The following is a 115,343-nucleotide window of genomic DNA, read 5'->3' as shown; positions in this document are numbered from 1 at the left end:
GTATGCCGGAAAACTTTCATCTGCTAAAGGTATAAAAAAATTCTATGCTAAATTAAAGGGTAGAAAAAATTTATACTGTGTGATAGTGGGACTTACTAATCCTGAAGATAAAGAAACTTATAATAATGCTGTTAATCAGAATTTTAAATCAGATGAGAAAGAAAATATGAAATTTTATTTTTTAAGAGGAAGTATAGATTTTGATAAGTTAAAACTTCATCATGCATTGATGATGTATATGCTTAAAAGAATAATATCTGCTAAAGCTATAAAAACTGAAGATGAAAAAGCATTATTAGAAAATTATGGTAAAAAAATCGACTTCCTTAATAAAACTTCTATTGAAGAAATAGTTTTGGATATAAAAAATAAGGTTAAAGAACTTCAAAGCAAGTAATATATTAATAAAAATATATTATTTATTTTTATATTCTATGATGTTAATGCTATAATCTATAATGACAATAATTAAATAATAATTCAGCTTTATATTATACTTTTATAAGAATTAATTAAATGTATTGTATTTTTATTAAATATAGTATAAAATGGATAAAAACAATAATAAAATTACTTGACTTATGTACATTATATATTATAATTCTTAATATGATTTAAAGGAGATAACATGAGCAGTGCCATATCAAATCAAATACTTGTATTTAAGATAAATAACGAATTATACGGAATAGATATATTAAAAGTTCAGGAAATATTAAATTTTATGCAGCCTTCTCCAATTCCAAACTGTCCTGATTATTTGAAAGGTATTATTAATTTGAGAGGTACTATAATTCTTGTTATAGATTTAAGAGCAAGATTCCATTTTGATGAACCTATGAATCCTGAAAACTGCGTAATTGTAGTTGTAGCGATAGGCGATAAAAAATATGGTTTGGTTGTTGACTCTGTATCAGATGTTCTTACTATAAATAGTGAAAATATTCAAGAAGATATAGATATGCATGTTGGAATAGACAGCAGATATATAATGGGATTGGTTAAAGCTAATGAGCAGATGATTATCTTAGTTGATATAGATAAAGTTTTTGTTAAAGATGAGCTTGATGATTTAACTAATACTGTTAATAATTCTATAGTAAAGTAAGCAAATATTAATATGTCTTCGCATAGAATACTTAGAGTAAATGAAAATATCAAACAGACTCTCTCTATGATTATAATGAGAGAAATAGAAGATCCTAGAATAAAAAATAATCTTGTAACTATCACTAAAGTAGATACCGCAAAAGATTTAAAGAATGCTAAAGTATATTTTGTATGCTTGCATGAGGATAAGCAAAATGAGGTTCTTAACGGACTTAATAGTGCGAAGGGAGTCATATTTTCTTATCTCAAAAAGCAGCTTACTATTAGGTATGTTCCCAATTTGACATTTCATTATGACAAAAATTTAATAGAAACAAATAAAGTATTAACTGATATAAAAAATTTGGATATACCGGAAGAAAATTAATCATATATGGAAAATAATAATTTAACTGTATCAAAAAAACAAATAATAGATAGGCTTTCAAATGCTGATAATGTTACTATTACAGGGCATAGGAATCCCGATTGTGATTGTATATGTTCAGGACTTGCTTTATCTTTAATTCTCAAAAATATCTTTAATAAGAATGCTTATGTTGTAAATACTGATAAAATGCAAAGAGATTTGCATAATGTAATGTTTGTTGATAAAGTAATTTTTGATGTAAATGAAAATACTTTACCTAAAAAAGATGTTTTGGTTGTTCTTGATTCAGGAGATATAGATAGAATCGGCTGGATTTCTGAAATATTAAATGAGTATAATGAAGTAATATTTATAGATCATCATAAAGTTAGAAATATTAATGGTGTTACTATGTTTTATGATGATACTACTGCAGGTGCTACTTGTGAGATAATAGTTGATATATTTCAAGACTATTTAGAAAAATTTGATTCTTATATAGCAACTCTTCTTTACTGCGGTATTTGTACTGATACAGGAAGTTTTATATTCAGCAATACAACAGATAGAACTTTACTTTATGGCTCTAAATTAATGAAAGTAGGGATTATACAGGAAAATCTTGGTAATGTTGTGAGAAAGAGATATACTAAAAATGATGTTGCGGCTTTAATGGAAATATACAGAAGAATGGTTATAGATGATAATAAAAAAATAGGTTATATATGTTTGGAAGATAATATTTGCGGTACTAGTATAAAAGAGCTTGCGGTTAGTGCTTCAGATACACTTATTCAGATGGACGATGTTCTTATAGGTTTTATTATTCATGAAAATGAAGATAATTTTAGAGTGAGTATAAGAAGCAGATGTTCTAAAAATATTAGAGAAGTTGCTGAAAGTTTCGGAGGCGGAGGACATCCTAAGGCATCTGGTTTTTCTGTATCAAAGAAAGATTATACTAAAGAAAATTTAATAAAAGAAATAAATACTAAATTAATTGATTTATTGGCTTCATAATTTTTTTAAATCTCAAATAAGTATAAGAAAAAATTCATGACAAAAGATGATATTATTATATACACAGACGGCGGATGCAGAGGAAATCCCGGACTTGGTGCTTGGGCTGCGATACTTATAAGTGAAAAGCATAATCTTCGCCTTGAGATTGGTGAAAGCGAGGATAATACTACAAATAATAGAATGGAGATGAAAGCGGCTATTAAGGCACTTGAAAGGCTTAAGCATTCTCATAACATTAAACTTCATAGCGACAGTGCATATTTGGTTAATGGTATGACCAAATGGATATATTCTTGGCAGAAAAATAATTGGATAAAAAGCGATAAGAAGCCTGTTGAGAATAAAGAGTATTGGCTTAAATTGATTGAATTGTCAAGTAAACATAATATAGAGTTTATAAAAGTAAAAGGTCATTCAAATAATAAAGAAAATAATCGTGCAGATGAAATAGTTAATATTCTTATGGACGAGCATATTGAAAGCGGTAAAATAGCTTCATTTAATGAAAAAACAGAGTATTGTTAATTTCTTATTGACATAATTAAAATAAAATATATAATCTGTTATAATTATATTATTATCATTTTTAGCTATGGACACAAGACACAAGACACAAGACACAAGACACAAGACACAAGACACAAGACACAAGACACAAGACACAAGACACAAGACACAAGACACAAGACACAAGACACAAGACACAAGACACAAGACACAAGACACAAGACAATAAAATATCCTAAATCATCTATAATATTCAAAAATAATAAAAAACCAGAAAACTATTTTTATATAATCATAAGAGGTAAAACAATATCTTATAATAATTTTATAAAAGACTCTAATTTTTTTAGTAAAAATGGCGATATTATAGGTTTAATATCATCTATAACAAATGAACCTTATTTTTCTTCAATAGAAGCGATAGAAGACTGTGAACTATTAGAGATAAAAATAGAAAATATAAAGAATATTAATAATAAAAATATTATTAAAAGAATATCCAATTATTTATTGTTTACTATTGAAGTATGGCTTAGTAAATATTATAGTATTTTAATCAATAAAAAAATAGATTTGTATAATAAAGAAGATACATTACTAATGGCTGAAATATATAAAAATAATGGCTTTGAAGATGCCTGCTATAAACTTTGCATTTCTCATATAAATATATTTAAACATTGTGAAAATTGTGATGATGTAATAGAGTTCTTAAAAAAATTAAAACCGGCTGATGAACCTATAAAAGTTGATAAAAATATATATAAATTTTCAAAAGGCTATTGTTTGTACACTGAACTTGATATTATTAATAATATTTACTTTATAAAATCCGGAAAAATTGGAATATATAATATAATTAATTCAAAGCAGACAGCAGGAGTTATATATAAAAGCAATCATATTTTAAACTTTGTAAATCCTAAATTGGAATATAAACCATTATTTATAACTGCAATAGTGCTTGAAGAGTCAGTAATAGAAATATTAACATATAATGATTTTATAAAAAAATTATATACTAATATTGATTTAAGATTAGATTATATAAAAATGAATTCTATAAAAATTATAACTGCAATATTAAAAATAAAAGCATTAAATAAAAAAAATATAAAAGAAAAAATTATTGTTTTGATTTATTCTATATTAAAAATAGAAACCTTATTTAATGATGATATAAAAATAAAATTATTATATTCTCTGGAAGACATAAAAAATATGCTGAATTTACAAATATCTAATGATGAAATATATTCACTTCTTAAAGATATAAATTATATTGAAATTAATTTATTTAATAATATCGTAATTACAAATGCCAAAAGTTATTTTGATGAATATAAGGATTATACAATATAAATATTATATCATTATTTAACTATTTTTCTAAAAATTAACATAATTAAATTAACATAATAATCTTTACAATTTTTATTATTTTTAGTATAATGCTTTGAAAGGATTATATTATGTTTACTTATTTTGTTATTAAAAGAATTTTAAAAGGCATAATCATGTTTATAATACTTATGTTTATGTCTTCTGCTATATTTAATACTGTAAGCGAGAAAACTCTCAAGGCACAGATTGAAGAAAATATAAATGCTGAAGTGCGTGGACTTAGCAATATGCGTACGGAAGATGTTGAAAATTTTATCAAAGAGAGAAGGGCATATTATTATGATATATATTGGCTTAATAGAAGTATAGGCGAGAGAATATTTATAAGAGGTATTAATACAATAACTTTTCAATTTGGTAAATCTTCTATTATGATGGATTCAAACGGAAACAGAGATGTTATAAAAATAATAGGAGAAGCACTTCCGCGTTCTATAATACTTTTTACAACAGCATCAGTTATACAGATGATAATAGGACTTATAATAGGGCTTGTAAAGGCAAGAAAAGCAGGCGGAGTATTTGACAGAACTACTAGTATTATTACTATGATAGTTTACGGCATGCCCACTTGGTGGCTTTCTATGATACTTATAATGGTATTTGTATATAAGTTTAATTTATTTCCTTCGGGAGGAGTACATTCAATACCTGTACCTACTGGTATAATGTATTATTTGGATATGTTATGGCATATGTCTTTGCCTTTGATTACATTAACATTAATAGGTTTTTGGGGACTTTCATTTGTTGTAAGAAACATAGTATTATCTACTTTGCAGGAAGATTATATAATGGCAGCAAGGGCGAGAGGAATATCTGAAAAGTCAGTTTTACTCGGACATACATTAAGGAGTTCTGCTCCTCCTATAGTTACTATAACATTATTAGGTCTTCTTGGTTCTATTGCAGGGTCTATTATATTTGAAGGTATATTTTCTTGGCCGGGTCTTGGTAATCTTTATTGGATATCAGTTCAGCAAAATGATATACCTGTATTAATGGGGAATTTAGCTATAACTACAGCACTTTATCAATTCGGACTTGTGGTTCTTGATATATCTTACGGATTTTTAGATCCTAGAATAAAAGTAGGAGGCAGGCTATAATGAAAAATAGTATAAGTAAAAAACTTGCTCCATTAATAGAATTTTTTGAAGAGTTCAAAAAAGATAAGACAGGAGTTGTGGGGTTATGCATACTTGTTTTGGCTATTATGGTGTCATTGATTGAGCCTTTGCTTTTAACCTATAAAGAAGCTCCTAAACGATGGAGAGATATCACATATTGGCAGGACAATCCGGCTTCAGCAGCTCCAGAGTGGCTTAATTTTTTTCAAAGAGAAAAGTCGGCTATTACAACTGATATAAAGCCTATAAGTGTTGAAACTAATTATATAGACGGAGAATTAAATTATAAAGCAGTATTTGAATACGATTATAAATTTGATAAATCTCCTGTTGATTTAATTTTTCATGCCAATGTCAATGGTTCTACAGGATTAATTTGGAATGTTACAAGACCGGATGGGGCAGTGATTACATTATCAGATAGTTTACATAATATAAGCGGCGATTTAAGAATATCATCATTCAATGATTCAAAAAATAGAATATTCAGGTTTTACAGAGATTCTGTACCTAGAATACTTGCAAGACAGATTGACACCATAACAACTAATCCTATGAAAATACTTTTTAATACTAAAAAAGATGATATGGCAAAGAATTTTCAGGCATTGAAAGGCATTTACAAATTTGAAGTGAGCGGTAAATTTGCAGGAGATAATTCTAGTTTTGAAGATCCTTACATTGTATTGGTAGGTTCTATGTCTGGTATAATGGGTACGGATAATATGAAAAGAGATATATTTTCCGGTTTAGTATCCGGACTTAAATGGGCATTATTTATAGGAATAGCTACAAGTTTTATATCGGTTATAATTGGTGTAATGTATGGAATAATATCGGCATATTTCGGAGGATTTGTTGATAATGCTATGCAGTTTATTTATCAGATATTTATAGGAATACCTGTTCTTCCTGTGATGATAGTTATAAGTGCAATATTCAAGCCTAGTATATGGACTATGATAACGATGATGATATTTTTTTCTTGGACGGGTTCAGTTATGACGGTTCGTTCTATGGCTATGCAGTTAAAAGAAGAAACCTATATTGAGGCGGCACGAACTATTGGAGCAGGACATTTTAGAATAATATTCAATCATTTAGCTCCATTACTTTTGCCTTTTTCATTTGCTTCTATGGCTTTGGCTGTACCTTCTGCTATAGTGTATGAATCTTCTTTATCATTGCTTGGACTTGGTGATGCTTCAATAGTTACTTGGGGACAGATTTTACATGATGCTATGAAAGGTTCTGCTGTGCTTTCTGGTCTTTGGTGGTGGATAATACCTCCGGGAATATTAATTGCTATTTTGGGTATGTCATTTGCATTTTTGGGATTTGCTCTTGATAAAATACTTCACCCTAAACTTAGAAGCAGATAATTGATTTTTTATTGAATATGATTTAATCTTTATTGTATTATTAATTTTTGATATAAGGATAATTATGTATATTATAAAGTATTCATTTTTAATTTTATTTATTACAATGTTGTTTATATCATGCTCTGATAATAAAAAGTATGATATTGTACCTGTAGACTCTACAAAATCTTTTTCTGTGCTAGGTTACTGTGTTCCTGCTCCTGAACATGCTATGAATGTTAAATATGCTATTGTTAATAAAACTATAGCTGAGTCTAATTTTGACTATAAAAATATAAACTATTATTACAGAGCTTCAAAACAATTAAATGATTTACTTTCATTTTTTAACAATCTTAAAGAAGAAAGAAAAAATATTGATGAAGAAACAAATATAGAAATAATAATACAAACAAATGATAAAAAAGAGTATATAGCATATTGGAATGTTGATGGAATATATTACTCTTTGTATAGTGAGGAAGAAAGCGGTATTGATGATTTAGCTTTAATATTAATGAAAAATAAGGCTTTAAATTAATTTATAATTTATATTAAATTTTTTACCGTTAGACAGATCTTCTGCTATTATGGTGTTATTATCAAAATATGCTTTATAAGTGAAGTATAATTCATAATTGTATAAATCTAGTATTGTTTTTCTTATATCTATGAAGTTAACATAATTTTGACTGTTTTGTATGCCATTAGAAAAGTCATATAATAAATAATTGAATACTCTTTTAAATGCTCCGTTTTCTGCTTTTGATAAATAAAATATATAAAAAAGAATTTTATTATTATGATACTGGGCATCCATAAAAACAATAATGCCGTTTTTGCTTATTGATTTATTATAATAAAAATTAAATTCTTTATTAGTTTTACTTAAATCTATTATCGAAAAACCTGATAAATCTCTATTAAAAACAAAATATTCATGATTATTATGATTAATTATTTTAAACATTCTAGCATCATCGCTTCTGTAATTATAAATAAGTTTATTATTATGATTATAGTATATGCTTCTTTCATATCCTATAATATCTTTTTGATAAATGTATCCTGAATATTTTTTATGTATAATATAATACTTATCATTTAGTATAGTTTTATTTTCATTTTCAAAATATTTGTCTGAGAATAAAATTCCGTATTTACTCCAATGATTTTTATAATAATCAGTATAGTACAAATTTTCCAACATCATATTATATAAGTATATTTATTGTATAACATTTGTCAATCATTTATTATAGTAAGGTATTCGCTTTCATTATGTATTCTATCCAAAGCTGTAACATAATATATATAAGTCTGCTTTGAATTTACTGTTTTATCTTTGTATGTTACTTTTGAGTTTGCATTAAAATCAGTTCTTCTTATTTTGTCTATCAATTCTATTCCGATTTCTCCTATAGTTTCTCTGTATACTGCATAGTATGAAGAATATGAAGGGAGAAGATGTCCGTATTTATCCAGCTTATATTCATTAGGATCTGTGAATGTTATTTCGATTCCTCCGAAAACTTTTTTAATGCTTGGGTTTTCTAATTTCAAAGGAGGTTTATTCATATCTTTCATTGTGTTCATTGTAGGTACTATTGCTTTAAATATATAATTATTTTCTTTTATATATTTAACAGCATCATTTCCAAAATTTCCTGTATCTCTGTCTTTTCTATACATGTTATGCATTGTAAAAAATGAAGAGCCTTTAATATATCCTTTTCCTACATTTCTTATATAATTTATTTGTTTTGACATTAAATCAATATCCTGCCAAGGCTCTATATTAGTAGCACTTCCCATTCTGTATAAAGCATGTCCTATATATATGTCGGCAAGTTTTTCATTATTTGATTTTTTTGCTTCATTAACCCACCATTTTGCTATTGTATCAAAAGGTGCTGTTTTATGCTGTGAACTCCAATATACTTGAGGTATTATGGCGTCAATATACATTCTGTTTAATCCGTCTTTTCTTGAAGCATTATTCAAACTAGAAGTTTTTTCTCCGTTAAGCATCCATAAAAGAACATCAGCATGCAAAGCATCAAAGTTAGGATTATATGATTTTGTATCGCTTCCGTATCTGCTTCCCGCATATTCGGCTAATTTTTCTTTATTTCTCCACACTCCTGCAGGTGAAATAGTCCATTTTACATAAGGCTTTCTTGATTTTATTTCTTTATATAAATCGCTTACAAGTCTGTTGATATTATCTCTTCTCCAAGCATAAAGTCCATTTACACCATAATCATCATAGGATTTATTTGTAATATCGTATCCTCTTTTAGCACCATATTTTTCAGCACTTGCTTTATCAGGCCAATCTTTATAAGTTTTTCCTCTTGCAGCATTCTGATAAAAATAATCATCGAAATGTATACCGTCTACATCATAATTTTCAACTACTTCTATAACTGAATCTGTAATATACTTTGCACTTATAGGTTCACCGGGATCTAAATAAAGTCTGTTGTCATACCAATAAATCGGCTCTAAATTATTGGAAACATAAGTATGAATAAAATTCTTTTTGGAGAATTGTTCTTTATAGCTTTTAGTTTTATCATAAGTTAAAGATATTCTGTATGGATTAAACCAAGCATGAACTTCTAAATTTCTTTTATGGGCTTCTTCAATTATAAATTCTAGCATATCTGTTTTAAATGGGTAATCATCTCTTTCATCGCTTGATTTTGAGCCGAAAAAATATCTTGTAGTAGGATTTATTTCTGATTTAAATATTACCCCAGCATCTGGTTTTACCTGTATGAATAAAGCATTAAAATTATTTTCGTATAATGTATCTAAATGTTTTACAATAAGTTTTTTCTGTTCAGATTCGCTTGCTCCTTTCAAAGGCCAGTCAATATTAGCTACAGATGATATCCAAGCTGCTCTGAACTCTCTGTAAATAGGATTTATGCTTCTATCTTCATCAATATTTTTAGCAAGCATTTTTCTTACATCATTTGGTATGACAATATTCAAAGTCTGACATGATGTTACTAATAGTATGGTTAAAGATATTACTGCAATGATTTTATTCATAATTTTAATTTTTATTATTGATAGATATTGAAGAGATTATATATTTAATGATGATAACAGTCAATATGTTAAAAATATGTAAATAATTGTTTGATAAAATGTTTTATCTAGCTTGACAATAAATAGCTTTTTGTATATATTGTCAAAATGCTTAGTGATATTTTTATTGATATACAAAAAAATAAAAAAGAATGGCTTAAAAGTAAAGAGGGTGATGAATTTGAGGACAGATTTGAATCATCTTTAAAACGGCATGGATTTAATAGGAGAGTTTCTTCTGATAAAGATATAAAAAATATCCTTTCATCTATAAAAAATGATATTTTGGATAAAAGCTCTGATAAAGTGATTGATAATGTTTATGCTTTAGAAGATAAGAGTATGGAGAATTGCTTTATATGTCAGCCTTACGGCAGTCAGAATTTTCCAGACTTCCTAATTTTTACAGCCAAAAAAATTATAGCTATAGAAATAAAGTACAGCAGCGGTAAATCTTCTAGCCCTATGTGGAATAGTAATTTACCTAAATCAAACGCTATTTATATATTCGGTTCTTACGGAAGAGGCGATGTTACTTTCTTTATAGGAGATGATGTTCTTCCTATGAATGAGAGAAATGAGTTAATAAAATTTTTTGAAGAGATAAAGAAACTTGAAGATAATTTTAAAAATAAAATGAAAAAAGAAAGTAAAAATAATTTGTTTGCATATAAATTTGACAGAGGTTTTAATGTGTATGTTAGACGAGCTTATGAACAGAACAAAACTATAAATGATAATGCCAAAATAGATTATTTTCTTCATGAAGATAGAATAAAATGCGAAAATAATGTAATAGAGTTTTGTAATAGTTTATAATTTTGTAAGAGAGAAATAATGCAGGAAGAGTATACTAAAGAAAGTTTTGATTATCTTAAAAATACTGATATAGAAAAAAGAAAAAGACTAGGGCAGTACTTTACACCCAAAAGTATAAGAGATTTACTTTTAAAAAGATTGGTATCTATTTCAGAAAAAAAAGATAATGTAAAAATATTAGATCCTGCATGCGGAAGCGGGGAGTTTCTTTTATCATGCAAAGAATATTTTAATGATGCTAATCTTTATGGTTTTGAGATTGATGAAAGTTTAGTTTCTATTTCAAAAAAATTAATAAATAATGCTGATATAAAATGCATAGATACTTTAAAATTAGATACAGAAAAATCTGTAAAATATGATTATGTTATAGGTAATCCTCCTTACTTTGAGTTTAAGCCTGAAAAAGAAACAAATAAAAAATATTCTGATATAATAAGCGGAAGAGTTAATATATTTTCTATATTTATAAAATTAGGTTTAGAGCTTTTAGAAGACGGAGGATATTTAGCTTATGTTGTGCCTCCTTCTATGAATAACGGGGCTTTTTTCAGCAAGTTAAGAGAATATATCATGAAGATAAGTAGTGTTGAGTATTTGCATATTGTAGAGGGTTCTGATAATTTTTATATGGCAAATCAAAAGGTTATGCTTTTAATACTTAAAAAAACTAAAAGTCATAAAAATAAAAAATATATATTCTCAAAAAATGGTATTACAATATTTACAGAGGATAAAGTATTTTTAAATAAATCATATAAAGATACTATAAGTTTAAAAGAAATAGGTTATGAGGTGAAAACAGGAAGTATTGCTTGGAATAAATATAAAGAAAATCTAACAGAAGATAAAAATAATGCCATACCTTTAATATATTCATCAAATATAGTTAATGGAAAAATAGTGATACCAAATAAGAGAAAACTTCAGTATATAAAAAATATTTCAAAAGATTTGATAATAAAAAATAATGTTATAGCAGTTAATAGAATAACAGGCTCTCATAAAAACATTAATATAAAATCGGCAGTAGTAAAAGAAAAAGAGTTTGTATGTGAAAATCATGTCAATGTTATATATCCTTTGGAAAATTATAATAAAGCCTATACATTGGAGTATATTTATAATGCTTTAAATGATAAAAACAATATAAAAGTATTAAGTCTTATAACAGGAAACACTCAGGTATCAAAAACAGAATTAGAAAGACTTCTTCCTATAAAGATTATTGATAAGGTATAAATTAATGAAATACATACCAAAGTATAAATTTGAATTATTGGATTATGTAAAAGATGAAAATATAAATCTTGTTGATATAGATACTAGCAATATAATTGATATGTCTTATTTATTTGAAGAGAGTAAAAGAAAAAATTTTGGAGGCATAGAAACTTGGAATGTATCTAATACAGCTGATATGAAATGCATGTTTAAAAATGCTGAATATTTCAATGCTGATTTATGTTCTTGGAATGTGTCTAAGGTTATTGATATGACTGAGATGTTTAGTAATACAAAATATTTTAACTGTGATTTAACTTCTTGGAATATTGATAATGTCAAATACTTTGAAGATATTTTTGAAAATGCTGATTCATTCAAACATATAAAAACTATTTTGAAATTTTATAATAAATGTAAAAGCAGAAATTATAAAAAGAAACTTCAGTCAATGTTAGAAACTTTTGATATAAAATAGCTTTATGTAGAATTGAAAAATGATAGAGTTAATTATAATAAAAATAAAGATTTCATAAAAAAGATAGAAAATGTTTATTATGATGATATTAAAGATTTGATTTTATTGTAAGAATATAATAATTATTATATGGTTAATAATAATATTTTTAAAATATTAAGATTCAGTAATTAAAAATAATTTTGTATTATATCACTATAAAAATAATTATATTTCTATTTGAAATAATTATAATTTTATTATATAATATATAAAAATTAGGGGAGCTTTTAAAGGCTGAGAGTAAGTTTTATTTATATCTAATAAACTTAGACCCTTATAACCTGTTGGATAATGCCAGTGTAGGGAAATATTTTTATAAGTTTTCTAAAATTATTTTCATTTTCTAATTTTTATACACTCATTATTTTCATTAAGGTTTCTCTAAATTATTAATTTATAATTAAGGAAATTTTTATGGATAATGTTTCAAATTCTGAAAGTATTTTAAAAGATAATTATTCGGTAATTAAATATAGCAAATCATCTTATTTAAAATTTATTATTCTAAGTGCCGTTGGTGTTTTTATGTTTTTTATAACCATAAATATTAATGGTGTAAAATCAATACCAATAGATCATTTAGTGAGTTTTATAAGAAAGATTCCATTTGTAGAGCCTTATTATGGTATAATTATCACTATGCTAGGTGGAATATATCCTTTTATTAATAAGTCTTGGAATAAGAATAAAACAGAGATAGTATTTTCATTTATAAAACTTTTGGCAATACCATTTGTTATAATGGCATATTTCAAATTAGGACCTGCTGATTTCCATAAACCGAATATGCTTCCTTTTTCTTATAGATTATTAACACAGGTTGCAGTTTTAATTCCTATAGGGGCGGTATGTTTATCATTTCTTATTGATTATGGTCTTATGGCTTTTGTTGGAATATTTATGCGTTATATAATGCGTCCTATTTGGAAAACTCCGGGTATGTCATCAATAGATGCTTTAGCTTCTTTTATAGGCAGTTATTCAGTAGGACTTCTAATCACTAATAAAGTTTATAAAGAGGGATACTATTCTACAAAAGAAGCATGCATAATAGCTACAGGATTTTCTACAGTATCAACTACATTTATGGTTGTTGTTGCTAAAACTCTTGGAGTTATAGATAAATGGAATATATACTTCTGGGGAACTTTGGCTATTACATTTATAGTTACAGCAATTACAGTTAGACTTTATCCTTTGAGAAATAAATCTAATAAAGGTTATTTGAATAGAGATGTAATTGAAGAGCCAAAATTTACAGGAGGCAATATTTTTAAAAAGGCATTAGACGAAGGTGTAAAAGTAGCTGATAAACAAAATAATTTTTTAGACAATATATTAAAGAATCTTAAAGAAGGTTTATTGATATCAATATCCATAATGCCTAATTTTATGGCTATAACTTTTATAGGATTATTGATAGTTAATTATACTCCTTTGTTTGATTTTGTAAGTTATATATTTCTCCCTTTTACTAAACTATTAGGATTAGGAAATGAGGCTTATACTGTTGCAAAAGCATGTTCTATAACAATAGTAGAAATGTTTTCTTCTTCAAGCATTATTATGGATTCAAGTCAATTAGCTAAAAGTGTAATAGCTATAGTATGCGTTTCAGAAATACTTTATTTTGCAGCACCTATTCCTTGTATGCTTGCTACCGACATACCAATAAGAATAAGAGATATAATTATAATATGGATAGAGAGAATAATATTTTCTTTAGTTTTGGCGGTGCCTTTTGCTTATTTATTTTTGGTGTAGAATAGTTTTATTTTGATTGATAATAATAGAGTAAAATATTTGATAAACTTTTATAGCTTAGCTAAAGTTTAAAATAAATTAGTATTAAATTATTTATTTTCTATAATAAAAGGAGTAATAAAATGAGTACATTACAAAATGAAATATCCAAAGCAATTACAGATATGAAAGCTAAAAGCCCATTGGTTCATAACATTACAAATTATGTTGTTATGCAAATTACAGCTAATGCTCTTCTTGCAGTGGGGGCTTCTCCTGTTATGACATTTGAAAAAGAAGAGTTTGAAGATATGCTTTCTATAGCTTCATCACTTGTTATTAACATAGGTACTTTGACAAAAACTTCTATAGAGGCTATGCATAGTGCATGCGAGATAGCAAATAAAAAAAATGTTCCTTTTGTACTTGATCCTGTTGGAGCAGGTGCAACAAAACTTAGAACTCAAACTGCTATAGATATAATCAAAAATTATAATCCCAAAGTAATAAGAGGAAATGCTTCTGAAATAATGGTTCTTGCAGGTGAGAGCATTAAAACTAAAGGAGTAGACAGCACTGCCAATGTTAATATGGCTTTGGAAGCTGGTAAACATTTAGCTAGAGAGTATAATACAGTTGTAAGCATAAGCGGAGAAACTGATATTATAACAGATGGAAATAGAGTTTTGTATGTAAATGGAGGCTCTCCTTTAATGCCTTTAAATACTGGTATGGGCTGTACTTCTACTGCAATTACTGCTGCTATGCTTGCGGTATCAAATCCTTTAATTGCTGCTTCTTCTGCTATGTGTATAATGGCTGAGGCTGGAGAGATGGCTTCAAAAAAGGCAGACGCTCCTGCTAGTTTTGCTGTTTCATTTATTGATGAACTTTATAAACTTAATATAAGTAATGCTTCTAATAGGGTGAGAGAATAATACTTTAATAATATAATTAATAAAGAATAAATATTTCAAAACAATATATGAATTAATTGACTTTTTATTATTGACAGTTGCTAATAAACAATGGGCTTTTTTATATTAAAGTCCATTGTTTAAGCATTTTTTTATTATTACTAATCTTTTATTTTTGAAGCCATTATATTAGCTACTATTGATCCTGATATATTATGCCATACGCTGAATATTGCTCCCGGTACTGTTGCTAATGCCATAGATGCAAAATGTGTTGCCGCCAAAGAAGTTGCAAGTCCTGAGTTCTGCATTCCAACTTCTATTGATACAGCCTTGCATTTGGAATTGCTTAATCTGAATAATTTGCCTAATAAATAACCTAGCAAGTATCCCAAACAATTATGAAGTACAACTACTATTATAACTAAATAACCAACCTGCATTAATCTTTGAGAGTTGGCAGATACTACAGCAGCTACTATTGCTACAATCGCAAGTACTGATATTAATGGAAGTATTTCTTTTATACTGCTTGTAAACTTGTAAAAGAATTTATTTATTAAAAAACCCAAGAATATAGGAAGTATAACAACCTGAACTATTGATATAAACATACTGACAGCATTAACATCTACTTTTTGCCCTGCATATAGAAGTGTAAGAAGAGGGGTAGCGAATGGTGCAAGTATTGTTGATACAGAAGTCATACCCACAGATAATGCAACATCCCCATTTGCTAAATATGTCATAACATTTGAAGAAGTGCCTCCCGGACAAGTTCCTACAAGTATAACTCCTACAGCAAGTTCCGGAGGAAGTTTAAATACAATAGAAAGTAAATATGCAAGTAAAGGCATTATTGTAAACTGAGCTATGGCTCCTATTATAATGTCTTTTGGTCTTGTAAATACTACTTTAAAATCTTCAAGTTTTAATGTAAGCCCCATACCAAACATTACTATCATTAAGAGATAGTTAACATAACTTGTCTTTATGAAACTTACTGTTTTTGGAAAGAATAATGATACAGCAGCTACTATTAATACGATTACAGCCATATACTTCCCAAAGAAGTTGCTTATTTGTTTTAATGTTTTCATTTTTTTATCCTTGTATATTTTTTATTTATTTATGTACTTACTATTATTGAATTCTTCTAAATCAAGAATAGCTTTTAATATCATTTCTTTGTCAACTCCATACGAACTTATATCTTTAGCACCTAATGCCGTATTAATATCTTCATCTTCTAAACTTGATTTATTTATTCCTATATCTTTTAAGCATGTTGGAAGAGACATTGATTTATTAAATTTAAAAATATCCTCTCTTGCCTCATATTGTTTGTCCATAGTAAGAAGAAGTAATATTCCATAAGATACTAATTCTCCATGCAGGAATTTTTCTCCCATTCTTTTTAATTTTGTTAATCCGTTATGCAAATATATATGATAATTATATCCTGCCATTACAGAAGTTAATCCAGCAGTGTATATTATATGAAGTACTACTCTGTTTAGAGCATCTGATGATTTTTTATTTCTAAAATCATTTACTGCTTCTGAATAATATTTTAATATATCATTAGAACAGTTTTTTATGATTTCAATACCTAAGAAATTTCTATAATTTAAATTTTCATTTCTTGTGTAGAATAATGCTTCATACTGTTTAGAAAGTGCATTTCCAATACCAGCTATGAAATAATTTTCCGGAGAGTTTAATATTATATCCGTATTTATAAATGTGTGTAAAGGCGGCCTTTTCAAACTAAACATCTCTCTAAAACTTCCGTCATTATCATAAACAACAGATAAAGAAGTAACAGCAGCAGAGTTGGAAGCTAATGTAGGAAATGTAAATATAGGCTTATTCATCATATCTGCTAAAACTTTTGAGGTATCTAATGATCTTCCTCCTCCTACTGCAAATATCATGTCGGCTTCTATTACAGCTTTTTTATTTTTAAGTAAATCAACATTTTCAAAAGTTGAATTTCCTCCATAATGAAGCATACCTGTTATACTTATGTCTTTTGTATTATTTAATATCAACTCTATTGATGCCTGAATAGATTTTTTACCTGCTATTATTACAGCCTTTTTTCCGTAATTTGAACATATATCGTATATATCTTTATAAGCATCGCTTCCTATACTAAAGTTTGTTAAAAATAAATTTTCTATACTCATTTTGAATCCTTATAATTAATTAAATTTTAAATATATTGTTTTTTATTATTTTTTAGTTCTTGCAGCCATTATATTAGCAACTATAGAACCAGATATGCAATGCCATACACTTCCTATAGCACCCGGTACAGCAGCTAATGCCATATAAGCAAAATGTGTTGAAGCTAATGATGAAGCTAATCCTGCATTTTGCATTCCTACTTCTATTGATATAGTTTTGCATTTAGCATCATTAAATTGACATACTCTTCCTAATAAATATCCAAGCATATATCCCAAAGTATTATGTATTATTATAACTATTACTACTAAATGTCCAACCTGCATAAGTCTTTTTGAGTTGCCAGACACTACAGCAGCTACTATTGCAACAACAGCTATAACTGATATTAAAGGGAGCACATCTTTAAAATGCTCAACAAATTTATGAAAAAATTTATTTATAACAAATCCTAATATTATAGGTGCTATAACAACCTGAAGTATTGATATAAACATACTCATAGCATTAACATCTATTTTTTCACCAGCATACAGCAATGTAAGAAGAGGGGTGGCAAGAGGAGCAAGTATTGTAGATACAGAAGTCATACCCACCGATAAAGGTACATCTCCCTTAGCTAAATATGTTATTACATTTGATGATATTCCTCCTGGACAGGTACCTACAAGTATTACTCCTATAGCAAGCTCAGGGGGAAGTCTGAATGCCAAAGACAGTAAGAATGAAAGTAAAGGCATTATTGTAAATTGTGCTATTGCTCCTATAGCTATGTCTCTAGGTCTTGTAAATAGTATTTTGAAATCTTCTACTTTTAATGTTATGCCCATACAGAACATTGCAGTCATAAGAAGATAGTTAACATAAGTTGTTTTTATAAAGCTTACAGATTTTGGAAAAAATAAAGCTAATGCTGCTACAACCAATACTATAACTGACATGTATTTACCAAAGAAATTACTTATTTGTTTTAATGTTTTCATTTTTATTATCCTTTTTATTATTTATTTTTATTTTGTTGTTTTTATTTTTAATATTGTTTAATTAAATTAATTTTTGATAATCATGTTTTTCTCCTTATAAAAAATTTTTATTTAAAATAAATTTAGTCTATGCTTATATCAGCTATAAACTAAACAATTTTTATCCTGGCTTAAAAGATAGGAACCAAGCAGTCTGTAATATTAATTTTTTGTTATGACTTTTAGATTATTAGTGCTTTTATTTGGTGCTATAAGTTATACAGCACCAATTATTTTCATTAAAAAATTATTTTAATATAGCACCTGTATTAGCAGACTGAACAAGTTTTCTATATCTTCCAAGCCAGCCTCTAATTTCTTCTAAAGGTTTAATAGAAGTCTCTTTTCTTCTTTTTTCCATTTCTTCATCAGAGATTTCTAAATTGATTTTATGATTAGGAATATCTATACTAATGATGTCATTTTCTTTTATAAAAGCTATTTCTCCGCCGCTTGCAGCCTCTGGAGAAACATGCCCTATAGAAGCACCTCTTGAAGCTCCGGAGAATCTTCCGTCAGTTATTAATGCAACATCTTTATCTAATTTCATACCAGCAAGAGCAGAAGTAGGGTTAAGCATTTCACGCATACCAGGTCCGCCTTTAGGTCCTTCATATCTTATAACTACAACATCGCCTTTATTTATTTTGCCTGCATATATAGCAGCTATTGAAGATTCTTCAGAGTCAAATACTCTTGCAGGTCCTTTATGTACAAGCATTTCATCAGCAACGGCAGAACGTTTAACAACACATCCGTCTTTAGCTATATTTCCCCAAAGTATAGCAATTCCTCCTGTTTTACTGTAAGGATTTTCTATATTTCTTAAAACATTATTATTTTTATTAACAGCATCTTTTATATTTTCAGCTATTGTTTTACCTGTAGCAGTGAGAAGAGAAGTATTTATAAATCCGCCTTTGTCAAGTTCTTTCATAACAGCAGGTATTCCGCCGGCTTTGTATAAATCTTCTATATAGTTATGACCTGCAGGTGCTAAATGACATAAATTAGGAGTGCGGTCGCTTACTTCATTTATAGTTTTTAAATCTATTGGGATTCCTGCTTCATTAGCTATTGCAAGCAAGTGAAGAACACTGTTTGTAGAGCAACCCAATGCCATATCAACAGCAAGAGCGTTTTTGAATGATTCTGGAGTTATTATATCTAATGGTTTTATATTGTTTTTTAATAATTCCATAACCTGTATGCCTGCTTTTTTAGCAAGTAAAGTTCTGGCAGAATATACTGCAGGTATTGTTCCGTTTCCGGGAAGTGCTATACCTAATGCTTCAGAAAGACAGTTCATACTATTTGCAGTGTACATACCAGCACAAGAACCGCAGCTTGGACAAGTATTTTGTGCATATTCTTCTAATTCGGCATCGTTTATAAGATTAGCCTTTTTTGCTCCTACTGCCTCAAATATATTTGATAAACTTATTTTTTCATCGCCATGATCACCAGGAAGCATAGCACCTCCGCTTATCACTATTCCAGGTATATTCATTCTTAAAAGTCCCATTATCATTCCGGGTACTATTTTATCGCAGTTAGGTACTAAAACAACTCCGTCTAAACCGTGAGCTATAACCATACTTTCAACAGAATCAGCTATTAACTCTCTTGAAGGAAGTGAATATTTCATTCCTAAATGTCCCATAGCTATTCCGTCGCATACCCCTATAGAAGGTATAAGTATAGGAGTGCCTCCTCCTATTAAAACTCCTGCTTTAACAGCCTGAGATAGTTTATCAAGATGTATATGTCCGGGTACAATTTCACTATATGCAGAAATAATTCCAATCAGAGGTCTTTTTAATTCTTCATCTGTATACCCCATAGAGTAGAATAATGATCTGTTAGGTGCTCTTTCATCACCTTTTAATACTCTGTCGCTTCTTAAAGAACTATTTTCTCTGAAACTCATAATTATTTCTCCGCTTAATAAAATTATTATTTTTTGTAAAATTGTAATGCATATATTTTATTAGCAGAATGATAAAAAATCAAGAGTTTTTTTGTATTTTTTTGTTGTAAAATAAATATGATTTTTTTCTTAAATAAATTTGATTTTATTCTAAATTTATATTGACTTTTTTATTGCTAGATGATAGCATTTTTTATACTAATTTACCTTGTTTATAAGGTTATTATTGTAGTGAAATTCTTTTTTAAATTAAATTTGTAATTAAGCGTAGAGGCAGGATAATCATGTTTAAAAAAGTTGGCTTACAATTTCAAATTACTATTTCAATATTAATTCCAATTATATTAATCACAATTCTAGCAAACGGATTTATAACAATATACAGTGGAGATATAAGTAAAAGGCTATCGTATAAAGTATTAGAAGAGACTTCTTTAAAAGAGGCGAATGTTATAAAAGATACCATCAATAATCATTTATATAATGTAATGGGGCTTAAAGTTAATATAGAAAATATATACAATAGAGGAATAAGAGACAGAGAAAACTATAAACAATTAACTTCTGTATTTTTTAATAGCCTTCCTGATGATATAAATGGTCTTTCAATAGCTTTTGAACCTAATGTACTTGATAATGATGCAGATTATACAAACTCCGAATATCGAACTTCTAACGGCAGATTTAATTATTACATATCAAGAAATGGAGAAGCATATTTATCAATAGATACTTTTAATGTGGATTATTACACAGAACCTAAAAGAACTGGAGATATATATGTATCTGGAGTTTATAATTCTACAGTTAATGTTGGAACAGTACTTTTTACATTATGTATACCTATAAAACCAAATAATAAATTTATAGGTGTTATTTATGTTGATATATTTGTGGATTCTGTTACTTCTTTGCTTAAAGATATTGCTCCTTTTGAAGGTACTTTATAATGCTTTATGACCAGAACGGGGCTGTAGTATATGATACGCTTAGTCAAAATGATATTTCAAAAAACATTTATGAAGTGTACCCTCATTACAAACAATATAATATATTTGAAAATATACAGTCTGGAAAGTTCTCCATAATAGAAGCATATGGTGAAAGTGCTAAAAAACATTTTACTTATGCTTTTACTCCTATAGAAATATCCAAAGGGGTATATTGGGGATTAGAATTAGCTGCTCCTAGAGACATAATATTGAAAGACAGCATCATTATGAGAAATTCTCTTATTGTTATATTAGCAGTAGTTATTATTATATTTGCTGTACTTATACCATTTATTATAAAGAAAAAAGTATCTGATATTATTAATTCTTTTGCTAGAAATATTTTAGATATGGCCAATGGTGATTTAACTGCGTCTATGCCTAAAGATTTTGATAAAAGAAAAGATGAATGGGGAGATATTGCAAGAGGCTGGGATAAAGCTATTAATAATTTTAACAAAGTTATCAATACTGTAAAAAACTCAGCTGAACAAGTATCTACTGCTGCTAATGAAGTTTTAGCAGGAAATAATGATTTATCAGAAAGAACAGAATCTCAGGCTTCAAGTTTGGAAGAGACTGCAGCATCAATGAATCAAATGGCTAGTGCTATTAAAGAGTCTGCAGAAAATGTTGCAACTAGTACTTCTATGGTATCAGAAGCTAAGGAGCATTTAAATAAAGCAGGTGAAATAGTAGAAGAAAGTGTTAGTAAAATGGATGATGTTTATGAGGCAAGCAATAAGATTATGGATATTACCAAACTTATAGAAGGTATAGCCTTTCAAACTAATATATTAGCTTTAAATGCTTCGGTTGAGGCAGCACGAGCAGGAGATCAAGGAAGAGGTTTTGCTGTAGTAGCAAGCGAGGTAAGAAATCTAGCACAAAATACTCAGGAATCAGTAAAAAATATTACTTCTCTAATAACAGACAGTAATGAAAAAATTCATTTGGCAGCAGAGAGTGTTAAAGAATCTAAAGATATATTTATGGAAATATCTGAAAAAATGGATAATGCCTCTTCTTTAATGGACAGAATAAATACAGCAGCTCAGGAACAAGAAAAAGGTATAGAACAAATAAATATAGCTATTAATAATATGGATGCAGCCTTACAGAAAAATGCTTCTTTGGTTACTGAAGCTACTTCCGCATCTGAGTCATTACTTAATGAAGCTAATGAACTTATTAAATCAATAGAATATTTTAGATTAAAAAATAATTAAGAAATATTAATAACATAAAATAAAAAAATGGAAAATTATTTGTCAAGTCTTTTTAAATAAGTCTACTAATTTAAATATTAATGTTATATATGTTTTATAATACATAAATATTGCATTAAAAAATATGATATTAGTATGTTATTATAGTGTATAATATATTGTTAAAAATGTTAGAGTATTATAAAATAATGTTAGTCAAATCTAAAAAAGGAGTTTATTATGTCTATAATAAAAGAAGAAACAGTAAAATTATTAAATGAGCATTTAAATTTAGAGCATTATTCAGCTAATTTATATTTTAATATGGCTGGCTGGTGCGAAAAACAGGGACTTAAAGGATGCAGTAAATTCTTATATAATCATTCAGCAGAAGAGCATACACATTTGGAAAAATTCAGAGAATATATTAATAAAGCAGGCGGACAAGCTATAATGGGAGAGATGAAAGCTCCTGAATGTAATTTTAATTCTGCTGCAGAGTTATTTGAAAAAGTAATTAAACATGAAGAGTATATCACTTCCTGCATTAATAAATTAGTAGGTATAGCAATGGATAGTAAAGATTATGTTACTTTAAAGTTTTTGGAATGGTTTGTTGAAGAGCAGCTTGAAGAAGAAGAATTATTTAATGATATTATTAAAAAAATTAAAATTTTAGGTGATTTGGAAGGAAGAAATCTTTATACTTTTGATAAGTTCGTAGGCAATTTAGATGCAGAAGAACATAACTCATAAGCTATAATGTCCGTACCCATTTAATTAGTATTATTATTAATTATAAAGTTGACAAAAAACAAGGAGAATTATTCCCCTTGTTTTTATTTTATAAATAATTAAATATTAATTATTTTTTGCTCTCCAAGTTTCTTTTTCAAACTCGCCTTGTATAGGTATCAAAGATTCATCTAAATCTATTTTTAATACAGCATTAAAATTGTTAGTAGCCATCATCTGAGCAGCAAAACCAACTATAGTAACTATTTCAGAATCATTGAAATGTTTTTTAAGATTATTCATAAGTTCATCAGTTACACCATTAGGATCTTTTACCATCTGCATACCTAATTGTGATAATAATTGTTCTTTTTCATCAAGTTTAAGATTTTTAGGATCATCTCCTATAGCTTTTAAATCTCTGATAAAGAATAAAGAACAAAGCATACATCCGTTAGTAGTAGAAACAGAATGTGCCAATATCATAGCTGCTCTTTTTCCAACTACCTCTACTAATCTGTCGAATGAAACATACCAACCCATAAATGCTTCATAAGTAGCGTAGTCATTTAATAATGCTTTTTTCATATTTGTAACATTGCCGCTTTTTTTTAATTGATAATCGAAAGCTTCTTTTACTTTACCTGTAGCTTCTTCATATTCCATGAATTTCACTCTAGCCATAAATAACTCCTTAATTTAAATTTATGATTAATAATTCTATATATTTTATAATAAAAATGAAATTATTCAAAGTCTTTTAAATGCCCTTTTGAAACTTTTTTAAATGCCCTCAAATAATATTTTATATCATCTAAATCCCTAATTGATAATACTTTATGCATTAAAAATTGAGGAGTAAAGCTAAGATTATAAAGTTTTTGTACCCATTCTTTTATTTTTTCTTCACCAACATCTGTCTTCATTATAGCTTTACGCATATCATAATCTTCCCAATTTTCTGTAGTAAGCCAATTTTCTTTTTTGCATTGATTAAATAATTCAGTACCCGGATACGGAATTATTATCGTAGCCTGCATAGTTTTAGCATAACCTTTAAGAAGAAGTTTTTTAGTAAGTTCATAAGTTTTTTCAATATCCTCTTCAGTTTCCCAAGGATAACCTAGCATTACTGTAATATGAGGAGAAAGCCCTGCATCTGATGCTGCTTTACAAGACGGAAGTATCTCTTCAACCTTATTTCCTTTTTTTAGCTTATCTAATGTGGTTTGACTTGCAGATTCTAGTCCGAACAAAAGAAATCTAAATCCAGCTTTTTTCATAAGTCTGTATTCATCTTCATTGCATGCCCCAAAACGCATATTGCAGTCTATATTAACTTTTTTATTTAGTTTTTTGTCTATCATAAAATTACAAAAATCATTAAGCCATTTTTTTACAGGAAAACATCCTGTATCGTCCATTATCTCTCTTATATTGTATTTATTGTAAAGAAACTCCACCTCATCAGCAACATTTTCAGCAGTTCTGGCACGGAAATTTGTATATATTCCAGTCCAAGAACAGAAAGTACATCTATGATGCCAGCAGTCTCTTCCAGCCATTATATAAGTTCCGGGTATTCTTTTGAAATTGCCGTTATCATAAGCGTATCTTTTCCACTGAGTTAAATCTCTGTCTATAAACGGAAGGCTTTTTAAATCATGTCTTAATTCAAAAAATCCTGTATTTTTTATGTTATTATTTTCTCTGTAGTATATGCCTTTTTCTAATTGTGCTTTTCCATTAAGATATTCTATTAAGTTTAAAAGAAGAAAATCATAATCTCCCCCCATTAATAAATAATCTACCTTACAGTTATTCATAGTCTCTTCCGGCATCGCAGTAACATGATCTCCTGCAATAACAACTATCATATTTGGGTATTTAGCTTTTAAATCATCAGCTATTTTCCATGCCTTGTATATAACAGGAGTTTTTACCTCAAAGAATAATAAATCTGGTGTCTTTTCATCTAAATATTTATACCATTGTTCTGTTGTCATATTTCTAGCAATAGCATCAACAAAGTCAACTTCATATCCGGAATTTTTTATCATAGTTGCTGCAGTTGCAGGCACTACCGGATAAATATATGTTGGGCTTTTGAACCATTGAAATTGTCTGTTCTGTGATAATAATGCTACTCCTCTGTCGCTTTCAAATGGAGGATAGCCTATATATATTTTATTTATTTTATTCATAAATTAATTTACCTTTCTAATCTAATTTTATATCTTATTAAAAAATTATTTATTATGTTTATTTATTAGATTATACTTTAATTAATAAAAATGTAAATGATTGATTGAATGATATAATTAAAAATTGATAGTGAAAATTTCTGTATAATTATAAAAGTCGCTTGAATATAAAGTAATTGAATTAGATAAAAAAGATAATGGAGTAAATTCTATTTCTTCAATATTTTCTTTTAGTTTTTTATTATCATAAATTCTTTTAACTCTAGCTAAAGTGAGATGAGATTTAAAATCTTTTTTATCGTATTTAAGATTTTTGATATTATCTAAATTGCCTCTTAAAGTTTTTACATAGTTTTCTAATTCTTTGCTTACAGCTTTTACAAATATGACATTAATATCTTTGAATTTATTTGTGAAGTATGAAATATTTTCAAAGTTTATATTAAATGGTTCAGGAGAGGAGTTTATTACTTCTTTTTTTATTAATTCTATTTGTTCTTCTTTTATATTATCAAAGAATGCTAATGTTATATGCATTTTATCTTTTGACACTTTTTTTAATTCTGCTATTTTTTCATCTATTTTTAAAATGCTGTAATATTGATTTTTAATTTCTTCATTTAAGTTTAATGCTAAAAATGCTCTCATATTATTACAGCTCTATGTTTAATTATTTATATATTTGTTTATTTATTTTTATATATCAAGGCTTAATAGTTTAGTTATCATATCCATTGTAACATCTTTATATAAAATCTTATTAGGCACTACATTTCCATTAACCTGCTTGGAGGTTGTTTTTGATTCATTAGTATTTGCTGCCGAACTATTATCAGCAAGTTCTACAATCATACTAGCTTTATCTAAATATATTTTTTTATCATCATTATATTTGAATGTTATATACATTTTTAGATTTAACATAATATTATGTTCTATAGTGAAAAAATTATCTTTATAAACTATATTTCCTATAAGACCTTCTGTATTTAGATTAAAGCTTTTAAAAGCAATAGTTCCAATATAATTGTATTTATTATTTTGTTCTATTTGAAATAAACTGTAATAATACCAATTATTATTTTTTAATATTATCATTTCATAAGATGAATTATCAGTAAATCTAATTTTTCTAATAGCATAAACTGATAAATCTTTATTGTTTTTTAAATTTCCATCATCAGTGAAGTAATTTTTATTTATTTTCATTGGTTTATCATCAATATTTTGAGAATAAAGATTAAAAGAAAATAAAATTACAAATATTACAGCCAATCTTAACATAGATATAAACCCCAAATTATAATAAATGAAGTTATACCCTATAAGCCTTTATTTGTCAATATTTTAAATTCTATAAAAAATTAAAATAGTTAAAAAATATTTAAATTTCTATATCTCTGAGATAATTTAGAATTTTTAATAAATATTAAATTAATCATATTTATTTATGCAGCATATAAAAATTATTTTAATTTATTGACACTAGTATTTTTTTTGATTATACTAAAATATGTTAGATTTCATTTTTATTTTATGCAATTCTATATTTCCTATATAAAAATGATTTTAGGAGTAAATTATGAAGAAAATACACAGTTTATCTTTTAAACTACCAGTTACTATCAGCTTATTGTCTATATTAATGTTAGGTTTTTTATTATCTGCTTCAGTATACTTTTCAAATAAAGGTATAACTGAAAGTACTAATACAGGTTTTGAGAATACTGTTGGTGGATATGCTAATTTGTTTGATTCTATACTAAATGCCCAGGTTATGCTTAATAAATCATATACAAGCGGTGCTAATATTAAGAATTTCTTTTCAAATGCCGCTGCTTATAGTAATAATGTTTATTTAGATATAACTTCATTTGTAGAAAATAATAATTTTGTAGAAAACATTTCTATAATGGATACAAGAGGTGTAATAGTTTTTGATAGAAACCCACAATTAATAGGCAGAAATTTCATGGATTTAAGACCCACTATGATGAATAAATTATTATCAGGAGAGCCAGTAGCTTTTGGAGATGATATAGTTAAATCAGCTGCTACTGGGGATCTTACAATATCCCTAGGTGTGAGAATACTTGACTATAATGATCAATTAATAGGCTATTTAGTATCTATTATAAAAATAATGTCTATATATGATGCTTATTTTAGTAATGTTCGACTTGGAAGAACAGGAAGAATAGTAACTGTTAATAATAAGGCTGTAGTAGTAATGGATACAGATCCTAAAGAAATAAATAAGCAGGCTCCAAGCGAATATAATAATATTATACAAAGTACATCTGAATCAGGAAAATTAGTATATGGTTTTAATAACAGTATCAGGGAAGGTTTTTATAAAAAGATGAAATCTCAGCCTTGGGTAGTAGCTTATGCCATGGATACTAAAGAGATATATGAAGTTAATAGATCTATTATTGTTATAAGTATAATTATAGGTATTATATCAATGGTTATTATGACATTAGTAGTATTTTTATTTACTAGAAGTATAATAAAACCTCTTAATATTGTAGTTGAGGAAGCCAAAGAAATAGAAAGCGGCAGACTTATTATGCATGGAAGAAAAATGAATAGAAAAGATGAGATTGGAGAATTATCACATTCTTTTCATAATATGAAATATAAATTAATAGAAGTAATAGAGACCACTTTGCATAATGCTGATAAGATGTCTAATGCTGCTAATGCACTTGCTTCTGGAAATAAGAACCTAGCTACTAAAGCAGAAAATACAGCAGCCAATCTTGAAGAGACAGCTTCATCTATGGAGGAAATATCTTCAGCAATATCGATGGCAACTAATAATTCTGTTAAAGGAAATGATATGATGACTAGCTGTAAAGATTCAATAGAAAATGCAGCTTCAGTGGTTGCTGAAACAGTAAGAAGTATGAATGAAGTTAATAATGACAGTGAAAAAATTAAAGATATAATAAAAGTTATAGAAGGCATTGCTTTTCAAACTAATATTTTAGCGCTTAATGCGGCAGTAGAGGCAGCACGTGCAGGGGAACAGGGTAAAGGTTTTGCTGTTGTAGCGAGTGAGGTTAGAAGCTTGGCACAAAGCAGTCAGGATTCTGCTAAGGATATTACTGAGCTTGTAAATCAGGTATATGAAAAAATTAATAAAGCTAATAAAATAGTTGAAAGTCAGGAAGAATTATTTATAAATATCAAAAAAGAAATAGAAGAAACAGCAAATATTATAAAAGATATAAGTTCTGCTGCTTTGGAACAGCAGTCTGGAGTAGCTCAGGTTAATAAAGCTGTTATGGAAATGGATACTATTACTCAGGAAAATGCTGCTTTAGTTGAAGAGTCTACTGCTTCTTCTATATCGCTTTATAATGATGCTAAAGAACTTCAAAATGTTGTTAGTTTTTTCCATATAGAAAAATAATTATAAAAAATTAATAAAAGCTATTTACAAAATAATTTATAGTTTTATAATAAAATAACCTAAGTGAATAACTGTTAATGTTTATCATAAAGGAACATATAAAAAAATTGTATTTTATCTTTTTTGTTAGTTTATGGAAAATAATAGAATTGCTGTTATAGGTATAATAATTGAAGACACCAATGCTGCGGCAAAGGTGAATGAAATTCTTCATAGCTACAGTGATTTTGTTATAGGAAGAATGGGTATACCTTACAGAGAAGAAAATATAAATATCATAAGCATAGTATTAAATGCTCCTATAGATAAAATTAATAGTTTAACAGGCAAACTTGGTATGATTGAAAATGTTTCTGCTAAAGCACTTTATGCAAGCAAGAAATAATGAAGAGTTTAACTATTAAATAGGAGTATTTTATGTCTTTAGAAACTTTATTTAAATATGATTCAAAATCTAGAAATGCAAATGAATTTATCAATGATGAGGAAATTCTAAAAACAATATCCGAAGTAGAAAGCGGTGATTATAATATTAGAGAAATATTAGACAAAGCTAATGAAATGAAAGGATTAGAGCCTAAAGAAGCATTGGCTTTACTTCTTTGCGATGACAAAGATGCTGAAAATGAAATGTTTGAAATAGCAAAGAAAATCAAATTAGAGATATACGGTAAAAGAATAGTTTTATTTGCTCCACTTTATTTATCTAATTATTGTATTAACGGCTGTGTTTACTGTCCTTATCATGCTAAAAATAGTCATATAGCAAGAAAACAGTTAAGTCAGGATGAAATTAGAGCAGAAGTTATAGCATTGCAGGATATGGGACATAAAAGACTTGCTTTAGAAACAGGTGAAGACCCAGACTATGCTAGTATGGAATACTTACTTGAATCTATAAAAACAATATATAGCATTAAGCATAAAAATGGTGCTATTAGAAGAGTTAATGTTAATATTGCGGCTACTACAGTTGAAAATTATAAAAAGTTAAAAGATGCAGGAATTGGTACTTATGTATTATTCCAAGAGACTTATCATAAACCTACTTATGAGAAAGTTCACCCAAGCGGTCCTAAAAGCAATTATGAATATCATACTGAGGCAATGGACAGAGCTATGGAAGGCGGTATTGACGATGTGGGTATAGGCGTATTATTTGGTCTTTATGATTATAAATATGATTTTACTGCTATGCTTTATCATGCTAAGCACTTAGAAGATACTTTTGGCTGCGGACCTCATACTATAAGCGTGCCTAGAATAAGACCTGCTGATGATGTTGATGTTAAAAGTTTCCCTAATGCTATAGTTGATAGTTTATTCAAAAAAATAGTTGCTGTTTTAAGAATCGCTGTTCCTTATACTGGAATAATAGTTTCTACAAGAGAGAGTCAAAAATCAAGAGAGGAGGCATTAGAGGTTGGAGTTTCTCAAATAAGCGGAGGCTCAAGAACTAGTGTTGGAGGATATGTTGAAGAAGAAGAGGAGAATTCAAAACAGTTTGAAATATCTGATAACCGTTCACTTGATGATATTATTAAATGGCTTTCTGATATTGGTTATTTACCTAGTTTCTGTACTGCCTGCTATATAGAAGGAAGAACAGGAGACAGATTTATGGCTTTTGCTAAGAGTGGACAAATAAAAAATTTCTGTCAGGCTAATGCTATAATAACTTTAAAAGAATATGAAAACGATTATGCCAAAGAAGAAACTAGAAAATCTATAGATAAAGTTATGGAAAATGAAATTGAGAGAGTACCTAATGAAAAGGTAAAATTAAGATTGGTTGATGCTTTAAAAGGCATAGATGAAGGAAGAAGAGATTTTAAATTTTAATTTGTATATAATTGATTTTATATGTTTAGGTATAAATTATTGATTTAATTTTATGAGATACTTATTTCACCGAGCAGAAAAATATAAAAAATATGATTTTATTTGCTCGGTGTATTTTTATTTGTTATATTTATAAAATAGACTTGTTTCAAAACTACTTGACAACATTAAATATGAAATTGTTTAATTTTAAAATTACAAATATTATGTTTTACATGTTGTATAAATTATTATTTTAGTATATAAACATGCAGTCCTTTGCGACTGCGGTCTGTGCCTGCTTCTTTGGGGCACCAAAAGAAGTGGGGTTTGGCACGACTGTGTGCTTCGCAGCAAAGCCCCAACTATAATTAAAAAAATATTAAATTAAAAATTATAAATATAAAGAAATTGAGTTTTGAAACAAGTCTAATATATAAAATAAATTTTTTAATGTTATTAATTATAATATAAATAAATGGAATAAAAAATGAATACTACACCAAATTCAAACAGAACACATATTGCAATATTTGGAAGAAGAAACGCAGGTAAATCAAGCATCATAAATGCAATTGCAAATCAAGATGTAGCAATAGTTTCGGATACTGCAGGAACTACTACAGACCCTGTTAAAAAGGCTATAGAGATAAATGGTATAGGAGCTTGTGCTATAGTTGATACGGCTGGTTTTGATGATGAGGGTGAGCTTGGAGCTTTAAGAATACATAAAACTAGAAAGATTATGGAATCTGCTGATATTGCTTTGCTTGTATTTGATGCTTCTTTTATTAATAATGATTATTTGCTTGAATTAAAATGGAAAAATGAGATTGCTGCTTTGGAGATACCTGTTATAGCTGTATTAAACAAAATAGATTTAAACGATAACTATAAAAATATAGAAAATAATATAAAAGAAATATTTGATTTAGAAGTTATTTCAATTAGTGCAAACAATAGAATTAATATTGAAAATCTGATAGAAGCTATAAAATCATCAATTCCAAAAATAGAAGAGATTAGTATAACAGGACATATAATTAAAGAAGATGATATTGTAATGCTGGTTATGCCTCAGGATATTCAGGCACCTAAAGGTCGTCTTATACTTCCTCAAGTGCAGACTATAAGAGATATTTTAGACAATAAAGCTGTGATTATGGCTTCTACTTTTGATAAGTTTGAAAAAGCTCTTAAAGCATTAAGCAAGCCTCCTAAAGTTATAATAACAGATTCGCAGGTTTTCAAAGAAGTAGAAAAATTAAAACCAGAGGAAAGCCTTTTAACTTCATTTTCAGTACTTTTTGCAAGATACAAAGGGAATGAAGAAGTATATAAAAGAGGTGCTGACTTCATAGACAATCTTACTAAAGAAAGCAAACTTTTAATTGCAGAAAGCTGTACTCATGTTCCTTTAGAAGGAGATATTGGAAGAATAAAAATACCTAATCTTTTAAAAAAGAAATTTGGTTTTGATTTTGATATTGATTATGCAGCAGGTAATGATTTTCCAGATGATTTATCAAAATATGATTTGGTAATACATTGCGGAGGGTGTATGGGTACTAGAAAGCATATATTAAATAGAATAAGAATATGCGAAGAGCAGAATGTACCTATAACAAATTATGGCATGACTATAGCTAAAATTAATGGTGTGAAATATATATAGAACAATAAAGGAATATGAATTTGATTGATATAAACAAGGCGAAAGAAATTATTAAAAAAATAGATAAAGAAGAGAGATTATCACATGATGATGCTTTAGTGTTATTATCATCTTTTGAATACGATAATAATATCAATAAAAAACAATTAACTCAAAAAGAAGAAGAAAGCATAAAAGATTTAAAAGAATATCTTAGGCTAAAAGCTAGGGAAAAGGCGGATAAAATATTCGGAAAGTATGTTTTTATGAGAGGTCTTATAGAGTTTACCAATTACTGCAAAAATGACTGTATATACTGCGGAATAAGAAAGAGCAATAAAAATTCTGAACGCTACAGATTAAATAAAGAAGATATTTTATCATGCTGCGAACTTGGTTATGATATAGGGTTTAGAACTTTTGTTTTACAAGGCGGAGAAGATCCTTATTATAATATAAATATAATGTCTGATATAGTAGAGGCAATTAAAACTAAATTTCCAGACTGTGCATTAACATTATCAATAGGTGAGAAAGAAGAAGAGTATTATAAAATATTAAAAGAAAAAGGAGCTAATAGATTTTTATTGAGGCATGAAACTTCGGATAATACTCATTATTCAAAACTTCACCCAACAGATATGAGTTTGGATAATAGAAAAGAATGCTTAAGAAATTTAAAAAAGTTAGGATATCAAACAGGAACAGGGATAATGGTTGGAAGTCCGTATCAGACTTTAGAAAATATTGCAGCTGATTTGGTCTTTATGCAGGAGATAAAACCAGAGATGATAGGTATAGGACCATTTTTGCCGCATAAGGATACTCCTTTTGCCAATGAAAAAAAAGGCGAATTAGAACTTACTTTAATACTTATAAGTATACTTCGTTTAATTTTTCCTTTAGCATTGATACCAGCTACTACAGCATTAGGAACTATAAAAGAAGGAGGAAGAGAAATGGGAATACTTCATGGTTCTAATGTTGTTATGCCTAATTTATCGCCTATGGATGTTAGAAAAAAATATTTATTGTATAATGATAAGATAGCTACAGGCACTGAGTCTGCAGAGGGTGTTGAAAGTCTTAGAAAAAATATGGAGGAAATCGGCTATATTCTTACAGGTATGAGAGGTGATTTTGATATTAATAGACATGCTTAAATATATATAAAAAATAAAATTGTATATTTACATGTAAGCTATTATATATTAAAATAGTATAACTATATAATAAGAGTAACTATTAGATATGAAAAATATTTTTAATAATAAGATTAATAATCAAAATAATCCGAATCAAACCGTAATTCAGTCTATAGATGAATTCTTAAGGAGAATATCAAATTTAGTAGCAATAGCAGGTTCAATATTTGCAATATTTGTACTTTTAATGCAGGTAAGACAAATTAGTATTTATAATTTTTATATTTATAATTATGATAAAATTATCAATATTATTACAATATGTTTTGTATTTATACTTGCAGATCAAATAAGAATAGCACCTAGAAAACTTTATATAGTAGTTCCTATTATTCAGCTTGTAGGACTTTTGCTTCTTAATTTTTTCAGCAGAAAATATTATGATGTATATTCCAGCAGAATAATATGGACTATAGCAGGTTCTATACTTTTCTTTTTAATTATAGTTATAAATTGGCTTAGGCTTTCATATTCTAAGTTTACATTATATCAGATGATTATAGCTTCATTTGTATTTGTTATAACATTAGGAAGTTTGCTTTTATATTTACCTTTAAGTACAGTAACAGGTAAATTATCATTTGTTGATGCTTTATTTACTGCAACTAGTGCCGTATGCGTTACGGGGCTTAGTGTTATAGATATTTCAAAAGAGTTTACTTTGTTCGGACAGATTGTATTAATAACTCTTATTCAAATAGGCGGACTTGGTATTATGTCTATATCGGCAATAGTGCTTTTATTTTCTGTGAGTAAAGGCAGTGTGCAGGATAGGGTGAGAACTTTAGAGATGTTTAATACTCAAAATAAAGATATTATAAGATCCACTATAAAGGTGATCTTTTTATCTACTTTTTTTATAGAATTATTGGGTGCTGTTTCTTTGTTTACTGTTATGGATACTAATGACAGATTAGGAATGCGAATATTTTCTTCTGTATTTCACTCTATAAGTGCCTTTTGTAATGCCGGATTTTCACTTTATACTGATAATCTTCATCAGTATTCAGCAAATGTTGTAGTTAATGTTAGCATTATGCTTCTTATTACGCTAGGAGGTATAGGATATCCTGTTATGCTTACTGTTACTAGGGCTATAGTAAATAAAGTAAAAGGAAAAAGATATGTATTTGATGTTCAGGCTAGAATAGTTATATACACAAGTGTTATTTTGATAATATTAGGAAGTGCTTTTATATTTTTCAATGAATATTCAAATTCGCTCAAAGATCTTCCTTTAAAAGAGAAAATATTAGTTTCATTATTTCAAAGTGTAAGTCCAAGAACAGCGGGTTTTGAAACTATTGCATACAACTCTATGAGCAGTGTTACTATAGGAGTTGTTATATTTTTAATGTTTGTAGGTGCTTCTCCAAACAGTACAGGCGGCGGAGTAAAAACTACTACATTATTTGTTTTTATATTTTCAGTAATTGCTGCAGTTTTTAACAGACCATATATTGTAGTTAATGGCAGAAAGATAAAAGATGATACAGTTAATAAATCTGTTGCTATAGTTACTCTTGCAATAGCTATTTCTGTACTTGCTTCGTTTATTATGTTTTATATAGAAAAATCAAATAGTATGATGCCTATACTTTTTGAGGCGATATCCGCTATAAGTACAGTAGGTCTTTCTTTAGGTATAACTCCAACAGTTACAATATGGAGCAAATTAATACTTATATTATTAATGTTTATAGGACGCGTTGGATATCTTACTTTATTTATGAGTATAGGTTCTATTAATAAAGGTAAATATGGTATAATAGATTTACCTACAGGCGAAGTAACTATAGGCTGATTATGTCAAAAATTATTATTGTATGCGGCGGCGGCGGTAAAACCTCATATATAAAAAAATTATCAGAAAGTTATAAAGATAAAAAGGTAGTAATCACAACTACAGCAAAAATTTTTAAACCTGAAAAATATACTGAAACTATTGATGCTCATTCTTTTGATAATGAGAATATTATTGTATTAGGAAAAGAGTATGATGAAAAAAAACTAATGTATGTAGGATATGAACAATTAGAGAATGCAATTAAATATGCGGATATTATTTTGATAGAGGCTGATGGGGCAAAGTATTATCCAATAAAAATACCAAATGATGAAGAGCCTATTATACCAAAGTTTCTTTATGGGAGAATATACCAAATAGTTATCATTATGGGGCTTCATAGTTTAGGCAGAAAATTTAAAGAGGTTTGTTTCAGATATAATTTATGCAGTGAAATAGACAGTGAAAGTATAGTGGATTTAGAAACTATCAAATATATTGCAGATAAATATTATATTAATAAACTTAAATGCAGTGATATAAAACTATATTTAAATGATTTTACGAATAACAATACTATTACATATAAAAAAACCGCTTTCATTATATTAGCATCTGGTAAAAGCGAGCGTTTCAATGGTAATAAGTTAATTCATAAATTCAAATCTCTTAATAATAAAACATTATTTGAAAACACTATTAACAAAATATCAGATGTAAGAAAATTATTTAAAGAAGATGAAAAGCTAAAAAATATAGAAACTTCTGTAATAGTTGTAAGCATATACGATGATATAATAAATAAAAAATTTGAAAATAAAGATTATTATGCTTTTTATAATTACAATTATAATGAAGGTATAAGTGCTTCTATCAAACTCGGCATTAATGAGGCTTTAAAACTAAAAGCTGATTCATTTGCTTTTTTTGTATGCGATATGCCTGTTTTAGAAAGTAATGATATTTTTAATATGCTTAAATATTTTTACTATAGTCATAAGAATATAGGAGCTATGTTTACAGGAGAGAATTTTTCAAACCCGGCAGTATTCTCATCAAAATATATTAATGATATTTTAAACTTAGAGTATGACAGCGGAGCATTGAAAATTATAAAAAAAAATATTGAGGATTGTTTCTTTTATACTATAGATAAAAATAAATTAAAAGATATAGATACTAGAGAAGATTTAGTTTAAAGTATATTTAATTAATATAAGAAAAAGCATAAGTTATAAATAACTTATGCTTTTATATATAGAAAATATTTTTAATTATTTTTTAGCTTCTTCTTTAGGAAGAACAACATTAAGTATAATAGCAACACAAGTAGCTATAACAACAGGACTGCTTCCAAATACAGTTTTAGCCCAAGCAGGGAAAGTATCTAAAGCACCTCCAACTTGAACAGTACCCATACCTAAAGCAACAGCAAGACCTACTATCAATGTATTTCTAGGACCCATATTTTCAGTGAATACTAATTTTATACCTGTCATAGCTATAGAAGCAAATACCATTATAGTAGCTCCGCCAAGTACACATGAAGGTATAGTAGTAAGTAAAGCAGAGAATTTAGGGAATAGTCCGGCAACTAATATTATAATAGCAGCAATTAAAAATACTATTCTGTTAATAACTTTAGTAGTAGCAACTATACCAACATTCTGACTGTAAGTAGCAGTAGGTAAGCATCCGAACATAGAAGATAATATATTAGTAAGACCGTAAGCAGTAATACCGCATTTTAACTCTTTATCAGTAGGCATTCTTCCCATACCTCCTGAAGTAGTAGCAGAGAAGTCTCCTATAGCCTGAACTGAGTTTACAGCAAATAAAAGAGCTATAGCTATTGCAGCAGAAGGATCGAACTCTATACCAAAAGGAAGTAATTTTGGAGCTTGGAAAATACCGGCATTAACAACGCTAGTAAAATTAATCATTCCAAAGAAAAATGCCGCTATATATCCAATAATTAAACCCATAAGTATAGAAGCTAGTTTTAAAAAGCCTTTAGTGAATTGATTGAATATAATAACAGCTATAAGAGTGATGAAAGCAACAGCCCAATACTGCCAAGAACCAAAAGGAACAACTTCTCCGTTTATGCTATATAATGTACTTCCTCCAGCCATATATCTAACAGCAGTAGGATATAAAGAAAGTCCAACAGTAAATACAACAGTACCGGCAATTAGAGGAGGGAATAATTTTCTTATTTTTTCAACAGCAAGTCCGAATATAACGGCAACTATGCCTCCTACTACCTGAGCACCAAATATAATAGCTAAACCTCTTACTCCAAGACCTGTACCTTCAGGACCTCTTGCTATAGACTGCATAGTAGATACATAAGCAAAACTAACACCAATAATCATAGGAAGTCTGGCACCTATATGATAATTTTTAGTGATAGGTATAGGGAAAACCATTATTATTGTAGAAATGGCGGCAAATACTAAAGAAGATTGGACTAATAGTATTTGTTCCGGACTTCCGCTTTTAAGTCCTGCAGCAGATGATACTATAAGAGCAGGAGTTACACAGCCTACAATCATAGCAACTACATGCTGAATAGCTAGCGGAAAAGCCTGCGACATCTTTGGAACAGCTTCGTATTCAAACAAAGCATTTTGAGTTTTTTCATTCGTACTCATAATTCTTCTCCATTTATTAAATTGTTTTTATTTAAATTAATAAACTATTTTATACAGATATCCTCTATAAAATACTTTATTAAATTTAAAGCACATTTTTTTCTATACAAAGCAGTTGACCTAGCACTATTTCTAGGATTCATAATTGAGGAATATGCTTCCTGTATAGATTTAATATTGTTCTTCCATTCTTTTATATCTGAAACAATATATTTTTCCTCTATACTTTCATCTCTTGTAATCGTAACACCTAATGTACAAAAACTTATTTTAAATCGGTACTTATCATTTTCTTTGCAAACTAATGTACATACAGCAAGTTTAGATAATGCATTGGCTTTTCTAGTTCCTATTTTTCTATAAAAGGAATACTTATAATCTTTCTTTGGTATTATGATATGAGTAAGTATTTCATCATTCTTTAATATTGTTTTGCTTACTCCGGTAATAAAATCTTTTATTTTTACTTCTCTTTTTGAGTTTTTGCTTTTTAATATTAAAACTGCATCCATAGCATATAAAGAAGGTAAACTGTCTGCAGAAGGGGAGGCATTGCATATATTTCCTCCTATAGTAGCAATATTTCTAATAGGAGGACCTGCTATTCCTGAGGCACTTTCTTTTAATACCTGAGGTGTTAAAGGAGATTTAATAATTTCATCGAATGTAGTTAATGCTCCTATGATAATATTATTTTCATCTTCTTTTATGCCTTTTAATTCATCTATATCATTTATAAATAATATAGGCTTATTAAATTTAGCTATTAAATTACTTCCTCTTAAATGCTCTACCATCAAATCAGTACCGCCTGCAAAAATCACAGAATCATTTGAGGTTCTGAAATCTAATGCTTCATTAATATTTTTGGCTTTTAAAGTTACTGCCATAAATTTTTACCCTCCTTAAAAGCTATATCAGAAGCTCTTAATACAGCACTTACTATATGATCATATCCAGTGCATCTGCATAGATTTCCTGATAATCCTTTTCTTACTTGGTATTCTGTAGGTTTTCCTTTAGTATCATTTAAAATAGTTTCAGATGACATTATCATTCCTGGAGTACAAAAACCGCATTGTACAGCACCTTCATCCATAAAGGCTTTTGTTACTATTTTTCCTTTTTCTGTTTCAGTGTATTTTTCTATCGTTATAATTTCTTTTCCTTCGCATAAAATTATAGGTATTAAACATGAATTGACAACTTTTCCATTCATAAGTACAGCACAAGCTCCGCATTCTCCTTCGCCGCATCCTTCTTTGGTACCTGTAAGTTTTAATTCATCTCTTATAAAATCTATTAATCTAGTTAAAGGATCTAATTCTGTATTAATTTCATTTCCATTTACTTTAAATTTTATAGGCATTATATCACCTCCGCTATGTTTTCAGGTAGAATAGGTATTTTTGTAAAATGATAATTCAAAGCATTTTCCATAGCAGATGCATAAGCACTTGCCGCTCCGTCAAAAGTAATTTCTCCTACTCCCTTAGCACCAGAAGGACCATATTGATAAGGCTCATTCATAATATATGTTTTAATTTCAGGCAAATCCAAAGAAGTCGGTATCATATAATCAGACATTTTTACCTGTAAGAATTTTCCGTCTTTATTTACTATGTTTTCTAAAGCCCCCCATCCAAGTGCCTGAGCAACACCGCCTTTTATTTGACCTTCCACTATTTTTTCATCTATAGCATATCCACAGTCAAATACCGCCCAAACACCTACTATTTTTACTTCTAATGTAACTTTATCAATTTCAACTTCAACAACATTTATTCCAAGCCCATAAGTAGGGTAGGCATCTCCTCTTAAAGCAGAGGTATCCCAATCTATTAAATGTGCAGGGTGTTTATAGTCTTCTATTATTTCTATTTCTTCAGATTCATTCCATCTGTCTCTTAATTTTTTACATGCTTCCTGTATTAAATATCCAACTATCATAACAGAACGAGAAGCCACTGTAGGACCTGTATTTGGTATTATATTAGTATCATACACAGATATATCTATATTTTCCAATGGTATTTGCAAATTATAAGCGGCTATTTTTCTAAATGTGGTATGAAGTCCCTGACCTATTTCTGTATTTGATGTTAGTATTGTTACTTTACTTCCTTTTTTCTTTAACTTTAATTTAGCTTTAATTATATCTCTTTCACCGCTTCCTGTAAAAGCACATCCATGCAAAAAGCATGATATTCCTATTCCTCTGTACATATCATCTTTATATTTTTTTCTTTTTTCTTCATAATTAGATTCTTTTAAGGCTAAATCAAGCATTTGAGGAAGTATTATATTATCATGGAATATACCGCCTGTTATTGTAGGATCATTTTGTTTTACAAAGTATTTTCTTTTAAGTTCTATAGGATCAATGCCTATTTTTTTTGCTATATTATCCATAGTTCTTTCTATAGCAAATATAGCCTGAGGTCCGCCGAATCCTCTAAATGCACAGCTAGGTACATTATTAGTGCAGTACAATCTTCCCAAAACTCTCACATTAGGAAAATGATATACATTAGCAGCGGTATAAGTACATCTTTGCATAATAACTCTGGAACTTGACTCATAAGCACCTGCATCCATATCCGAAATTATATCAAGTGCAGTAATATTGTTGTTTTCATCAAGAGCAATTTTAGTTGTGATTTGAGCAGGCTGTCTTTTTACACTATAAGCCATATCAAATTGTCTGTCTAATATAAGTTTAACTGTTTTTTTAAGTTTATGCACGGCAACTGCAACAGCGGCAGATAGTATGTCAGGATAATGTTCTTTTCCTCCGAATCCTCCGCCTATAGTAGGGGATATTACTCTTACCTTTGAGTCTTCAACACCAAGAACAGGAGCAACCGCTTTTTGCACATAGTAAGGACATTGTGTAGATGAATATAAAGTTACGCCGTCATTTTCCCAAACACCTACAGTCCCATTAACTTCCATATATAAATGTTCCTGATATGGGGTATAATAAGTTTCCTCTATTATAGTTTTAGCTTTTTTAAATGCTTCATCAACATCTCCATATCCAGCTTTAAATGAAACAAATATATTATCATCTCCGTATATGGGACCGCCTAATAATTTCTTAGAATCATCTATATTCAATACAGGCTCTAAATCCTGATATTCTATTGTAACTTTTTCTGCTATATCATATACTACATTTTTGTCAGGACCTACAATAAGGAGTATTGTCTCTCCAATGTATCTAACATTATCATCAGCAAAAGGACGCCAATCAGATATAATCATAGTGGCTGCATTTTTACCCGGAACATCTCTATAATCTATTACGGAATAACCTTCAGGAAGTTCAGGAATATTTATTTTTAATATCTTAGCCCTTGCCTTTGTAGAATAAACAATCTTTGCATGCAGGACTTCTTTTCCGAAATCAATATCGTTTAAATACTTAGTTCTTCCTGTTATCTTATCAAAAGCATCTACTCTTGATACAGAATTTTTTAATTCTTTAATAAAAGTTTCCATTTTTTATATATCCTTTATATACTTTAAACCTAAACATCAATTTAAGCATTATAATCCTCTGGCTTGCTTACTTTATCATCAGGGAATATAAGATTTGCCAAGATAGATATAATGCATGTTGCAGATACAGTATCATGAAATATAAATTTTATAAATTCAGGAAGCTGAGCTATTGCATTTTGATGATTTGCAAGACCAAGACCTAAAGCAAATGTTATTCCCATTACTATTATATTGCGTTCACTGAAACCAGCTTTTGCTATCATTTTTATACCGTTAATTAATATCATAGCAAATACTGTAATTATGGAACCTCCTAATACAGAACTAGGTATAGCTGAGAATATAGCACCCAATTTAGGGAAGAAACCGCATAACATTAATACAAAAGCACCTGTTGCTATACAGAATTTATTAACAACTTTAGTCATAGATACTATACCAGCATTTTGTCCGAAAGCAGTATTTGGAAGACAGTTAAAGAATGCTGCTGTAGTAGAACCTAATGCATCTGCTAGTATAGCACCTGAAGTTTCTTTTTCTGTAGCTTCTCTGTCAAATCCTGCAATTGTGATTCCAGAAGTATTTCCTATAGTTTCCAAACCTGAAGTGATATAAAGAACAGCAAAACTTAATATTGCTGAAAAAGAAAATTCTAATTTAAAATGCATAGGTATGGGAAGTCTAAACCATGATGCTTCTGCTATAGCCTGAGTATTAACCATTCCTAAGAAAGCAGAAACTATATACCCAATTATAAGACCTATTAATATAGCCGAATTTTTAATAATTCCTTTTCCAAATTTTTGAAGTATAATAATGATAAATAGAGATAAAAATCCAAGAACTAAATTTTTAGGAGATCCGTAATCAGGAGAACCCACACCTCCAGCAAAATAATCAACGCCTACACCAAGCAAGCTAACTCCAATAGTTACAAGAGTACATCCTACAACCAAAGGTGGGAAAAATTTGCGTATATATTTGTAGAAAAATCCCATAATAACTTCAGTTAAACTTCCAACCATAGCTCCGCCTAATACTAACCCTATCCCACCCATAGAAGCAACAGTCTGAGCAGTAGGAACAAAAGCAAAAGAAGTACCCATAACTATAGGTAAGTTAGCTCCAATTTGTCTATTCTTGCCAATTTTAATAGGGTAGAGCTGAATAAATGTTGTAAGTCCTGATACGAACATAGCACATTGTACCATTACAACAGTGTCAGCTCCTGATAAACCGCAGGCTCCTGCAATGATTAATATAGGAGCTAGGTTAGAAGTAAACATTGCCATTACATGCTGCATACCCAAAGGCAGAGCAACGGCTACACTAGGACGACCTTCAAGCTGATATACCAAATCTGTATTAGATTTGTTTGTTTTGTTAATACACATAAAGATCTTATCCTCCTTAAAATATTATTTTATTATATCTATAGTATAATCAATATATTCTAAGTTTTTATAAAAAATATTATTTTATTATTCTAGTACCTGTTTTTCCATTGATAGCATCTTTAGCTTTTTCAAGTAATGTTATCATGGCTTCTTTTCCAGTGGCTTCTACAAACTGCATACAAGCCTGAACTTTAGGAAGCATAGATCCCGGAGCAAACTGACCATCATCGCAATATTTTTTAGCCTCTTCTAAAGTCATAGAATCAAGCCATTTAACATCCGGCTTACCAAAATTAACAGCAACTTTTTCTACAGCAGTTAATATTATAAGCATATCAGCATGAAGTTCTTTAGCAAGTACAGACGCAGCAAAGTCTTTATCTATAACAGCAGCCATACCTTTTAAGTGATTTCCTATTCTTATTACAGGTATACCGCCTCCGCCGCAGCATATAACTAATGCTTTTTCATTAAGCATAGCTTTTATAGCAGTACTCTCTGCAATTGCAACAGGTTTTGGAGAAGCAACCACTCTTCTGTATCCTCTTCCTGCATCTTCTTTAACTATCCAGCCTAATTCTTTAGATTTGGCTTCTCCTTCTTCTTTAGTCATAAATTGACCTATAGGTTTAGTAGGATTTTTAAAAGCAGGATCATTTTCATCAACTACTACTTGTGTAATTAATGTAGCTATAGGCGGAACTGTTATTTTTCTGTTAGAGAACTCTTCCATAATAGCATTTTGTAAATCATATCCAATATAAGCCTGACTCATAGCAACACAAACAGAAAGAGGTATATCATTTCCTGTTTTATGATGTGCAGTATATTCATTCATAGCATTATTTATAAAACCAACTTGAGGACCATTACCATGAGCGACAATTACTTCACAGCCGTTTTCTACCAAATCTACTATATTTTTAGCAGTTATTTTTACAGCTTCCATCTGTTCAGCAAGTGTATCTCCTAAAGCATTACCTCCTAATGCAATAACTATTCTTTTTTTATTTTCCATTTTTATATCCTAAATCAAAAATTAAATTCTTTTTATATTGTAAAAAGTGCTTTTTTTCACAATATAATAGATATAAAATGGTAAGCACTATATATCTTATAGATGCTTACCATCTTTATTACTTATATTATCCAAATATTCTTGGTTTTTTATCAGAAGCTAATTTGCTTAATATAGCTTGAGGGTCTTTAAATTTAGATAAGAAGATCATAGCAGCTATAACATAAGGTTTGTAGCTAGCTTGTTTGTAAAGAGGAACTCTATATCTGTCAAATACAGAAGCAGCAACTTCTCCGTCTTTACAGCTAACATCATTAATATCAGCAGGCAAGCAGTGTAAGTATAATGCTTTTCCGTCTTTAGTTTTTTTCATTTTTTCTTCAGTACAGCACCAATCTTTATAATTAGCATTTTGTTCTAATAATCTTTTTTCAAGAGCTTTAATACCGTCAGTGTCTCCTTTACCATAAAGCTCAGTTCTTTCCTGCATAGCAGCAAAAGGAGCCCAAGATTTAGGATAAACAACATCAGCATCTTCAAATGCTTCGTCCATATTGTTAGTGATAGTCAATTTAACACCGGCAGCTTCAGCATTTTTCTTAGCAATAGCTTCAACTTCAGGCATAAGTTCATAACCTTTTGGATAAGCTAAAGCAACATCCATTCCTAATCTAGTGAATAAACCAGCAGCACCTTGAGGTACAGAAAGAGGTTTACCGTAAGAAGGAGAATAAGCCCAAGTCATAGCAACTTTTTTACCTTTAAGGTTTTCTAATCCACCTAATTCATGGATAAAGTGTAGTGAGTCAGCCATCATTTGTGTTGGATGGTCTCTATCGCATTGTAAGTTTACCAAAGTAGGAATTTGTTCTAATATTCCGTCATTGTATCCTTGTCTTACAGAAGCAGAAACTTCTTTCATGTATTCATGACCTTTACCAATGTACATATCGTCTCTGATACCTATAACATCAGCCATGAATGATACCATATTTGCAGTTTCTCTAACTGTTTCACCATGAGCTATTTGGCTTTTACCTTCATCTAAGTCCTGAACTTCTAAACCTAAAAGGTTACAAGCAGAAGCAAAAGAGAAGCGAGTTCTAGTAGAATTATCTCTGAATAAAGAAATACCTAAACCAGAATCAAATACTTTAGTAGAAGTGTTAGTTTCTCTTAAGAATCTTAAAGCATCAGCAACAGTCCAAACTGCTTGTAATTCATCAAAAGTTTTGTCCCAAGTTAAGAAGAAATCATTTTGATACATTTTGCCAAATTCAAGGCTGTCTAATTTTGAAATGTATTTTTGTATACCCATATTTTTCATCCTTTTTTATTTATTTAAATTTATTTTTTTATAATGTAATAAATTACTTATTTGCACAATAGATAGTAGGTACAGCAGCATATAAAGCAGCACAGTTTACTAAATCTTGTTTCCAAGTTTTTTCATTAGGAGCATGAGCCTGAGCTTCAGCACCAGGTCCGAAACCTATACAAGGTATTCCGTTTCTTCCCATAATAGATACGCCGTTAGTAGAGAAAGTCCATTTATCAGTAAGAGGACGAGCTTTTCTTTCTTTTTCTATTTCAGGAGTAGGTCCTAATCTTTCTTCTGTACCATATAAGCCTTTGTATGCTTCTTCTAAAGCTTTAGTTACAGCATGATCTTCTGGAATTACCCAAGTAGGGAAGTAGCATTCTATTGGATAAACTAAACCTGTCCAAGATGGTCTGTCATAATTGTACATAGATACTTCAGCACCATATTTTTTTACATTAGGAAGATTTCTAATTTCTTCTAAGCAGCTTTCCCAAGTTTCGCCTGCTGTCATTCTTCTGTCTAAAGAAATAGAACAAGAGTCAGCAACAGCACATCTGCTTGGAGAAGTATAGAATATTTGAGAAACTGTTACAGTACCTCTTCCTAAGAAATTAGCTTCTTTATATTGAGGATTATATTTTTCCTCTAACATTTTTACTAAGCCTTTGATCTCTGTAGAATCTTTAGCATCATTTTCGTTAAGGCTTCTGATGTCTTGAAGTATATCAGCCATTTTATAAATAGCATTATCTCCTCTTTCCGGAGCAGAACCATGGCATGAAATACCTTTAACATCAACTCTTATTTCCATTCTTCCTCTTTGACCTCTATAAATACCGCCGTCAGTAGGTTCAGTAGAAATTACGAATTCAGGTTTGATATTACTTTTTTTGCAAATGTATTCCCAGCATAATCCGTCGCAGTCTTCTTCCTGTACAGTACCAACAACAACAACTTGATATTTGTCATTTAAAAGACCTAAATCTTTCATTATTTTAGCACCGTAAACACCAGAAACTATACCGCCTTCTTGGTCAGAAGTTCCTCTTCCTCCAATTTCTACATCATTTTCATAACCTTCATAAGGATCGAAATTCCAGTTATCTTTATTTCCTACACCAACTGTATCTATATGAGCATCAATACCTATTAAAGTTTTGCCAGTACCCATATAACCTAAAACATTACCCATAGGATCTATATCTACTTTGTCGAATCCTACTTTTTTCATCTCTTCAGCTATTCTTTCTATTACGCCTTTTTCTTCGCAAGATTCACTAGGAATTCTAATTAAATCTCTTAAGAATTTAGTCATATCAGCTTTATAGCCTTCTGCTTTTGCTTTTATTTGTTCGAATTGTTCTTTTGAAATAGCACTCATTGTTTTTATTCTCCTAAAAAATTTATAATTTTAAATTTCTTTATTATTCTAATTAAACTTTATTATCTTTCTTTAGCTTCCCAAACTATATTTTTCCATCTTATAGGATCAGTATCGCCTTCTGTGCTGAATAATAATACTTTAGAATTGGAATCAAGTTTTAATTTTTTTCTCAATTCAGCATATTCATCTTTAAGCATAATAGTAGCCAAAGCACCGAAAGGAGCAGCACCAGATTCACCTGATACAACCTGAGGGTCTCCTTTTAATGGAGCAGCAAGCATTCTCATTCCTCTTGCAGCAACTATATCTTCAGCAGCTATAAAGCAGTTAGCATGATTTTTAAGTATATCCCAAGAAGTGATATTAGGCTCACCGCATGCAAGTCCAGCCATAATAGTATTTAAATCACCTTCTACTATTCTTATTTTACCGTCTCCAGCTTCAGCACCTTTATATAAACAAGCAGCAGCTTCAGCTTCTACTATAACCATTACAGGAGGATTATCTTTGTATTTGTTAGAGAAATATCCAACCATAGCACCAGCTAAAGATCCTACTCCAGCCTGTACGAATACATGTGTAGGTCTTTCTCCGAATTGCTCATCAGCTTCTAATGCCATAGTTCCGTAACCTTGCATAATCCAAGCAGGTATTTCTTCATAGCCTTCCCAAGCAGTATCCTGTACAACTACGCCGTTAGGCACTTTAGCAGCTTCTGCAGCAGCTTTTCTAACACATTCATCATAGTTGTATTCTTCTATTGTAGCAGTGGCACCTTCTGCCTGAATGTTTTTTAATCTAGTTTCAGTTGAGCCTTTAGGCATAAATATAACAGATTTTTGTCCTAATTTATTTGCAGCCCAGGCAACACCTCTTCCATGGTTACCGTCTGTAGCTGAGAAGAATGTAGCCTGACCGAATTCATCTTTTAATTTTTTTGAAGTTAATACATCATAAGGAAATTCGCTTACATCTTTTCCCATTTTCTGAGCTATATATCTAGCCATAGAATAAGAACCGCCTAATACTTTAAAAGCATTAAGACCGAATCTGTATGATTCATCTTTTACTTTTACTGTTTTTAATCCTAAATATTGAGCCATTTCTTTTAAATCAGCCAATGGTGTTTGTGTGTATTGAGGGAAACTTTGATGAAATGCTTTTGCTTTTTTTACTTCCTCAATAGACATTATTGGTAAATTTTTATCATCTGTTTTAGGCATCTTATTTTCAGCCCATTTGAGTTCACTCATTTATATCCTCCTTTTTTGAATCTATATAATTATATAGAGTGAATTTACTTATTCCAAAATGATTTGATACTTTATCTCCAGATTTTGTTATTAAAAATACTCCGGAATCATTTAAAAATTTTATAGCCTTTATTTTTTCATTTTTATTCATTATAGAAGCAGGTTTTCCTACCAATTCTTCGCTTTTGATTATTAATTTCTCCATAAGTTCCTGAGCACTGTTTGGTATTTCTTCCAATTTTGATTTATCTTCTGTGTTCAAGAAATTCTCTAAATCGCTTTTAAATGGCATAAAATTAGTTATATCAAAGTTTATAGATAGTATATATCTGTATTTGCCATTCATATCCTTTATAAAAACTGTTGAAGATTTCAATATTTTTCCATTTGATGATTTTGTAAGATAAGATAAATGATCTACTATAGGTTCTCCTTTTTTAAGTTTTTCTATAGTATTTATTACAACATTTGAGGCTCCTTCTCCTACTTGTCTTCCTGTAATGCCTCCATTAATGATAAAAATAATTGTATGATCTAAATCATCTTCTTTTAATTCATGTATACACACTTCGCAGTTATTTCCGAATTGTCTTGCTATACCATGTGCTACATTTATTAAAGTTTCAAGTATTATATTAGATTCCATAAAATACAAAAACATTCCTTAATGGCTAATTATCTAACCATTTAATATGCCTATAGTATACTAATTTTTTTTTAGATTTTCAAGAAAAAATCTAAATTTTTTTTGAAAATTCGTTGACAAATACACTTTTTTTAATATCCTATTAAAATGTATATAAAATTACTAGAATATAATTTTAGGAGGCATTTATGCTATTAATAGGCGGAGGAAAATTAATTACAAGAGATTCTAATAAACCATTTATAGAGGATGGAGCTGTTCTTTGCGATGGAAGATTAATAAAAGAAGTGGGAAAAACTTCGGATTTGAAGGTTAAATATAAAGATGCTGAATATATAGATGCTAAAGGCGGAATAATCATGCCTGCATTTATAAATGTACATGAACATATTTACTCTGCTATGGCTAGAGGTTTTAGTATAAATGGCTATAATCCTAAAGGCTTTTTAGAAATATTAGACGGAATGTGGTGGACTATAGATAGAAATCTTACTTTAGAGCAAACAAAACAAAGTGCTATGGCAACATATATAGAATCTATTAAAAATGGAGTTACTACTGTATTTGACCATCATGCTAGTTTCGGGCATATTGAAGGTTCTTTATTTGCTATAGAAGAGGCATCTAAAATTATGGGTGTTCGTTCTTGTCTTTGCTATGAGGTTTCTGATAGGGATGGAGAGGCAAAATCTAAGGCTTCTGTTAAAGAAAATCTTGACTTTATTAAGCATGCTATGGCTGATAAAAGCGATATGATTAAAGGTATGATGGGTATGCATGCTTCTTTTACTATTTCTGATAAAACTATGGAAGCATGTATGAAAGATTTACCTGAAGGCATAGGCTGTCATATACATGTTGCAGAAGGTATAGAAGATTTACATGCTTGTCTTAAAGATCATGGAAAAAGAATAGTTGACAGGCTTCATGATTTCAAGGTTTTAGGTCCAAAAACTATACTTGTTCACTGTATATATATTAATCCTCATGAAATGGATTTAATAAAAGATACTGATACTATGACTTCTCATAATCCGGAATCCAATATGGGTAATGCCTGCGGTTGTCCTCCTACTATGGAGTTAATGAAAAAGGGTATATTAACAGGTTTAGGTACTGACGGATATACTCATGATATGACAGAATCATACAAAGTAGCTAATGTACTTCATAAACATAGTCTTTGCAATCCTAATGCTGCTTGGGGTGAAATACCTCAAATGCTTTTTGAAAATAATGCTAAAATAGCTAACCGTTCTTTTGAAACTCCTCTAGGCGTATTAAAAGAAGGAGCTGCTGCTGATGTTATTATAATGGACTATAAAAACTATACAGAATTAAGCGATAAAAATATTAACGGACATATATTATTCGGTATGAACGGCGGACATGTTAATACTACTGTTTGTAACGGAGAAGTATTAATGAGAGACAGAAAACTTACAAAAATAGATGAAGAAGCTGCTTATGCTAAAATAAGAGAAGAATCTGATAAACTTTGGAAACAGATTAATAAATAAAATAATAAATTAACATTTGTGAGTTCTATATAATTAATTTTATATAGAATTCTTTAATGTTTTGATAAACAGTAATAATTAATTGGAGGAATAATATATGAGCGATGTAATGACACCCATTCCTTTTGGAAATCTTATGAATTGGGTTTTGGAAGAGAAAAAGACAGGTAAAGTATTTGGTATTTCAAGAGCTTTTAAAGCTGATAAATCTAAATATTATGAAATTTTTGGAAGAAAATTAGAAACACCGATAGGACCTGCAGCAGGACCTCATACTCAGTTAGCACAGAACATAATAGCTGCATACTATACCGGAAGCAGATTTTTTGAGCTTAAAACAGTGCAGAAAATGGACGGTGAAGAATTAAGCAAATGTGTTGCTAAGCCTTGTATAGCTGCTAATGATGAATGTTATAACTGCGAATGGTCAACAGAGCTTTATGTACCTCAGGCTTTTGATGAGTATGTTAAGGCTTGGGTGGCTTTAAAAGTTATATCTAAAGAATGGGATTTAGGAGATATGGATGGTTTTCAGTTTAATATGTCTGTTGGTTATGATTATGAAGGTATTAAACTAGAAAAGATTGATAAGTTTATTGAAGGATTAAAAGATGCTTCTAATACTCCTATATTCAAAGAATGTATAAAGTGGCTTAATGATAATATTGACAGATTCAAAAATTTCAAAAAAGAAGATATTGATAAAATTAATACTGATGTATGTAATTCCGTTACTTTGTCTACTCTTCATGGATGTCCTCCTACTGAAATAGAAAAAATCGCTTCTTATTTAATCACAGAAAAAAAATTGAATACCTTTGTTAAATGTAATCCTACACTTTTAGGCTATGATTATGCAAGAAAAACATTAGATGATATGGGTTATGACTATATATCATTTACCGATTTTCACTTTAAAGATGATTTACAGTACAGCGATGCAGTTCCAATGCTTCAAAGACTTCAGAAATTAGCTTCTGATAACTCTCTTTTATTCGGAGTAAAAATCACTAATACATTCCCTGTAGATGTTAAGCAGAAAGAGCTTCCTTCTGAAGAGATGTATATGTCTGGTAAATCATTATTCCCTCTTTCTATGACAGTAGCTTCAAGATTGAGTAAAGATTTTGACGGAAATTTAAGAATATCATATTCTGGCGGATGCGATTATTTCAATATTAATGATGTTATAGATGCAGGAATTTGGCCTGTAACTATTGCTACTACTTTATTAAAAACAGGCGGTTATCAAAGAACAGAACAAATAGCTAAAAATCTTAAAGAATATAAACCATTTACAAAAGTGGATGTTGCTAAAGCTGAAAAAATAGTTGAGGCAAGCAAAAAAGATAAACATCATACAAAACCGATTAAACCTCTTGCAAGCAGAAAAATTAAGAAAAAAGTACCTTTGGTAGACTGTTATACTGCACCTTGTATGGAAACTTGCCCTATACATCAAGACCTTACAACATATATAAGACTTAATGCTGAAGGTAAATATGATGAATCTTTCAAAGTTATTATAGAAAAAAATGCTATGCCTTTTGCTACAGGTATATTATGTCCTCATACTTGTATGGATACTTGTACTAGACAATTCTATGAAGAGCCTGTAAGTATAAGAGCATGCAAATTAGAGGCTGCCAGAGCTGGTTATAAAAATGTTATATCTACTTTAAAACCTGCTGCTCCTATAGGAAAAAAAGCTGGTATTATAGGTGCAGGACCTGCAGGACTTTCTGCTGCATTCTTCTTAGCTCGTGCTGGAGTAGAAGTTACAGTATTTGATAAGAGAGAAAAAGCTGGCGGAGTTGTTGCTAATATTATACCAAATTTCAGAATATCAGCTGAAGAGATTGGAAATGATGTGAGTTTATGCAAGCAAATGGGCGTAAAATTTGAACTTGGAAAAGAGATAAAAGATATAAAAGAGTTTGCTAAAAATTATGATTATACTGTTGTTTGTATAGGTGCTCATAAAAACATGCCTTTGAAACTTGAGGCTGGAGAATCTATAAATACACTTAAATTCTTAGAAGAGTTCAATAAAACTAACGGAAATGTTAATTTAGGAGAAGATGTAGTAGTTATAGGAGGCGGTAATACTGCTATGGATGCTGCCCGTGCTGCTAAGAAAAATAAAGGTGTAAAAAATGTAAGACTAGTTTATAGAAGAACTAAAAGATATATGCCTGCTTTAGAAGAAGAGCTTAAAGAGGCTTTGGAAGACGGCGTTGAGTTTATGGAATTACTTGCACCTGTAAAAATAGAAAACGGAAAACTTTTATGTAAGAAAATGGAATTATCAGATTACGATGAAAAAGGAAGAAGAAATGTTGTTGAAACTAATGAAACAGTAGAAGTTCCTGCAAGTACAGTTATAGCTTCTATAGGCGAGCAGATTGAATCAGAGTTCTATAAATCTAACGGTATAGAAGTTGATGACAGAGGAAGACCAAAATGCAATGCTAATAATGAATCATCTCTCAAAAATGTTTATATAGCTGGAGACGGACTTTACGGAGCTGCTACTATAGTTGAGGCTATAAGAGATGCCAAAGTTCTTTCTGAAGCTATATTAGGAAAAGCAGTTGCTCCTGATTTGCCTTCTGTTTCTACTGAAGAGATTTCTTACAGCAAAAAAGGTAATTTGAAAGAAGTATCAAAAGAACCTGAAGCTAATAGATGTTTAACTTGCGACTATATATGTGAAAGCTGTGCTGAAGTTTGTCCTAACAGAGCGAATATATCAGTTAAAGTTGACGGACATGCTAAGATATCTCAAATTATACATGTTGATTATATGTGTAATGAATGCGGAAACTGCGAAACATTCTGTCCTTATAGTTCTGCTCCTTATAAAGATAAGTTTACATTATTTGCTACTGCAGATGATATGACAAACTCTAAGAATGACGGTTTCTTATTCTTAGATAAAGAAGGCAATGCTAAACTTAGAATAGATGGAAAAGAAGAATCTTATAAAGTTGGCGGAAATAAAAATGGTGTTTACACTATAGTAGACAGTGTATTTAATAATTATAAATATTTAATATTAAAATAATTGACTTTATATTAATTATTATATAGCATAGCAAGTGGGAGATATATATTATTCCCCTTGTTATGTTTGTTTTTATTAAAAATTAATAGGAGGTATCTAATATGGGAGAGAATGTCAAGATTATTATTAACGGCAAAGAAATGAGTTTTGACTCAGATAGAAAATTAATGGATGTTCTTAGAAATGACTGCAAGTGCAAGTCTGTGAAAGACGGCTGTTCTGAAGGAGCTTGCGGAACTTGTACTGTTTTGATAGATGGAAAACCAACTAAAGCATGTATACAAACTATAGGAAGACTTCAGGGTAAAAGTGTTCAGACTATAGAGGGATTTACTCAAAGAGAAAAAGATGTATATTCTTATGCTTTTGCAGTTGCTGGTGCTGTTCAATGCGGATTCTGTATACCGGGTATGGTTATATCTGCTAAAGGCTTGATAGATAAAAATAATAATCCTACTAGGCTTGAAATAGTTGCTGCTATAAAAAATAATATTTGCAGATGTACAGGATACAAAAAAATCATTGATGCTATAGAATTAGCAGCTAAGATGATAAGAGAAAATATTGATGTTAAAGAGTATAAAGGAAAGGTAAAATTAGGCGATAGAAATATTGCCAGAGTAGATGCTAAAGAAAAAGCTTTAGGTACAGGTGAATACTGCGACGATGTTGAAATAGATGGAATGCTTTATGGTGTTGCAGTTAGAACTAAATATCCTAGAGCCAAAATATTAAAAATAGATATAAGTGAAGCAAAAGCTTTAAAAGGTGTAGTTGATGTTATTACTGCTAAAGATTTACCGGGAGCTAAAAAAATAGGACATATTTTCCATGATTGGGATGTACTTATAGGTGAGGGTGAGATTACAAGATTTATTGCTGACGGCTTAGCTTTAATAGTTGCAGAAGATGAAGCTACTGCCAAAAAAGCAAGAGATTTAGTAAAAGTAGAATATGAAGAACTTCCTTTGGTTAGAAATCCAGAAGAGGCTATGAAAGCAGATGCTCCTTTAGTTCATGAAGATAGAGAAAGCAATTTACTTACTCATGAAAGATTAGTTAAAGGAAATGCTGATGAGGTAATAGCAAAATCAAAATATAAAGTTACAAGGCATTATGAACTTCCTTGGACAGAGCATGCCTTTATGGAAGCTGAAGTTGCTATTGCTATGCCTTTCAATGAAGATGGAATTTTTATATATTCAAGTGATCAAAGTGTATATGATACAAAAAGAGAAGTTTCTATGGCTTTGGGTATAGAGCCTGACAAGGTTGTAGTAGAAAATAAATATGTAGGCGGAGGTTTCGGCGGTAAAGAGGATATGAGTGTTCAGCATTATGCGGCAATAATGGCATATAGAACAAAAAGACCTGTTAAGTTCAAACTTACAAGACAGGAAAGTATTAATTGGCACCCAAAACGCCACCCTATGAGTATAGACATGACTACCGCCTGCGATGAAAATGGTATACTTACTGCTATGAAAGCTACTTTAATTACTGATGCTGGTGCTTATGCTTCCTTATCTGGTCCAGTACTTCAAAGAGCTTGTACTCATGCTGCTGGTCCTTATAATTATCAGGTTATAGATATAGACGGTAAATCTTTCTATACTAATAATCCTCCTACTGGACCTTTCAGAGGATTTGGAGTGCCACAGTCTTGTTTTGCTACTGAAATGAATATAAACCTGCTTGCTGAAATGTGCGGATTAGATCCTTGGGAGATAAGATATAGAAATGCTATACGCCCTGGTCAGGTTCTTCCTAACTATCAAATAGCCGATGAAGCTACAGGTCTTGTGGAAACATTAGAGGCTGTTAAAGATATATATTATAATAATAAAAATGTGGGGATAGCCTGTGCTTTGAAAAACTCTGGTGTAGGTGTTGGTCTTCCAGATACAGGAAGAGTTCGTTTGGTTGTAGAAGATGAAAAAGTGCATGTATATTCTGCAGCTTCTTGTATAGGGCAGGGGATTGCTACTGTACTTTATCAAATAGCAGGAGAGACTCTTGATTTGAATGATGATGAGATAATAGTTCATCAGCCTAATACAGCAACTTCTCCGGATTCTGGTACTACTTCAGGCTCAAGACAAACTCTTATAACAGGTGAGGCTTGTAAAAGGGCTTGTGAGGATCTTAAAAAAGAGCTTGATAAAGGAAAAACTTTAAAAGATTTAGAAGGAAAAGAATATTACGGCGAATGGCTTACTATAACTGATAAAATGGGTGTTGATAAACCTCATCCTATTTCGCATGTTGCTTATAGTTATGCTACTCAAGTTTGCCTGCTTAATGATGATGGTACCATACAAAAGATTGTTGCAGCTCATGATATAGGAAAGGCTATTAACCCTATAGCTTTGGAAGGTCAGATTGAAGGCGGTGTTGTAATGTCTTTGGGATATGCACTTACAGAAAAATTCCCGCTTGAAAATTGTGTACCTAAAGTAAAATTTGGTACTTTAGGATTATTCAGAGCTGATAAAACACCGGATGTTGAATCTATTATTATAGAAAAACCCGGTGTGCCTTATGGTTATGGTGCTACAGGTATAGGTGAGATTTCTAGTATACCTACTGCTCCTGCTGTTGCTTTAGCATATTACAAATTTAACGGTGAGTTCCAGACAGAACTTCCGCTTAAAAATACTCCTTATTCAAAATAATTTATTATGAGTTTATTTAATGATGAACTTGTAATTATAAGAGGGGCTGGAGATTTAGCTACAGGTATTGTGTATTCTTTATATAAGGCTCATTTCAAGATTATATTATTAGAAACACAATACCCCTCTTCAATTAGAAGAAAGGTTGCCTTATCTGAAGCTGTTTATGATGGTGAAAGCATAGTTGAAGATATTAAAGGCATATTAGTAAAAAGCTATGAAGAAGCTCTTAATATAGTTACAGATAGAAATTATAATAAGATACCTATTCTTATAGATCCTAATTGTGGAATATTAAATTATGTAAAGCCGGAATTTTTAATTGATGCTATAATAGCCAAAAAAAATCTTGGTACTAATAAATCTATGGCAAAATATACTATAGCATTAGGTCCCGGATTTACTGCTGGAAATGATGTTGACATTGTTATAGAGACTATGCGTGGTCATAATCTTGGAAGAATATATACCAAAGGCGAGGCAATACCCAATACAGGAATACCTGGCAATATAGGTGGAAAAGAAGCTGAAAGGGTAATACATGCAAGTGCTGACGGTATTATTGAAAACATAAAAAACATAGGCGATTTTGTTAAAGAAAAAGAAGTTATAGCATACATAAAAAATAACAATGAAAAAATAGAAGTGCTTGCTGCTTTTGACGGACTTTTGAGAGGCATTATAAGAGATGGTTTTAAAGTGCATAAGGGATTAAAAATAGCTGATATTGACCCTAGAAAATCTGAATATAATAATTGCTTTACCATTTCTGATAAGGCTAGAAATTTGGGCGGTGCGGTGCTTACTGCTATGATGTATTTATATAATAAATAAAAAGGCTTAACTTATTATATTTAAGAAAGCCTTTTATATTAATTAATTAAATATTATCTTCTCTTTTTTGATTTCTTTTTTCTATCTCTTCTATCTTTTGAACCTCTTTTTCTATCTTTAGATGATTTATGAGATTTTCTTGAATATATTTCTTTTTTGTTTTTTTTCTTATTTAAGAAATCTCTGCTGTCTATTATATCTCTGTCATCAAAACTATTATCAAACTCGCTTGCAGGTATAAAGTCAATGAATAATTCTTTAATATCAACCTTATAAACTACTATTCTTATTCTGTCACCCAATGTGTACCATTTAGCATCTTCTTCGCTATATGCTGCCTGTTCATTTTCATCGTATCTGTAACGCGATTTTAATACAGCATATCTTATTAAGCCTTCTATTCCTCTGTCTTCTATTTCTACGAATATTCCGAAGTTTGTAATACCGCTTATTATTCCGTTATATTCATTTCCTATCTTATCTTTCATAAATCTTGCAGCTTTTACTTTAGTTAAACTTCTCTCGCATTCAACTGCAACTCTCTCTGTTTTTGAACACCACTGTGCAGAATTGATATAAAACTGCTGCATAGTTGGTTTTAAATTATTTATACCTTCTAATGAAAATTTTAAAAGTCTATGAGTAAGCAGGTCAGTATATCTTCTTATAGGCGAAGTAAAATGGGTGTAGTATTCAAAACCAAGTCCGAAATGCCCTATATTATTAACATCGTATACAGCCTGTTTCATGGAACGAAGGAGTAGGGTAAGAAGTAATTTTTCGTCCGGCTTTCCCATTATAGATTCTATAAATGAATGAAAATCCAAATTACCGTCTGCATCTTTAGTTAATTTGTATCCTCTATTAAATGCTATTCTTGTGAAAGTATCGAGCTTTTCTATGTCAGGACTGTCATGCACTCTATAAATAGAACCTTTTATATTTTTTAATCTTTTAGCTACTTCGCAGTTGGCAATAAGCATTAATTCTTCTATTATCTTATGAGTTTCTTTTCTCTCGCTAATAAAAAAGTCTTTAGGATTACCGCCTTTATCCAATATTATTTGAGTTTCATTAAGGTTGAACTCTATACTTCCGTTTTCTATTCTCTTTTGAAGAAGTATTTTTTTTACATCATCAGCATTTTTTAATAATTCTATAAGCCAATCTTCATCTTGCTCTATGCCGTCCAAAACATCTTGGGCATAATCGTAAGTTAATCTTCTGCTTGATTTTATAACACTTTTATGAAAAGTACTTTCTTTAACATTTCCTATATTATCTATTGTTACGAATACAGTCATAGTGAATCTGCTTACACCTTCATTTAAAGAACATATACCGTTTGAAAGTTCATGCGGAAACATTGGATAAACTGTATCTATTAAATAAACACTGTTTCCTCTTTTTCTAGCTTCCCTGTCTAAAGCACTTCCCATTACTACAAAATGACTTACATCAGCAATATGAATGCCTAATTTATATCCGTCATTTAATTTTTCTATACTTATGGCATCATCAAAATCTTTTGAGTCTGCTCCGTCTATAGTTACAGTTTTTATATCTCTTAAATCTATTCTGTCAAATTCTAATTCTACATTTTCCATACTGTCTGGTAATAGTTTAGCCTCTTCCAAACATTTTTTTGGAAAATCTGTAGGTACATTATACGCTTTTGCTATTATCTCAGCATCTTTCTTGGCATTGCTAATATCCATTTTTATTTCTGGTTTTGGTATGCTTGTTTTTTTATTTCCTTTTTCTCTATTATTTTTAGCATTTCTTCTGTCTCTTTTGCTTTCTGATATATTATTTACTTTTTCAGATGCTTTTCTTGATTCTTTTTCTAGATATATTTTTCCCTCATTGGTAAGTTTTAGTATATTAGATTTTTTCATTACTAGTCCCATAGAAACGGACTTTTGAAGCATTTTATCAAACTTAAGTTTATCTTTTTTAGTTTCTACATATCTATTTTTGTATTCTGATATATCTAATTCTTTTTCTTTATTGATTCTTTTCAGAAATTTTATAACTTTCATTTTTTATTATCCGCGGCAGTTATTAATATTATTACATAAATAATATTATTTTATTATAGCAATATTATTTATAATGTCAAATAGTAATATATTTTTACATATTTTTAAATATATGGTTTTATTATTAAGAAAGCATTTATTTTTATGCCTCCTGCTTTCAGGGGGGCATATAATTAATCTTATTTTTTCTTTCTTTCAATCCATTCATTTTTTATTGTATTTGAATTATCCATTAATTTTTTTAACTCATTTCTGTTTTTATCTTTTAATGCATATTTAAAATCATTTAGGCATTTTATATACTTATCTAAAGCATCATATAGATAGTCGCTGTTGTATAAAAATAATTCGCTCCACATATTAGAATCTATTGTACCTACTCTTGTATGATCTCCCAAGCTGTTTCCCTCAAAACCAAGCGAAGATAAAAAATGATCATGATTAACAATACCGCATGCTATTATATGCATAAGCTGACTTGTAAAAGCTATCATTTCATCGTGTTTTTGAGCTGTTGATCTTATAACTTTAGAACAGCCTATATCTTTTGAAAGTTTTTCTATTATTTTTATATCACTTTCATCTGCATTTCCATTATTCACTATTATAGCATTTGAATTTTTGAATATAGTTTCAGAGGAGTTGATATATCCTCCCTTTTCTTTTCCTGCCATAGTATGAAGCCCTATATATTTTTTATCTTTTGTATTATTAAAAATATCAGTCTTTACTCCGCAGAAATCTGAAAGTATTTTTTTATTATCAATTAAATGTTTATATTTACCAATAATATCTATTGCTATTGAAGGAAGTGTACATATCATAATGATGTCGGATAATTCAATAAGATCTTTTATATTATCATAATTAAAATATCCTTTTTCAATATATCCGTATTTTAAAGCTGATTCTATATTTTCTTTATTTGTATCTATGGCGTATATATTATAATTTTGATTGCTTAGTTTTAATGCTTTTATTAAAGAGCCTCCCATTAATCCCATTCCGATAACTGTTATATTTGACATATTTCACCCCCTGTATTATTTTTTCTATTCGTTACCTATATTTTCTAGTATTTCCAAAACTTTGTTTTTATCTTTCATTATAAAAGCGTTTCCCTTATTAGTAAGTTCAATAGGAATATCTTTTTTAATTATATGCTCTATAAATTTGCTTGGTTTTTTAAATCTTGTATTTTTTACGGCACTTGAATTATTTCCTATTTTGAATTTTTTATTAATTTCATTCATTGTATTAGCAAGAGAGATAACAGCATTTTCTTCATAATTAGAAACTATTTCTCTGAATGCCAATATGAAATTTTTTTCGCTTATTTCAGAGCTGCTTAGATTTAAAATTTTAGACATTATATTTTTGAATATGTTTACTTCATTAATATAAAAATCATCATTATTTATTTCTGTTTCTATTCCATTATTATTTAGATATTTAAGAACATTTTTAATTTTTTTGAATTGTGTTTGTTCTATTGCACTTTTACCTTTTTCAAGATTAAAGTCTTCATTGATTTTGTTGCATATATCTGATATTGAAATTTTTACAGTTTGTGTATTTTGTATATTGTATATTTCCAATACTCTGTTATAAAAGAAGTTTAAAAATTCTATTTTATCTATATTATTTTCTTCTTTTTTAGATTCATTTTCATGTTTTTCTGCTGATTTATAATCTTCAATTTTAAATATATGACTGCATGAGCTTTTAAATATATTTCTTTTAGCATTATCAAATACTGTAACTATTCCAACAATAGCACCGTATCTTGAAAGTTTATCCATAACCACAGTATAATCAACATCTCTGCTTACAAATATTACTATATCTATTTTTTTGTCTATTACAAAATCTTCAAATGCATCTATTGATGATATCATATCAGCCATGTTTTTTGCTTTATTAACAGGTACAGAATAAATAATATCAATATGCATATCTCTTAGTTTTTTAGAATATTTTTTTATAGATTTTGCATCTCCGTAAGCCTTTTTTATAGAATAAACTATTTCTTTGTCTTTTAAATTATTCTTATAAAATAAAAATATATTATTAAGCATTTGCTCAAAATTAACTTCATAGCTTAAATGCGATACATTTTCTAAGTCTATATATACGCCTATTTTTTTCATAATTCCGCCAATATTTGTATAATATTATAATCTATATTTTATAAAGAAATTGATAAAAATACAATATTATTAAAGATAATAAATATATTAAGATAATTCATGTATAATAGCTTCTTCATAATTTTTCATAATATCTCTTATAAATATATCTTTTGTAAATATTGCTATAGGAATATTATATTTTTTTGAATATTCTCTTATAAATGATAATGCTTCTTTTGTTCTATTATTATCAAAAGTTATAAAAGGGTCATCTAATAATATTAATCTTCCTTTTTCATGTATTTTTGAAAGTATAGAAAGACGCATAGCTATATAAACGGCATCTTTTGTTGCTGAAGATAATAATTCCACATTTCTCATTTCATTATTCTTATCTTTTACCATTATTTTATTTTTATCGAATCCTGACATTGAAATTACATCATCAGATAAATTTTTTCCTGTTATATGATTGTATAAAAGCTCTGCATCATTTGAAAGAGAATTAAATATATCGTCATTTTTTTTATTTATTTTTGAGAGCATATTTTCAAGAAGTTCTAATGCTTTTTTTCTCTTGTTTAAATTTTTTATCTCTTCATTATTTTCTGCAAACTCACTTTCAAGGTTTATTATCTTTTTATGCACATCATCGCTGCTGTTAAGCTCTCCTTGAATATATGATGCATTAGACATGACTTTGTTCATATTTTCTTTTATAGAATTAATTTCTATTTCAAGCTCTCTTAATTTATTTTCTAATGCTTTCATTTCCATTTCATTAAAATCATCAGGATTGATTCCATTTTCATCAAGCTCTTTTAATATTCTGCTGCAATTAGCTTCTAAAGTTTTTATATCTTTAAAGCCGAATTTTTTTGCTTCTATCATTAATTTTTTAAATAATTCTTCAGTGCTTTTATATACATTATCAAAATTGCTTTTTATTTCACAGTAATTTTCTTTATTTTTTACATTGAGCTTATCAAAGAAATTATTTAATTCATTATGATGATTTTCTAAATTGACAGCTGCTTCCTCTAATTCTTTTTTATAATTTTCTAATTCTTCATCGTCATTTTCTTCAAGTATCAATTCTATTTTAGCCAATTCTTTTAACAGCATATCTTTTAAATCTGACAGCTCCAAATTATCACTTTTTATATCAAGTTCCGGAAGTGAATCTAATATATCGTTTATAAACTTGTCATTTTTTCCTTCTTTTATAAGTAAAAATGGTATAGAAGGAAGTATGATTAAAAACCAATATGGGTTTTTAAAATATAAACTAAGTAATGCTGATATTAAAACAACAGCAGCCAAAAATACTATCTTTGGTATTTTATTATTTTTTTCTTTTAAGGCATCTATTTTTTTTATTGCTTTATCTATTCTTATCATTATGCTTTGATAATCTGTTTTATTTTTTTCTTCTGAAGATTTTTGAAGAGATTCTATTTTTCCTTTTAAATATGATATCTTATTTTCACCTTCATCTATTTTTCCGCTTAGTTCATTAATTGTTTTTGAATGATCTTTCTGCAGGTATATATTTTCATTTATGAATTTATCCTTTTTATTAAATTCATGTATCATTGTATTGATATTTAATAAATTATTTTTTTCTTTTGCTTTATTTTTTTCTTCTCTTAATGCATTTAATTTATTATAATTATCAATTTTTTCTTTTAATATATTGCTGCTTTCTTTTAATAATTCATCAAGTTCCTTTAATTTATCTTTTTTATTAACTTCTGTGTTAGCCTTGCTGTATAAATTATTAAGTTCTTCATCTATTTCTTCATTTCTATATTTTGTATTTTTTAATTGTGCCGGTATTGCATTTTGGGATTTTCCTGAATATTCAGCTTTTACTTCTGATATTATTTTTCCAACATCTATATCTGAAGCAAATAATTTTTTCTTTATCTCGCTTTCCCAATCCTTAGAATCTTTTTTACTGTCGGACATTTCAAATATTATTTCGCTTTGTCTTATAGAATATAAATTATTATAGGACTGAGGGTGAAGTTTTATATTTTCATCTATTTCAGGTTCTGTATTAATATCTATATTATCTCCGTATCTCAATTTTATTTGTTTGGCGAATGATGAAGTTTTTTTGTTTTCTGAAAATAATAACATCAAGGAATCAAATATAGTAGTTTTTCCTGATTCGTTTTCTCCGTAAAACAATGTGAGATTATCTGATATTTCAAAAGATTTATTTTTAAACTTTCCGAATTTATTTAAATTTAATATCATTTTTATTTTCCATATTTTTAATTATTATCTTTTATTATTTTGTAATGCAGTATATAGTTTTTCTATGCCTATTCTTTTTGCGATTTCAACTATTTCTAAATCTTCTTCATTATTAGTATTAAATTCATATTCATCTGCTATAGCTAAAAACTCTTTTATAATGCTTTCATTATAGGCATTTTCAAGTAAAAATATATCCGAAGTTTTTATATTAAAGTCTCTTACATATTTTGAATATTTATTTTTTATATTATTTATCTTCTCTTCAAGCTCATTTTCATCTTCAGCTATTCCGTAGATATTAATATCTATAATATCATTTATACCCCATTCAGAGGCTTTTTGTTCTAAATTCGATATATTATAAATATTGCTTTCATACACCCTATGTACTCCGGCATTTTTGATATTTATAAATGTTTTTTTTATTGAATTATTTTCAGTATCAATAGCTAAACATCTTCTTATGCCCATTTCTGATTTAGTTCTTCTCCAAACTCTTGCAGAACCTGTATATATTATTTCTATATTTTCAATATTAACTTCCATTTGTTTATGAATATGTCCTACTACTGCAATATTAGGATCTATTCTTTTTATTATATCTATTGGTATGCTTGCTGATTCTTCATTTTCTTCTATAGCCCATAATGTTCCTTCTACTATTCCATGTGCTATTACTATTCTGTTGTCAGCATTGAGGTTTTCTATTTTTTTATTTGTATCATTATCTATAATATATTTTTCACTGTAGGGAAGTGCTATAATATCCAAGTTATCAATATTAAAAAAACTTATATCTTCTATCACTATAACATTGTCTGGGAATTTTAATTTATTTAATGTTATACCTTTTGATTTTAAATTCTCATGATTGCCTTTAAGTAAGTATACATCTTTTTGGTAGTCTTCTATTTTTGTTGAGAACACATCTTTTAATCCTTGCAAATCTTCAAAAGTATTAAAAGTATCTCCTAGAAGCATTAAAGCATCATAGTTTTTTGCATATTCTATAATCTCATCCAGCACAGAAAGAGAATATTCTTTTTCCTGAATACTAAGATGCAAATCGCTTGATATTAATAATTTAGGCATAATAAAATTTCTCTTTTTAGTATATATAATAATTTTGAAACTGTATTTTTATATTATAAATCAAATATATCAATTAATCAATATAGCTGTTTCAAAACTATTTTAACTATAGAATTATATATTATACTGCATATATTAAATATTATTGGTATTATTAATAAAGAATATTTTATATATTGAAATTTAATTTATATAATAGTATCATACATAGTAATTTTATATACTTCAATATAGGGACTGATTATGGATAAGGAATATGCTAAACATTTAATGGGAATATACAAAGATAAAATTCTTCATGAGAGAATGAAAAGAAGACTTGAATATTTTGAGAGGGTTTTTAAAAGAGATAATGATAAAAGACTTTTTGCTGAACTTGCATTTTGTATATGTACTCCTCAGACAAAGGCTAGAAGCGGGGCGGCTGCTATAATTGATTTATATAATAATAATCTGCTTTTTAAAGGAAGTGCTGAAAAAGTAGCTAATATATTAATAAAGCATGTAAGATTTCATAATATGAAGGCTGAAAATATAGTGCTTGCCAGAAAGATTTATTTTCCTAATGAAAAGTTTGTATTAAAAGACAGAATCAATGAAGCTTTAAAAAATGACAGTATGGTAGAATTAAGAAATGAGCTTGCCAAAGAAGTTAAAGGATATGGACTTAAAGAGGCTAGTCATTTTCTTAGAAATATAGGGTTCGGACAAAAAATCGCTATACTTGACAGACATATAATGCGTGTAATGGATAAGTTAAGTATATTGCCTGAAGGTATGACTCCTAAAACAAGCCTTACAAAAAATAATTATCTAAGCTGCGAATCAAATCTAGTTGAATATTCAAAAAGCGAAAAAATTCCTATGGAGTATCTAGATTTCGTATTTTGGTATGATGCCACCAATGATATTTTTAAATAATTATTAACTTATTATAAAATTATTATTAAGATAAGATATTTCTTATCCTATCAAATATCGACTGCTTTTCTTTATTTTGCTGTAATGATTCATAGTCTATATTTTCATTTCGGAAAAATTGAATTGCTTTTTCTATATTTTTATTTGCAAGTTCTATAATATTTTTTAGCACTAGGGCTTTTATTGAACTTTCTCTATTGTATAAATCTATAAAATCATCTGCACATTTATTATAGTCATTAATGTAATAGTATGATACTGCCTTGTTATAAAGTGCATAAATAAAATTATTATCTAATTTTATAACTCTATCATAATAGTAAATTGAATTATTATAGTCTTTTAAATCAAACAAAGTATTTGCTAAGTTATAAAGTTTATTTATTTCTATAGTTTTGTCATTTTCTTTTTTTAATTTTTCAAAGTTTTTAATATGCATTTTTATTTCTTTTACCTTTTTATTATAGCTGTTATTAAAAGATTTCATTTTTATTTTAGATTTTTTTAATATATTATTATTTATTACTAATGTTATAAATATAAATACTATTATTATTACAGTTAAAAATGCAAACCAGAAATTTATAAGATTATTATAAGATTTTACAGTTTCATTTATTGAAGTTTGAAGCATTATATTATAATTATCCAAAATATTTTTTAATGATGTTTCTAAATTGTCTAAAGATGTGCTTTTTAGTATTATATTATTCGTTATAGTTTTATTGCTTGATATTGTCCTTATAATATAGTTTGTATAATAATCTTCTTTTGCTATTATAATATTATTTAATGATGGAGCAAAATTTGTAATTGAATAATTAAGTGAGTTTTCTATTTTTTGATTATGAGTGATGTATATATTTCTAAATACTAAAATTGATATTATAAAAAGAATTAAAAAAGTTAATATATAATATCTATGAATAAATTTTAAAAATCTAGTCATATATTTCTTTTTTGAATGCTCTTTTATTTTATCGATACCAGCATTTGTAATATTTTTTACTTTTCCTTTTATATCTTTTTCATCAATATATTTTTGAAATTTATCTATATTATCGTATGTAAAATCTTTGGCTTTTTTTAATCCTTTTTCGGCTGAATCTTTAATCTTTTTTATATTTTCATCATTTATATATTCTTTAGCTTTATTTGTAATATTTTCCCGTAAGTTTTTTATTTTGCTTTCTTTTATATTCTTTTTATGATATTTTTTTCTTCTTTTTGTATTTATATTTCTTCTATTTTTTCTATTCATAAAAGCATCCTAAAAATATTTTATTAGTAAAATGTATTAGATATTTATAATTTATGCAAATATAATTTAATTTTTTTGATGTTTATATCATGATTTTTATATTTTAGATAATATGTATTATTGACTTTTTTATAATTTAATATATTATCGCACTATGTAATTTTATTAATGGAGATCTTCTTATGAAAAAGTTTATTTCATTGTTAATGCTTATTTTTACTATAAGTACTTCATCATTATTTTCTCAAAATATAGGAGAACCTACAGGAAATGCATTTTTAGATTATATGCATGGCAGAAGTTTATTCGGTATTAACTTCGGACCTACTTTGTATGCAGGTTTATTTGATATAGGTGTTGGTGTAATGGAGCCTATGTTCCATGACTTAATAAATAATTTTGCAGGAGGTAATGTAGGAGATTATATTGATACAAAACTTAAGCATTATGCTTTCGGATTAGGATTCAGTTATGATTTTGCTCCTCTTGATTTTATGACAGTTGGTCTTGATATTGGTTTTTCGGTTGGAGAAATAAAAATGGACAAATATAATGTCAGCTTCAGTACAGTACCATGGTCTTTAAATGTTAAATTTTTCTTTTGGAGAAAAGCACCATTCGGATTTTTCTTATCTCCAAGATTCGGAGGTACAGCACTTTCTATAAGCGGTAATGCATTGAAAGAAGGAGGACTTCCTGATATATATTCACATGGCGGTTTCTATATGTCGGTTGAGCTTGGATGGAGAATACAGCTCTTCCCTAAAACAGGAGCTAATTGGCCTGTACAGGTTGGTATAGATATTTCATTATTTGATATAGGCTACTATGTTGCACCTTGGACTTCTTCATTATTTGAAATATCTCATCTTTCAAGCTTTAAGCAATATGAGCCTTTTGCTAATATAAGAGCTTTATTTTTGCCTAGAATAGGTATAACATTAAGATTTTAATTTACAGTTTATATATTTTTTAGCCTGTATATATTTTTGTATATGCAGGCTTTTTTTATACCGAAAATTAATGTATATAACTTTAAGGCTTTATTATGAAAATAAATATTTTAGATGAAACTATAATTTTTGAGGATAAAAATCTATACCCAGCTTTTCCAAGCATTATTAAACTTGAAAATGATAAATTCTTAATAAGTTTTAGACTAGCACCAAAAATAAAAAAACATTATTCTCATCTTCATTCATTAAGCAAATCAATGCTTGCTTTTGTTAATAAAAATATGGTAGATAAAGTATTTGAATTTGCTCAAGATGATGAAGCTGCCAAACAGGATGCACAGCTTTTTAGAATAGATGATAAAACTATAATGGCATACTATTTTAGATATACATTTCACCCTATAAATGAAAAAGAATTATTTAGAGATTATACTTTTATAGAATATGACGGCACTATAGCATTACTTTCTGGAATAGGAGTATGCATAAGCTATGATAATGGAAAAACTTTTTCAAAGCCTTATATTATAAATATAAATAATGATAATACTATAATGAAAAACTTTGCAATTAGAGGCAGTATGTGTAAATTAAATAGTAACGAAATACTTGCTCCAATATATGCTTATAAAAAAAATATAAATAAAAATAATTCAAAATATCAATGCCTTATTATTTCTAGTAAAGATTTGCTTAATTGGAAGATTAAAACTTTTTTATCCGAAACTGATTATAAAAAAATAAATGGAAAAAAATCAAAAATAGAATATGTTGAGCCTTCTCTTTTAAATTATAAAAATAATATAATAGCATTTATAAGAACCCATATTGATAATGAGTACGGACTTACATCTATAAGTTATTCAAAAGATAATGGCAAAACTTTTTCAAGCCCAATATTCACTAATATAAAAGGCTATCCTTTAAATCCTCTAATTTTAAGTAATGGAAAATTGCTTCTTACTTATGGATACAGATTAAAGCCTTACGGTATAAGAGCTGTTTTGCTTGATAATCCTAACGATATATTTGATATAGAAAAAATTAATTATAAAGCCTTAAATGAAGAGATAATAATAGATTCTTCTATGAAAAGTACAGATTGCGGATATCCTTGGTGTGCTGAGAATGATGGTATTATATCATGTGTTTATTATGGTTATAAAGATAAAAATAAAATAAGAAAAATATATTTGAAAAGGTTTACTTTAAATTAAAAGTATAGTATAAAGTAAATATAACTATATAATAATAAATATTAATAGTGTTTTTGGAGGTTTTTTATGGATGATAAAGATATAATGGATCCTAATGTATATCAAATAAAGCAATGCGATTGGGAAGTTTTAGAAAATGATAATTACTATATTTATAGACTATTAGCATACAAATTATCATCTTGGAGCGAGGATACATATTTAATTGTAAAAGTTAATAAAGAAAATAAAAGCAAAGAAGTAATAATAGATTGGAATAGTAAAGATTTTGTATTTGCTGAACATAAAACATTTTTTAGATTTGATAATGATTTGCCTGATAATTTAGAATGCAAAGCGAGTGAAGACAGATTAAGTTCTATAGTTTTAAAACCAGATTATGTTTATGATAATTTACTTGATGCGGACATGCTTATAATACGAGCTTCTTTGGAAAAAAGCAAAACCACAAGAATGTTTGATGTTTCAAAGTTTAGAAATATAGTAAAAAAATGAATATATATATGCTAAACAATCATATTTTTTCAATATGAATTTTTTCAAGATATAAACTTTGGTTTTTTATAGAAGTATAAATCTATTTGTACTTTATAAAATGTTGTTTATGGGAGTATGACATTATTGACAAAGTACTGCTTCAGATATAATATACAAAATTAAGTATAATTTTTTTTGTAAAAATAACAATAAAAATTTTTAAATTTTAAAATCTTATTGTATATTAAATATATTTGTTTTATAAAAGTACATGCGTATTTTATAAAATAATAAAATATAAATTTTAAAATTTATCATAAGATAATTCTAGTATTTTTAGATTAATTTTTATCTAAAGTATCATATTATAAAAATTTTATATTACAAAAAATGGAGACATTATGAAAGCAGCACAAATTAATAAATATTCAAAGGATATTAATATAATCGTACGAGATATTCCAATTCCTGAAATTTCTGATGATGAAGTCTTGGTCAAGGTAAAGGCTGCGGCAGTAAATCCGCTTGAAATATTAATCTTAACAGGCAGTGTGAGACTTATACAGGATTATAAAATGCCTCTTACATTGGGCAATGAGTTTTCAGGAGTAGTTGAAAAGATAGGAAAAAATGTAAAAGATTTTAAGATTGGAGATAAAGTTTATACTCGTATGCCTATAGAAAAAATAGGTGCTTTTGCTGATTATGCGGCAGTAGACAGTAAGTTTTTATCTCTTATGCCTAATAATTGTGATTTTTCTTCTGCAGCAGCAATACCTCTTACAGCACTTACAGCTTATCAGGCATTTAAAGAAGAATTAGAAGCTAAATCCGGCGAAACTGTTTTAATAACAGGAGGTTCCGGAAGTTTCGGAGAGATGGCAGTTCCAATTGCCAAATATTTAGGTCTTAATGTTATAGTTTCTGGTAATGATAGAGTTAAAGAGCATTTTGTGAGTTTGGGTACTGATAAATATATAGATTATCGTAAAGAAAATTATTGGGAAGCAGTTTCAAATGTTGATTATGTTATTGATACGCTTGGGGCAAAAGAGTTTGATAAAGAGTTATCAGTATTAAAGAAAGGCGGTCGTATTTTGAGTTTGAGAACTAGCCCTAATAAAAAATTTGCTGAAGATAATAAATTTCCTTTTTTAAAAAGAGTTTTATTTTCTTTTGCTGGTTCTAAATATGATAAAAAAGCTATGAAAGAAGGGAAAGAGTATAGATTTATGTTTGTAAGGGCTGACGGTGAACAGCTTAAAGAAATTACAAAAATTGTGGAAAAGAAAAATATAAAGCCTAAAATATTTACTAAGGTATTTAGTATTGACAATACAGAAGAAGCTATTAAAACTATATCTAAAGGAGGTATTGAAGGAAAAATAATCATATCTATATAATTATTTTTTATTATAAAAATTGAATAACTTGATATTGTATTTTTTATGATGAATTTGATTTTTACATTTTGTATTTTTAAAAAGTATAGTATCTTATTAGTGTATAATATTTTTTAGCTATCATATAAAATTATGGAATTCTTAAATATAATAAAAAGTTATTGATTTTAAAAATTTTTAGTCTATATAAAAAATGATACCATGTTTTTTATAACATAGTATCATTTTATTATTTAATTAGCTTTTATTAAAATTCTTTTATCTTTTCTTTGTTTAAAGTTTTTATCAATGCTTTTGCTATTTCTATAGAAGCAGTTATATCATCATAAGAAGCATAGCAGTAATGACTATGTGCATATCTAGTCGCTACTCCCAATACTACACTTGGAGAACCTAAATTAGTTTTATGATAAACAGCTCCGTTAGTAGAACCTTTTTCTCGTACAATAACTTGATGGGATATATTATTTTTTTTAGCTATTTCTATTGTGTATTTATTTAGTCTAGGATTAGTTATCATACCGCCGTCAATTATTCTAAGCTGAGAGCCTCTTCCTATAGCACCATGAGCTCTATCTCCATAATAGAATGTGTCGTCAGCAGGAGAGCCTTCAAATACTATAACCAAATCAGGCTTTACTTTATTAGAAGCCACAGCAGCTCCTCTAGTTCCTACTTCTTCCTGAGCGGTCATCATTCCAACCAAATTAACATCTAATTTTTCATCTTTTAAAGCTTTTAAAGTTTCTATTACACATAAAGCTCCAACTCTGTTGTCTATTGCTTTAGCACATATACTTTTTGTCCTTTCATCATATCTGAAATCAACATCAGGTACTATAGGATCTCCTATTTGTATGCCGAATACTTCTTCAGACTCCTTTTTACTTCTAGTGCCCACATCAATATACATATCATGAAGTGAAGGAAGTTTTCTTTTATCTTCGTCAGTCATAAAATGAGGAGGTTTTGAACCTATTACTCCTTTAACATATTCTCCGCTTGAAGATTTTATTACTACAGAGTTTGACACTATATTAGGTATATGCCAGCCTCCTAATGGTATAAAAGATATAGTACCATTATCATTAATATGTTCTGCCATAAATCCTATTTCATCTATATGACAATCCAAACCAACTATAGGTTTATTTTTATCTATTTTGTTTAATCCCAAATATAGATTATTAATAGAATCTCTTTCACTGTCTATAAATGCTGTATTTTTTCTTATAACTTCTATAACATCATCTTCAAAACCAGAAGGTCCGAATGCATTAGTTAAATCTTTCATTAAATTTAAAACATCATTCATAAAAAGTCCTTATATAAAAAAAAATTTAATTGCAAACATAATAAATTATTTGAATAAAATATCAATAGACTTGCGTCAAAACTATTTTAATAATTATTGATAATATTTTAAATAGTATTTAAAATTTGTAACTTCGCATGGCTAGTCCCAGCAATTATAAATAAAAATAGTTTTGAAACAAGTCTAATATATAATTAAAAAAAGTGCTGTAATAAACAGTCCCTTTTTTATTGTTTAAGTTTTAATTGTTTGTATTTAAGAATTTTGATTCGCTTCTTGATTTTTTTTGCCGTTATTTTTATTAACTGTTAATATCATTTCGCTTAAATAGTCAAGAAGTTTATTAAAATTATTTATAGTTTCTTCATCTAATTCTCTTTTAAGAATATTATTTTTGAATAATGAAGAAAGGCTTCCGCTTTTATTTTGTATCATTTCCTTATATTTTTCTTTGTCATTATCGCTGAATAGGCTTTCTATTTGTTTGAAAGATTGATCTGCTTCTTTTAATTGAAATACTGTTAATCTCTCTTTCATTAAAGTATTTGATTCCGAAGCTTTTTTGAATAAATTAGCTCTCTCATCGCTGTCTGTCAATATAACAGCCTCCCTAAACTGTACCAACTGTTTTAATTTATTGTTCATCTCCTTATCATCTTTTCCAAGTCCATGAATAGGAAGAAATACTAAATTCATTTTGTTATTTTCTTTTGCTTCTTTTAATTTCTTGAAAGCTGTAAGATAATTATAATCCATAAGCCCTTCAACAAATATTACTTTATTATTAGGATTAGTTATTATATCTCTATGAAGCACTCCGAAACTATCTACTATTTCATTTAATGTATCAACTTCATCTTCACCTATAGCAGAAAAATCATTCTGTATTTCGACGCCTATTTTATCTTTTTTGAATTTTACAATTCTAAGCTCATCTAAATAATCAACATCTATAAATGAAGGATTATGAGTAGTAGTTATAAATGTTACGCCATGATTTCTAGCAAAGTTTTTAATGAAATTTCTTAAATCTCTTCTGCCCGGTATTGATAAATGTATTTCAGGCTCATCCATTAAAACTATATCTCCTGGATTTAATTCATTAGAGTATAAAAAATTAAAGAAGAAATTAAAAAACCATTTGAAGCCTACAGACTGCTGCTCTAATAAAATGATATTTCTATTTTTTTCCATAGATAAATATATTTGATCTTTTTCTAAAGTGATATAGAAATTATATTCCTGAGTGTTCAAATCCTGAAAGTATAATTCATTAAATTTTTTGCTTACTATATCTTTAAGATTATGATTTATTGTGTTTTGATATTGATTTTTATATCCGGGAGCTTTTTTGGCTTTTTCATAAGCTGTTTCTATAGTGCTGATATTTTTCCCTATAGCTTTGAATAATGCATTAAAAAATTTAGAATTTTTAATGGATAATGGTGTTGAATTAAATCGCTGTCTTTAACCTCTCCTTCTTTGTAATAAAGAATATTAGGTATAAAGTTAATGTTATATTTTTCTTTTATTATATCTTTTTCTAAATTAGAATTATAATTAACATTTAAATTTTCATCTAAAAAATATTCTATCTCTGGGCTTTCGTTTTCATCAATATAAATAAGTTTTATTTTAGGTTTTGTATCTTCATAGTCCATAAAGTATGGAATATCATTTTGAAAATTTATACTTTTAACATTTTCTGTAGATCTTATTACTTTAACAGCATCTAATATATTTGATTTACCAACATTGTTTTCGCCTATAAGTATTATAAGTTCACCCATTTCGTCTTTATTCAAAGTGTTATTTAAATAAAGTGTTTGGTATTCTTCCAAGTCTTTTGTAACTCCTATATTTCTATAGTTTTGGATTTTTATAAATCTCCTACTCATTTACTGCTCCTTTTTTTATTTATTTTTATTTTAAAGCCTTGAGTTTTATACAGTTCTTCTAAAGGCTTTATAAACTCATATTCTTCTTCTGTGATTTTTTTATCAGCTATATTTCTGCATTTTATCAAATAATCTAAAATAGGGTCAAAGAAATTATCTTCTGAAATAAGATATATAAAATCTTCTTTTGTTCTATTTTGATGCTTTAATAAATTTCTTATTTGTATTTTTCTCTTTTCTGTTTCGCTGATATTTTCTTCTATTTTTGATATATTCTCTAATATAAACTTTATAACATTAGTCTTTCCTATATTTTTATTATTATCAATATATTCAAAAACACTTAAAACTTTTGATTCTATTTCATTACGATGTCCAGTTTCGTACATTTCTATATATTTATAAATTGTAGGTCTTGACATTTGCATATATTTGGCTAAGTCCATTATTCTAATATCAAGCTCTTTTATTTTTTCTCTTAATAGTTTCTTTTCCATTTGTTTATTCGCTTTATTTTTTATATATTTTTATTATAGTGTATTTACAAAAAATGTAAAATTTTTGATTATAAAAAGTGTAAATGTTGTTTTTATTGATTATTATTTAATATTATTAGTTTTATAATATAGAGTGCATCATTATAATTTATTCTAAAATAACAAATAAACATTTTAAATTTATCATACATGTAATACAAAATTGTAAAAAAATCTTAAATTTCTCAAAAAAAGGAACTATATATACGCATTTTTTGTAAAAAATGCTTGTGTTTTTTGTTTTTTATATTATTATTAATATATAAGCAAAAACAAACAAAAATGCTTATGAAAGATAAATATAATTTATCAAAGGAGATTATGAATATGACTAACAATAAATATGATATAGTAATAATAGGTTCTGGTTTAGGAGGATTAACTTCAGGAGCCTATTTAGCAAAACAAGGAAAAAAAGTTCTTGTATTAGAAAGCCATAATATAGTTGGCGGATGTGCTACAGGATACAAAAGAAAAAATGTAAAATTTGAAGTAGGGCTTCATGAATTGGATATGGCTAAAAAAAATAGAGAGATGAAGCATGTAATATTCAGCAAATTAGGACTTTATGACAGAGTCAATTTGGTACAGCTTCCTCAAACTTGGAGAATAAAAACAGAATCTACAGATTTGGTTATACCTGAAGGTTATGAGAATGCTATAAATACTTTAGAGAAGGAGTTTCCAGAGGAGAAAGAGGGCATAAAAAAATATTTTTCCGGACTTTCAAGAATGATGTATATGATAAGAAGAGTACCTTATGACTTGAAGTTTTGGGATTATTTCTTCTTTCCAGTAACAACACTTCCTATGATTTTATATCAATTGTTTAAGCAGAAAAATACTGGAGATGTTTTGGATTCTATAATAAAAAGTGATAAGTTAAAAAGAATATTGAATATAAATATTACTTACTATCACCAAAACCCATATGAGTTTACTTGGTATTATCATGCTTGTGCTCAGGGTGCTTATTATAACTCTGCTTATTTTATTAAAGGAGGCAGTCAGAACTTATCAAATGCTTTAGCTGATATAATAAAAGAAAACGGAGGGGAGATAAAAGTTTCTTCAGAAGTTAAGAAAATAAATGTAAAAGGAAATATTGCTGAGGGAGTAACTTATTATGATAAAAGAGCAAAAGAGGAAATTACAGTTAATGCTGATTATGTAATAGCAAATGCAGCTCCTCAAATAGTTTATGATGAATTATTACCTAAAGGATATGAAGATAAGAGAATAAAGAAATTTAAAAACTCAGTATCACTTTATACAGTTTACATAATATTTAAGAAAAAATTCTCAGAGCTTTATCCTAATAATGCATACTCTACTTTTATAACTACAGAAAAAACTTTAAATACAAATTTCAAAGAAGATGCCAAAGGACAAAGACATATACCAGTGGAAGATAGGAACTTTGTATTTGTAGACTATTCAGCAATAGACAGCGGACTTGTAGAGGAGGGCGATAACCGCTCATTTGCCGTACTTACAGGACCTTCATTCTTAGACGAATGGAAAGATTTGAGCGATGAAGAATATAAAGCAAGAAAAAAGGAGATGGCTGAAAAATTAATTGACAGAGCAGAACAGCATTATCCGGGATTTAGAGATAATATAGAGTATTATGAAGTAGCTACTCCTAAAACAATTAAGAGATACATAAAAACCCCAGACGGTACTCCTTACGGATTTGTACAGGATACTTACTTGAAAAAAAGCAGATGCGTAAGGGTATCGCCTACAGTTAAAAACTTACATTTTGCTAGTGCTTGGAACTTCCCCGGCGGAGGCTTCACTGGTGCTTTATTAAGCGGATATTTGGCAGCACGCAATATATTATTCCCATTAAAACCTTATATAGTGCTTAGATTTTTATTATGCGGTGTTGTTGGAGCTGCTATAGGTACAGCTTATCAATGGATACCAGCCTTAATTAATTTGTTTAAGTAACAAAAATATGTTTGAGTGAAGTGATAGACTAATATATTAGTTTATCACTTATACCAAAATCACTAAAAAAGGAGAATTTAATGAAAAATAAAATAATTACAATATTAATTTTTACATTTTTGTTTAATGTATTAGCCTTTGCTCAGAATGCTGATGATATAACAGGTTTATGGTACAGTCAGGCAGATTCTCAAAATAGAGTTTCAGTTGTTGAAATATATAAAGAAAATAACAAATATTATGCTTATTCATTTGCTTATAAAAATTCAAATGATATAGTAAACGATGTTAATAATCCAAAAAAAGAGTTAAGAAACTTACCTTTAAAAGGACTCGTTTATTTATATGATTTAGAGTTTGTTAATGGGGAATGGAAAAATGGTAAAATATACAATCCTGATGACGGTAAAACTTATCATGCCAAAGTAACTTTATCAGATAATGGTACAGAAATAAAAATAAGAGCTAGTGCTGACGGAGCAGGAATTTTTGGTAAAAATATAGTATGGCAAAAATTACCAAGCAGCGATGCATCTAAATACAAACCGCTGAACAAAAGCGAACTTAGAAAACTAAATTGATAAATACTTACACTAATTATATTTTTATGTTTATTGCTAGGGTTTTGTTTATTTGGCAAAACCCTGCTTATTTTATATATTAAAATAATAAACAAAAAATATTATCTTTATAATCGCAGAATTAAATTATTTGTATATATAATCTTTTTATATATTTATAAGCATGTTTACTATAATCGATGCATATTGTAATTATTATATAATAATTAATTACTATACAATAATAAAATTTTATTTAATAATATTTAAGGAAAGTTATGAAAAAAATATTTATAATAATATCTGTTATAATTATGAGCATACCATTATCAGCACAAGAAAATGCAGATTCTAAAAGATATTCAGACGAAGGCTGGTATTTCTCAAATCACTTTTTAGGAAGATGGAATCATTTCGGGGCTTTATATCAAGGGCAATTATTTTATAAAAAGGCTTTATTTAGGGAGATGAATAATTTCTTTTTTAATGATTCATATATTCTTGCAGGGATAGAACAGGAGTTAAGCAGTTTTTCAAGAACTTCAGCTTATGTTGAATTTCAGCCTCTAATAGCATTAAAAGTATTATTCAAGTTTACTTATGAAGCAGGACTTGCTGATGCTGGAAAACCTGTATTAGTTGATGGAAGTACAAAGGAGTTTAATCATGCTCTTCCTCCATTTACAGGACTTAATCCTATGACTAAAAAGCCTCAATATGTAGGAGGCAATACTATATATTTTCAAGTGGCACCTACTATTACAATAGGAGGATCGGCAGGGGAGGGATTAATAGCTTTAATATATACTCCTTATATAAATTATATAAGAGCTTTTGGAATTGATAAAGATGATTATATTTATTTGGCTAGAGAATCTATAGTGGTAAAAGCAGAAGATATGTATTTTAATCATGATATAAAATTGGGATACAGTATGAAAGAATGGGGTATGTCTTTTGCTATTAACACAACAATAGAACAAATGCTTTCTAGTAAGGATTTATATAGGGTTGGTTTGTTTGCCGCTTATTCATATAAGAAAGCATTAAATAGTGTGCCTAGTCTTTCTCCATTTGTCAGCACTAAAATTGGTACTTGGCTTATTGAGAAGCATGCTCAATATAAATTTACTATACATCTTGATGCTGGGATAGAATGGAAATTTTATTAAAATAACAATTATAAATATTTTACTAAAAATAAAAACTTATGTTTTATAATAAAGTAATATTGTTTAATAGATTAGGGTAAATTATGAAGAAAAAAATTTTATTTATTGCAGTAGTATTTACTTTTTTAGTATTATCATTGAATGCTCAGAATGTTAAGGCGAATGATGTAGTGGGATTATGGTATGCTGAAAAAGATTCTTTAGGCAGAATTCCTGTTGTTGAGATATATGAGGAAAATGGAAAATATTACGGATATTCTTTTGCATATAAAGAACCATATAACGGACCTGAAAGTTTAGATGAAAAAAATCCGAATCCTGAATTAAGAAAACTACCATTGAAAGGCTTAGTATATATTATGGGATTATCTTTTAATAAGAATGAATGGAATGATGGTAAAATATACAATCCTTATGATGGAAAAACATATAATGGAAAAATGTCTATAGATAAAGAAGGAAAACTTATTTTAAGAGGTTCTATAGATAAGGCTGGAATATTAGGCAAATCTATGAAATGGACTAGGGTGCCTGATGCTGAAAAATCTAGATTTAAACCTCTTAAAAGGTCTGAATTAAGAAAACTTAATTAATATTTTAGCTATAGTATGAGCTATTTTTATTGGGTTTACTTACTTTCTTTTTTTATTTTATCCCCTATAGAACTATATATTATACCTGATAGTATTAATATGCCGCCTATTATTTGAGATATTAATATATTTTCATGCAAAAATATAACTGCTTCCAAAGATGAGAAGAAAGGTATTGAATCGTATATTATACCTCCCTTTATAGCACCTATTTTAGCAACAGCCATATTCCATAATATAAATCCCAAAGCTGATGGAAAGACACCAACATATATAAGTATTAGGGCAGATTCCATATCAAGAGTATGCATATTATTTGAAGTATATGTAAACAGCATTCCTATTGCAAGCGGTATAAGTCCTATTATTACCATAAGATAAAAAAATGTTGACTGTGAAACTTCTTTAGGTCTTATTTTTAATGTTAATGTGTAAACTGCAAATAGTATAACAGCAAACAGCATATATAAATCCCCAATAGCAAATTTTAGATTCACAAGAACTTCTATGCTTCCTTTAGTTATTAGTATTACAACACCAATTATGACTATAAGAAGTCCTAACTTTTGATTTAAAGTTAATTTAGTTTTCCATATTATTCTGCTTATTATCGCCATTACAATAGGAGATAATGTTGCTAGTAATGACATATTGGCAGCATTACTTGTATGTGCCGCTAAATATACAAAAGTATTAAATACTGTTATTCCAAGTACGGATATTATTATAACTTTAATCCATCTTCCTTTTATATATTTTATACTTTTTATCAATTTTTTTATACAGAAAGGAGTTAATACTATAAAAGTTACTAACCATCTGTAAAAAGAAATTTCTATGGGGGTGAAATGTACAAGAAATCTGGCAGCTACAAAATTACCGCTCCATATAATTACTGCTAGTATTGCGAGGATATAACCTGAATTATTATTTGCTTTATTATTCTCTGACATAAAAAATCCATAAAATTTAATGCAATTATACTATTATAAATTTTATTTTTTGCAATTATTTTTTATTATTTTTCATGTTTATTTGTACTATAATAGATAATAGAAATTACAGCTGATAATAAAGAAATTAAAGTAAGTACAATATAAGCAATATTTATAGAATATATATCTATTAGTTTTCCTGTTATTATAGGAAATATAAAAATACCAAATGAATATGTAGATTGAAAAAATCCCATTGCTGATGATTTCTTTTCAATATCTATTTCTTTTATTGATTCGCTTGTAAGTAATGATGCTAGGATTCCTGAAGAAAATCCTCCCAAAATCTGAGAAGCAATTACAATAAATACATTATTTACTGATATAACTATAATACAGTACAAAGCCATAATTACAAATGATATAGGTATATATTTTCTTATATTATTTTCATTTTTTATTTTGCTTGGTACAAAAGCTCCTACTATAGCAAAGAACATACTCACTATTGATGCCATTCCAACATTATTATCTGTTCCGCCTAATTCCTTTATTCTATTTAAAGTAAAAGAAATTACAGCAGACATTTGTACTCCCTGCATTACTATAGCAAGCAGAGAGAATACTATTAATCTTTTATTTTTTATTACGGATAATAATCCTTTTATTGATAATTTTTTACTATGTTCATTGTCTTTTAAAAATAATCCTAATAATGATACCAATGCTCCAGATACAGTACTTACAAGAAGGATAAATTTCATTCCAAGTTTATCATAGAAAATAGCCGCTATTAAGAAAGCAATAAACATACCAAGAACACTTGCAACTAATGCTTTACTTGTAGCTTTGTATTCTTCATTTTTATTAAAATACGAAGCATATAAAACCATAAATACAGTCCAAATGGATGCAGATATTCCGCATAAAGTTCCTCCTATTAAAAATCCGTACTGATTTGTATTTAATAATCTTATTAGTCCTCCAAGCGAAGTTAAAAATCCTGCTAATATTATGAGCGACCTACATTTTCCTATATAATCATTAAGAAGTCCGAAAGGAAATTTTAGAAACATCTGTGCAGCACCGTAAACTCCTATAATTATTCCTATCATTGATGTATTTATATTAATAGAAGATAAATATGTAACCTGATATGGTATATAAACATACAATGAAAGCCATAAAAGAGTCATTATAATAAATAGTAAATTAGACATATATAATTCCTATTTTATATAAATAAATTTTTAATATATAAAAAAGCTGCCTAATAAAATTAAACAGCTTTAATATCTACTATTATTATTATATATCTAAAATATTATTTGTAAATTAAAATTTGTCTATATCTATTTCAGCTACTGAATTAAATATATAATTTGGTCTGTATGGAAAATCTTCTGCCATTGTTTTTGTAGTAACTCCTGAAAGTACAAGAGCAGTTTTCATACCTGCCCCAAGTCCGCCAAGTATATCCGTATCCATTCTGTCGCCTACCATAAGCGTATTTTCACTATGAGCATTTATTTGATTTTTAGCAATAGACATCATAATAGGGTTTGGCTTACCTACTATATAAGGTTTTTTACCTGTAGCGGTTTCTATTGCAGAAAGTATAGGTCCTACTGCCGGTATCAATTCACCATTCGGAGCAGGATCTACTATATCAGGATTGCATCCTATAAACTTAGCACCTTTATTGATAAGATGCACAGCCTTTTGAAGCATATCAAAATTGAAAGCATTAGTTTTACCAACTACTACATAATCAGGATTAACATCATTTATACTATATCCCACATTATATAATTCGCTTACAAGTCCGCCTGTGCCTATAACATAAGCAGTGCCGTTTGCAAGCTGTCTTTGTAAGAATATAGCTGTTGCCTGTGCAGCGGTAAAAAAATGTTTTTCATCTAATCCATTTACACCCAATGACTCTAATTTTCTTTTTAAATCTCTTGGAGTTTGTTCAGCATTGTTTGTTAAAAATAGAAATGGCACATTCCTATACAACAGCATTTTTATAAAATCTTCAGCACCTTCTATTAAATTATTTCCTCTGTATATAACTCCGTCCATATCTGATATTATACTAATCATAGATTCCTCTCTCTCTTATTTATTTTTAATTGCCAGATTAATATATATTTATTTAATTTTTATGATTCTGACAATTTTATTCTTAATTAAACTTATTTTTATACTTTGTAATATTAGTTTATATAATTATTATTTATTTTAACACATGAATTGTATAAATATAAAATAAAAAGTCAATTAGAATTTTTTATTTTGTTTGTATGAAAAGTAGTACTAATTATAGTGCTTGTAAAAAAAGATATTTTATATATAATATACAAAAAGTAAACATATTTTATTGGAATGGATTATGGGGGAATTATGTTTAAGAAAATAATTTATATTGCTATATTGATTTATGCATCAATATTTTCAAGCTGCAGTAAAAATGAAAATGCGGATAATAATTTAAATACTAATGATATAAATACAAATAGCCTGCAAAGTAATAATTATTCCAATGATTTTTTCGATATGAAATATGTTTATAAATCAATCAGGGTTGATAAAGAAGCTTTCAGCAATGCTTTGCTTAGTTATTATCAGGATCCGAATTACAGCAATATTATAAATAGAAATAAAGATTTCCTTAATAGAAAACTTGTAGGAGACAATGATATAAAGAAGTATGCTATAGATTATATATCAAATACATACCATAATCGTTATAGTGATAGTGTACATGATGATAACTCAGTTTTTTCTTATGCATCTGAATATAATTATGTTGAACAAAATTTAGCTTTGAAAAAGGCTAGAGAACTTCTTTTTAGCATAAAAAATAAAGATGCTGATATTTATTTAGCTTTATTTTTATCACATTTTGCTGCAGATTCATTATATAACTTTCATGATATTCAAAGTTATTTAAAAGAGTGGAAGAAATTGGGTGCTACAAATATAGATATGATGATTGGTATTGTAGGAGAGGGCAATAATGTAAATAATATCTATTCAAATAAAATGAAATTAATAAATTATATAATAGAAGCACCTTCTGATTTAGGAGCAGAAAAACTGATTGCTGATGCTTATGAAAATGGTTTTTTAAGCGACATATCAAAAGATACCGGATACTTGGATATTTATAATGAAAATAATTATAATTTATCTTCTGTGATATATAATAATACTTCTAATATATCATATTTTACATCGGCAAAAGATATAGTAAATACAAATATAATAGACAAGTATATTAGAACTTATACAGGAAAAACTTTAAGCAGGGATAAAATGATTTCTCCTGTGTATTATGAAAATTTTTATTATACATATAATCCTTCTTTGGATAAGAAATATGAAGATTTTGCAGATTTATATTTTTTAGAGTTTAATAAAAATACATTTATTTATTCAATCAAAGGAAATAAACTTAAGAGTATATATTATTTAAATCCTATGTTTATTGATAATATTAAATATGCTGATTATGAAATAGGAGAAATATTTAACTTCCATCTTGGAGACGATTCAAAATTAGAGAGTGCTAAAATATCTGCTATTAAGACAGCTGATTTAAAAAATATAGCTTCAAATTCTCAATTCATATTAGATGGTAAATTTATCAAAGATAAATATATTGAATATTTAGATGATATACTCTCTTTTCCAATATATAATCCTGAGTTTTTCCTATGCGATATAAACAATGACGGAAAAGATGAAATAATGGTTAGAGGAACTTATGAACATTCAGGTGAAAGGAGCGGCATAGCTTCATATACTTTGCTTTTAAAAGATGATTTAGAATTGAATTTAGAAAGCACTATTGGAAAATCTATAAATGGAAGCAGCAAGCAGGGACTTAATAATATTCAAAGAATGTACTTAGAAGACGGTAAAAATAAAATACTTCTTATAGATCCATTAGCAAATACTGCACAGGATATATTTGCAGAGAATGGTGTTGTAAATGTATATGAGTTTACATACAAAACATATAAGTATGAACCTAGATTGGTTTGGAAAGGAAAGATTATTAATGGTGTTCCTGACGGAGTTTTGAAAACGGATGCTAGTTTTGATATGTACAAAGCAGAAAGTGATTCTGATAGAGCTATAGTATCAGATAAAACTTTAAGAATGGCAGATAAACTTATAAGCTATGGATATTATAAAGAGGCTCAAGGGTTAGATAAAGATAAACAAGATGAGCTTTTAGAAAAAAGACGCTCAGATATGAAGTCGATTCAGGATAAGTACGGAGATGTATTAGAGATAGAAAGTGAAATGATGAAAATATTGGGTATAGATAAATAATAGTGAATAATGATAATATAAATACTGCTGCTTATAAAAATATAATTAGGAATTTTAATATTGTTATAGGTGTTGTTTTTATACTGCTTATTTCGGCAATATATGTTACTTATATATTAAATATTAATATTCCTCAATTAAATTCTAATACTAATTTAGAAACATTAGAAACTATTGCATCAGAAGGTTTTATTTACAATATAAGGATATTCTTTTCTTTTTTAATTCCTTTATCATTTTTTATATTTTTATTTCTTTTTGTGCTTAATCCTATTAGTGTTAGAGCTATATTAATCTCTTTTATTCTTATTTTTTTAACGGCTTTTTATTTATATAAACTTCGTTATGAGATATTAATTACTCCGTTTCAAAATTTATACTTGTTTATTAATCTAATAATAAATATTATATCAGCGAATTTAATTATGCTTTTTATTGCCGGTTTATCATTTATCAGATACGACATAAAAAAATTTTCTGATTTATATGATTTTTATACTATGATTGCTGAGATTATAATATGGAGTTTATTAATACTATTTATAATTTTATTAATAATATTTTCTATAGCGGCAGTATTATATTTCAATGATAGAATAGATGCTAAGAGAATTTTTAGATTTTTAATAAGAAATGATATGAAAAATTTGAAAATGATTTTATCTATTTTTGCAGTATTAAATTCTTGTGTAATTTATTTTTCGTATATTCTGTATAATAAAATGCTTAATACCAAATTGTCTATAAGTGTTTCAAGAGTTATTACACCTTTTATATCCGCATCATCAATTTTAATTATAGTATTAACTTTTAAATACGATTTCATTAATAATAATTATTTTAAGTTTTTATTATTATCATATTTTTTATTTATGATATTTTTTATGTTTAATATTTTTTTGTTCAGAATAGATAAAGAACATAACAAATTAGAATATTATATATATATAATTTCAAATGCATTTGGAATTATATTTTCATTATTTTTATTATATATAGTTTACAATAAATTTTTGTACAGTTATTTTATTATGTTAAATATAGCATTTATTATAAATTGTTTATATAATATATTAGTTTCTATTATGAAAAAGTACATAAAATTCATATTTTTATACAATTATATATATATAATCTTTTTTATTATATTTATGTTTATTGACTTTATATAATATTTTGCTATACTATATATATGTATGATAGTACAATAGGAGATAAATTGAAAAATAGAGTATTTTTAACAATTATTTTGATTCTTGTTATATCTTTTAACTTAAAAGCGGTAAATTTATCAGTTGGATTTATAAGTCAGTTTGGTTTAAGCGGAGCTAATACAAATGCATCAAAAATATTTCCATCTGGTTTCAGAGATTTTGACACAGGATTTTCATTTTCAATAGGTATTAATCAGGATATAGGATCTTCTATGTCTTTTTCCGTACTTCTTGATTTAGGATATTATCATGATTCTTATGATTTCAGATATACTATAAATGGAAAGAGGGTAACGGAAAATTATCAATTTGATAGTTTTTTGATAGGAGGATATGCAAGATTTAATTTTGCATTTTTATCAATAGGAGCAGGCGGAGGTGCTAAAATTCCGGGAATGGCTACATATAGGGTGAACGGATATAATATTGGAGGAAGGTATAGATTTTCTTTCGGTGATTTGAATGATATATTTGAAAGTGCCGTTATACCATATCTAAGATTTTCTATTGATTTTACTATATTTAATTATTTACTTATTGGAGTATATGCTAATTATGATTTTCCTCTGTACTTCCAGCATAATAATTATATGAGCGATGTATTTGTTAATAAAGATTCTATAAGTGCTTTTGATATAGGAATTCAATTTGGATATTATCTTAATATTAATTTTGACAGAGATTATTAGGAGTTATTATGAAAAGAATTTTTATACTATTAGTTTTATTATTATCTTTTAATGCTCTTTATTCTGCCGATTTTGTGGTTGGTTTTATAGGCCGTGTTGGAGGAAGCAGTGCCACTACTGACAGAAGCAAAGTATTTACATCAGATTTCAGGGATTTTGATAATTCTTTTTCTTTGCAGCCCGGAATATTTTGGGGATACGATGATTTGTTATCTGCAGTTTTACTATTTGATATAGGATACAGTAAGGATAGATATGAAATTAAATATAATATAAATGGTAAAAGGGTATTAGAAAATTATAATTTCGGAAGTTTATCTATAGGATTATTTCCTAGATTTAATATAGGTTTCTTTTCTATAGGGGCAGGCGGAGGAATTAAAATACCATTACATTTACAATATTCTAAAGAGGGAGTTGAATTCAGCAGGGATAGATATTCATTAGATTTTGGGGATATAAAGGATGCTTTTACTGCTTCATATATACCATATATAAGAGTTTCTGCGGATTTTCTTGTTAGATTCAGCAGGAAATTTATGATGTCATTCGGAGTATATGCTAATTATGATTTCCCGATTGATATAGATAAAAATGGAATATTCAAAGATTTTACAATTAATCAGGATTCTTTAGCTTCATTTGATATAGGTTTTCAGTTGGGACTTTATTTCTTAAATAGATAATTGTTTATAAAAAATAATGAGGGCTTTATTTTTTTATATTGCCCTCATTTTTTATTATATTAAACTAAATTTATATATTGTTCTATGATTATATTCTCTGTCAGGATAAAGTATAATACTTGGGAAATGATTAAAGTTCAAAGAACATGATAAATATTGAGTTTCTAAACAAAATGCTTCATGTTTATTTAATATTTGATTTCTTACTTTTAAGTTATTCAAATAATTAGCTGTATAGAATAATACAGAAGGCTGAGTAGTAAATACTTCCAAAGCTATATTTGTTTTTCTTGATAATATTTTTACTCTTTGTTTATTTATATTATTATCATCAAAAATAAAGCAATTATCACATCCGTCTTTTGCCTTTATTATTTCATCAACTTTTTTTAATGAAGTGAAATCATAAGGAGTATTTTTGGTTTTTAATATTTCTCCTGAAGTTATACCATTTTCATCAGCGAGATAATATTTTGCATCTATAAATATTTCATGATCTTTAATATTTCCTCCTCCATTTAAATTAAAATATGAATGATTCATTATATTTAAAGGAGTTGCTTTATCAGTAGTTGCAATGTAGTCTATTATTATTTCATTTTCATCTGTAATGCTGTATTTTACTATTAAATTAAGGTTTCCCGGATATCCCTCTTCGCCGTCTTTAGATACATAAGAAAATAATACTTCATTGTCTTTTTTCTGTATGGATTTGTACATTACATATGAAAGTCCGTTAATTCCTCCATGAGTATGATCTGGGGCTTTATTTGGGGTTATATTATATTCTTTATCATCTATTGTAAATTTAGATCCGATAGTTCTTCCTGCAACTCTTCCTACAGTAGCTCCCATATGTCCGTTTTTAGCCTTATCAGTATAAAACTCTATATCGTCAGAACCAAATGCCACTTCTACTTCTTTTCCATCTTTATCTTTGAAGAATATTCCTGTTATAGTTGCTCCTACTTCTGCCAATTTTACTTTTAATCCATTATTATTTTCTAATGTGTAGATATAAGAATTTTTTCCAAAATCTTCTTTTTTTGATTTGAACATAATAATATCCTTATAATAATTTATTTTTATATTATACATCATTTTTATTTTTTTTATATAAAATATTTTCAAAATCAACTATTTAATTATACATATATATGGTATATTGACAATTTCTTTTATATTTATATACTATAAAGTAAATATTTAAACTTATGGAGTAAATATGTGAATAATAATAGAGCTAATTGGTTCAATTGCTAAATTTATAAAAAGAAAATTTTTTACTAGTAAATCCCAAAATACTAGAGATGAATAAAATATATAGTATTATGTATTTTTTATTTTGATATAATCTGCACATATACTTTTCTGTTTCTTGCTCCGTCAAATTCAAAAAAGTATATATCCTGCCAAGTACCCAATACTATTTTTTTATTTTCTATTATTACAGTTAAACTAGGAGCCACTAAAGATGATAATACATGAGCCTGTGAATTACCTTCACTATGTTCATAATTGTCATGCTGAGGTACTAATTTATTAAAAGCATTCTTCATATCAAAAATAACATCAGGATCAGCATTTTCATTTATTCCGACAGCTGCAGTTGTATGCGGTACAAATATAACAGCTATTCCGTTTTCTATATTTTCATCATATACGCATTTTTGAACTTCGCTTGTAATATCAATTATATCGAATCTTGCTTTAGTTTTTACATTAATGGTATGCATTATAATATCCTTTTTATTGTTTATATTATATATTATATGATAATAAAATACTTGTCAATTTGATTATTTTTTTATTAATATATATAATATTGAGTATGTTTAGAGAGATGAGAAGGAAAAATCAGTTATTATCAAATTCACAAAGCATTTCAATATTAGAAAAATGCAGTTCCGGAGTATTAGCTGTATCAGGAGATGATGATTATCCTTATGCTGTTCCTTTAAGTTATGTATATGATGATAATAAAATATTTTTTCATATAGCTAAAAGCGGATATAAATTAGATGCTTTAAAAAATAATAATAAAGTTTCTTTTTGCGTCATAGAAAAAGATGATATAAAACCTAAAGAATATACAACTTATTATAGAAGTGTTATTATTTTTGGTAAAGCTTTTATAATTGAATATGATAATAAAAAAAGAAAAGCTATTGAAAAACTTGCAATGAAATATTATCCCAATGATAGTGAATTAAACAGGAATAATATAATTGATAAAGAGTACGATGCTTTTTATATTCTAGAGCTTCAAATAGAATATATGACAGGAAAAGAGGCTATAGAGCTAGTAATCAATAAAGGAGAATAAATGAAATATTTTAATTTTGATGAAAATTTTTTGCATACGGTGTTGGAAGAGGCTTTAAAAAATGGCGGAGATTATGCTGATTTATTTTTTGAAGATACTAAAGTCAATTCAATAAGTTATTTAGATTCAAAAGTTGATGATATGAGTCTTGGAAACAATTATGGTGTCGGATTAAGGATTATAGTTAATAAAAAAACAATATATTTGTATTCTAATGATACAAGTAATGACAGTTTAATTAATTTGGCAAAATCGGCTTCTTCTATTGTAAATGATAAGAAGTATATAGTTAAAGACTTTATTCAGTCAAAAGAAAAAGATAATCACCCATTGCATATAAATCCTTTCGATGTAAATTTCAATGAAAAGATAGAAGTGCTTTCATATTTGGATAAAACATCAAGAGGAGTATCAGATAAAATAAAACAAGTGAATGCGATGTACTCAGAAAAGCAAAGAAATATTTTAGTATGTGCAAGCAATGGAATATTAAAAGAAGATTCTCAAACATATATAAGACTTGTTATGATGGCTATGGCTAGCGACGGAGCAAACACTCAGACAGCCCGCAGAACAAAAGGAGCATTAGACGGATTTCAAGTTATAAAGGATATTAATTTGGAAGATATGGCAGTAGAAATAGCAAATTCTGCTATAAAGATGCTTAATTCTAAATATCCTAAATCCGGAAAATATCCTGTTGTAATAGATAATGCATTCGGCGGTGTAATATTCCATGAGGCTTGCGGACATGCTTTAGAGGCTACATCTGTTGCTGATAATGCCAGCGTATTCTGCAATAAATTAGGTGAGAAAATTGCTTCAGATGTTGTTACCGCAGTAGATGACGGAACTATAAAAAATGCTTGGGGCAGCTACAATATTGATGATGAAGGTAATGAGGCACAAAGAACAGTTTTAATAGAGAAAGGTATATTAAAAAGCTATTTGGTTGATGAGCTTGGTTCTATGAAGATGAATCAGAAAATAACAGGAAGTGCTAGGAGGGAAAATTATAAATATCCTCCTACTTCAAGAATGAGAAATACATTTATAGATAAAGGTAATTCGAGTTTTGATGAGCTTATATCAGGAATAGAGTATGGACTTTATGCTAAAAAAATGGGCGGCGGTTCAGTGGATCCTGCTACAACAGATTATAACTTTGCTGTTTCTGAAGGTTATTTGATAGAGAATGGTAAAATTACTGAAGCCGTAAGAGGTGCTACGCTTATAGGACGAGGAGACGAAACTCTTATGAATATAGAAGCTGTTTCATCAAATTTAGAATTAGCTGATGGTATATGCGGAAGTATTTCAGGATCTGTGCCTACTACTGTGGGACAGCCGGCTATTAAAGTTAAAGAGCTTACTGTGGGAGGAAGATAAATGTCAGAAAATAGTTTTATGAATAGAATGGATAGAATAAAAGAAATATATAATGATATAAAAAATAAGGCAAAAGATATTGATGAAATAGAAATTTATATGTCAGTAAGCGGAGAAGAAGAGTTTTCCGTAAGAGAAAAAGATTTAGACAAATATACCTATGCCGAATCCGGAGGTATAGGATTAAGATTGATTAAAGATGGAAAAGTTGGAATAAGTTTTACAGAGAAGATAAGTTCTAATATAAATATAGATGCTCTTATTAATAATGCAAAAACTTCATTGCAGTATGCTGATTCTGAAAAAGAATATAATAAACTTATAGATAAAGATGAAGATGAAAAAAGTTATGATATGATTAATAATGATATAGTTAATTTATCCAATGATAAACTTAAAGAAATTTCATTATCTATAGAAGATAAATTATATTCTATAGATAATAGAATTGTTAATGTTCCTTCTGCAGGATTAGCAAGATATAATTTTACTAAATGTATAATAAATAGTAATGGTATATGTAAAGAAGAGAAGAAAAACAGTATATCATACTACGGCGAAGTAATAGCGAAGGAAAGCAATACAGTAAAAACTTTTTTTGATGTTTATTATTCAATGAATACTGTTTTTGATATTGATGTTTTTGCAAAGAATATAGTTGATAATGCAGTAAACAAATTATCTGCAAAACCTATAGAAAGCGGAAAATATAAAACTGTATTTACAAATAAAGCTATGAGAACAATTATAGGTTCTTATTTAGGCTTATTTTCTTCTGAGGCAGTTCAGAAAAAACTATCTCTTCTTCAGGGTAAATTAAATCAAAAAATAGCAAGCGATATTATAAATATTAAAGATATTCCTTTGTATGAGAGAGGTTTGGCAAATACAAATTTTGACGGAGAAGGCTCTAAAACTAAGGATTTAAATATAATAACTAACGGGGTTTTAAATAGTTATTTATACAATAATTATACCGCTAAGAAAGACGGAGTAAAAACAACTTCTCATGCTTCAAGAGGATTTAAAACTTCAATAGGAATATCATGTCATAATTTTATTTTGGAGAATGGCAATAATACTCAGGAAGAACTTATTTCTCAAATTCAAAATGGAGTATTAGTTAATTCTTTGACAGGAACTCATGCAGGAGTTAATGCTATAAGCGGAGATTTTTCTTTACAGGCCGAAGGCATAAAAATAGAAAATGGTAAATTATCTTATACGGCAAGTCCTTTCATTGTTTCAGGCAATATATTAGAGCTTTTGAGCAATGTAGAGATGCTTGCCAATGATACGGATTATAATCATTCATCTATATATGCACCTAGTGCTTTGATTAAAGAACTGTCATTTGCTTCATAATTTTAATTTATAGTATTGAAGTTTTTTTTATTTTTAATATACTCTATAAAATGAATAGAACTAATCAATTTGTTGATAAAATTTTGCAGAATTTCGATAAAGTTTCTGATAATGAAAAAAAGAATGTTATTCAAAGATTATCTACTCTTTTGTATTCTCAGAATGTTATTATAGAGAATCTTGAAGAGGGTATAATAGCAATAGATAATAGATTTATTATACAAGGAATTAATAAAAAGGCATGCTTTCTATTTTCAATACCCAGAAATGCTGAGGGTAAACTTATTTCAAAATATATTAATTCTAATGATATATTAAAAACTATATTTGAGCTTATCAATAATAATGACAGCGAAACTAAATTATTAAAAGATAATGATAATGAAAGAATACTTCAAATTGATATACTTCCTATAGGAGACAGCGGAAGAATTATAGGTACTCTTATAAAAGCATCGGATATAACTAAAACTTATGAGAGTACGCAGAAACTTAAAAGAGCAGAACAATTAGCTTCTCTTACAACACTTGCCGCAGGAGTTGCTCATGAAATAAAAAATCCTCTTGGTTCTATTTCTATATATGTACAGCTTATAGATAAGATAATAAAAAAGAATATGGATAATGAATGCCAATGCTATAAGGATTTTAAAGAGTATTCTGATATTATTAAAGAAGAGATAGGCAGACTTGAAGAGACTATTAATTCATTTTTGTTTTCTGTACGAAAATTGGAGATTAATATTGAGGATGTGAATATTAATGAAGTTATTTTATCTACAGTTGCTTTTTTAAAGTATGAAATAGAAAAAAATAATGTTAATATTGATATAAAATTTGATAAAGATAATCTCATATTAAAATTAGATGAGAAATACATAAAGCAGTCTTTAATTAACATAATACAAAATGCTATAGATGCTATGGGTGATAATGCAGATGATAAGAAAAAAGAGATTTTTATAAAGCTTAAAACTATTGATAATTATGCGGTAATAAGCATAAAAGACACTGGTATTGGAATAAAAGAAGAAGATCTTGGAAAAATATTTGAGCCTTATTTTACCACTAAAAGACATGGTACAGGACTCGGACTTACAAATGTAGTTCGCATAATAGAAGCACATAATGGAAATGTAACTATAGAAAGCGAATATGGGAAGGGGAGTGAGTTTATTATAAAGCTGCCTTTACAGCAGGAAAATCAAAAATTTTTAAAAACGGATTTATAAATTATGCCTAAGATATTAGTAATAGATGATGAGAAAAATATAAGAGATGGTATTAAAAAATCATTAGAATTTGAAGGTTATGAAGTTGTAACAGCTGAAAACGGTGAGAAGGGTATAGAAATTGTTTATAAGGGCGGTATAGATTTAGTTATAACTGATTTAAAAATGCCTGAAAAAACAGGAGAAGAATTTTTAAAAGATATTTTAGATTTTGATAAGCATATACCTGTTATAGTATTAACGGGGCATGGAAATGTTGAAACCGCAGTTGAGATGATGAGGCTTGGTGCTTATGATTTTATGACAAAGCCTTTTAATCTTGATAAAATGCTTCTTATCATAGCTAGGGCTTTAGAAAGTAAAAATATTAAGAAAACTAATGAAACTCTTGAAAGCAGAGTGGATTATCATGAAAGTTTTTACGGTATGATAGGGCATAGTCCTAAGATATTAAAAGTTTATGAGGCAGTAAAGCAGGTGGCAAGAACTAAAGCTACTGTATTGATAGAAGGCGAGAGCGGAACAGGTAAGGAATTAGTTGCTAATGCAATTCATAAAATATCAGACAGAGCTAAACAGCCTTATATAACCGTAAACTGTGCGGCACTTTCAGAGGGTGTTTTGGAAAGCGAATTATTCGGACATGAAAAGGGTTCTTTTACAGGGGCTATTGACAGAAAAATCGGTAGATTTGAAGCGGCTAATAAAGGCACTATATTTTTAGATGAAATAGGTGAGATTAATCAGATTGTACAAGTTAAATTATTGAGGGTATTAGAGGAAAGAGTTATAGAAAGGGTAGGTTCTAATACTCCTATTGAAGTTGATATTAGAGTAATTGCTGCTACAAATAAAAAATTATCAGAGGAGATAAAAGAGGGTAAGTTTAGAGAGGATTTATATTACAGACTTAATGTTATAAAAATAGAAATGCCTCCTCTTAGAGAGAGAAGGGAAGATATACCGCTTTTGATAGATAATTTTATAAAAGAGTTTTCAAAGGTACATTCTATAGAAATAAAATCAGTTGATAAGAAAGTTTATAAAATATTATCTTCATTGCAATGGGAAGGAAATGTAAGAGAGCTTAGAAACACAATAGAAACTATGGTTGTTATGTGTAAAGACGGAAAAATTGATGAGAGCAATATACCGGATTGGGCTTTGAAAAATAGCAGCAGCAATTTTGTAGTTGAAAATGATGTTACATTAGATGAACTTGAAAGAATGTATATTAATCATTTGCTTAGCAATAATAATTTTAATAAGGCTCAAGTTGCGAAAATACTTGGAATTGAAAGAGCCACTCTTTATAGAAAATTAAAAGAAAATGTTAAAGATAATAAAGAATAAAAAGAGGAGTTTTTTATTACTCCTCTAGTAATAACTTAAATATGATTTTTTTATTTAACAGCAATCATTATGACATCACCTTCTAAAACATTTCTAGGTTCTGTTTTAGTTAATGATTTTAATTCAGAGAAATTAGGTATTATAACAGGAGAAGTAATATCATATTCTTTTTCTACTTCTTCTTTGTCAAATTCTATAAGCAAAGTTCCGACTTTAACTTTATCTCCTTCTTTTACATGTGCTTTAAAATGTTTACCGCCTAATTTTACAGTATCCATTCCAATGTGTATAAGTATTTCTACTCCTTTTGAAGACAAACCTATAGCATGATTACTATCAACCATTGTTATAACTTCACCGTCAATAGGCGAGTATACTTTTCCTTCATCTGGTATGATAGCCATTCCGTCTCCAAGTGCTTTTGTAGAAAAAGCTTCATCTTTTACTTCTGTAACATCTACTAATTTACCTTTTATCGGACTTTTTATTTCGATTTTTTTAGAGAATAATCCCATATATAAATACCTCCGCTAAATAACTTTATTTTTATTTTATCACAAATGAGTATAAAGTAAATAACTTTATGCTAAAAAATATTGTAATGGTTATTTTTATCTTCATAGCATCAAAAACTTGTAAAAAGATAATGAATAAATTGTGTTATACTTGATAATATCATAAATAAGTATTATACTATGTAATATATGTAAAATAATTTTTTTTTAATTTTTATGGAGGATATATGTTTAATTATCTACAAAGAATAGGTAAGTCCCTAATGGTTCCGGTTGCTGTATTACCAGCTGCAGCTATTCTTTTGGGAATAGGTTATTGGATTGACCCAAATGGCTGGGGTGCTCAAAGCCCTGTTGCAGCATTTTTCATTAAAGCAGGCGGCTCTATTATAGACAATATGCCTATACTTTTTGCTATTGGTGTTGCGTTCGGTATGTCTAATGATAGAAATGGTGCTGCTGCTCTAGCTGGTTTGGTTGCTTTCCTCGTTGTTACAACTCTTTTAGCTCCTGCAACAGTAGCTATGATTCAAAGTAAAGATGTTGCTGATGTAGCTCCTGGTTTTGCTAAAATCAATAACCAATTTATAGGTATACTTTGCGGAGTTATTGCGGGTGCTTTATATAATAAATTCTGGAATGTAGAACTTCCTAAATTTTTAGCATTCTTCAGCGGAAGAAGATTTGTACCTATAGTAACTTCTGTAGTTATGATGGTTGTTTCTTTTATTTTAATGCTTATTTGGCCTGTTGTTTACGGAGCTTTAGTAGGATTTGGTGAAGCTATAATAGGTCTTGGTCCTATAGGAGCAGGTATTTATGGTTTCTTTAATAGATTATTAATCCCTGTTGGTTTGCACCATGCTCTTAACTCTGTATTCTGGTTTGATGTTGCCGGTATTAATGATATACCTAATTTCTTAGGCGGTCAGGCTTCTATAGATGCAGGAAAAGCTATTATAGGACAAACAGGTATGTATCAGGCAGGATTCTTCCCTATTATGATGTTCGGATTAGTAGGTGCTTGTTTGGCATTCATTAAAAATGCTAAGCCTGAAAACAGAGCTAATATCAGATCTATAATGTTAGCAGCTGCTTTTGCCAGCTTTTTTACAGGTGTTACAGAACCTATAGAATTCTCATTTATGTTTGTTGCTCCTGTTTTATATTTAGTACATGCTGCATTAACTTGTATATCATTGATTATTGCTGCTAGTATGAAATGGATGGCTGGTTTCGGATTCTCTGCTGGTTTTATAGATTTAGTTCTTTCTACTAGAAATCCGTTAGCTGTTAATTGGTATATGTTGGTAGTACAAGGTTTAGTATTCTTTGTATTATATTTTGTTATATTCGATTTTGCTATTAGAAAATTTGATTTGAAAACTCCTGGAAGAGAAGATGATGATTCTGATGCTGGTGTAAGTTTAGGTGTTTCTAATAAATCTTATGCTGATAAAGCTATTCTTTTGCTTCCTCTATTAGGCGGTGTTGAGAATATAGTTAATGTTGATAACTGTGCTACAAGATTGAGATTAGAAGTAAAAGATAATAGTATAATAAAAGATGCTGAAATTAAGAAATCTTTCCCTGGAGTATTAAAACCGGGAAAAACTTCTGTGCAGGTTATAGTAGGTACTGATGTTCAATTCTTGGCAGATGAGTTTAAAAAATTAGTTAATAAATAATTTAATTTATTGATTGATATGAGGCTTGCAGTATTTTATTATTGCAGGCCTTTTTTATTACTAGAAATAAAATAAATATTGTGTTAGTATTATATATTATAATTATAGAGGTTTAATGATGCATTCAAATAAAAAAGATATAAAGTTTATACTTCCTATGAATTTACTTGGCGGAAGAGAAAATATAGTAAAAGTAAATAATTGTGCTACTAGATTAAGACTTGAGGTTAAAGATGCTGATAAAGTAAATGCTGAAGATATAAAAAAATATTATCCTGCAGTGCAGAAAATAAGTAATACAGAAGTACATATTATAGTTGGTACAAATGCCAGCGAACTAGCTGAATCTTTAGAGAGAATATTAGCTTTTGATGATGATCCTTCTAATATGGCTATGACTCTTCTTCCTTTGATTGGAGGCAGAGAAAATATAGTGAAAGTAAATAATTGTGCTACTAGATTAAGACTTGAGGTTAAAGATGCTGATAAGGTTAATGCTGAGGAGATAAAAAAATATTATCCTGCAGTACAAAAGATAAGCGATAAAGAAGTGCATATAATAGTCGGAACTTCTGTAAGGGATCTTGCTGAGGATTTAGAAAAGTTGCTTACTTCTTATGAAACTAATAATCAAAATATGACTTATGCTAATGATGCATTAATGCTTATTCCTTTGCTTGGAGGAATAGATAATATATTAAAAGTTAATAATTGTGCTACTAGATTAAGGCTTACTTTAAAAGATGTTAATAAAGCAAATATTGAAGAGATAAAAAAATATTATCCTGCTGTGCAAAAGATAAGTGATACAGAATTGCATATAATAGTCGGAACTTCTGTAAGCGAGCTTGCTAAGGATTTAGAAAAACTATTAGAAAGCCAAAGTGTAAAAACAGCATTGCTTCTTCCATTAGTCGGCGGAATAGAAAATATAACTAAAGTAAGTAATTGTGCCACTAGATTAAGACTAGAAATAAAAGATATTAATAAAGTTGATATTGAAAGTATAAAGAAATATTTTCCGGCTGTTGAAAAGATAAATGATAATGAGATTCATATAGTTGTTGGCACTAATGCTAATGAACTTGCAAATGAATTTAAAAAATTTGTAATATAAATAAAAAATAAAATAGGGACTTTATTGTAAAGCCCCTATTTTTTATTAAAATCAGATATTATATTTTAACTACCTGACCTGTTTCTAATGATTTAATCAAAGCTAAAATAGCTTGTATAGATTTTTTTACTTCTTTAGGTTTTACAATTTCAGGCTGCTTGCCTTCTTTAACGCAATTTGCAAAATATTCTACTTCTATTTCATAAGGGTCTCTTGTGCTTGGTGGTTCCTGATGAGGCTGTTCTCCGTTTCTATATAAAATTAAAGAATTTCTTGCAGAAGCTATATCTTCTAAATTAAATCCTGCTGAGAATGAAAATTCAGCTGTAGCTTTTTCTCCTACTATTCTTAAATTCATAGAGAAAGGATAATTATCAGTAATACCGAAAGCCGCCTGAGCAGTTGCATTTACACCATTTTTGAATCTCAATGTACTGTCAACAAAATTCCAAGAATCTTTTCTAGCTTTTTTTCCTGTAGCATATACTTCTTTTACATCTCCAAATAAATAGCATAAGAAATCTATATCATGTACATGCAAGTCATATATACCGCCTCCGCTTTTTTTCGGATCTCCATACCATTCGCTTACAGGGTGCTGACCAAGTCTTACCGCAGTAGCTAATTTAATTTCTCCGAATATGCCTTGATCAACCCATTCTTTAATTTTAGCATATTCAGGCCAGAAATGCAGTACCTGTCCTATCATAAATATGCTGTTAGCTTTTTGAGCAGCGTCAAGCATATTGTCTATAGCTTCTAAAGTCAAAGCAAATGGCTTTTCACTTAATACATGCTTATTATATTTAGCTGCAAGTAAAACCATTTCTTCATGCTGATAAGTTGGTATGCATACATCTAGAAAATCTATTTCAGAATGTATTGCTTCCATCATACTTTGAGCAGTATCGAATCCTTTACAATTATAAGTTTTCATAAAGTCTTCTTTTGCTTTTTTATCTATATCAGCAATAGCAACAATTTCTACACCAATATTTTTATATCCTTTGGCATGAGTTGTACCCATAAAACCGCCGCCTACTATTGCCACTTTTACCATTTTTTACTCCTTAATAAAGATTATCAATATTTTATAACATTTCCAGTTTCTAAAGATTTTATTAGATTAATAGTCGTTTCTATAGATTTTCTAATAGAATCCAAATTAACAGTATCAGGATAAGTTTTATTTTTCACACAGTTAATAAAATATTCTAATTCTATTTCATAAGCATCTCTATTTCCGACATTTTCTACAATAGGTTCATGTCCATTTCTATAGAGTGTCAAACTGTTTGTACTTCCGCTGTCAAGATTAACGCCGGCAGAAAGATTGAATTCAGCAGTTCCTTTATCTCCTATTACTTTAAAATTAGCAGTGAATGGATAATTTTCAGTAATTCCGAAAGCTCCTTGCGAAACCGCACTCACACCGTTTTTGAATTTTATAGAACTGTTTATAAAATCCCAAGATTTATTTTCATCTTGAGATCCGTTGGCATATACTTCTTTTACATCTCCAAATAAATAGCATAAAAAATCTGTATCATGTATATGAAGCTCAAATATACCGCCTCCGCTTTTAGAAGGATCATAAAACCATTTACTTTTCGGATGCTGAGCTAATCTTTTGGCAGATACTAATTTTATATTTCCTAATGTTCCATTATCTATCCATTCTTTAATTTTTACATATTCAGGCCAAAACCTTATTACCTGTGCTGTCATTAAATATTTGTCAGAATTTTTAAATTTAGATATTATCTCATCAACTTTATTTAAATGAATAGATAGAGGTTTTTCGCATATAATATGTTTGTTATATTTATATGCAAGTTCAATCATTTCTTCATGTAAAAAAGTTGGTGCACATATATCTACTATTTCTATTTTATCAGATATTTCTTCAAGCATTTTTTCAGCAGATTCATAAGCTTTACAGTTAAATTTAGATGCAAAATTGTTTCTTACTTCTTCGCTTATATCAGCAATAGCCTCTATTTGTACATCTAGATTTTTATAACATTGAGCATGTATATTACTTATAAATCCTCCGCCAATTATAGCTACCATGAACTTCTCCTAATTTTTATAATTAAAACAATCAGCAAGGGAATTTCTTTCTTCCAAGAATAGCATCCATAGAAGCAGAAGTATTGTATATTATCTGATATGGGTAATATTTATAAGGCGGAATCATTTCAGCAGTACAGAAACTGTCATATCCAATTTCATTTAAAGCAGCAACAACATCAGGATAGTTAACATCTCCTGCAAGTAAATCAACAAATCCGTCTAAAGTGCCTACAGCTCTTCTATAATCTTTGAAATGTACTTTTTTAATTCTTTTTCCAAGAACTTTTATCCATTGTTCAGGATAACCCATATAAATTACATTACCTACATCAAAATATGAACCTACATAATCGCTTTTGAATTCATCTATAAAGTTTTTCATTTCCATAGCAGAAATTAAGAATTTATTCCAAACATTTTCTATCCCTATAGCAACTTTAAATTTTTCAGCAGTTTCTACAGTTTTAGAAATGCATTCTTTAGCTCTTTTATAAGCATCTTCATAATAAATAACTTCGCTGTCCGGTATGAAATCAACTCCTACATAACCGGGTACCAAAAGAATAGTATCAGCACCAAGTATAGAAGCTACTTCTATTTGTCTTTTTATATTATTAACGCCATTTTCTCTAATTTTTTCATTTTCAGATGTAAGAGGATTGCCCCAAGCTAAATCAGAAGCAAAACTATGAATTTGAAGTCCCATATCATTAGCCATTTTTTTTACTTCTAATATATCTTTTTCTGAACTCTTTAATCCTAAAGGTCCATCTTCTGTAAGACTTAATTCGATTCCTTCAAAACCTGCATCTTTTGCAATTGTGAACATATCTTTATAAGGAGTTCCTCCAGGAAAAGCCCAAACATTTATACCTTTTTTTAACATATAAATCCTCCGTAATTAATATTTATATATAAAATAGTTTAAACTTTATTGTATTATTGTCAATGCTAAATGTGAAATATAATTATAAAAAATTAGTTAATATAAAAATAAGAATACAAAAACTTGACAATGGGTAAATATTAACTATACTACTAAATTATATAACATTTTATGTTTTTAATATATTTAAGGAGACTAAAATGAAGAAGTTATTTTTATTAGGGGCTAGTGTATTTTTATTGTTTATATTATTTGCCTGCGGTAAAGCAGATGATCCAAATAAGAAAAAAATAGTATACTGGTCAATGTGGAATGAGGTAGAACCGCAAGGACAAGTTATCAAAGCGGCTATAGAAGATTTTATGAAAAAACATCCGGATATTACTGTTGAAGTTAACTGGAACGGTAGAGAAATTAGAAAAACTTTACAGCCGGCATTGGATAATAATCAAACAATAGATATATGGGATGAAGATTTAGAAAGAACTATAAGAACTTGGGGTAAATATGCATTGCCTTTAGATGATTATATTGCTAAAAGTTATGAAGGTACTGACGGAAAAGCATATCAAGATGTTGTAATAAAATCACTTTTAGATTTAGGAAAAACTTTTTCAGATGACGGCAAACTTTATGCTGTACCATATCAGCCATTTACTTTTTTAATTATGTATAATAAAGACCATTTTGCTAAAGCAGGTATTACAAAAGTTCCTGAAACTTGGGCAGAGTTTAAAGATGCTTGTGCTAAATTAAAAGCAGCAGAATTTATACCTATAACTGTAGATGATGCTTATGTTGATGTAATAATTGGTTATCAAATTGCAAGATATAAAGGATCTGATTGGGTAAAAAAATTAGTACAAGAGGGATTATGGGATGATCCGGCAGTTTTACAAGCTGCTAAAGATTGGGAAGAAATGTATAAATTAGGTTATATATCTCCTAATGTTGCTGGTAATAAATATCCTCAAGGTCAGCAGGAAATAGCAAACGGCGAAGTATCTATGTACTTGAATGGTACTTGGTTAGTAAATGAAATTATGCCTACAACAGGTCCTGATTTCCCTTGGGGACAATTCGCTTATCCTACAGTTCCTAATGGAGTATCCGGTCTTTATGATTTGAATTACGGCGGACAATCTTTTCAAGTTAATAAGAATACTCAATATCCTGAAGAAGTATTCCAATTAATAGTTCATCTTACTACAGGGGAATGGGATAAACAATTAGCAGAGAAAACTTACGGTGTTCCTATGGCTAATACTACAGATTGGCCTAAACAATTAACAGATGCTAAAGAAGTATTCTCTAAATTAGGTTCTTGCTATCCTTGGGCCGGCGGTATAGAATTTAATCCTGATAAAACTCCGATTATAACAGCAGCATTTACAGGCGTTCTTACAGGTAAAAATACTGCTGAACAATTTATAGCAGAGGTAAAAAAATAATATTTCAATTTGTATATATATATGATGTGCTTCTAAATATTTTCTGTTTAGAGGTACATCATAATTTTAAGGTTTTTAGGAGTGTAGTATGCTAAAAAAAACTAGATTACCAATGATAATACTGTTTTTAGCTCCAGCAGTTTTACTTTATCTGTTAATCTTTTTTTATCCTATTATAAAAACTGTTATAATGAGTTTTTTTAAGATGGATTCTATATCTGCAAAAATTGCAGAATGGGAGTTTGTTGGTTTAGGAAATTACGGCAACCTTTTGAATAGTCAAGTATTTATGCAATCTTTAAAAAATGTATTTTTTATATGGCTTATAGGAGGTATTATTATATTTTTCTTTGCCATTCTTTTTGCTGTAATTCTTACTTCAGGAGTAAAATTTAAATCATTTTATAGGTCTATTATATATTTGCCTAATGTTGTGTCTGCTGTTGCTATGGCTACTATGTGGATACACTATGTTTATAATTCAAGATACGGACTTTTAAGAAATATATTCAGCTTTTTACATATAGAAAAATTGGCTGAATTTCAATGGACTTCCCCAGAGAATGTTTTTATGGCTTTGGTTATAGCTTATTCTTTTGGTATGGTTGGCTACTTTATGCTTATATTTATGGCTGGTATAGAAAGAATTCCTTCAGACTTTTATGAGGCTGCTACTATAGACGGAGCAAATGCATTTCAGCAATTTTTCCAAATAACTTTGCCTCTTCTTTCTGATGTTATCAGAACTAATGTTGTTTTATGGACTATTAATGCAGTTGGTTTCTTTGTATGGTCTCAATTATTCTCGCCTTTAATTCCTGAGCCTGGTACTGTTACTCCTATGGTTTATATGTATCAAGAGGTGTTTGGGGCAAATAATAATGTAATTATAGATAGAAATGTAGGAAATGGTGCTGCTGTAGGAGTTGTACTTACTTTAATTATTGTTATATCTTTTGCTGTTACTAATATAGTATTTAAAGATAAGAAATTAGAGTTTTAATTTTGAAGGATTTATTTTATGAAAGATAAACATAAACAAATTAGATTGCTGCCCGGATATTTATTAGTATCTATTTGGTGTGCTTTTACATTTTTGGTTATAGGATGGATAATATTAGCTTCTTTTTCTACTACTCCTAATATATTCCAAAATACTTTATTTAAAGACGGACTTCACCCGGAAAATTATGTTAAAGCCTTAGTTACTCATAATGTAGCCAAATATTTTTTGAATTCTCTTATCTATACTATAATTTCATGTGTTGGTATAATAATTGTGTCGGCACCTGCTGCTTATATATTAGCTAGATTTCCATTCAAATTTAATGGTGCTATACAAAAGATATTTGTAATGGCTTTAGGAATACCTGCTATTATGATTATTATGCCTCTTTTTGGTATAGTTACATCTCTTAAAATGACTAACTCAAGATTGGTATTAATATTTCTATATATAGGAATTAATATACCATTTACAGTATTCTTTCTTATAACATTTTTTAAGAGTTTGTCCTTTACATTTGAGGAGGCTGCCGCTATAGACGGATGCAGTCCTATGAAAACTTTTTGGATAATAATGCTTCCTTTAGCTCAGCCTGGAATAATAACAGTTACAATATTTAATTTCATTACTGTTTGGAATGAATATTTTATGGCATTAATATTTGCTAATAGCAGTAATATGAGACCTCTTGCTGTTGGTTTATTCTCTATGATTCAGTCTATGAGATATACAGGGGATTGGGCTGGTATGTTTGCTGCTGTTGTTATAGTATTTTTGCCTACATTTATATTGTATATAATACTTTCTGAAAAAATTATCGCTAATGTTACAGGTGGAGCAATAAAAGGTTAATATATATAAAGGATATTTTAATGCAAATATATGCTTCTGATTTGGATATTGAAGGCAGTTTATTAAAAGGGGAAAATCCGCTTCCCATATTCAGAGATAGACAAAAAGATAAGCATATTATTAGTGATGGAACTTTAACCGAAGAGAGTATTGAAAATATTGGTTATGAAATAGGGCTTAGATTGCTTCCTTATAAATTTCAGGATAGATATGATAGAAATAAAACTAATATAAAATTAAATACTGTTGTAATAGAAAATGATAAAATTAAAGCTGTATTCTTATGCGGATACGGGGCAAGACTATATTCTATGGAAGATAAAGAAACAGGAAAAGATATTCTATTTAAAAATCCTGTTTTCCAAACTGCCAATCTAGCCACTAGGAATGCATGGTTTTCTGGAGGAATAGAATGGAATGTTTCTCAATTTGGGCATTCTTTACAAACTTGCGAGCCTTTATTTTTTGCTATAGTTAAAGATAAAGATGATAAAGAATTTCTTAGAGTTTATGAATTTGAAAGAACTAAAAGAATATATTATCAAATGGATTTCAGACTAATTGATGGGGATAAAAATTTATATCTTTATGTAAAGATAATTAATGATGATAATTATAAAAAACCTATGTATTGGTGGACTAATATAGCGGTTAGAGAAGAAAAAAATATCCGAGTATTTTCTGCAACAGATGATATAGTTTATATTTATCCTGATAGTGTAGGTTCTACAGAAAACTCTATTAAAAAATTTGGGGCTTCTAAACTTCCTAAAACTCCTTTTGTTAAAGACGGAAGTTATCCTTTAAACTTTGAATATTCAAGTGAGTATTTTTTTCAAACTAGTAAAAAAACTATAAGTCCTTGGGAGGCTGCTGTTTATAATGATGGATTTCTATTCTTTGAAAGATCTACTAATAAATTGAGATATAGAAAAATGTTCTGTTGGGGTAATCTTAGGGGCGGAAGAAAATGGGAGAGCTTTTTATCAAGAGGAAATGAAGGAGAATATATTGAGCTTCAGGCGGGTATAATGCCTACTCAGGTTAATGGTTTTGATATGGATGCCAACAGTATAATAGAATTTGTTCAGGCATTTAGTTTTGATTATTTAAAAGATGATTATGATATCATATTTGCTGAAGATTATGCTAAAGCCAGAGAAAAAGTTGAATCTATAGTTAATAGAAATATGGATGAAAATCATTTGAATAATCTTATTAAAAAATATTCAGAAGAATCTGATTTGCCAATAAGTAATATATTATCTTACGGAAAAGGTTGGGGAGCATTAGAGGATATAAGGAGAGAAAAGTATAATTTAAATAAATCCCCTAAATCTTTAAAATTCCCTAAAGATTCATTAAAAGAAGATTGTATGATGTGGATTAATCTTTTGGAAAATGGATATTTAGATGAATTAGATAGTGAAGATACTCCTATTTCATATATGTTGGATTTTAAAGATTTATTAGAATCCTGTGAGAATAAGAATGCTGCTGTACTTGTTCATTTAGGTATTATTTATTATGAAAACTTTATGGAAGATAAGGCTTTGGAATTATGGTTAAAGTCTATAGATATAAAACCTACTGCTATAGCATATAGAAACATATCTACATATTATAAAGATAAAAAAGATTATGAGAAAGCATTGTATTATATGGAAAAATCTATTGATGTATTTGGAAATAAAGAAGCAGATGAGGCTTTTATAGTTGAATATTTTTATTTATTAGATTTATTAAAAAAATATAACAAAATAATTCAATTATACGAAAAATATGGATATTGTGAGAAAACTGCTGTATATGCTGCTCGTTCTTATCTGGCTTTAAAAGAGTATGAAAAGCTTAAAAAGATATTTAATATGGAGCAGATAACAATAAGAGAAGGTGAAAATTATATATTAGATGTTTATTTTGAATATATTGCAAAATTAAAATCTGAAAGAGAGGGTATTGAATTTAATAATGAGCTTATAAAAAAATTAAGAAAGGAGGTTGAAGCACCCGAAAATTTAGATTTTAGAATGGTAAAAATTTAAAATAATTCTATAATATTAATAACAAATAAAAAAGGAAGGGAATTATGTCTAGTATTAAATTTGAACACATAAGAAAAGTATATGATAATAATGTAGAAGTTGTTAAAGATTTCAGTTTGGATATAGCTGATAAAGAATTTGTAATTCTTGTTGGACCATCTGGATGCGGAAAGTCTACAACTCTTCGTATGATAGCAGGTCTTGAAGAGATAACAGACGGTAAACTCTATATTGGTGATAGATTAGTTAATGATGTAGCACCAAAAGACAGGGATATAGCTATGGTATTTCAGAATTATGCTTTATATCCTCATATGTCAGTATTTAAAAATATGGCTTTTGGTCTAGAACTTAGAAAAACACCTAAAGATGAAATTAAAAAAAGAGTTGAATGGGCTGCAAAAGTTCTTGATATAGCACATTTACTTGACAGAAAACCTAAAGCATTATCAGGCGGTCAGCGTCAAAGAGTTGCTTTAGGAAGAGCTATGGTAAGAAATCCGTCTGTATTTTTATTAGATGAACCTTTATCAAACCTTGATGCTAAATTAAGAGTTCAGATGCGTACTGAATTGATTAAACTTCATAAACAGCTTCAAACAACTTTTGTATATGTTACACATGACCAAGTAGAAGCTATGACTATGGGTACTAGAATTGTTGTTATGAAAGACGGAGATATTATGCAAGTTGACGATGCTAAAACTCTTTATAACAGCCCTAAAAATTTATTTGTTGCGGGATTCATTGGAGCACCTCAAATGAATTTTATAAATGCAAAACTTTCTAAAAAAAATGGAAAATGGTATGCTGGTTTTGACAGATATGAAATTGAATTAGATAATGAAAGAATTTCTAAAATAGATGATTCTTATAATGAAAAAGATGTTATCTTGGGAATAAGACCTGAAAATATTACTCTATATAAAGATAAATCAGAAACTGATTCAAATAATATAATAGAAGCTATTATTGATGTTATTGAGATGATAGGTTCTGAAAGTTATTTGTATATGAATTTCGGAGATTTGCAAGTTACAATAAGGATCAATACAAGTGATGATTATGAAAGAGATCAGCGTGCATTTATGCATTTTGATTTAAATAAACTTCATATATTTGATAAAGATACACAAAAAAATATTTTAATAGAACAGTAACAAAATAAATAAATAATATAAAAATAAGTTCTTGTTATTACAGCAGGAACTTATTTTTTATTTATTTTAATAGACTTTTTCAAAAGTACTTGACAGGATTATGTGTTAAATGGTTGTAATTTATTAACTATAGCAATGAAATTATTTATAAAAGTTATAGACTAGATTTTTGATATTAGATTTAATATGTAATTATAATATTCAAATGACTTTTGAAACAAGTATAATATTTATTTTAATTAAAAAAAATTTAATAAAAAATGCATGTAGAAAACTACATGCATTTTATTTATTGAAATCTAATTTTTATAAAACTATTAAATCTGTAGGAGTATCATTTATAGAAACGCCTCCGTTTTTAGTTACTATTGCCATGTTTTCTATTCTTACTCCGCCTAAATTTGGCACATATATGCCCGGCTCAACTGTAACCACGCATCCGCCTTCTAAAATATGATCAACAAGAGGCGAAAGTCTAGGAGATTCATGTATTTCAAGTCCTACACTATGTCCTAATCCATGTCCGAAATACTGACTGTATCCATTATTTTTTATTATTTCTCTTGCCGCATTATCAACTTCTTTTCCTGATACTCCGGAATGTATAGCTTCTATTCCTTTATGATGTGCTTCTCTTACTATATTATATATTTTACTCATCTCTTCAAAGTTATTTCCTTTGCCGAAGAAGAAAGTTCTTGTTATATCGCTTTTATATCCGTCCCTTGATAATCCGAAGTCCATAAGTATATTGTCGCCTAATTTTAATCTTCTTTCAGAAGGTACTCCATGAGGAAGAGAAGTCCTTTCGCCAAAAAGAAGTATAGTATCAAATGCAGTTTTATCTCCGCCTTCTTTACGCATTTGATATTCTAATTCTGCTGCTAATTCCTGTTCTGTTACTCCCTCTTTTACAAATGCTAGCATTTTAGTCATTGCTTTTTCTGCTCTGTTAAGATTATCTTTTATTATTTTTATTTCTTCTTTTTCTTTTACATTTCTTATGGAGTCTATATCAGCCTTACTTATAGCTATTTTTATCGAATTGTTAACCATAGAAGCAACTATACTTTCATAATCAGAAAGATAAAGTCCGTTTTTAGCGACATGTATTTCTTTAATGTTATTTTCTTTACAGAATTCAGCTACAGCATCTTGATAAGTTACTGCTACAAGTATAACAGTAGTTTTATGTGTAACTTTGGAAGCATGCTCAGAATATCTTGAGTCTACAAATAGATATTTTTTGCCATTGCTTATGAGAAGCCATCCGGCACTTCCTTTAAAACCTGTAAGATAGAATATATTTTCATTTTTGGTGATAAGAATATTTTCATTTGTTAATTTTAATAATCTTTCTAATCTTGCATCATAATTAAATTTTTTATTTTCTCCGCTTTCAGTTAAAGTTAATTTACACATATTCAAACTCCATGATATATTTAATTATTATTTCTTTTTTCTATTGATAATAAATGAGCTAGGGCTAGTATATAACTATTATCACCAAAACCTGTAATTACTCCCAATGCTATATCTGATAAATAGCTTTTACTTCTAAAATCTTCTCTTGCATATACATTACTCATACGAACTTCTATAAATGGTATATTAGTCGCTAAAAAAGCATCTCTTATAGCTATAGATGTATGGGCATAAGCACCTGCATTTATTATTATGTATTCTATATTTTCATCATAGGCTCTATGTATTCTGTCTATAATAGCTCCTTCATGATTTGACTGAAAGAACGATACTTTTGCATTGCCTGATGCTGCTTCTTTAATCTTATTTTCAATATCTCCTAATGTAATATTTCCAAAAATTTTAGTCTGAGCTGCACCGAACATATTTGTATTAGGACCGTTTATAACTAATATATTCATAGTATATAATAGCAACCTTTATTATAGAATTTTATTAAATAATATAATATACCTATTACAAAAAAAATCAAATATTGATTTTATATTATGTTAATTTGTTTTAAATTATTGGAATATATAAATTTATTCAATATTTATAAAAGCATATTTATTATTTTTATCATTGTTATTTTTTTCTATTATTGCAAGAAGCTTATTTTTATTATCTGTTAATGCCATGTATTTATTGTTTATTTTTATATTTTCTATTGTTTTTGTATTGCCGCATAATATTTGTTTTATATCTGATGTATTTTCTATTATTGTTTTATCGAAATTTTTAAACATATCAAAGAATGATAATATTTTATTTTTACTTATATCTTCAATATCACAAGACATATTAATATTATAATTTCCTATTGAAACTCTTTTTAATTCTTTTGTATATGCAAAGTTTCCTGTTATTTCTCCTATATCTCTTATTATGGATCTTATATAAGTTCCTTTGCTTACAGAAGTTTTTATTTTGAAATATGGATAATCGTATTCTAATAATTCTATTTTTTCTATAAAAACATTTATATCTTTTAATTCAAAACTTTTATTATCCCTAGCTAAATCATAAGCTCTTTTACCATTTATTTTTTTGGCACTATATATGGGAGGTTTTTGTGTTATATTTCCTTTGAAATTTGTTTTTATAATATTTTCTAATTCTTCAAAACTCAATTTATTAATATTGTTTGATATTTTAATTGTATTTCCTTCTATATCATCAGTATCTCTGCTTTCTCCGAATACTCCTGATGCTATATATTCTTTATTTAAATCATCGAATAAGAAAAATAATTTAGTATATCTTCCAAATGCTAGTATTAATACTCCGTCAGCAAAAGGATCCAATGTACCTGCATGTCCTACTCTTTTTTCTAATATATTTTCTTTTTGCTTTAATATTATTTTTGTTTTTTTTATTGCATCAAAAGAGGTTATGCCTTTTGGTTTATTTAAAATACAAAATCCTTTCACTATACTTAATTATCCTCTTATTATCTGAAGCGAGTTAAAATATATATTTAAAATGTTTTCTGATATATTAGAAAGATTACTGTATTTTTTTGAAAACAAATCATTTCCTATTGATTTAACTAAATCATCTATAGTTTCTATATTATGCTTTAAAGTACCAAGCTGCTGCTGAGATAGATGAAGCAGGTGAATATTACTTCTGTCAAATTCCGATATAGTAGTTTTTACAGCGGCATCAAGAAGATAATATACCACTATCAATTTTTCTTCTTCTTCTGGTGTAAGCGTAGTATTGGAACCTGCATATATTTTTGAAAGTTCTCCCACTCTGTATGCTATTTTATATATAGAGTTTAAATTATCAAAAAACCAATTAACATTATTTCTTTTTCTTAAATCTGAAAGTACATATTTAATATCATGCAGTATAGAATATCCGGCACTTTCATCTTCTCCGCTTGATATATAATAATGAGATCTTATAAGTATATCCTGCAAAGAATCAAAATCAGCCTTCCATTGCGGATCCTCTGTATTTGAATTATAATACTTTTTTTTAAAATCATTCCATATAACTATAAATTTTTCTATTGCTTCTTTTCTATTTGGATTATTAACATCTCTGATTATTAATAATGTATCCATATATGATTTATCCAAAGAAGCCATATCTTCTAAAAAATTATCCTCTTTTTTCTGACATGATGAAAGTATAATAACACTTAATAACAATATAAATATCTTTATATTCAATATGAAATCTCCATATATTTATTTTACAATTACTAATATAATAAAGTTAAAATAATTAATATTACAAAAGGATAATTTATTATAAATTATGGAAAAAAACAAGCTGTATTTTATCATTATTTTCTTATTATTTTATTTAATGGCATGTTCAGGAAATAATATTGAAAAAGGTAATTTCTATTCAAAAGTTCACACAGATGTAAGTTTTGAAGCTAGCAAATCCAAAGCAATAGATTCTATATACTATTATATAGCTAAGGAAACTTCATCAATAATAAATAGGACTGATTTTAATATAGTAGCCGTATCTTTAAAGGATAATAATTTAATAGATTTTGATAATAAGGATATAGCTAATATAAGAGAATATAAAAAAGATGATAATTTTTATGTAGAAATAAGTGTTAAAGACAGCAGCGTATATAATAAAACTTTGGAAATATTAAATAAATTAAAAAAAGAGGGTAGTGTGGAAGATAAATTTTTCAGAGCCAATGCTTCTATACAAATGCCGGAAACTGCAAATCTTAATGCTTATACAAGACAAATGCTCACCCAAAATGCTTTAAAAAGAGCTTATGAATCATTATTTAATGTACTTAGAAGTAATGAGATAGATGTTAATATAGCTGTAAAGTTGACAAATGATGCTTATATATTGGAAGAAAGCTACAGTTCTAATGAGTATAATGTTGTAGTTGAAACTATTTTAGAATAGAGATTTACTTATAATCCATTATTATATATTATCATAATATAGTTGACATAATTTTTTACTATTGCTTTTTTTAAACTATCCGAAAATCATACAGATATTATGTAAACAATGGGGTAGTTTAATGATTAAGGCTGTAATACTTGGTTTTGTTCAGGCCATAACGGAATTTCTGCCGGTTTCAAGTTCCGGTCATTTAAGAATAACAGAATACTTTTTAAATTTTCATGCAGAAAACATACTATCATTTGAAGTAGCACTTCATTTCGGTACATTTTTGGCTACATGCTTAATATTCCGTAAAGATATAATAAATGCTATCACAGGTTTTTTCTCAGGACTTAAAGATGTTAAAAATGCCAGTAAAAATAGTGAAGGCTTCAGAATATCTTTAATGGTGATAATAGCTTCTATACCTGTTGCTATAGTAGGACTATTATTAGAAAAATATTTAAGCAATTTAGATTTACAAAGAATAGGACTTAACCTTATTATAACAGGTTCTATACTTCTTCTTACTAGAAAATTAGATAAAAATACTTACAGCGATGATTTAAAAGATGTATTTACTATGACTTATAGGAATGCATTTATAATAGGTTTAGCACAGTCGATTGCAATATTTCCGGGTATATCAAGATCCGGCATGACTATAAGTGCCGCTTTATTTTTGGGCTTAAATAGAGATTTAGCAGGAAGATTTTCTTTCTTAATATCATTACCTGCCATATTTGGAGCTTTATTATTATCAATAAAAGATATTGCTGACTTTGATATTACTTATGCTTTGGTAGGATTTTTTACAGCATTTGTATTTGGTATTATAGCTTTAAAATTCCTTCTTTCTTTTTTGAAGAAGGGTAAACTTTTCTATTTCGGATTCTATTGTCTTATAGCCGGAATGGCAGTTTTTTTCTATTTTTTTCAGGTATGATTTTTTAAGTATTGGAGTTTTATTATGATGGGATTATTTAAAAGAAAATTAACAATACAAAAAAGAGCAGAACAAAAAAAGTTTGAACAGAAATCAGAGAATGAAAAATTTGATGATTATATTCAGGAAGAATATGAAAATAGAAATCCTTTTTTTGATATAGTGGGCTTTTTATGTCTTTTATTTGCTGGCATACTTCTTCTTTCATATTTTAGTATGAATATGGAAGATTTAAATTCAAATAATGAAATTAAAAATTTATTAGGTATATTTGGTGCTTATATATCAAGCTATTCATTTTTAGCATTTGGTTTTGCATCTTATATTATACCGGCATTTTTTATATATGCAGGAGTAAATATTATATTAAGAAATTCTACTGATAGAATATTAATATCAGCATTATCATCTTCCATATTGATGATACTTCTTAGTATATTATTAAATATATTTTTAGGAAGTTTAGATTTTTATAATAAAGGTGGAATGCTAGGTGAGTTTATAGGAGGTTCTTTAGTATCAATATTTGGAAATACTGGTGCTATCATGATAGTAATTTCAGGACTTGTAATAACTGCTATTGTATTTGCTAAAGTTTCTATAATGGATTTGGTTAATTATTTCAGAAATATGGTTAGAAATGTTGATTTTGAGAAAATCAAAGATATAGAACAGAAAGTGGTTAATGGCATAAAAGATTTAGAAATAAAATCAATGAAAAATACTGAAACTGCTCATCAGACTGATGATAAAGAAAAAATATATTCCAGAGATTATGTTCCTTTATTCTATACTAAAGAAATTTCAGAATTAGAGTTTAAAACTGTGCCATTTATAGAGAAGGTAGAAAATAATAATTATAATTTTGATGAAAAGAAATACAGAGAAACATTATTGAGAAGAAATAAATCTGAGGATAGTTTTTTCAGTGCCTCTAATTCATTCAGCAAAGAAGCTGAGAATATTACAAATGAATTAAAAAACATGCATTTTAATGGCGGGATAAATGTAAATGCATTAGAAAATAGAGAAGAAGATTTAGGGCTTACTTTGGCAGAAGTTGTTTTTGGAAAAGAAAAAGCTAATAGAAATAATCCTATACATAACAGCAGTATGGAAATGGAAGATGATTTTTATAGAAGTTATTATAATGACTTCATAAATAAAAAAAAAAATGAAGAATTAAAAGAAACAGAAAATAATGATTATAAGGAATTTGAAGGGCTTGATTACAATATCAATTATTTAAAAAAATCAGATTTTAAAAGGGCTGCTTATGATGATTCAGTTGATAATTATTCAAAATATAATGTTGAAGATCAATATATAAGAGCTAACAGCAATTCAGAAAGTTATGAAAATTATATATATGATTATTCTGATATAGAAGAATCAAATATTAATGAAAATATTGAGGCAGAGGATAGTTTTGAAAAACTGCAGAGACTAGTTGAAGAGAATAAAAAAAATAAAGAAAATGAATTGAATGAAGTATATGAAGTGCATAATAATATTGACAATATTGCAGAAACTAAAAAAGAAGAAGATAAAAAAGAATATGTTTTAACTTCAAATAATGTCGGAAGAAGTGTAAACAGCAGCAGCAATAAAAAAGAAGCATTTGAATTTGCTATGGGATATGCATCAAAAAGAGTGTATAACAGAGCAGATCATATACCAAATTATAATAATCATCATAATAATTATTCTGACAATAAAATAGATGAATTTGATTTGGATGAAGAAGAACTTTATAATGCAGATTCTAATATAGAAGATATACGATTAAAAACTAGAATTGTAAATACTACAGATAATATAAATAATGATGAAAACTTATCAGAATCTAATAATAATTTAGATAATAGTATAAATGAAAATATAGAGAATAATAATATAATTGATAGTCCTATATTAAAAGAATCAGAAGAAATAAATGAAACTGATAATGAAAAAGATAATAATGCCGCTCATATAAATAATGCTCGTCAGGAAGAAGCAGGATTTATAAATATAGAATCTCAAAAAACAGTTGATACATTAAAGCCTATGAAATCTGTTATAGGTACTAAATCAATTAAAAATTTTGACAGAGATCGTATACAGTCAAATTTTGATACTAAATATGTTGATAAGCATTATAAGCATCCGCCTTTTGATTTATTAAATAGATCTATACCTGTAAATGACGGAGCTATGATGGAATCTATTAAACAGACTGCCATGCAGCTTGAACATACTTTATTAGATTTCAATATAGAAGCAAAAGTTACAGGAGTATCAAGAGGTCCTGTTATTACTAGATATGAATTAGAGATTGCATCCGGAATAAGAGTGTCAAAAATATCCAACCTTACAGATAATATAGCATTGGCTTTGGCATCTGAAAGTGTAAGGATAATAGCACCCATACCCGGACGATCTGTTATAGGAATAGAGATACCTAATAAAGTGAGAAATGCCGTTTTCTTAAGAGATGTACTTGAAAGCACAGATTTTAGACAATCTAAATTAGACATACCATTTGTATTAGGAAAGGGGATATATGGAAATAATGTTGTATCAGATATGTCAGAAGCTCCTCACTTGTTAGTTGCAGGTACTACTGGTTCTGGTAAAAGTGTTTGTCTTTCTACTATAATACTTTCACTTTTATATAAGTTTAGACCAGATGAACTTAAATTTATATTTGTAGATAAAAAGAGAGTAGAGCTTTCTATATATAACGGAATACCGCATTTGATGTCGCCTGTAGTTTCTGATGAGAAAAAAGCTACTATAGTATTGAGATACATTGTAGATATAATGGAAAAGAGATACGAGAGAATGGAAAGATTTTTCGTAAGAAATGTTAAAACTTATAATGAAAAGGTCAGACAATTACTTAAAGAAGGCGAAACAGAATTTAACGGAGAGCCTTTAGAATTATTTCCATATATAGTTTTGGTTATAGATGAGCTTCATAACTTAATGGTTGTAGCTTCAAAAGAAGTTGAGGATTTAATATCTCGTTTGGCTGGAATGAGTAGGGCAGTCGGCATACATTTAATTATAGCTACACAAAGACCTTCTGCTGATGTTGTTACAGGAGTTATAAAAGCTAATCTTCCAACTAGAATAGCATTCCAAGTACCTAACAAAACCAATTCAAGAATCATAATTGACATGTCAGGTGCTGAACAGTTATTGGGTAAAGGAGATGCTTTATTTTGTGCTTCCGGAAGTCAAATGCCTGATAGGATACAGGG

96 protein-coding genes, 1 pseudogene and 1 riboswitch (2 of these 98 cut by a window edge) are annotated in these 115,343 nt (G+C 28.3%); of the genes and pseudogenes, 54 read left to right on the top strand and 43 right to left on the bottom strand.

The genetic code is table 11. From position 1 onward, the window contains the following. From BHAMNSH16_RS01550 to BHAMNSH16_RS01510, 9 genes are all read left to right on the top strand, one after another. Positions 1 to 397, top strand: the 3' portion of a protein-coding gene (locus BHAMNSH16_RS01550) for a flavodoxin domain-containing protein (RefSeq protein WP_008732833.1). It extends 161 nt beyond the left edge of the window; only the last 397 of its 558 coding nucleotides appear in the window; its start codon lies off the left edge, out of view; the stop codon is at positions 395 to 397. A 231-nt stretch (positions 398 to 628) separates the two neighbouring features. Continuing rightward, positions 629 to 1,108 carry a chemotaxis protein CheW gene (locus BHAMNSH16_RS01545; RefSeq protein ID WP_008732832.1) on the top strand — a complete coding sequence of 160 codons (480 nt, stop codon included), beginning with the start codon at positions 629 to 631 and terminating at the stop codon, positions 1,106 to 1,108. A 12-nt stretch (positions 1,109 to 1,120) separates the two neighbouring features. Further along, the gene (gene rbfA / locus BHAMNSH16_RS01540) at positions 1,121 to 1,477 is read left to right on the top strand and encodes a 30S ribosome-binding factor RbfA (protein WP_008732830.1); all 357 of its coding nucleotides are present in this window, start codon (positions 1,121 to 1,123) and stop codon (positions 1,475 to 1,477) included. 6 nt (positions 1,478 to 1,483) lie between these two features. After that, complete coding sequence (locus BHAMNSH16_RS01535; protein WP_008732827.1) at positions 1,484 to 2,479, top strand: DHH family phosphoesterase; 996 nt, start codon at positions 1,484 to 1,486, stop codon at positions 2,477 to 2,479. Between the two features lie 36 nt (positions 2,480 to 2,515). Beyond that, positions 2,516 to 3,007 (top strand): ribonuclease HI, encoded by a 492-nt coding sequence (gene rnhA, locus BHAMNSH16_RS01530; protein ID WP_008732824.1) that lies wholly within the window; start codon positions 2,516 to 2,518, stop codon positions 3,005 to 3,007. A 6-nt stretch (positions 3,008 to 3,013) separates the two neighbouring features. Further along, complete coding sequence (locus BHAMNSH16_RS01525; protein ID WP_338075852.1) at positions 3,014 to 4,351, top strand: cyclic nucleotide-binding domain-containing protein; 1,338 nt, start codon at positions 3,014 to 3,016, stop codon at positions 4,349 to 4,351. 110 nt (positions 4,352 to 4,461) lie between these two features. Further along, entirely contained in the window at positions 4,462 to 5,502 is a 1,041-nt protein-coding gene (locus BHAMNSH16_RS01520) for an ABC transporter permease (protein WP_008730613.1), read from the top strand. Then, positions 5,502 to 6,905, top strand: coding sequence for an ABC transporter permease (locus tag BHAMNSH16_RS01515; protein ID WP_008730615.1), 1,404 nt, complete (start codon positions 5,502 to 5,504; stop codon positions 6,903 to 6,905). The genes BHAMNSH16_RS01520 and BHAMNSH16_RS01515 overlap by 1 nt, the downstream gene beginning before the upstream one ends. Before the next feature lie 64 nt (positions 6,906 to 6,969). Next, positions 6,970 to 7,428, top strand: coding sequence for a hypothetical protein (locus tag BHAMNSH16_RS01510; protein ID WP_008730616.1), 459 nt, complete (start codon positions 6,970 to 6,972; stop codon positions 7,426 to 7,428). Here BHAMNSH16_RS01510 and BHAMNSH16_RS01505 read toward each other — a convergent pair. Both BHAMNSH16_RS01505 and BHAMNSH16_RS01500 read right to left on the bottom strand, forming a co-directional pair. Then, positions 7,420 to 8,085: a hypothetical protein gene (locus BHAMNSH16_RS01505; protein WP_241033636.1), complete on the bottom strand. Its 666-nt coding sequence runs from the start codon at positions 8,083 to 8,085 to the stop codon at positions 7,420 to 7,422. The genes BHAMNSH16_RS01510 and BHAMNSH16_RS01505 overlap by 9 nt on opposite strands. A 47-nt stretch (positions 8,086 to 8,132) precedes the next feature. Next, complete coding sequence (locus BHAMNSH16_RS01500) at positions 8,133 to 9,950, bottom strand: glycoside hydrolase family 10-like protein (protein WP_039953786.1); 1,818 nt, start codon at positions 9,948 to 9,950, stop codon at positions 8,133 to 8,135. Between the two features lie 147 nt (positions 9,951 to 10,097). Here BHAMNSH16_RS01500 and BHAMNSH16_RS01495 point away from each other — a divergent pair, with 147 nt between their 5' ends. The 5 genes from BHAMNSH16_RS01495 (at position 10,098) to thiM (ending at position 15,233) form a co-directional block, all read left to right on the top strand. After that, positions 10,098 to 10,808, top strand: coding sequence for a type II restriction endonuclease (locus tag BHAMNSH16_RS01495; protein ID WP_069732142.1), 711 nt, complete (start codon positions 10,098 to 10,100; stop codon positions 10,806 to 10,808). Between the two features lie 18 nt (positions 10,809 to 10,826). Further along, on the top strand, positions 10,827 to 12,050 hold the full coding sequence (locus BHAMNSH16_RS01490; RefSeq protein WP_069732143.1) for an HsdM family class I SAM-dependent methyltransferase: 1,224 nt from the start codon (positions 10,827 to 10,829) through the stop codon (positions 12,048 to 12,050). Positions 12,051 to 12,054: 4 nt separating this feature from the next. Then, positions 12,055 to 12,510, top strand: a complete 456-nt coding sequence (locus tag BHAMNSH16_RS01485; protein WP_241033635.1) for a DUF285 domain-containing protein — start codon at positions 12,055 to 12,057, stop codon at positions 12,508 to 12,510. A 249-nt stretch (positions 12,511 to 12,759) separates the two neighbouring features. Continuing rightward, a riboswitch (TPP riboswitch) is annotated at positions 12,760 to 12,875 on the top strand. Between the two features lie 91 nt (positions 12,876 to 12,966). Then, on the top strand, positions 12,967 to 14,316 hold the full coding sequence (locus BHAMNSH16_RS01480; protein WP_008727766.1) for a YjiH family protein: 1,350 nt from the start codon (positions 12,967 to 12,969) through the stop codon (positions 14,314 to 14,316). Between the two features lie 122 nt (positions 14,317 to 14,438). Continuing rightward, positions 14,439 to 15,233: a hydroxyethylthiazole kinase gene (thiM, locus tag BHAMNSH16_RS01475; protein ID WP_008727767.1), complete on the top strand. Its 795-nt coding sequence runs from the start codon at positions 14,439 to 14,441 to the stop codon at positions 15,231 to 15,233. Positions 15,234 to 15,373: 140 nt separating this feature from the next. Here thiM and BHAMNSH16_RS01470 read toward each other — a convergent pair whose 3' ends face one another. The 4 genes from BHAMNSH16_RS01470 to ilvD all read right to left on the bottom strand — a co-directional run bounded on the left by BHAMNSH16_RS01470 (position 15,374) and on the right by ilvD (position 20,357). After that, a complete protein-coding gene (locus BHAMNSH16_RS01470) occupies positions 15,374 to 16,312 on the bottom strand; it encodes a bile acid:sodium symporter family protein (RefSeq protein ID WP_008727768.1) in 939 nt (312 codons plus the stop codon). Positions 16,313 to 16,333: 21 nt separating this feature from the next. Continuing rightward, the gene (locus BHAMNSH16_RS01465; RefSeq protein ID WP_008727770.1) at positions 16,334 to 17,404 is read right to left on the bottom strand and encodes an iron-containing alcohol dehydrogenase family protein; all 1,071 of its coding nucleotides are present in this window, start codon (positions 17,402 to 17,404) and stop codon (positions 16,334 to 16,336) included. A gap of 45 nt (positions 17,405 to 17,449) precedes the next feature. Continuing rightward, a complete protein-coding gene (locus tag BHAMNSH16_RS01460) occupies positions 17,450 to 18,388 on the bottom strand; it encodes a bile acid:sodium symporter family protein (protein ID WP_008727771.1) in 939 nt (312 codons plus the stop codon). A gap of 286 nt (positions 18,389 to 18,674) precedes the next feature. Next, a complete protein-coding gene (gene ilvD / locus BHAMNSH16_RS01455; RefSeq protein ID WP_008727772.1) occupies positions 18,675 to 20,357 on the bottom strand; it encodes a dihydroxy-acid dehydratase in 1,683 nt (560 codons plus the stop codon). A gap of 284 nt (positions 20,358 to 20,641) precedes the next feature. Between ilvD and BHAMNSH16_RS01450 the strand changes: the two are divergent. Both BHAMNSH16_RS01450 and BHAMNSH16_RS01445 read left to right on the top strand, forming a co-directional pair. Beyond that, positions 20,642 to 22,578, top strand: a pseudogene (locus BHAMNSH16_RS01450) (methyl-accepting chemotaxis protein). 219 nt (positions 22,579 to 22,797) lie between these two features. After that, positions 22,798 to 23,313 (top strand): ferritin, encoded by a 516-nt coding sequence (locus BHAMNSH16_RS01445; RefSeq protein WP_069732144.1) that lies wholly within the window; start codon positions 22,798 to 22,800, stop codon positions 23,311 to 23,313. 105 nt (positions 23,314 to 23,418) lie between these two features. Here the strand turns inward: BHAMNSH16_RS01445 and BHAMNSH16_RS01440 are convergent, their stop codons facing one another. The 4 genes from BHAMNSH16_RS01440 to BHAMNSH16_RS01425 form a co-directional block, all read right to left on the bottom strand. Continuing rightward, positions 23,419 to 23,976 carry a carboxymuconolactone decarboxylase family protein gene (locus BHAMNSH16_RS01440; RefSeq protein ID WP_008727775.1) on the bottom strand — a complete coding sequence of 186 codons (558 nt, stop codon included), beginning with the start codon at positions 23,974 to 23,976 and terminating at the stop codon, positions 23,419 to 23,421. A gap of 62 nt (positions 23,977 to 24,038) precedes the next feature. Further along, positions 24,039 to 25,496 carry a B12-binding domain-containing radical SAM protein gene (locus BHAMNSH16_RS01435; RefSeq protein WP_008727776.1) on the bottom strand — a complete coding sequence of 486 codons (1,458 nt, stop codon included), beginning with the start codon at positions 25,494 to 25,496 and terminating at the stop codon, positions 24,039 to 24,041. Positions 25,497 to 25,613: 117 nt separating this feature from the next. After that, the gene (gene thpR, locus BHAMNSH16_RS01430) at positions 25,614 to 26,144 is read right to left on the bottom strand and encodes an RNA 2',3'-cyclic phosphodiesterase (protein ID WP_069732145.1); all 531 of its coding nucleotides are present in this window, start codon (positions 26,142 to 26,144) and stop codon (positions 25,614 to 25,616) included. Between the two features lie 48 nt (positions 26,145 to 26,192). Beyond that, positions 26,193 to 26,780 carry a hypothetical protein gene (locus BHAMNSH16_RS01425; protein ID WP_069732146.1) on the bottom strand — a complete coding sequence of 196 codons (588 nt, stop codon included), beginning with the start codon at positions 26,778 to 26,780 and terminating at the stop codon, positions 26,193 to 26,195. Positions 26,781 to 27,078: 298 nt separating this feature from the next. Between BHAMNSH16_RS01425 and BHAMNSH16_RS01420 the strand changes: the two genes are divergently transcribed. The 7 genes from BHAMNSH16_RS01420 to yqeC all read left to right on the top strand — a co-directional run bounded on the left by BHAMNSH16_RS01420 (position 27,079) and on the right by yqeC (position 36,582). Further along, positions 27,079 to 28,917 carry a methyl-accepting chemotaxis protein gene (locus BHAMNSH16_RS01420; RefSeq protein WP_069732147.1) on the top strand — a complete coding sequence of 613 codons (1,839 nt, stop codon included), beginning with the start codon at positions 27,079 to 27,081 and terminating at the stop codon, positions 28,915 to 28,917. A gap of 133 nt (positions 28,918 to 29,050) precedes the next feature. Continuing rightward, complete coding sequence (locus BHAMNSH16_RS01415) at positions 29,051 to 29,302, top strand: TM1266 family iron-only hydrogenase system putative regulator (protein WP_008727843.1); 252 nt, start codon at positions 29,051 to 29,053, stop codon at positions 29,300 to 29,302. Between the two features lie 32 nt (positions 29,303 to 29,334). Then, positions 29,335 to 30,759, top strand: coding sequence for a [FeFe] hydrogenase H-cluster radical SAM maturase HydG (gene hydG, locus BHAMNSH16_RS01410; protein WP_008727844.1), 1,425 nt, complete (start codon positions 29,335 to 29,337; stop codon positions 30,757 to 30,759). Positions 30,760 to 31,228: 469 nt separating this feature from the next. Then, on the top strand, positions 31,229 to 32,413 hold the full coding sequence (gene hydF, locus BHAMNSH16_RS01405) for a [FeFe] hydrogenase H-cluster maturation GTPase HydF (protein ID WP_008727846.1): 1,185 nt from the start codon (positions 31,229 to 31,231) through the stop codon (positions 32,411 to 32,413). A gap of 20 nt (positions 32,414 to 32,433) precedes the next feature. Beyond that, entirely contained in the window at positions 32,434 to 33,555 is a 1,122-nt protein-coding gene (gene hydE, locus BHAMNSH16_RS01400) for a [FeFe] hydrogenase H-cluster radical SAM maturase HydE (protein ID WP_008727848.1), read from the top strand. A gap of 88 nt (positions 33,556 to 33,643) precedes the next feature. Beyond that, the gene (locus BHAMNSH16_RS01395) at positions 33,644 to 35,401 is read left to right on the top strand and encodes a TrkH family potassium uptake protein (protein ID WP_008727849.1); all 1,758 of its coding nucleotides are present in this window, start codon (positions 33,644 to 33,646) and stop codon (positions 35,399 to 35,401) included. A gap of 2 nt (positions 35,402 to 35,403) precedes the next feature. Next, entirely contained in the window at positions 35,404 to 36,582 is a 1,179-nt protein-coding gene (gene yqeC / locus BHAMNSH16_RS01390) for a selenium cofactor biosynthesis protein YqeC (RefSeq protein WP_069732148.1), read from the top strand. A 75-nt stretch (positions 36,583 to 36,657) separates the two neighbouring features. On the opposite strand, the gene BHAMNSH16_RS01385 is transcribed toward yqeC, so the two are convergent. The 10 genes from BHAMNSH16_RS01385 to BHAMNSH16_RS01340 all read right to left on the bottom strand — a co-directional run bounded on the left by BHAMNSH16_RS01385 (position 36,658) and on the right by BHAMNSH16_RS01340 (position 48,569). Next, a complete protein-coding gene (locus BHAMNSH16_RS01385; protein WP_008727850.1) occupies positions 36,658 to 38,040 on the bottom strand; it encodes a uracil-xanthine permease family protein in 1,383 nt (460 codons plus the stop codon). 44 nt (positions 38,041 to 38,084) lie between these two features. After that, complete coding sequence (locus BHAMNSH16_RS01380) at positions 38,085 to 38,930, bottom strand: FAD binding domain-containing protein (protein WP_008727851.1); 846 nt, start codon at positions 38,928 to 38,930, stop codon at positions 38,085 to 38,087. Further along, positions 38,921 to 39,409 (bottom strand): (2Fe-2S)-binding protein, encoded by a 489-nt coding sequence (locus BHAMNSH16_RS01375; protein ID WP_008727852.1) that lies wholly within the window; start codon positions 39,407 to 39,409, stop codon positions 38,921 to 38,923. Before BHAMNSH16_RS01375 ends, BHAMNSH16_RS01380 begins: the two co-directional genes overlap by 10 nt. Further along, positions 39,409 to 41,544, bottom strand: coding sequence for a xanthine dehydrogenase family protein molybdopterin-binding subunit (locus tag BHAMNSH16_RS01370; protein WP_069732149.1), 2,136 nt, complete (start codon positions 41,542 to 41,544; stop codon positions 39,409 to 39,411). The genes BHAMNSH16_RS01375 and BHAMNSH16_RS01370 overlap by 1 nt, the downstream gene beginning before the upstream one ends. 41 nt (positions 41,545 to 41,585) lie before the next feature. Continuing rightward, positions 41,586 to 42,941 (bottom strand): uracil-xanthine permease family protein, encoded by a 1,356-nt coding sequence (locus tag BHAMNSH16_RS01365; RefSeq protein WP_008727853.1) that lies wholly within the window; start codon positions 42,939 to 42,941, stop codon positions 41,586 to 41,588. 79 nt (positions 42,942 to 43,020) lie between these two features. Continuing rightward, entirely contained in the window at positions 43,021 to 43,962 is a 942-nt protein-coding gene (gene arcC / locus BHAMNSH16_RS01360; protein ID WP_008727854.1) for a carbamate kinase, read from the bottom strand. Positions 43,963 to 44,089: 127 nt separating this feature from the next. Continuing rightward, positions 44,090 to 45,280, bottom strand: a complete 1,191-nt coding sequence (ygeW, locus tag BHAMNSH16_RS01355) for a knotted carbamoyltransferase YgeW (protein WP_008727855.1) — start codon at positions 45,278 to 45,280, stop codon at positions 44,090 to 44,092. A gap of 52 nt (positions 45,281 to 45,332) precedes the next feature. Beyond that, on the bottom strand, positions 45,333 to 46,667 hold the full coding sequence (locus BHAMNSH16_RS01350) for a YgeY family selenium metabolism-linked hydrolase (RefSeq protein ID WP_008727856.1): 1,335 nt from the start codon (positions 46,665 to 46,667) through the stop codon (positions 45,333 to 45,335). A gap of 62 nt (positions 46,668 to 46,729) precedes the next feature. After that, entirely contained in the window at positions 46,730 to 47,923 is a 1,194-nt protein-coding gene (dpaL, locus tag BHAMNSH16_RS01345) for a diaminopropionate ammonia-lyase (protein ID WP_008727858.1), read from the bottom strand. Continuing rightward, entirely contained in the window at positions 47,916 to 48,569 is a 654-nt protein-coding gene (locus tag BHAMNSH16_RS01340) for a helix-turn-helix transcriptional regulator (RefSeq protein ID WP_069732150.1), read from the bottom strand. Before BHAMNSH16_RS01340 ends, dpaL begins: the two co-directional genes overlap by 8 nt. A 188-nt stretch (positions 48,570 to 48,757) precedes the next feature. On the opposite strand from BHAMNSH16_RS01340, the gene ssnA reads away from it, so the two are divergent. From ssnA to yqeB, 4 genes are all read left to right on the top strand, one after another. Then, positions 48,758 to 50,089: a putative aminohydrolase SsnA gene (gene ssnA, locus BHAMNSH16_RS01335; protein ID WP_008727860.1), complete on the top strand. Its 1,332-nt coding sequence runs from the start codon at positions 48,758 to 48,760 to the stop codon at positions 50,087 to 50,089. A 97-nt stretch (positions 50,090 to 50,186) separates the two neighbouring features. Then, positions 50,187 to 53,156, top strand: a complete 2,970-nt coding sequence (gene ygfK, locus BHAMNSH16_RS01330; protein WP_008727861.1) for a putative selenate reductase subunit YgfK — start codon at positions 50,187 to 50,189, stop codon at positions 53,154 to 53,156. A gap of 101 nt (positions 53,157 to 53,257) precedes the next feature. Next, the gene (xdh, locus tag BHAMNSH16_RS01325) at positions 53,258 to 55,831 is read left to right on the top strand and encodes a selenium-dependent xanthine dehydrogenase (protein ID WP_008727862.1); all 2,574 of its coding nucleotides are present in this window, start codon (positions 53,258 to 53,260) and stop codon (positions 55,829 to 55,831) included. Between the two features lie 6 nt (positions 55,832 to 55,837). Next, positions 55,838 to 56,665 (top strand): selenium-dependent molybdenum cofactor biosynthesis protein YqeB, encoded by an 828-nt coding sequence (gene yqeB, locus BHAMNSH16_RS01320; RefSeq protein ID WP_008727863.1) that lies wholly within the window; start codon positions 55,838 to 55,840, stop codon positions 56,663 to 56,665. A 53-nt stretch (positions 56,666 to 56,718) separates the two neighbouring features. Here the strand turns inward: yqeB and BHAMNSH16_RS01315 are convergent, their stop codons facing one another. The 5 genes from BHAMNSH16_RS01315 to BHAMNSH16_RS01295 form a co-directional block, all read right to left on the bottom strand. Further along, positions 56,719 to 58,707, bottom strand: a complete 1,989-nt coding sequence (locus BHAMNSH16_RS01315) for a ribonuclease R family protein (protein ID WP_008727865.1) — start codon at positions 58,705 to 58,707, stop codon at positions 56,719 to 56,721. Between the two features lie 179 nt (positions 58,708 to 58,886). Beyond that, positions 58,887 to 59,735 carry a prephenate dehydrogenase gene (locus BHAMNSH16_RS01310; RefSeq protein ID WP_069732151.1) on the bottom strand — a complete coding sequence of 283 codons (849 nt, stop codon included), beginning with the start codon at positions 59,733 to 59,735 and terminating at the stop codon, positions 58,887 to 58,889. A gap of 24 nt (positions 59,736 to 59,759) precedes the next feature. Continuing rightward, the gene (locus BHAMNSH16_RS01305; protein ID WP_069732152.1) at positions 59,760 to 60,857 is read right to left on the bottom strand and encodes an NYN domain-containing protein; all 1,098 of its coding nucleotides are present in this window, start codon (positions 60,855 to 60,857) and stop codon (positions 59,760 to 59,762) included. Between the two features lie 87 nt (positions 60,858 to 60,944). Further along, positions 60,945 to 63,104 carry an ATP-binding protein gene (locus tag BHAMNSH16_RS01300; RefSeq protein WP_069732153.1) on the bottom strand — a complete coding sequence of 720 codons (2,160 nt, stop codon included), beginning with the start codon at positions 63,102 to 63,104 and terminating at the stop codon, positions 60,945 to 60,947. 24 nt (positions 63,105 to 63,128) lie between these two features. Next, positions 63,129 to 64,199, bottom strand: a complete 1,071-nt coding sequence (locus tag BHAMNSH16_RS01295) for a metallophosphoesterase family protein (RefSeq protein WP_069732154.1) — start codon at positions 64,197 to 64,199, stop codon at positions 63,129 to 63,131. A gap of 243 nt (positions 64,200 to 64,442) precedes the next feature. On the opposite strand from BHAMNSH16_RS01295, the gene BHAMNSH16_RS01290 reads away from it, so the two are divergent. Beyond that, positions 64,443 to 65,120 (top strand): 8-oxoguanine DNA glycosylase, encoded by a 678-nt coding sequence (locus BHAMNSH16_RS01290; protein ID WP_008731708.1) that lies wholly within the window; start codon positions 64,443 to 64,445, stop codon positions 65,118 to 65,120. 25 nt (positions 65,121 to 65,145) lie between these two features. Here the strand turns inward: BHAMNSH16_RS01290 and BHAMNSH16_RS01285 are convergent, their stop codons facing one another. Next, positions 65,146 to 66,381, bottom strand: coding sequence for a tetratricopeptide repeat protein (locus BHAMNSH16_RS01285; RefSeq protein ID WP_069732155.1), 1,236 nt, complete (start codon positions 66,379 to 66,381; stop codon positions 65,146 to 65,148). A gap of 182 nt (positions 66,382 to 66,563) precedes the next feature. Between BHAMNSH16_RS01285 and BHAMNSH16_RS01280 the strand changes: the two genes are divergently transcribed. From BHAMNSH16_RS01280 to BHAMNSH16_RS01265, 4 genes are all read left to right on the top strand, one after another. Then, a complete protein-coding gene (locus BHAMNSH16_RS01280) occupies positions 66,564 to 67,334 on the top strand; it encodes a hypothetical protein (protein ID WP_008731921.1) in 771 nt (256 codons plus the stop codon). 95 nt (positions 67,335 to 67,429) lie between these two features. Beyond that, a complete protein-coding gene (locus BHAMNSH16_RS01275; protein ID WP_069732156.1) occupies positions 67,430 to 68,554 on the top strand; it encodes a sialidase family protein in 1,125 nt (374 codons plus the stop codon). A 66-nt stretch (positions 68,555 to 68,620) separates the two neighbouring features. Then, positions 68,621 to 69,049 carry a hypothetical protein gene (locus BHAMNSH16_RS01270; protein ID WP_008728013.1) on the top strand — a complete coding sequence of 143 codons (429 nt, stop codon included), beginning with the start codon at positions 68,621 to 68,623 and terminating at the stop codon, positions 69,047 to 69,049. 383 nt (positions 69,050 to 69,432) lie between these two features. Continuing rightward, on the top strand, positions 69,433 to 70,434 hold the full coding sequence (locus BHAMNSH16_RS01265; RefSeq protein ID WP_008728014.1) for an NADP-dependent oxidoreductase: 1,002 nt from the start codon (positions 69,433 to 69,435) through the stop codon (positions 70,432 to 70,434). A 247-nt stretch (positions 70,435 to 70,681) separates the two neighbouring features. Here the strand turns inward: BHAMNSH16_RS01265 and BHAMNSH16_RS01260 are convergent, their stop codons facing one another. From BHAMNSH16_RS01260 to BHAMNSH16_RS01250, 4 genes are all read right to left on the bottom strand, one after another. After that, positions 70,682 to 71,749 carry a M42 family metallopeptidase gene (locus BHAMNSH16_RS01260; RefSeq protein ID WP_008728015.1) on the bottom strand — a complete coding sequence of 356 codons (1,068 nt, stop codon included), beginning with the start codon at positions 71,747 to 71,749 and terminating at the stop codon, positions 70,682 to 70,684. 255 nt (positions 71,750 to 72,004) lie between these two features. Beyond that, entirely contained in the window at positions 72,005 to 73,147 is a 1,143-nt protein-coding gene (locus tag BHAMNSH16_RS01255; RefSeq protein ID WP_478209785.1) for an AAA family ATPase, read from the bottom strand. After that, on the bottom strand, positions 73,144 to 73,647 hold the full coding sequence (locus tag BHAMNSH16_RS14435; protein WP_241033634.1) for an AAA family ATPase: 504 nt from the start codon (positions 73,645 to 73,647) through the stop codon (positions 73,144 to 73,146). The genes BHAMNSH16_RS01255 and BHAMNSH16_RS14435 overlap by 4 nt, the downstream gene beginning before the upstream one ends. Next, positions 73,644 to 74,144 (bottom strand): hypothetical protein, encoded by a 501-nt coding sequence (locus BHAMNSH16_RS01250; protein WP_069732157.1) that lies wholly within the window; start codon positions 74,142 to 74,144, stop codon positions 73,644 to 73,646. Before BHAMNSH16_RS01250 ends, BHAMNSH16_RS14435 begins: the two co-directional genes overlap by 4 nt. A 366-nt stretch (positions 74,145 to 74,510) precedes the next feature. Between BHAMNSH16_RS01250 and BHAMNSH16_RS01245 the strand changes: the two genes are divergently transcribed. From BHAMNSH16_RS01245 to BHAMNSH16_RS01230, 4 genes are all read left to right on the top strand, one after another. Then, on the top strand, positions 74,511 to 76,139 hold the full coding sequence (locus BHAMNSH16_RS01245) for a phytoene desaturase family protein (RefSeq protein WP_008730037.1): 1,629 nt from the start codon (positions 74,511 to 74,513) through the stop codon (positions 76,137 to 76,139). 80 nt (positions 76,140 to 76,219) lie between these two features. Beyond that, a complete protein-coding gene (locus BHAMNSH16_RS01240) occupies positions 76,220 to 76,720 on the top strand; it encodes a DUF2147 domain-containing protein (protein WP_008730035.1) in 501 nt (166 codons plus the stop codon). Positions 76,721 to 76,977: 257 nt separating this feature from the next. Next, positions 76,978 to 77,871 carry a hypothetical protein gene (locus BHAMNSH16_RS01235; protein WP_008730033.1) on the top strand — a complete coding sequence of 298 codons (894 nt, stop codon included), beginning with the start codon at positions 76,978 to 76,980 and terminating at the stop codon, positions 77,869 to 77,871. A gap of 83 nt (positions 77,872 to 77,954) precedes the next feature. Further along, on the top strand, positions 77,955 to 78,464 hold the full coding sequence (locus BHAMNSH16_RS01230; RefSeq protein WP_069732158.1) for a DUF2147 domain-containing protein: 510 nt from the start codon (positions 77,955 to 77,957) through the stop codon (positions 78,462 to 78,464). 35 nt (positions 78,465 to 78,499) lie between these two features. On the opposite strand, the gene BHAMNSH16_RS01225 is transcribed toward BHAMNSH16_RS01230, so the two are convergent. The 3 genes from BHAMNSH16_RS01225 to BHAMNSH16_RS01215 form a co-directional block, all read right to left on the bottom strand. After that, positions 78,500 to 79,417 (bottom strand): DMT family transporter, encoded by a 918-nt coding sequence (locus BHAMNSH16_RS01225; RefSeq protein WP_069732159.1) that lies wholly within the window; start codon positions 79,415 to 79,417, stop codon positions 78,500 to 78,502. 65 nt (positions 79,418 to 79,482) lie between these two features. Beyond that, on the bottom strand, positions 79,483 to 80,619 hold the full coding sequence (locus BHAMNSH16_RS01220) for an MFS transporter (protein WP_008730027.1): 1,137 nt from the start codon (positions 80,617 to 80,619) through the stop codon (positions 79,483 to 79,485). 115 nt (positions 80,620 to 80,734) lie between these two features. After that, positions 80,735 to 81,505, bottom strand: a complete 771-nt coding sequence (locus BHAMNSH16_RS01215) for an HAD-IIA family hydrolase (RefSeq protein ID WP_008730026.1) — start codon at positions 81,503 to 81,505, stop codon at positions 80,735 to 80,737. 300 nt (positions 81,506 to 81,805) lie between these two features. On the opposite strand from BHAMNSH16_RS01215, the gene BHAMNSH16_RS01210 reads away from it, so the two are divergent. From BHAMNSH16_RS01210 to BHAMNSH16_RS01195, 3 genes are all read left to right on the top strand, one after another. Then, the gene (locus BHAMNSH16_RS01210) at positions 81,806 to 83,746 is read left to right on the top strand and encodes a hypothetical protein (protein WP_008730023.1); all 1,941 of its coding nucleotides are present in this window, start codon (positions 81,806 to 81,808) and stop codon (positions 83,744 to 83,746) included. A gap of 1,219 nt (positions 83,747 to 84,965) precedes the next feature. Beyond that, positions 84,966 to 85,649, top strand: coding sequence for a hypothetical protein (locus BHAMNSH16_RS01200; protein ID WP_008727373.1), 684 nt, complete (start codon positions 84,966 to 84,968; stop codon positions 85,647 to 85,649). A gap of 8 nt (positions 85,650 to 85,657) precedes the next feature. Then, positions 85,658 to 86,335 carry a hypothetical protein gene (locus tag BHAMNSH16_RS01195; protein ID WP_008727374.1) on the top strand — a complete coding sequence of 226 codons (678 nt, stop codon included), beginning with the start codon at positions 85,658 to 85,660 and terminating at the stop codon, positions 86,333 to 86,335. Between the two features lie 54 nt (positions 86,336 to 86,389). On the opposite strand, the gene BHAMNSH16_RS01190 is transcribed toward BHAMNSH16_RS01195, so the two are convergent. Together BHAMNSH16_RS01190 and BHAMNSH16_RS01185 are read right to left on the bottom strand one after the other, a co-directional pair. Continuing rightward, complete coding sequence (locus BHAMNSH16_RS01190) at positions 86,390 to 87,394, bottom strand: aldose epimerase family protein (RefSeq protein ID WP_069732162.1); 1,005 nt, start codon at positions 87,392 to 87,394, stop codon at positions 86,390 to 86,392. A gap of 281 nt (positions 87,395 to 87,675) precedes the next feature. Beyond that, entirely contained in the window at positions 87,676 to 88,071 is a 396-nt protein-coding gene (locus BHAMNSH16_RS01185) for a secondary thiamine-phosphate synthase enzyme YjbQ (RefSeq protein WP_008727377.1), read from the bottom strand. Between the two features lie 95 nt (positions 88,072 to 88,166). Between BHAMNSH16_RS01185 and BHAMNSH16_RS01180 the strand changes: the two genes are divergently transcribed. From BHAMNSH16_RS01180 to BHAMNSH16_RS01160, 5 genes are read left to right on the top strand one after another with little or no spacing between them, the layout of a single operon-like run. Then, positions 88,167 to 88,661 (top strand): pyridoxamine 5'-phosphate oxidase family protein, encoded by a 495-nt coding sequence (locus BHAMNSH16_RS01180; protein WP_069732163.1) that lies wholly within the window; start codon positions 88,167 to 88,169, stop codon positions 88,659 to 88,661. Continuing rightward, positions 88,662 to 90,050 (top strand): TldD/PmbA family protein, encoded by a 1,389-nt coding sequence (locus BHAMNSH16_RS01175; protein ID WP_008727378.1) that lies wholly within the window; start codon positions 88,662 to 88,664, stop codon positions 90,048 to 90,050. It begins immediately after the preceding gene. Next, positions 90,051 to 91,415: a TldD/PmbA family protein gene (locus tag BHAMNSH16_RS01170; protein WP_069732164.1), complete on the top strand. Its 1,365-nt coding sequence runs from the start codon at positions 90,051 to 90,053 to the stop codon at positions 91,413 to 91,415. Between the two features lie 50 nt (positions 91,416 to 91,465). Further along, a complete protein-coding gene (locus tag BHAMNSH16_RS01165) occupies positions 91,466 to 92,647 on the top strand; it encodes a two-component system sensor histidine kinase NtrB (RefSeq protein ID WP_008727381.1) in 1,182 nt (393 codons plus the stop codon). 3 nt (positions 92,648 to 92,650) lie between these two features. Continuing rightward, the gene (locus tag BHAMNSH16_RS01160; RefSeq protein ID WP_008727383.1) at positions 92,651 to 94,000 is read left to right on the top strand and encodes a sigma-54-dependent transcriptional regulator; all 1,350 of its coding nucleotides are present in this window, start codon (positions 92,651 to 92,653) and stop codon (positions 93,998 to 94,000) included. Positions 94,001 to 94,050: 50 nt separating this feature from the next. On the opposite strand, the gene BHAMNSH16_RS01155 is transcribed toward BHAMNSH16_RS01160, so the two are convergent. Then, positions 94,051 to 94,515 carry a PTS sugar transporter subunit IIA gene (locus BHAMNSH16_RS01155; RefSeq protein WP_008727384.1) on the bottom strand — a complete coding sequence of 155 codons (465 nt, stop codon included), beginning with the start codon at positions 94,513 to 94,515 and terminating at the stop codon, positions 94,051 to 94,053. A gap of 227 nt (positions 94,516 to 94,742) precedes the next feature. On the opposite strand from BHAMNSH16_RS01155, the gene nagE reads away from it, so the two are divergent. Together nagE and BHAMNSH16_RS01145 are read left to right on the top strand one after the other, a co-directional pair. Continuing rightward, positions 94,743 to 96,203, top strand: coding sequence for an N-acetylglucosamine-specific PTS transporter subunit IIBC (nagE, locus tag BHAMNSH16_RS01150; protein WP_039953960.1), 1,461 nt, complete (start codon positions 94,743 to 94,745; stop codon positions 96,201 to 96,203). 115 nt (positions 96,204 to 96,318) lie between these two features. Next, on the top strand, positions 96,319 to 97,320 hold the full coding sequence (locus BHAMNSH16_RS01145) for a PTS sugar transporter subunit IIB (RefSeq protein WP_241033632.1): 1,002 nt from the start codon (positions 96,319 to 96,321) through the stop codon (positions 97,318 to 97,320). Positions 97,321 to 97,378: 58 nt separating this feature from the next. On the opposite strand, the gene BHAMNSH16_RS01140 is transcribed toward BHAMNSH16_RS01145, so the two are convergent. Genes BHAMNSH16_RS01140 through BHAMNSH16_RS01130 form a run of 3 tightly spaced genes read right to left on the bottom strand, consistent with a single transcriptional unit; the run spans position 97,379 to position 100,282 of the window. After that, entirely contained in the window at positions 97,379 to 98,380 is a 1,002-nt protein-coding gene (locus BHAMNSH16_RS01140; RefSeq protein ID WP_008727389.1) for a Gfo/Idh/MocA family protein, read from the bottom strand. Positions 98,381 to 98,403: 23 nt separating this feature from the next. After that, positions 98,404 to 99,393: a Gfo/Idh/MocA family protein gene (locus BHAMNSH16_RS01135; protein ID WP_008727391.1), complete on the bottom strand. Its 990-nt coding sequence runs from the start codon at positions 99,391 to 99,393 to the stop codon at positions 98,404 to 98,406. A 31-nt stretch (positions 99,394 to 99,424) separates the two neighbouring features. Next, on the bottom strand, positions 99,425 to 100,282 hold the full coding sequence (locus tag BHAMNSH16_RS01130) for a sugar phosphate isomerase/epimerase family protein (RefSeq protein ID WP_008727393.1): 858 nt from the start codon (positions 100,280 to 100,282) through the stop codon (positions 99,425 to 99,427). Positions 100,283 to 100,482: 200 nt separating this feature from the next. Here BHAMNSH16_RS01130 and BHAMNSH16_RS01125 point away from each other — a divergent pair, with 200 nt between their 5' ends. The 5 genes from BHAMNSH16_RS01125 to BHAMNSH16_RS01105 all read left to right on the top strand — a co-directional run bounded on the left by BHAMNSH16_RS01125 (position 100,483) and on the right by BHAMNSH16_RS01105 (position 106,796). Beyond that, positions 100,483 to 101,733: an ABC transporter substrate-binding protein gene (locus tag BHAMNSH16_RS01125; protein WP_008727396.1), complete on the top strand. Its 1,251-nt coding sequence runs from the start codon at positions 100,483 to 100,485 to the stop codon at positions 101,731 to 101,733. An 88-nt stretch (positions 101,734 to 101,821) separates the two neighbouring features. Then, a complete protein-coding gene (locus tag BHAMNSH16_RS01120) occupies positions 101,822 to 102,736 on the top strand; it encodes a carbohydrate ABC transporter permease (protein WP_008727398.1) in 915 nt (304 codons plus the stop codon). Positions 102,737 to 102,754: 18 nt separating this feature from the next. Next, positions 102,755 to 103,591 (top strand): carbohydrate ABC transporter permease, encoded by an 837-nt coding sequence (locus tag BHAMNSH16_RS01115; RefSeq protein WP_008727399.1) that lies wholly within the window; start codon positions 102,755 to 102,757, stop codon positions 103,589 to 103,591. Between the two features lie 20 nt (positions 103,592 to 103,611). Further along, positions 103,612 to 105,636 (top strand): DUF5107 domain-containing protein, encoded by a 2,025-nt coding sequence (locus BHAMNSH16_RS01110; protein ID WP_069732165.1) that lies wholly within the window; start codon positions 103,612 to 103,614, stop codon positions 105,634 to 105,636. Between the two features lie 44 nt (positions 105,637 to 105,680). Further along, positions 105,681 to 106,796 (top strand): ABC transporter ATP-binding protein, encoded by a 1,116-nt coding sequence (locus BHAMNSH16_RS01105; RefSeq protein ID WP_008726526.1) that lies wholly within the window; start codon positions 105,681 to 105,683, stop codon positions 106,794 to 106,796. A 306-nt stretch (positions 106,797 to 107,102) separates the two neighbouring features. Here the strand turns inward: BHAMNSH16_RS01105 and BHAMNSH16_RS01100 are convergent, their stop codons facing one another. The 4 genes from BHAMNSH16_RS01100 to BHAMNSH16_RS01085 all read right to left on the bottom strand — a co-directional run bounded on the left by BHAMNSH16_RS01100 (position 107,103) and on the right by BHAMNSH16_RS01085 (position 110,446). Next, positions 107,103 to 108,218, bottom strand: a complete 1,116-nt coding sequence (locus BHAMNSH16_RS01100; protein ID WP_008726527.1) for a M24 family metallopeptidase — start codon at positions 108,216 to 108,218, stop codon at positions 107,103 to 107,105. Positions 108,219 to 108,238: 20 nt separating this feature from the next. After that, entirely contained in the window at positions 108,239 to 108,682 is a 444-nt protein-coding gene (gene aroQ / locus BHAMNSH16_RS01095; protein ID WP_069732166.1) for a type II 3-dehydroquinate dehydratase, read from the bottom strand. A gap of 123 nt (positions 108,683 to 108,805) precedes the next feature. Then, positions 108,806 to 109,693: a tRNA pseudouridine(55) synthase TruB gene (gene truB, locus BHAMNSH16_RS01090; protein ID WP_069732167.1), complete on the bottom strand. Its 888-nt coding sequence runs from the start codon at positions 109,691 to 109,693 to the stop codon at positions 108,806 to 108,808. A 9-nt stretch (positions 109,694 to 109,702) separates the two neighbouring features. Beyond that, positions 109,703 to 110,446, bottom strand: coding sequence for a hypothetical protein (locus BHAMNSH16_RS01085; RefSeq protein ID WP_069732168.1), 744 nt, complete (start codon positions 110,444 to 110,446; stop codon positions 109,703 to 109,705). A gap of 88 nt (positions 110,447 to 110,534) precedes the next feature. On the opposite strand from BHAMNSH16_RS01085, the gene BHAMNSH16_RS01080 reads away from it, so the two are divergent. The 3 genes from BHAMNSH16_RS01080 to BHAMNSH16_RS01070 form a co-directional block, all read left to right on the top strand. Further along, positions 110,535 to 111,164 (top strand): hypothetical protein, encoded by a 630-nt coding sequence (locus tag BHAMNSH16_RS01080; protein WP_008731529.1) that lies wholly within the window; start codon positions 110,535 to 110,537, stop codon positions 111,162 to 111,164. Between the two features lie 121 nt (positions 111,165 to 111,285). Continuing rightward, entirely contained in the window at positions 111,286 to 112,095 is an 810-nt protein-coding gene (uppP, locus tag BHAMNSH16_RS01075) for an undecaprenyl-diphosphatase UppP (RefSeq protein ID WP_008731531.1), read from the top strand. 24 nt (positions 112,096 to 112,119) lie between these two features. Beyond that, positions 112,120 to 115,343 carry the 5' portion of a DNA translocase FtsK gene (locus BHAMNSH16_RS01070; protein WP_069732169.1) on the top strand. It continues 337 nt past the right edge of the window, so the window shows 3,224 of its 3,561 coding nt (coding positions 1–3,224); it begins with the start codon at positions 112,120 to 112,122; its stop codon lies off the right edge, out of view.

This window comes from Brachyspira hampsonii (assembly GCF_002214805.1).
Taxonomy (GTDB): Bacteria; Spirochaetota; Brachyspiria; order Brachyspirales; family Brachyspiraceae; genus Brachyspira; species Brachyspira hampsonii.
The sequence above is the reverse complement of the archived record's forward strand: the minus strand, read 5'-3'. Positions and strand labels throughout refer to the sequence as shown.

What these genes read in the sequence shown, in the direction of transcription:
- BHAMNSH16_RS01545 (WP_008732832.1), top strand. Translation starts at nt 629, where the DNA reads ATGAGCAGTGCCATATCAAATCAAATACTTGTATTTAAGATAAATAAC.
- rbfA (WP_008732830.1), top strand. Translation starts at nt 1,121, where the DNA reads ATGTCTTCGCATAGAATACTTAGAGTAAATGAAAATATCAAACAGACT.
- BHAMNSH16_RS01535 (WP_008732827.1), top strand. Translation starts at nt 1,484, where the DNA reads ATGGAAAATAATAATTTAACTGTATCAAAAAAACAAATAATAGATAGG.
- rnhA (WP_008732824.1), top strand. Translation starts at nt 2,516, where the DNA reads ATGACAAAAGATGATATTATTATATACACAGACGGCGGATGCAGAGGA.
- BHAMNSH16_RS01520 (WP_008730613.1), top strand. Translation starts at nt 4,462, where the DNA reads ATGTTTACTTATTTTGTTATTAAAAGAATTTTAAAAGGCATAATCATG.
- BHAMNSH16_RS01515 (WP_008730615.1), top strand. Translation starts at nt 5,502, where the DNA reads ATGAAAAATAGTATAAGTAAAAAACTTGCTCCATTAATAGAATTTTTT.
- BHAMNSH16_RS01510 (WP_008730616.1), top strand. Translation starts at nt 6,970, where the DNA reads ATGTATATTATAAAGTATTCATTTTTAATTTTATTTATTACAATGTTG.
- BHAMNSH16_RS01500 (WP_039953786.1), bottom strand. Translation starts at nt 9,950, where the DNA reads ATGAATAAAATCATTGCAGTAATATCTTTAACCATACTATTAGTAACA.
- BHAMNSH16_RS01495 (WP_069732142.1), top strand. Translation starts at nt 10,098, where the DNA reads ATGCTTAGTGATATTTTTATTGATATACAAAAAAATAAAAAAGAATGG.
- BHAMNSH16_RS01490 (WP_069732143.1), top strand. Translation starts at nt 10,827, where the DNA reads ATGCAGGAAGAGTATACTAAAGAAAGTTTTGATTATCTTAAAAATACT.
- BHAMNSH16_RS01485 (WP_241033635.1), top strand. Translation starts at nt 12,055, where the DNA reads ATGAAATACATACCAAAGTATAAATTTGAATTATTGGATTATGTAAAA.
- BHAMNSH16_RS01480 (WP_008727766.1), top strand. Translation starts at nt 12,967, where the DNA reads ATGGATAATGTTTCAAATTCTGAAAGTATTTTAAAAGATAATTATTCG.
- thiM (WP_008727767.1), top strand. Translation starts at nt 14,439, where the DNA reads ATGAGTACATTACAAAATGAAATATCCAAAGCAATTACAGATATGAAA.
- BHAMNSH16_RS01470 (WP_008727768.1), bottom strand. Translation starts at nt 16,312, where the DNA reads ATGAAAACATTAAAACAAATAAGCAACTTCTTTGGGAAGTATATGGCT.
- BHAMNSH16_RS01465 (WP_008727770.1), bottom strand. Translation starts at nt 17,404, where the DNA reads ATGAGTATAGAAAATTTATTTTTAACAAACTTTAGTATAGGAAGCGAT.
- BHAMNSH16_RS01460 (WP_008727771.1), bottom strand. Translation starts at nt 18,388, where the DNA reads ATGAAAACATTAAAACAAATAAGTAATTTCTTTGGTAAATACATGTCA.
- ilvD (WP_008727772.1), bottom strand. Translation starts at nt 20,357, where the DNA reads ATGAGTTTCAGAGAAAATAGTTCTTTAAGAAGCGACAGAGTATTAAAA.
- BHAMNSH16_RS01445 (WP_069732144.1), top strand. Translation starts at nt 22,798, where the DNA reads ATGTCTATAATAAAAGAAGAAACAGTAAAATTATTAAATGAGCATTTA.
- BHAMNSH16_RS01440 (WP_008727775.1), bottom strand. Translation starts at nt 23,976, where the DNA reads ATGGCTAGAGTGAAATTCATGGAATATGAAGAAGCTACAGGTAAAGTA.
- BHAMNSH16_RS01435 (WP_008727776.1), bottom strand. Translation starts at nt 25,496, where the DNA reads ATGAATAAAATAAATAAAATATATATAGGCTATCCTCCATTTGAAAGC.
- thpR (WP_069732145.1), bottom strand. Translation starts at nt 26,144, where the DNA reads ATGAGAGCATTTTTAGCATTAAACTTAAATGAAGAAATTAAAAATCAA.
- BHAMNSH16_RS01425 (WP_069732146.1), bottom strand. Translation starts at nt 26,780, where the DNA reads ATGTTAAGATTGGCTGTAATATTTGTAATTTTATTTTCTTTTAATCTT.
- BHAMNSH16_RS01420 (WP_069732147.1), top strand. Translation starts at nt 27,079, where the DNA reads ATGAAGAAAATACACAGTTTATCTTTTAAACTACCAGTTACTATCAGC.
- BHAMNSH16_RS01415 (WP_008727843.1), top strand. Translation starts at nt 29,051, where the DNA reads ATGGAAAATAATAGAATTGCTGTTATAGGTATAATAATTGAAGACACC.
- hydG (WP_008727844.1), top strand. Translation starts at nt 29,335, where the DNA reads ATGTCTTTAGAAACTTTATTTAAATATGATTCAAAATCTAGAAATGCA.
- hydF (WP_008727846.1), top strand. Translation starts at nt 31,229, where the DNA reads ATGAATACTACACCAAATTCAAACAGAACACATATTGCAATATTTGGA.
- BHAMNSH16_RS01395 (WP_008727849.1), top strand. Translation starts at nt 33,644, where the DNA reads ATGAAAAATATTTTTAATAATAAGATTAATAATCAAAATAATCCGAAT.
- yqeC (WP_069732148.1), top strand. Translation starts at nt 35,404, where the DNA reads ATGTCAAAAATTATTATTGTATGCGGCGGCGGCGGTAAAACCTCATAT.
- BHAMNSH16_RS01385 (WP_008727850.1), bottom strand. Translation starts at nt 38,040, where the DNA reads ATGAGTACGAATGAAAAAACTCAAAATGCTTTGTTTGAATACGAAGCT.
- BHAMNSH16_RS01380 (WP_008727851.1), bottom strand. Translation starts at nt 38,930, where the DNA reads ATGGCAGTAACTTTAAAAGCCAAAAATATTAATGAAGCATTAGATTTC.
- BHAMNSH16_RS01375 (WP_008727852.1), bottom strand. Translation starts at nt 39,409, where the DNA reads ATGCCTATAAAATTTAAAGTAAATGGAAATGAAATTAATACAGAATTA.
- BHAMNSH16_RS01370 (WP_069732149.1), bottom strand. Translation starts at nt 41,544, where the DNA reads ATGGAAACTTTTATTAAAGAATTAAAAAATTCTGTATCAAGAGTAGAT.
- BHAMNSH16_RS01365 (WP_008727853.1), bottom strand. Translation starts at nt 42,941, where the DNA reads ATGTGTATTAACAAAACAAACAAATCTAATACAGATTTGGTATATCAG.
- arcC (WP_008727854.1), bottom strand. Translation starts at nt 43,962, where the DNA reads ATGGAAAATAAAAAAAGAATAGTTATTGCATTAGGAGGTAATGCTTTA.
- ygeW (WP_008727855.1), bottom strand. Translation starts at nt 45,280, where the DNA reads ATGGGTATACAAAAATACATTTCAAAATTAGACAGCCTTGAATTTGGC.
- BHAMNSH16_RS01350 (WP_008727856.1), bottom strand. Translation starts at nt 46,667, where the DNA reads ATGAGTGCTATTTCAAAAGAACAATTCGAACAAATAAAAGCAAAAGCA.
- dpaL (WP_008727858.1), bottom strand. Translation starts at nt 47,923, where the DNA reads ATGAGTGAACTCAAATGGGCTGAAAATAAGATGCCTAAAACAGATGAT.
- BHAMNSH16_RS01340 (WP_069732150.1), bottom strand. Translation starts at nt 48,569, where the DNA reads ATGGAATCTAATATAATACTTGAAACTTTAATAAATGTAGCACATGGT.
- ssnA (WP_008727860.1), top strand. Translation starts at nt 48,758, where the DNA reads ATGCTATTAATAGGCGGAGGAAAATTAATTACAAGAGATTCTAATAAA.
- ygfK (WP_008727861.1), top strand. Translation starts at nt 50,187, where the DNA reads ATGAGCGATGTAATGACACCCATTCCTTTTGGAAATCTTATGAATTGG.
- xdh (WP_008727862.1), top strand. Translation starts at nt 53,258, where the DNA reads ATGGGAGAGAATGTCAAGATTATTATTAACGGCAAAGAAATGAGTTTT.
- yqeB (WP_008727863.1), top strand. Translation starts at nt 55,838, where the DNA reads ATGAGTTTATTTAATGATGAACTTGTAATTATAAGAGGGGCTGGAGAT.
- BHAMNSH16_RS01315 (WP_008727865.1), bottom strand. Translation starts at nt 58,707, where the DNA reads ATGAAAGTTATAAAATTTCTGAAAAGAATCAATAAAGAAAAAGAATTA.
- BHAMNSH16_RS01310 (WP_069732151.1), bottom strand. Translation starts at nt 59,735, where the DNA reads ATGTCAAATATAACAGTTATCGGAATGGGATTAATGGGAGGCTCTTTA.
- BHAMNSH16_RS01305 (WP_069732152.1), bottom strand. Translation starts at nt 60,857, where the DNA reads ATGAAAAAAATAGGCGTATATATAGACTTAGAAAATGTATCGCATTTA.
- BHAMNSH16_RS01300 (WP_069732153.1), bottom strand. Translation starts at nt 63,104, where the DNA reads ATGATATTAAATTTAAATAAATTCGGAAAGTTTAAAAATAAATCTTTT.
- BHAMNSH16_RS01295 (WP_069732154.1), bottom strand. Translation starts at nt 64,199, where the DNA reads ATGCCTAAATTATTAATATCAAGCGATTTGCATCTTAGTATTCAGGAA.
- BHAMNSH16_RS01290 (WP_008731708.1), top strand. Translation starts at nt 64,443, where the DNA reads ATGGATAAGGAATATGCTAAACATTTAATGGGAATATACAAAGATAAA.
- BHAMNSH16_RS01285 (WP_069732155.1), bottom strand. Translation starts at nt 66,381, where the DNA reads ATGAATAGAAAAAATAGAAGAAATATAAATACAAAAAGAAGAAAAAAA.
- BHAMNSH16_RS01280 (WP_008731921.1), top strand. Translation starts at nt 66,564, where the DNA reads ATGAAAAAGTTTATTTCATTGTTAATGCTTATTTTTACTATAAGTACT.
- BHAMNSH16_RS01275 (WP_069732156.1), top strand. Translation starts at nt 67,430, where the DNA reads ATGAAAATAAATATTTTAGATGAAACTATAATTTTTGAGGATAAAAAT.
- BHAMNSH16_RS01270 (WP_008728013.1), top strand. Translation starts at nt 68,621, where the DNA reads ATGGATGATAAAGATATAATGGATCCTAATGTATATCAAATAAAGCAA.
- BHAMNSH16_RS01265 (WP_008728014.1), top strand. Translation starts at nt 69,433, where the DNA reads ATGAAAGCAGCACAAATTAATAAATATTCAAAGGATATTAATATAATC.
- BHAMNSH16_RS01260 (WP_008728015.1), bottom strand. Translation starts at nt 71,749, where the DNA reads ATGAATGATGTTTTAAATTTAATGAAAGATTTAACTAATGCATTCGGA.
- BHAMNSH16_RS14435 (WP_241033634.1), bottom strand. Translation starts at nt 73,647, where the DNA reads ATGAGTAGGAGATTTATAAAAATCCAAAACTATAGAAATATAGGAGTT.
- BHAMNSH16_RS01250 (WP_069732157.1), bottom strand. Translation starts at nt 74,144, where the DNA reads ATGGAAAAGAAACTATTAAGAGAAAAAATAAAAGAGCTTGATATTAGA.
- BHAMNSH16_RS01245 (WP_008730037.1), top strand. Translation starts at nt 74,511, where the DNA reads ATGACTAACAATAAATATGATATAGTAATAATAGGTTCTGGTTTAGGA.
- BHAMNSH16_RS01240 (WP_008730035.1), top strand. Translation starts at nt 76,220, where the DNA reads ATGAAAAATAAAATAATTACAATATTAATTTTTACATTTTTGTTTAAT.
- BHAMNSH16_RS01235 (WP_008730033.1), top strand. Translation starts at nt 76,978, where the DNA reads ATGAAAAAAATATTTATAATAATATCTGTTATAATTATGAGCATACCA.
- BHAMNSH16_RS01230 (WP_069732158.1), top strand. Translation starts at nt 77,955, where the DNA reads ATGAAGAAAAAAATTTTATTTATTGCAGTAGTATTTACTTTTTTAGTA.
- BHAMNSH16_RS01225 (WP_069732159.1), bottom strand. Translation starts at nt 79,417, where the DNA reads ATGTCAGAGAATAATAAAGCAAATAATAATTCAGGTTATATCCTCGCA.
- BHAMNSH16_RS01220 (WP_008730027.1), bottom strand. Translation starts at nt 80,619, where the DNA reads ATGTCTAATTTACTATTTATTATAATGACTCTTTTATGGCTTTCATTG.
- BHAMNSH16_RS01215 (WP_008730026.1), bottom strand. Translation starts at nt 81,505, where the DNA reads ATGATTAGTATAATATCAGATATGGACGGAGTTATATACAGAGGAAAT.
- BHAMNSH16_RS01210 (WP_008730023.1), top strand. Translation starts at nt 81,806, where the DNA reads ATGTTTAAGAAAATAATTTATATTGCTATATTGATTTATGCATCAATA.
- BHAMNSH16_RS01195 (WP_008727374.1), top strand. Translation starts at nt 85,658, where the DNA reads ATGAAAAGAATTTTTATACTATTAGTTTTATTATTATCTTTTAATGCT.
- BHAMNSH16_RS01190 (WP_069732162.1), bottom strand. Translation starts at nt 87,394, where the DNA reads ATGTTCAAATCAAAAAAAGAAGATTTTGGAAAAAATTCTTATATCTAC.
- BHAMNSH16_RS01185 (WP_008727377.1), bottom strand. Translation starts at nt 88,071, where the DNA reads ATGCATACCATTAATGTAAAAACTAAAGCAAGATTCGATATAATTGAT.
- BHAMNSH16_RS01180 (WP_069732163.1), top strand. Translation starts at nt 88,167, where the DNA reads ATGTTTAGAGAGATGAGAAGGAAAAATCAGTTATTATCAAATTCACAA.
- BHAMNSH16_RS01175 (WP_008727378.1), top strand. Translation starts at nt 88,662, where the DNA reads ATGAAATATTTTAATTTTGATGAAAATTTTTTGCATACGGTGTTGGAA.
- BHAMNSH16_RS01170 (WP_069732164.1), top strand. Translation starts at nt 90,051, where the DNA reads ATGTCAGAAAATAGTTTTATGAATAGAATGGATAGAATAAAAGAAATA.
- BHAMNSH16_RS01165 (WP_008727381.1), top strand. Translation starts at nt 91,466, where the DNA reads ATGAATAGAACTAATCAATTTGTTGATAAAATTTTGCAGAATTTCGAT.
- BHAMNSH16_RS01160 (WP_008727383.1), top strand. Translation starts at nt 92,651, where the DNA reads ATGCCTAAGATATTAGTAATAGATGATGAGAAAAATATAAGAGATGGT.
- BHAMNSH16_RS01155 (WP_008727384.1), bottom strand. Translation starts at nt 94,515, where the DNA reads ATGGGATTATTCTCTAAAAAAATCGAAATAAAAAGTCCGATAAAAGGT.
- nagE (WP_039953960.1), top strand. Translation starts at nt 94,743, where the DNA reads ATGTTTAATTATCTACAAAGAATAGGTAAGTCCCTAATGGTTCCGGTT.
- BHAMNSH16_RS01145 (WP_241033632.1), top strand. Translation starts at nt 96,319, where the DNA reads ATGATGCATTCAAATAAAAAAGATATAAAGTTTATACTTCCTATGAAT.
- BHAMNSH16_RS01140 (WP_008727389.1), bottom strand. Translation starts at nt 98,380, where the DNA reads ATGGTAAAAGTGGCAATAGTAGGCGGCGGTTTTATGGGTACAACTCAT.
- BHAMNSH16_RS01135 (WP_008727391.1), bottom strand. Translation starts at nt 99,393, where the DNA reads ATGGTAGCTATAATTGGCGGAGGATTTATAAGTAATATACATGCTCAA.
- BHAMNSH16_RS01130 (WP_008727393.1), bottom strand. Translation starts at nt 100,282, where the DNA reads ATGTTAAAAAAAGGTATAAATGTTTGGGCTTTTCCTGGAGGAACTCCT.
- BHAMNSH16_RS01125 (WP_008727396.1), top strand. Translation starts at nt 100,483, where the DNA reads ATGAAGAAGTTATTTTTATTAGGGGCTAGTGTATTTTTATTGTTTATA.
- BHAMNSH16_RS01120 (WP_008727398.1), top strand. Translation starts at nt 101,822, where the DNA reads ATGCTAAAAAAAACTAGATTACCAATGATAATACTGTTTTTAGCTCCA.
- BHAMNSH16_RS01115 (WP_008727399.1), top strand. Translation starts at nt 102,755, where the DNA reads ATGAAAGATAAACATAAACAAATTAGATTGCTGCCCGGATATTTATTA.
- BHAMNSH16_RS01110 (WP_069732165.1), top strand. Translation starts at nt 103,612, where the DNA reads ATGCAAATATATGCTTCTGATTTGGATATTGAAGGCAGTTTATTAAAA.
- BHAMNSH16_RS01105 (WP_008726526.1), top strand. Translation starts at nt 105,681, where the DNA reads ATGTCTAGTATTAAATTTGAACACATAAGAAAAGTATATGATAATAAT.
- BHAMNSH16_RS01100 (WP_008726527.1), bottom strand. Translation starts at nt 108,218, where the DNA reads ATGTGTAAATTAACTTTAACTGAAAGCGGAGAAAATAAAAAATTTAAT.
- aroQ (WP_069732166.1), bottom strand. Translation starts at nt 108,682, where the DNA reads ATGAATATATTAGTTATAAACGGTCCTAATACAAATATGTTCGGTGCA.
- BHAMNSH16_RS01080 (WP_008731529.1), top strand. Translation starts at nt 110,535, where the DNA reads ATGGAAAAAAACAAGCTGTATTTTATCATTATTTTCTTATTATTTTAT.
- uppP (WP_008731531.1), top strand. Translation starts at nt 111,286, where the DNA reads ATGATTAAGGCTGTAATACTTGGTTTTGTTCAGGCCATAACGGAATTT.